General features: G+C 51.7%; 101 protein-coding genes and 1 pseudogene (2 of these 102 cut by a window edge). 24 read left to right on the top strand and 78 right to left on the bottom strand.

Translation table 11 applies throughout. The annotated features are described in order from the left end of the window. From PXY01_RS14350 to PXY01_RS14335, 4 genes are all read right to left on the bottom strand, one after another. Positions 1 to 35, bottom strand: partial view of an EAL domain-containing protein gene (locus PXY01_RS14350; protein WP_164744431.1) — the 5' portion only. 688 nt of this gene lie to the left of the window's left edge; the window shows 35 of its 723 coding nt (coding positions 1-35); its start codon is at positions 33 to 35; its stop codon lies beyond the left edge, outside the window. Between the two features lie 220 nt (positions 36 to 255). Then, complete coding sequence (locus tag PXY01_RS14345; RefSeq protein ID WP_246027940.1) at positions 256 to 1,176, bottom strand: M15 family metallopeptidase; 921 nt, start codon at positions 1,174 to 1,176, stop codon at positions 256 to 258. Positions 1,177 to 1,305: 129 nt separating this feature from the next. Next, positions 1,306 to 2,745, bottom strand: a complete 1,440-nt coding sequence (locus PXY01_RS14340) for an HD-GYP domain-containing protein (protein ID WP_127570696.1) — start codon at positions 2,743 to 2,745, stop codon at positions 1,306 to 1,308. Positions 2,746 to 2,763: 18 nt separating this feature from the next. Beyond that, positions 2,764 to 3,660: a multicopper oxidase family protein gene (locus PXY01_RS14335; RefSeq protein WP_127570695.1), complete on the bottom strand. Its 897-nt coding sequence runs from the start codon at positions 3,658 to 3,660 to the stop codon at positions 2,764 to 2,766. Positions 3,661 to 4,062: 402 nt separating this feature from the next. Here PXY01_RS14335 and PXY01_RS14330 point away from each other — a divergent pair, with 402 nt between their 5' ends. Then, a complete protein-coding gene (locus PXY01_RS14330; protein WP_127570694.1) occupies positions 4,063 to 5,349 on the top strand; it encodes an S-adenosylmethionine decarboxylase related protein in 1,287 nt (428 codons plus the stop codon). Positions 5,350 to 5,429: 80 nt separating this feature from the next. Here the strand turns inward: PXY01_RS14330 and PXY01_RS14325 are convergent, their stop codons facing one another. Beyond that, a complete protein-coding gene (locus PXY01_RS14325; protein WP_246027939.1) occupies positions 5,430 to 6,482 on the bottom strand; it encodes a globin-coupled sensor protein in 1,053 nt (350 codons plus the stop codon). Between the two features lie 272 nt (positions 6,483 to 6,754). Between PXY01_RS14325 and PXY01_RS14320 the strand changes: the two genes are divergently transcribed. After that, on the top strand, positions 6,755 to 7,627 hold the full coding sequence (locus PXY01_RS14320; RefSeq protein WP_127570693.1) for an SDR family oxidoreductase: 873 nt from the start codon (positions 6,755 to 6,757) through the stop codon (positions 7,625 to 7,627). Positions 7,628 to 7,741: 114 nt separating this feature from the next. Here the strand turns inward: PXY01_RS14320 and PXY01_RS14315 are convergent, their stop codons facing one another. From PXY01_RS14315 to PXY01_RS14255, 15 genes and pseudogenes are all read right to left on the bottom strand, one after another. After that, positions 7,742 to 8,305, bottom strand: a complete 564-nt coding sequence (locus tag PXY01_RS14315) for a hypothetical protein (RefSeq protein ID WP_127570692.1) — start codon at positions 8,303 to 8,305, stop codon at positions 7,742 to 7,744. A gap of 340 nt (positions 8,306 to 8,645) precedes the next feature. Beyond that, positions 8,646 to 8,783 carry a hypothetical protein gene (locus tag PXY01_RS22390; RefSeq protein ID WP_164744430.1) on the bottom strand — a complete coding sequence of 46 codons (138 nt, stop codon included), beginning with the start codon at positions 8,781 to 8,783 and terminating at the stop codon, positions 8,646 to 8,648. 145 nt (positions 8,784 to 8,928) lie between these two features. Further along, positions 8,929 to 10,038, bottom strand: coding sequence for a toxic anion resistance protein (locus tag PXY01_RS14310; RefSeq protein WP_127570691.1), 1,110 nt, complete (start codon positions 10,036 to 10,038; stop codon positions 8,929 to 8,931). Positions 10,039 to 10,058: 20 nt separating this feature from the next. Next, positions 10,059 to 10,763 (bottom strand): hypothetical protein, encoded by a 705-nt coding sequence (locus PXY01_RS14305; RefSeq protein WP_127570690.1) that lies wholly within the window; start codon positions 10,761 to 10,763, stop codon positions 10,059 to 10,061. A 203-nt stretch (positions 10,764 to 10,966) separates the two neighbouring features. Further along, positions 10,967 to 12,019 (bottom strand): ATP-grasp domain-containing protein, encoded by a 1,053-nt coding sequence (locus PXY01_RS14300; protein WP_127570689.1) that lies wholly within the window; start codon positions 12,017 to 12,019, stop codon positions 10,967 to 10,969. Between the two features lie 56 nt (positions 12,020 to 12,075). Continuing rightward, on the bottom strand, positions 12,076 to 12,903 hold the full coding sequence (locus tag PXY01_RS14295) for an HAD family hydrolase (protein WP_127570688.1): 828 nt from the start codon (positions 12,901 to 12,903) through the stop codon (positions 12,076 to 12,078). Next, positions 12,900 to 14,039 carry a cysteine protease StiP family protein gene (locus PXY01_RS22855; RefSeq protein WP_246027948.1) on the bottom strand — a complete coding sequence of 380 codons (1,140 nt, stop codon included), beginning with the start codon at positions 14,037 to 14,039 and terminating at the stop codon, positions 12,900 to 12,902. Before PXY01_RS22855 ends, PXY01_RS14295 begins: the two co-directional genes overlap by 4 nt. Before the next feature lie 108 nt (positions 14,040 to 14,147). Then, positions 14,148 to 15,362 (bottom strand): annotated as a pseudogene (locus PXY01_RS22615) (phosphoribosyltransferase family protein); the annotation flags it as partial. Positions 15,363 to 15,438: 76 nt separating this feature from the next. Further along, positions 15,439 to 16,650, bottom strand: a complete 1,212-nt coding sequence (locus PXY01_RS14285) for an HpcH/HpaI aldolase/citrate lyase family protein (RefSeq protein ID WP_127570686.1) — start codon at positions 16,648 to 16,650, stop codon at positions 15,439 to 15,441. Between the two features lie 141 nt (positions 16,651 to 16,791). After that, positions 16,792 to 17,529: a TerC family protein gene (locus tag PXY01_RS14280; protein WP_127570685.1), complete on the bottom strand. Its 738-nt coding sequence runs from the start codon at positions 17,527 to 17,529 to the stop codon at positions 16,792 to 16,794. Between the two features lie 53 nt (positions 17,530 to 17,582). Continuing rightward, entirely contained in the window at positions 17,583 to 18,953 is a 1,371-nt protein-coding gene (locus PXY01_RS14275; RefSeq protein ID WP_127570684.1) for a TerD family protein, read from the bottom strand. Between the two features lie 85 nt (positions 18,954 to 19,038). Beyond that, entirely contained in the window at positions 19,039 to 19,620 is a 582-nt protein-coding gene (locus PXY01_RS14270) for a TerD family protein (RefSeq protein WP_127570683.1), read from the bottom strand. A gap of 84 nt (positions 19,621 to 19,704) precedes the next feature. Next, positions 19,705 to 20,280 carry a TerD family protein gene (locus tag PXY01_RS14265; protein WP_127570682.1) on the bottom strand — a complete coding sequence of 192 codons (576 nt, stop codon included), beginning with the start codon at positions 20,278 to 20,280 and terminating at the stop codon, positions 19,705 to 19,707. A 50-nt stretch (positions 20,281 to 20,330) separates the two neighbouring features. Further along, entirely contained in the window at positions 20,331 to 20,921 is a 591-nt protein-coding gene (locus PXY01_RS14260; RefSeq protein ID WP_127570681.1) for a TerD family protein, read from the bottom strand. Between the two features lie 338 nt (positions 20,922 to 21,259). Beyond that, entirely contained in the window at positions 21,260 to 24,082 is a 2,823-nt protein-coding gene (locus PXY01_RS14255) for a glycoside hydrolase family 3 protein (protein ID WP_127570680.1), read from the bottom strand. A gap of 298 nt (positions 24,083 to 24,380) precedes the next feature. Here PXY01_RS14255 and PXY01_RS14250 point away from each other — a divergent pair, with 298 nt between their 5' ends. Further along, positions 24,381 to 26,615, top strand: coding sequence for an ATP-dependent helicase (locus PXY01_RS14250; protein WP_127570679.1), 2,235 nt, complete (start codon positions 24,381 to 24,383; stop codon positions 26,613 to 26,615). A 52-nt stretch (positions 26,616 to 26,667) separates the two neighbouring features. On the opposite strand, the gene PXY01_RS14245 is transcribed toward PXY01_RS14250, so the two are convergent. The 4 genes from PXY01_RS14245 to gcvH form a co-directional block, all read right to left on the bottom strand. After that, positions 26,668 to 28,071: a metallophosphoesterase gene (locus tag PXY01_RS14245; protein WP_127570678.1), complete on the bottom strand. Its 1,404-nt coding sequence runs from the start codon at positions 28,069 to 28,071 to the stop codon at positions 26,668 to 26,670. Between the two features lie 241 nt (positions 28,072 to 28,312). Beyond that, entirely contained in the window at positions 28,313 to 28,693 is a 381-nt protein-coding gene (locus tag PXY01_RS14240; protein ID WP_127570677.1) for a VOC family protein, read from the bottom strand. A gap of 349 nt (positions 28,694 to 29,042) precedes the next feature. Beyond that, the gene (locus PXY01_RS14235; protein ID WP_127570676.1) at positions 29,043 to 31,103 is read right to left on the bottom strand and encodes a putative bifunctional diguanylate cyclase/phosphodiesterase; all 2,061 of its coding nucleotides are present in this window, start codon (positions 31,101 to 31,103) and stop codon (positions 29,043 to 29,045) included. A 109-nt stretch (positions 31,104 to 31,212) separates the two neighbouring features. Beyond that, positions 31,213 to 31,611 carry a glycine cleavage system protein GcvH gene (gcvH, locus tag PXY01_RS14230; protein WP_127570675.1) on the bottom strand — a complete coding sequence of 133 codons (399 nt, stop codon included), beginning with the start codon at positions 31,609 to 31,611 and terminating at the stop codon, positions 31,213 to 31,215. A gap of 143 nt (positions 31,612 to 31,754) precedes the next feature. Between gcvH and PXY01_RS14225 the strand changes: the two genes are divergently transcribed. The 4 genes from PXY01_RS14225 (at position 31,755) to PXY01_RS14210 (ending at position 37,922) form a co-directional block, all read left to right on the top strand. Next, a complete protein-coding gene (locus PXY01_RS14225; protein WP_164744429.1) occupies positions 31,755 to 33,011 on the top strand; it encodes a glycine cleavage system aminomethyltransferase GcvT in 1,257 nt (418 codons plus the stop codon). A gap of 5 nt (positions 33,012 to 33,016) precedes the next feature. Beyond that, entirely contained in the window at positions 33,017 to 34,381 is a 1,365-nt protein-coding gene (gcvPA, locus tag PXY01_RS14220) for an aminomethyl-transferring glycine dehydrogenase subunit GcvPA (RefSeq protein WP_127570673.1), read from the top strand. After that, positions 34,378 to 35,862, top strand: coding sequence for an aminomethyl-transferring glycine dehydrogenase subunit GcvPB (gene gcvPB / locus PXY01_RS14215; protein ID WP_281277886.1), 1,485 nt, complete (start codon positions 34,378 to 34,380; stop codon positions 35,860 to 35,862). The genes gcvPA and gcvPB overlap by 4 nt, the downstream gene beginning before the upstream one ends. 155 nt (positions 35,863 to 36,017) lie before the next feature. Further along, positions 36,018 to 37,922, top strand: a complete 1,905-nt coding sequence (locus tag PXY01_RS14210) for an LTA synthase family protein (RefSeq protein ID WP_307719384.1) — start codon at positions 36,018 to 36,020, stop codon at positions 37,920 to 37,922. A gap of 87 nt (positions 37,923 to 38,009) precedes the next feature. Here PXY01_RS14210 and PXY01_RS14205 read toward each other — a convergent pair whose 3' ends face one another. From PXY01_RS14205 to PXY01_RS14170, 8 genes are all read right to left on the bottom strand, one after another. Then, complete coding sequence (locus PXY01_RS14205; protein WP_127570672.1) at positions 38,010 to 38,483, bottom strand: cupin domain-containing protein; 474 nt, start codon at positions 38,481 to 38,483, stop codon at positions 38,010 to 38,012. A 138-nt stretch (positions 38,484 to 38,621) separates the two neighbouring features. Beyond that, on the bottom strand, positions 38,622 to 39,887 hold the full coding sequence (locus PXY01_RS14200) for an ABC transporter substrate-binding protein (RefSeq protein ID WP_164744428.1): 1,266 nt from the start codon (positions 39,885 to 39,887) through the stop codon (positions 38,622 to 38,624). Next, positions 39,887 to 42,487, bottom strand: a complete 2,601-nt coding sequence (locus tag PXY01_RS14195; RefSeq protein ID WP_127570670.1) for a putative bifunctional diguanylate cyclase/phosphodiesterase — start codon at positions 42,485 to 42,487, stop codon at positions 39,887 to 39,889. Before PXY01_RS14195 ends, PXY01_RS14200 begins: the two co-directional genes overlap by 1 nt. A gap of 253 nt (positions 42,488 to 42,740) precedes the next feature. After that, a complete protein-coding gene (nasC, locus tag PXY01_RS14190; RefSeq protein ID WP_127570669.1) occupies positions 42,741 to 44,921 on the bottom strand; it encodes an assimilatory nitrate reductase catalytic subunit NasC in 2,181 nt (726 codons plus the stop codon). Between the two features lie 7 nt (positions 44,922 to 44,928). Then, complete coding sequence (gene nirB / locus PXY01_RS14185; protein ID WP_127570668.1) at positions 44,929 to 47,379, bottom strand: nitrite reductase large subunit NirB; 2,451 nt, start codon at positions 47,377 to 47,379, stop codon at positions 44,929 to 44,931. Positions 47,380 to 48,032: 653 nt separating this feature from the next. Further along, positions 48,033 to 48,779, bottom strand: a complete 747-nt coding sequence (locus tag PXY01_RS14180) for an amino acid ABC transporter ATP-binding protein (RefSeq protein WP_127570737.1) — start codon at positions 48,777 to 48,779, stop codon at positions 48,033 to 48,035. A 46-nt stretch (positions 48,780 to 48,825) separates the two neighbouring features. Then, a complete protein-coding gene (locus PXY01_RS14175; RefSeq protein ID WP_127570736.1) occupies positions 48,826 to 49,473 on the bottom strand; it encodes an amino acid ABC transporter permease in 648 nt (215 codons plus the stop codon). A gap of 119 nt (positions 49,474 to 49,592) precedes the next feature. Further along, the gene (locus tag PXY01_RS14170) at positions 49,593 to 50,420 is read right to left on the bottom strand and encodes a basic amino acid ABC transporter substrate-binding protein (RefSeq protein ID WP_127570667.1); all 828 of its coding nucleotides are present in this window, start codon (positions 50,418 to 50,420) and stop codon (positions 49,593 to 49,595) included. Positions 50,421 to 50,739: 319 nt separating this feature from the next. Between PXY01_RS14170 and PXY01_RS14165 the strand changes: the two genes are divergently transcribed. From PXY01_RS14165 to PXY01_RS14155, 3 genes are all read left to right on the top strand, one after another. Next, positions 50,740 to 51,642: a prohibitin family protein gene (locus tag PXY01_RS14165; protein ID WP_127570666.1), complete on the top strand. Its 903-nt coding sequence runs from the start codon at positions 50,740 to 50,742 to the stop codon at positions 51,640 to 51,642. A gap of 306 nt (positions 51,643 to 51,948) precedes the next feature. Continuing rightward, positions 51,949 to 54,990 carry a cellulose binding domain-containing protein gene (locus PXY01_RS14160; protein WP_127570665.1) on the top strand — a complete coding sequence of 1,014 codons (3,042 nt, stop codon included), beginning with the start codon at positions 51,949 to 51,951 and terminating at the stop codon, positions 54,988 to 54,990. 219 nt (positions 54,991 to 55,209) lie between these two features. Continuing rightward, positions 55,210 to 55,416, top strand: coding sequence for a hypothetical protein (locus PXY01_RS14155; RefSeq protein ID WP_127570664.1), 207 nt, complete (start codon positions 55,210 to 55,212; stop codon positions 55,414 to 55,416). On the opposite strand, the gene PXY01_RS14150 is transcribed toward PXY01_RS14155, so the two are convergent. The 3 genes from PXY01_RS14150 to PXY01_RS14140 all read right to left on the bottom strand — a co-directional run bounded on the left by PXY01_RS14150 (position 55,397) and on the right by PXY01_RS14140 (position 56,164). Next, positions 55,397 to 55,633 (bottom strand): hypothetical protein, encoded by a 237-nt coding sequence (locus PXY01_RS14150; RefSeq protein ID WP_127570663.1) that lies wholly within the window; start codon positions 55,631 to 55,633, stop codon positions 55,397 to 55,399. The genes PXY01_RS14155 and PXY01_RS14150 overlap by 20 nt on opposite strands. A 14-nt stretch (positions 55,634 to 55,647) precedes the next feature. Further along, a complete protein-coding gene (locus PXY01_RS14145) occupies positions 55,648 to 55,842 on the bottom strand; it encodes a hypothetical protein (protein WP_127570662.1) in 195 nt (64 codons plus the stop codon). A gap of 175 nt (positions 55,843 to 56,017) precedes the next feature. After that, the gene (locus PXY01_RS14140; protein WP_127570661.1) at positions 56,018 to 56,164 is read right to left on the bottom strand and encodes a DUF4023 family protein; all 147 of its coding nucleotides are present in this window, start codon (positions 56,162 to 56,164) and stop codon (positions 56,018 to 56,020) included. A gap of 146 nt (positions 56,165 to 56,310) precedes the next feature. Here PXY01_RS14140 and PXY01_RS14135 point away from each other — a divergent pair, with 146 nt between their 5' ends. Next, the gene (locus PXY01_RS14135) at positions 56,311 to 57,084 is read left to right on the top strand and encodes a Cof-type HAD-IIB family hydrolase (RefSeq protein ID WP_127570660.1); all 774 of its coding nucleotides are present in this window, start codon (positions 56,311 to 56,313) and stop codon (positions 57,082 to 57,084) included. Between the two features lie 182 nt (positions 57,085 to 57,266). Further along, positions 57,267 to 57,887, top strand: coding sequence for a M15 family metallopeptidase (locus PXY01_RS14130; protein WP_281277885.1), 621 nt, complete (start codon positions 57,267 to 57,269; stop codon positions 57,885 to 57,887). 53 nt (positions 57,888 to 57,940) lie between these two features. Here the strand turns inward: PXY01_RS14130 and PXY01_RS14125 are convergent, their stop codons facing one another. Then, on the bottom strand, positions 57,941 to 59,098 hold the full coding sequence (locus tag PXY01_RS14125; RefSeq protein WP_127570659.1) for an RDD family protein: 1,158 nt from the start codon (positions 59,096 to 59,098) through the stop codon (positions 57,941 to 57,943). 220 nt (positions 59,099 to 59,318) lie between these two features. On the opposite strand from PXY01_RS14125, the gene PXY01_RS14120 reads away from it, so the two are divergent. From PXY01_RS14120 to PXY01_RS14105, 4 genes are all read left to right on the top strand, one after another. After that, complete coding sequence (locus PXY01_RS14120; RefSeq protein ID WP_127570658.1) at positions 59,319 to 60,374, top strand: substrate-binding domain-containing protein; 1,056 nt, start codon at positions 59,319 to 59,321, stop codon at positions 60,372 to 60,374. Next, positions 60,371 to 61,852, top strand: coding sequence for a sensor histidine kinase (locus PXY01_RS14115; RefSeq protein ID WP_127570657.1), 1,482 nt, complete (start codon positions 60,371 to 60,373; stop codon positions 61,850 to 61,852). Before PXY01_RS14120 ends, PXY01_RS14115 begins: the two co-directional genes overlap by 4 nt. Further along, positions 61,830 to 63,275, top strand: a complete 1,446-nt coding sequence (locus PXY01_RS14110) for an AraC family transcriptional regulator (RefSeq protein WP_127570656.1) — start codon at positions 61,830 to 61,832, stop codon at positions 63,273 to 63,275. Before PXY01_RS14115 ends, PXY01_RS14110 begins: the two co-directional genes overlap by 23 nt. Positions 63,276 to 63,498: 223 nt before the next feature. Next, on the top strand, positions 63,499 to 64,896 hold the full coding sequence (locus PXY01_RS14105) for a sugar porter family MFS transporter (RefSeq protein ID WP_174721831.1): 1,398 nt from the start codon (positions 63,499 to 63,501) through the stop codon (positions 64,894 to 64,896). A 233-nt stretch (positions 64,897 to 65,129) separates the two neighbouring features. Here PXY01_RS14105 and PXY01_RS14100 read toward each other — a convergent pair whose 3' ends face one another. From PXY01_RS14100 to PXY01_RS14090, 3 genes are all read right to left on the bottom strand, one after another. Continuing rightward, positions 65,130 to 65,777, bottom strand: coding sequence for an adenylyltransferase/cytidyltransferase family protein (locus PXY01_RS14100; protein WP_127570654.1), 648 nt, complete (start codon positions 65,775 to 65,777; stop codon positions 65,130 to 65,132). A gap of 28 nt (positions 65,778 to 65,805) precedes the next feature. Continuing rightward, entirely contained in the window at positions 65,806 to 67,206 is a 1,401-nt protein-coding gene (locus tag PXY01_RS14095; RefSeq protein ID WP_127570653.1) for a nicotinamide phosphoribosyltransferase domain-containing protein, read from the bottom strand. Between the two features lie 71 nt (positions 67,207 to 67,277). Then, complete coding sequence (locus PXY01_RS14090; RefSeq protein ID WP_174721830.1) at positions 67,278 to 68,045, bottom strand: NUDIX domain-containing protein; 768 nt, start codon at positions 68,043 to 68,045, stop codon at positions 67,278 to 67,280. Positions 68,046 to 68,427: 382 nt separating this feature from the next. Between PXY01_RS14090 and PXY01_RS14085 the strand changes: the two genes are divergently transcribed. Then, the gene (locus tag PXY01_RS14085; protein ID WP_127570651.1) at positions 68,428 to 68,619 is read left to right on the top strand and encodes a hypothetical protein; all 192 of its coding nucleotides are present in this window, start codon (positions 68,428 to 68,430) and stop codon (positions 68,617 to 68,619) included. Between the two features lie 56 nt (positions 68,620 to 68,675). Here PXY01_RS14085 and PXY01_RS14080 read toward each other — a convergent pair whose 3' ends face one another. From PXY01_RS14080 to PXY01_RS13995, 20 genes are all read right to left on the bottom strand, one after another. Next, the gene (locus tag PXY01_RS14080; protein WP_127570650.1) at positions 68,676 to 69,737 is read right to left on the bottom strand and encodes a hypothetical protein; all 1,062 of its coding nucleotides are present in this window, start codon (positions 69,735 to 69,737) and stop codon (positions 68,676 to 68,678) included. After that, positions 69,734 to 71,551: an HSP90 family protein gene (locus tag PXY01_RS14075; protein WP_246027938.1), complete on the bottom strand. Its 1,818-nt coding sequence runs from the start codon at positions 71,549 to 71,551 to the stop codon at positions 69,734 to 69,736. The genes PXY01_RS14080 and PXY01_RS14075 overlap by 4 nt, the downstream gene beginning before the upstream one ends. Before the next feature lie 259 nt (positions 71,552 to 71,810). Beyond that, entirely contained in the window at positions 71,811 to 72,119 is a 309-nt protein-coding gene (locus PXY01_RS14070; protein ID WP_127570649.1) for a thioredoxin family protein, read from the bottom strand. 19 nt (positions 72,120 to 72,138) lie between these two features. Beyond that, positions 72,139 to 72,807: a ribonuclease H gene (rnhA, locus tag PXY01_RS14065; RefSeq protein WP_127570648.1), complete on the bottom strand. Its 669-nt coding sequence runs from the start codon at positions 72,805 to 72,807 to the stop codon at positions 72,139 to 72,141. 140 nt (positions 72,808 to 72,947) lie between these two features. Then, on the bottom strand, positions 72,948 to 73,115 hold the full coding sequence (locus PXY01_RS22385) for a hypothetical protein (RefSeq protein ID WP_164744427.1): 168 nt from the start codon (positions 73,113 to 73,115) through the stop codon (positions 72,948 to 72,950). 140 nt (positions 73,116 to 73,255) lie between these two features. Then, on the bottom strand, positions 73,256 to 73,885 hold the full coding sequence (locus PXY01_RS14060) for a TVP38/TMEM64 family protein (RefSeq protein WP_246027937.1): 630 nt from the start codon (positions 73,883 to 73,885) through the stop codon (positions 73,256 to 73,258). A 92-nt stretch (positions 73,886 to 73,977) separates the two neighbouring features. Next, the gene (locus tag PXY01_RS14055) at positions 73,978 to 74,445 is read right to left on the bottom strand and encodes a cytochrome c biogenesis protein CcdC (protein ID WP_127570647.1); all 468 of its coding nucleotides are present in this window, start codon (positions 74,443 to 74,445) and stop codon (positions 73,978 to 73,980) included. A gap of 85 nt (positions 74,446 to 74,530) precedes the next feature. Then, on the bottom strand, positions 74,531 to 75,193 hold the full coding sequence (gene msrA, locus PXY01_RS14050) for a peptide-methionine (S)-S-oxide reductase MsrA (protein WP_127570646.1): 663 nt from the start codon (positions 75,191 to 75,193) through the stop codon (positions 74,531 to 74,533). Positions 75,194 to 75,462: 269 nt separating this feature from the next. Continuing rightward, on the bottom strand, positions 75,463 to 75,627 hold the full coding sequence (locus PXY01_RS22380) for a hypothetical protein (protein ID WP_164744426.1): 165 nt from the start codon (positions 75,625 to 75,627) through the stop codon (positions 75,463 to 75,465). A 97-nt stretch (positions 75,628 to 75,724) separates the two neighbouring features. Continuing rightward, complete coding sequence (gene pdaA / locus PXY01_RS14045) at positions 75,725 to 76,537, bottom strand: delta-lactam-biosynthetic de-N-acetylase (protein WP_127570645.1); 813 nt, start codon at positions 76,535 to 76,537, stop codon at positions 75,725 to 75,727. Between the two features lie 125 nt (positions 76,538 to 76,662). Further along, positions 76,663 to 77,493 carry an energy-coupling factor transporter transmembrane component T family protein gene (locus PXY01_RS14040; RefSeq protein WP_218028226.1) on the bottom strand — a complete coding sequence of 277 codons (831 nt, stop codon included), beginning with the start codon at positions 77,491 to 77,493 and terminating at the stop codon, positions 76,663 to 76,665. Further along, positions 77,490 to 79,217, bottom strand: coding sequence for an ABC transporter ATP-binding protein (locus PXY01_RS14035; protein ID WP_246027936.1), 1,728 nt, complete (start codon positions 79,215 to 79,217; stop codon positions 77,490 to 77,492). The genes PXY01_RS14040 and PXY01_RS14035 overlap by 4 nt, the downstream gene beginning before the upstream one ends. A 106-nt stretch (positions 79,218 to 79,323) precedes the next feature. After that, on the bottom strand, positions 79,324 to 79,884 hold the full coding sequence (locus PXY01_RS14030) for an ECF-type riboflavin transporter substrate-binding protein (protein WP_127570643.1): 561 nt from the start codon (positions 79,882 to 79,884) through the stop codon (positions 79,324 to 79,326). 118 nt (positions 79,885 to 80,002) lie between these two features. Next, the gene (locus PXY01_RS14025) at positions 80,003 to 81,301 is read right to left on the bottom strand and encodes an AAA family ATPase (protein WP_127570642.1); all 1,299 of its coding nucleotides are present in this window, start codon (positions 81,299 to 81,301) and stop codon (positions 80,003 to 80,005) included. Positions 81,302 to 81,308: 7 nt separating this feature from the next. Further along, a complete protein-coding gene (locus PXY01_RS14020) occupies positions 81,309 to 82,733 on the bottom strand; it encodes an RtcB family protein (protein WP_174721829.1) in 1,425 nt (474 codons plus the stop codon). A 798-nt stretch (positions 82,734 to 83,531) separates the two neighbouring features. Further along, entirely contained in the window at positions 83,532 to 83,747 is a 216-nt protein-coding gene (locus PXY01_RS14015; protein ID WP_127570641.1) for a cold-shock protein, read from the bottom strand. Positions 83,748 to 83,827: 80 nt separating this feature from the next. Beyond that, entirely contained in the window at positions 83,828 to 84,028 is a 201-nt protein-coding gene (locus PXY01_RS14010; protein WP_127570640.1) for a cold-shock protein, read from the bottom strand. A gap of 223 nt (positions 84,029 to 84,251) precedes the next feature. Continuing rightward, the gene (locus tag PXY01_RS14005) at positions 84,252 to 86,837 is read right to left on the bottom strand and encodes an AAA family ATPase (protein WP_127570639.1); all 2,586 of its coding nucleotides are present in this window, start codon (positions 86,835 to 86,837) and stop codon (positions 84,252 to 84,254) included. A 3-nt stretch (positions 86,838 to 86,840) separates the two neighbouring features. Beyond that, on the bottom strand, positions 86,841 to 88,112 hold the full coding sequence (locus PXY01_RS14000; RefSeq protein ID WP_127570638.1) for a class I SAM-dependent methyltransferase: 1,272 nt from the start codon (positions 88,110 to 88,112) through the stop codon (positions 86,841 to 86,843). 46 nt (positions 88,113 to 88,158) lie between these two features. Continuing rightward, positions 88,159 to 88,959: a nucleotidyltransferase domain-containing protein gene (locus PXY01_RS13995; RefSeq protein WP_127570637.1), complete on the bottom strand. Its 801-nt coding sequence runs from the start codon at positions 88,957 to 88,959 to the stop codon at positions 88,159 to 88,161. A gap of 191 nt (positions 88,960 to 89,150) precedes the next feature. On the opposite strand from PXY01_RS13995, the gene PXY01_RS13990 reads away from it, so the two are divergent. Together PXY01_RS13990 and PXY01_RS13985 are read left to right on the top strand one after the other, a co-directional pair. Beyond that, positions 89,151 to 90,476, top strand: a complete 1,326-nt coding sequence (locus PXY01_RS13990; RefSeq protein ID WP_127570636.1) for a helix-turn-helix transcriptional regulator — start codon at positions 89,151 to 89,153, stop codon at positions 90,474 to 90,476. Further along, positions 90,451 to 91,311, top strand: coding sequence for a WYL domain-containing protein (locus PXY01_RS13985; RefSeq protein WP_127570635.1), 861 nt, complete (start codon positions 90,451 to 90,453; stop codon positions 91,309 to 91,311). The genes PXY01_RS13990 and PXY01_RS13985 overlap by 26 nt, the downstream gene beginning before the upstream one ends. A 167-nt stretch (positions 91,312 to 91,478) precedes the next feature. Here PXY01_RS13985 and PXY01_RS13980 read toward each other — a convergent pair whose 3' ends face one another. After that, positions 91,479 to 92,333 (bottom strand): patatin-like phospholipase family protein, encoded by an 855-nt coding sequence (locus PXY01_RS13980; protein ID WP_127570634.1) that lies wholly within the window; start codon positions 92,331 to 92,333, stop codon positions 91,479 to 91,481. Between the two features lie 204 nt (positions 92,334 to 92,537). Here PXY01_RS13980 and PXY01_RS13975 point away from each other — a divergent pair, with 204 nt between their 5' ends. Continuing rightward, positions 92,538 to 93,461: an aldo/keto reductase gene (locus PXY01_RS13975; RefSeq protein WP_127570633.1), complete on the top strand. Its 924-nt coding sequence runs from the start codon at positions 92,538 to 92,540 to the stop codon at positions 93,459 to 93,461. 144 nt (positions 93,462 to 93,605) lie between these two features. Here PXY01_RS13975 and PXY01_RS13970 read toward each other — a convergent pair whose 3' ends face one another. Beyond that, positions 93,606 to 94,286, bottom strand: a complete 681-nt coding sequence (locus PXY01_RS13970) for an SGNH/GDSL hydrolase family protein (protein WP_127570632.1) — start codon at positions 94,284 to 94,286, stop codon at positions 93,606 to 93,608. Between the two features lie 250 nt (positions 94,287 to 94,536). Here PXY01_RS13970 and PXY01_RS13965 point away from each other — a divergent pair, with 250 nt between their 5' ends. Beyond that, positions 94,537 to 95,049, top strand: coding sequence for a GyrI-like domain-containing protein (locus PXY01_RS13965; protein ID WP_246027935.1), 513 nt, complete (start codon positions 94,537 to 94,539; stop codon positions 95,047 to 95,049). 352 nt (positions 95,050 to 95,401) lie between these two features. Here PXY01_RS13965 and PXY01_RS13960 read toward each other — a convergent pair whose 3' ends face one another. The 8 genes from PXY01_RS13960 to PXY01_RS13925 all read right to left on the bottom strand — a co-directional run bounded on the left by PXY01_RS13960 (position 95,402) and on the right by PXY01_RS13925 (position 101,194). Further along, positions 95,402 to 96,031 (bottom strand): hypothetical protein, encoded by a 630-nt coding sequence (locus PXY01_RS13960; RefSeq protein ID WP_127570630.1) that lies wholly within the window; start codon positions 96,029 to 96,031, stop codon positions 95,402 to 95,404. A 90-nt stretch (positions 96,032 to 96,121) separates the two neighbouring features. Next, a complete protein-coding gene (locus tag PXY01_RS13955; protein WP_246027934.1) occupies positions 96,122 to 97,522 on the bottom strand; it encodes a DUF5808 domain-containing protein in 1,401 nt (466 codons plus the stop codon). 34 nt (positions 97,523 to 97,556) lie between these two features. After that, entirely contained in the window at positions 97,557 to 97,949 is a 393-nt protein-coding gene (locus PXY01_RS13950) for a GntR family transcriptional regulator (RefSeq protein ID WP_127570629.1), read from the bottom strand. Between the two features lie 177 nt (positions 97,950 to 98,126). Continuing rightward, positions 98,127 to 98,747, bottom strand: a complete 621-nt coding sequence (locus PXY01_RS13945) for an alpha/beta hydrolase (protein WP_127570729.1) — start codon at positions 98,745 to 98,747, stop codon at positions 98,127 to 98,129. After that, positions 98,747 to 99,700, bottom strand: coding sequence for a ring-cleaving dioxygenase (locus PXY01_RS13940; RefSeq protein ID WP_127570628.1), 954 nt, complete (start codon positions 99,698 to 99,700; stop codon positions 98,747 to 98,749). Before PXY01_RS13940 ends, PXY01_RS13945 begins: the two co-directional genes overlap by 1 nt. 178 nt (positions 99,701 to 99,878) lie before the next feature. Beyond that, positions 99,879 to 100,328 carry a MarR family winged helix-turn-helix transcriptional regulator gene (locus PXY01_RS13935; RefSeq protein ID WP_127570728.1) on the bottom strand — a complete coding sequence of 150 codons (450 nt, stop codon included), beginning with the start codon at positions 100,326 to 100,328 and terminating at the stop codon, positions 99,879 to 99,881. A gap of 188 nt (positions 100,329 to 100,516) precedes the next feature. Next, complete coding sequence (locus PXY01_RS23330) at positions 100,517 to 100,696, bottom strand: cation transporter (protein WP_127570627.1); 180 nt, start codon at positions 100,694 to 100,696, stop codon at positions 100,517 to 100,519. Between the two features lie 42 nt (positions 100,697 to 100,738). Beyond that, a complete protein-coding gene (locus tag PXY01_RS13925; RefSeq protein ID WP_127570626.1) occupies positions 100,739 to 101,194 on the bottom strand; it encodes an MFS transporter in 456 nt (151 codons plus the stop codon). Positions 101,195 to 101,427: 233 nt separating this feature from the next. Here PXY01_RS13925 and PXY01_RS13920 point away from each other — a divergent pair, with 233 nt between their 5' ends. Next, entirely contained in the window at positions 101,428 to 102,147 is a 720-nt protein-coding gene (locus tag PXY01_RS13920; RefSeq protein WP_127570625.1) for a 3-ketoacyl-ACP reductase, read from the top strand. 64 nt (positions 102,148 to 102,211) lie between these two features. Here PXY01_RS13920 and PXY01_RS13915 read toward each other — a convergent pair whose 3' ends face one another. Beyond that, positions 102,212 to 103,078, bottom strand: a complete 867-nt coding sequence (locus PXY01_RS13915; RefSeq protein ID WP_246027933.1) for a serine/threonine protein kinase — start codon at positions 103,076 to 103,078, stop codon at positions 102,212 to 102,214. A 171-nt stretch (positions 103,079 to 103,249) separates the two neighbouring features. On the opposite strand from PXY01_RS13915, the gene PXY01_RS13910 reads away from it, so the two are divergent. Next, the gene (locus PXY01_RS13910; protein ID WP_246027932.1) at positions 103,250 to 103,444 is read left to right on the top strand and encodes a hypothetical protein; all 195 of its coding nucleotides are present in this window, start codon (positions 103,250 to 103,252) and stop codon (positions 103,442 to 103,444) included. A gap of 69 nt (positions 103,445 to 103,513) precedes the next feature. Here the strand turns inward: PXY01_RS13910 and PXY01_RS13905 are convergent, their stop codons facing one another. The 8 genes from PXY01_RS13905 to selD all read right to left on the bottom strand — a co-directional run bounded on the left by PXY01_RS13905 (position 103,514) and on the right by selD (position 114,777). Continuing rightward, complete coding sequence (locus tag PXY01_RS13905; protein WP_127570623.1) at positions 103,514 to 104,128, bottom strand: PH domain-containing protein; 615 nt, start codon at positions 104,126 to 104,128, stop codon at positions 103,514 to 103,516. Positions 104,129 to 104,181: 53 nt separating this feature from the next. Further along, positions 104,182 to 105,465, bottom strand: coding sequence for a CapA family protein (locus PXY01_RS13900; protein ID WP_127570622.1), 1,284 nt, complete (start codon positions 105,463 to 105,465; stop codon positions 104,182 to 104,184). Between the two features lie 225 nt (positions 105,466 to 105,690). Next, entirely contained in the window at positions 105,691 to 108,096 is a 2,406-nt protein-coding gene (locus tag PXY01_RS13895) for a polyprenyl synthetase family protein (protein ID WP_127570621.1), read from the bottom strand. A gap of 165 nt (positions 108,097 to 108,261) precedes the next feature. Next, positions 108,262 to 108,591 carry a hypothetical protein gene (locus tag PXY01_RS13890; protein ID WP_127570620.1) on the bottom strand — a complete coding sequence of 110 codons (330 nt, stop codon included), beginning with the start codon at positions 108,589 to 108,591 and terminating at the stop codon, positions 108,262 to 108,264. A gap of 355 nt (positions 108,592 to 108,946) precedes the next feature. Next, entirely contained in the window at positions 108,947 to 111,736 is a 2,790-nt protein-coding gene (locus tag PXY01_RS13885; RefSeq protein ID WP_127570619.1) for a glycoside hydrolase family 3 C-terminal domain-containing protein, read from the bottom strand. A 109-nt stretch (positions 111,737 to 111,845) separates the two neighbouring features. After that, entirely contained in the window at positions 111,846 to 112,499 is a 654-nt protein-coding gene (locus PXY01_RS13880) for a M48 family metallopeptidase (protein WP_127570618.1), read from the bottom strand. Positions 112,500 to 112,638: 139 nt separating this feature from the next. After that, positions 112,639 to 113,694, bottom strand: a complete 1,056-nt coding sequence (mnmH, locus tag PXY01_RS13875; RefSeq protein WP_127570617.1) for a tRNA 2-selenouridine(34) synthase MnmH — start codon at positions 113,692 to 113,694, stop codon at positions 112,639 to 112,641. 33 nt (positions 113,695 to 113,727) lie between these two features. Further along, complete coding sequence (gene selD, locus PXY01_RS13870; RefSeq protein ID WP_127570726.1) at positions 113,728 to 114,777, bottom strand: selenide, water dikinase SelD; 1,050 nt, start codon at positions 114,775 to 114,777, stop codon at positions 113,728 to 113,730. Between the two features lie 88 nt (positions 114,778 to 114,865). On the opposite strand from selD, the gene PXY01_RS13865 reads away from it, so the two are divergent. Next, positions 114,866 to 115,343 carry the beginning of a permease gene (locus PXY01_RS13865; RefSeq protein ID WP_127570616.1) on the top strand. It continues 602 nt past the right edge of the window, so the window shows 478 of its 1,080 coding nt (coding positions 1-478); it begins with the start codon at positions 114,866 to 114,868; its stop codon lies beyond the right edge, outside the window.

Below are 115,343 nucleotides of genomic sequence, written 5' to 3'. Positions count from 1 at the left end.
TCCTTATAATCGAACGGTTTTATATCAATAGACATAGGCATAACGTTCCTTTCTTCTGGCTAAACCGATTGTTTCTGTATTTGTTAATAAAGCCTCAATATTAAATATCAAAAGGAAACTTGTACCACATAAAATTCGACATAGATCGACGATTTCCTACTTTATACCTGACTTTATTTTCGTACCAGAAAAAGCCGCTGACTCGACTCCTTTGGAATCGTATCAGCGGCTTCAGCGGCGCTTCTATGATTGTATTTATTGCTGCTCAATATATTCCTCCAGCGTCAAACCGGCGGATTGAATAGCGGCTGCCGCGTCCGTACCTACATAGCGCAAATGCCATGCCTCATACATATAACCCGTTATTTCCTCTTTATCCTCGGGATAACGAATAATAAATCCGTATTCATATGCGTGCTTCGCTAACCATTTCGCTTCATCCGTTTCCGCGAAGCAAGCTTCCGCAGCACATCTGCCGTCTCTGCCGGATACGTCCATCGCTAACCCCGTCTGATGCTCACTGAAGCCCGGACGAGCACTATACCTCGATGCCGCTTCCAAGCCATCGCGCTCCACATAATTGTTGAACAGCGTCTTCTGCCGCGCTTCTGAGCGGTAACCGGAAACGCCGGCCAGCTCTATACCATCTTTCTTCGCACCGTCAAACAACAGCTTGAGCGCATCCGCTGCCTCACGGCGCATTTTACGCTTGTCCGTTAGCTCGCTAAAAATAAACGGAACGTCCGGATAGACCAGATCGTCCGGCTCGTATCCTGATGGAAGACCATGCGTCTTGTTCACTAGTACCGTGATACTATCAGGATCTGCAGCCGTCACGACGGCATTGTCCTGTACAGTGCCGCCTTCCTGCTGCTCTCCACTGTCAGCATTCGGCTTCGTATTCTGTCCCTCACCGGCTGATATATTAAGGTCTCCTTTATCCGCAGGCATCTGCCCGGTTGATGTTCCTTCCTCCTTATTCTTAACTGCATCTGCAGAAGAAGTCTCCGATAGCTCAGGCTTGTCCGATTCTGGATTCTGCTCCTCCTTAGATGCCAGCTCTTCCCCGCTTTCAGCCGAGGACGTTCCTGAATCTGAATTACCCGTCGCCACCATATAGGTGCCGCCAATAACAATAACCGCTCCGATCAGAGCGGCCCATATCCACTTGTTCATTAAAGCTCCCCCATTGTCTGCTATGTCTATGAATCTATCTAATTCATTAGACGACGACTTTCGACAAAAGGTTTCGCTAATCTATATGAATTGACACAAACAATGGTCGACCACCCAGATGCCGCTCCATTATGATTTAGCCAACTGCAGCTGCCGGTCGCTTCCGGATGTCTGACTGAAGAACATCTCGTCCTCCACCGCAAGTTGCAACAGCGCATCGACGCACGCCGGGTCGAAATGCTTGCCTCGCTCCGCTTGAATAATCGCCAGCGCCTCTTGATGAGACATCGCTTTGCGATAAGAACGGGATGAGGTAAGCGCGTCATAGACGTCCGCTACAGCAGTTACTCTTGCAAGCAGAGGAATTCGTTCCTGCCTCAGACGATCCGGATAGCCCGACCCGTCCCAGCGTTCATGATGAGAGCGAATGACGGACAACTCTTCAGTCATAAACCCAAGTCGCTTGCAAATATCATAACCGGAGACCGGGTGCCTCTCGATAATGGCCCGCTCTTGCGGCGTCAATTTGCCAGGCTTATTCAAAATCTCATCCGGCACATTCAGCTTTCCTACGTCATGAACAATGCCTCCAAGCGCAATCGCTCTAAGCTGTTCGTTATTTAATCCGAGCCTCTCGCCTAGACGGAGAGCGTACAGCGCGACTCGGTAATTATGTCCCGCCGTATAAGCATCCCGAGATTCTGTAGCCATAATAATAGCACGAACGCTCGGCGACAGGCATGTTTCGATCCACTCGCGCGGGTTCGCCCGAAACAACTGAAGCAGCGAGGAGCCGAACGCATGTCGATTCGAATAGTGCAGCGTAAGACCGATAAGCGTAAAAAGAACGGATAAGAACAACGTGATGTGGTACATCCACCAGCTAATTTTCCAAGAGACGCCCGTAACCATAATAATCTGCGAGACGATCATTAAGCCGGAGCCGTACACAAGCATAATATGCAGCTTAGAGCCCCATGCCAGGTAAGCCTGCCAGTATCGTCTCATCGTCCATGCTGCTATAGCTGCGATGACGATCGTGACAGAAATTTTGAAGATCGGACTGAATATTTGCCAGTTGTCGAACCACGATGCATTCTGGAACAGAATGTAGCATACCGTCCCCAGCAAGACCGTCCATGCCGGCAGCAGCAGTACGTTGCGGCGTGCTAGAAGCCTAACAATTATGCGATCACTAGACATCGAAGACAGCCACAGCCAGAACACCGATATCAGAATACTCATCTGCGCTGTCGCGCTTGGTAAGCTCGTTGCATGCATTAATAAACCGGGAGTGGCTAATCCGTGCAAAATAAATATTTCGGCCAGCGTAATATAAGCCATCGCGATAAACGTAACCTTGACATTACGCATTCGAATGCCAGCTATACCAACGGACAGCGCCATGAGGAACGCCAATGCTGACACAACGCTAACAATATAGAAGTGACCGGTTGGAGCATGCACCGTCGCATCCATTGAACCAAATATTCGGAGAGCCGCATATATGGCAAGCGGCAGCAAAAGCACAATCAGAAGTATGGTGAGCGTTCTTGCATGATTCCGCAAAAGCTGGTTCCTCCTTACTTAGGAAGTCGATTCGTATTGAATGATCGTGAACATGCCTCCTGTAGGCGGAGTAAAATTGTTCGAGCTGTGATGAGGAATATGGCAGTGAAAAGGCCATCTGCCCGGATTATTGGCAAGAAATTCGATATCCCTCGTTGTTCCGGAGGCAACGCTAATCGTATTCATGACAGGTCGATTGGATTGCTCCAGTCTGTTGCCGTCTACGGCGCACAACGTAAATTGATGCCCGTGCATATGAATGGGGTGTGCATTCATCCCCATGCTGCCAAGCCGGATGCGTACCCGATCTCCCCATCCGACCTTCATCGGCGTTACTGCCGGGAAGCAACGACCGTTCATTGTAAAGAAGTTGAATCCGTCACTCATCGGGTCCAGCTTATAGCGTCCTTGTCGCAGTTCACCCTTAGCCAGTCCAACTAGCTTGAATTCTTGCAGCAAATACACGTAGTCATGTGTGATCGCCGTTTCGTTCGGATCTTTAATAACCAGCATTCCTCCTAAGCCTTGCCCCATCTGTCTAACAACGTCGACATGCGAATGATACATATGCGTTCCCGGTCCATTGGTAATCTGAAACCGGTAATCATAACGTCCGCCAGGTGGAATAAGAGGCGTCGACTCGATGTCAGGCACGCCATCCATCGAATTCGGCACGTCTAATCCGTGCCAATGCACACTTGTCGGTACAGGCAGCCGATTCGATACCCGGAATATAACATCGTCCCCGGGGCACACGACGATCAACGGTCCAGGAATAGTGCCGTTATACCCCCATCCTTCCATCCATATACCCGGCAGCAGCTCGGATATGACAGGCTCTGCAGTCAATTCGAATAGCTTCACACCACCGTCAATTCGACAAGACAAAATCGACAAATCCGGAGCAATGATCATCACGCACCCCTCCGCTCGTCAACGTCCTTGAAACAACAAGTTACCGCTAACGTGTAAAAGATATGCGTTCTATCTTGATTTATACCGAACTATCAGCTTGTCGTAAAGGGAAATTTTCCACAATTTCAAACCGCGTCCAATTTGTAATAAGACGATTATACGACCATTAATCACTTCGCTAAAGCAAAAATCCGACAATATACTGCAGCGAAACAAGAATATCGGTAGTGATGCCAACAGCCCATTTCATAGATAATATCGACCTGCCTGTCCGCGCTTGTATCAAGCGTCTACTCTTTGCCCGGCATACGATAGAGCAATTGGATGAATCGGTAGACGTGTACAGTGAATCGTGTTGTCCCCGGTTCGTCCGACACAACACGATTGAAAGGAGGCGAAAGGATGGACAAGCCTTTCGTCATTACGGTACTTGGAAGCTCGGGAGGCGTCGCTCGGGCTCTGCTTACGCTGTTTGAACATACCTTACAGGACGAACAAGCCCCGCTGCACTCGGTAATCACCCATTCCCAAATTCACGGAATCGACCGCAAACAGAAGCCTCATAGCTACTACCAGAGCTTTGCCCCTCAGCTTATTGGTTCCCATATGAAGCTGCATCAACTTGATCTTACGGATACGGAGTCTTTAAAGCAGCACTGTGTCCGCACGAAGACCAAGCTTGTCATCGACTTGTCCAGAGCCGATACGCGGCGCATGATTGCTTGCTGCAATGAGCTCGGCATCAGCTATGTCAACACAGCTCTTGAGGACACGGAAATCAGCGAAAGACCAGGAGCAGAGACGACAAGCCTGCTTGAAAGAATCGACAGATTCCGTAAAGAGGAGGACAGCTACAAAAAGGTTAAAGCGATTGTCTGCTCCGGCATGAACCCCGGCGTTGTGCAGTGGATGGCCGTGAAGCTAATGAAGGAACGTCCGGACAAGCTGCCGCGGGCAATCTATGTCGTCGAAAAGGACAACTCCTTCTATGCCGATCCGTCAAAGGTTAAGCCGGAAACGATCTATGTAACCTGGTCACCGGAATGCTTCCTAGAGGAAGCGGTATCGAATTATCCGGTCTTCTCCATCGGCGATACGACCTATTTAATTTACGACAACGTATATGCACGGGAATATAAAGTCAAACTCGGAGAGCTATCATTTACCGGCTGCCTGATGGCTCACGAGGAAACGATTACTCTTGCTGACGATTACCATGTCGAATCAGCATTCATTTATCGAGTCAACGACTACACAACCGAACAAATTCAAAGAAACCTCAACCATATCGACAACTTGCTGAAGTACGATCAGAAGCAGCTTCATCCGGAGGACGGCGAGTTAACGGGAGCTGATCTTATCGGCGTACTACTCGTATATGAGGATGATGAGCGGTTCATGTACAACGTGCTCTCGAATAACGAGGCATACACAAAATTTAAAACAAATGCTACCTATGTACAGGTCGCGAGCGGAGCGTATGCGGCGGCTGCCGTTCTTCTGCTTGATTCCGACTCCGTTGCCCCTGGCGTTCATTGGGTTCACAAACTAGCCGAATCCGATATTAGCCGCTATGGTGAATACGTGACCTATTATCTACGTCAATTCGTAACAGGAACGAATGAGCAGTCTATGGGAACCATTTTGCAGAGGGAAGATGTGGAAGGCGCCGTAGAGCCGAAATCCTAACAGAATAAAGAAAGACCCGGTAATATCCGCAGCCTCACAGCTATCTGTGTGACGGTATACCGGGTTTTATCTTGAAAGGTTTAGACCTGCTCCGATTGCAGCTGCTTCAGTTCACGCGCGACTTTATCGATCATTTGGACGAAAGCCGACAGCTCCTGTGAGCTAGCTGCTTGTCCGTCGGCAAGCTGTAGCGTCTGCTTGCTGCCGCTCTCGACCTGTGCAAGCGACTTATAGATTGAGTCTAGCTTGGATTGTATGATGTCAAGAGATTGCTTCGAGTTCGCAGCCAGCTTACGAATCTCATTAGCTACTACGGCAAAGCCGCGTCCCTCGTCGCCTGCACGGGCTGCCTCGATAGAGGCGTTCAAGCCGATCAGATGCGTCTGCTCCGACACTTCCTTCATTGTCGTGCCCAGCTGACCGATATCGCGTACTTGACGCTGAAGCTCCTGGACATGCTCGTTCGAGCTGCGCTGCAAATCGGCCGTGTGACGAGCCTTCTCTGACATGCTGCAGCTGCTTTCGTTCAGCTCCGCAATCATGGTGGTAAGCTCCTGCACCGCCGTATTAACCCGAGTTAGCATATGCTGCTTCTGGTCTACCAGCTGTTGGATCTTCCCTTTCTCTCCTTTTTCATAGGCTTCCAATACGAGCTGAGAATCAAAATTAAAGAGCTTCGAAAGAACTAATACGATCTTCGTCCAATTCGCGGGCTCCGCCTGCTCGATATGCTTCGCCGCCAAATCCAGATAGAGCATATACGTGCCTAAATACCAATTCGATGTAAGTCCGATGCGGGAATGGATGCTTCCGATCTGAATTCGACGCTCAATGAACGGTTCGTCAATGACGCCATCGGTTAACGACTGAAAGTACCAACGCTGTGTTTCTTTAAGACGTTCAAGTGAGCTGTGCTTTTGAATAAAGTCTGCAAGCTCTGGCTCTTGCAGCAGCCGGTTATACAACTCGTCGACGACTTCATTCGTAATGCTGCAGAACAGTGTCTGCTGATCATGCATCAGAGCCAAATCTTCTTCACTAATGCCGATATACGACAGCTGGCGCCGTCTGCTGTCTGTTAAACGAATTCGCTGCCGCCCGCTGAGCGGAACCGTTATATTATTTACATCCACTCCGCACTCCTCCAATGAATATACAAGTTCCAACTCTTGTGTCGATTTAATGCTATCTTAATTCAGATTGAGAACCGTTACATGTTATACATTGTAACATTTATTTCAACAGGGAAAAACGGAAATCTATTACAAGAAATAATAGATTAATAAAATTTCTATACATTATGCGAAAACATAATATTGAGACCGCATGATCCGTACGAATAAAAAACGGACCTTCACCCATAATAAGGACGGAACCATCCTATGCTAAGGAGGCTTAAAGCCATATGAGCCCGTCCACTCCGCAGAAGCATCAGGTGCTTCCGCCTCAGCATCAGAACAGGCAGCCCGGCATCGAATCGGAGATGAATCCTCTACCCGCTTTTGAATCACCCTCCTACAAGCCTGCAGGCAAGCTGCAGGGCAAGGTCGCGCTTATTACCGGTGGCGACAGCGGCATCGGTAAGGCGGCAGCAGTCGCCTTCGCCAAGGAGGGCGCCGATGTGGCGATTGTCTATCTTGACGAGCACAGCGATGCATTAGCAACGAAGACACTCATCGAACAGACTGGTCGCCGCTGCCTGCTGCTGCCCGGCGACATCGGCAACGAGACGTTCTGCAAGGAAGCTGTTGCCCAAACCAATAAAGAGCTAGGCGGCATCGATATACTCGTCAATAACTCAGCTGAGCAGCATCCGCTTCAGCAATTCGAGCAGCTATCATCGGAGCAGCTGGAGCGCACATTCAGGACTAACGTATTCGGAATGTTCTATGTCACACAAGCTGCCATCCCGCTGCTTAAGCCCGGAGCCTCCATCATCAATACGGCGTCGATTACGGCGTACAAAGGCAATCCGCTGCTTATCGACTATTCGGCAACCAAAGGCGCAATCGTCTCCTTTACCCGTTCACTCGCCCTGCATTTGGCCGATCGCGGCATTCGGGTAAACGGGGTCGCGCCAGGACCGGTATGGACGCCGCTCATCCCGGCATCATTCGATGCACAGCAGGTATCCGAATTTGGCTCAGACACGCCGATGAAACGCCCCGGCCAGCCCTACGAGATGGCAGCCGCATACGTCTTTCTCGCTTGTGACGACTCCTCCTTCATGACCGGTCAAATGATACATCTCAATGGCGGGGAGATCGTTAACGGCTAGTGTTCCGTATGATTTGTCCCCTTGCTTGGATACGAGAAGAAGAAGGCATTCATTCTCGAATGAACGAGATGAATGTCTTCTATAATTGTACATCAGCTGCAGCCAAAGACCTCACTACCACCTGCGTCGATTATCGCTTCGTAGATCAGGCCCATTTAGACTGGACATACGTTCGATTGCTTCTTTATAAACCCGGATCATGCTTTGGACCTTGCTGAACTCCTCGTCGTCCGGCCCATACCCTTCCATAAACATTCTTTCAATAATGTCCTTGAACAATTGAAGCCGGTCTTCCAGTATCGCCTGCTCATTCGCGACAATCTCCTCGAACGAGTGTGAAGCTATATAGTCGTCAAGCGGGTCCTGCTCGCGCTCTCGGCGATTCTGGCCTGATCCCTGCAGCCTGCCGTCATCTGCGTCCTGCAGATTGATCGAGGTCCGCAGCTCAGACAGCGTAATATTCTCCCGTGCGAGCATGACATGCATATCTTTGTTCCGCAGAAGCTCTGCGATTACGAGCCGGCACATCTCTCGATTACGGAGCAGAATGCCATCAAAAGGATGAATCGTCCATACACCGTCTGCGCAATACAAATTGAAGGTGAACAGAGCACTTCCGTACCGATATTCGATATGGATGCGCGACTCGTCCACAATTTCGAACGAGAAATCCAGCATGGCTTCGCTCCCTCAGTACTATAATAGTTATATGATTAATTCCTCGTAGAGCATCTTTACGCCACTCCTGCCTTTACGGTAAAGTAAAAGAGCAATACATATCTTACGAACGGAGTGGCGTCATGAAGTTTATGCGCGACAACAAATTGAATTTATGGCTCGGCGTTCTCGTTCTCGTGAACATTTGTATTGCCGTTGCCTACCTTCGCCTTAACGCCTGAACACCGATCTGTTTGCCGCCAGCCAGTACCCCAAATAGCGTATATACCTTATTTATTCCAAATAAATATGCCCACAGCAAGAAAGGCTGGTCCGCAGCCGCTCGTCGGCGCCTTACGGATCAGCCCTTCTTGTTGTTCTTGAACCAATGTGCATGAGCCGGATCATCATTCAACTCGGCAATTGCCTCCGCCCGTTCGCTGCTTGCTACTACAATCAGCACAACGATCAAGCAGCCCAGTACGATAGAGAGTACCATGAGCCTCCCTCATTTCGCCAAAGGCCTTTTAAGCCATTATATGTGCGAGTTCAGGAAATCATGTCGGCTCTATACGACTAGACCTGCTACATAACGTAGCTGCTATGATCAGCAGCAGGCATTGCTTTGCCGGGTCTAATCCGTATCAGTCAAGCAGTGAACGAATCGTACTATCCGTCTGTGACGATTGATTCAGTACTGGAGTCGAAGTCGCATCTCCTCCATGGCCCAGTCGATTCGCCAGCTGCGTGTTGATCGCCGTCATTTTGCTCGTATAATCGTTACAGCTATCTATAATACGGCGGTTGGATTGCTCGGACAGATCGATCGCCGCCATAAGATCCGAAATTGCCGAATTCACAGCCTCCATTGACATAGCAGGCTTCGTTAGCAAATCGTTCGTTCGCTCCGTTGTCTGACGAAGCAGGCGAGCATTCTCTTGGAACTGGCTCTCGATCGTCTTGTTCGTCGCCTCAACTGCGTTTATGACCTTCTCTTGATCGTTCAAAGCAAGAGCGATCATGGCAGATACAGTGATTAAGTTCGACGTTTTGTCAATTGCGTTATTCACAGAATCGATCAGCTTATCATTGTTATCATTAATGATATCTGTTGCAGCAATCGCTTGGTTGTAGAGCATAATCATTTCGGTCATCGATTGAATGCGTGTGACGACCTTACGCAGCCCGCGCTCCAGCTGCGCCTTCCGACCTTCATTCTCCGGCCGGGCAATTTCTTGCTCGAACATCCCTTTCAGCTTCTCACCGAAAGCGATCTTCGTCTGCAGCTGATAAATTTGCTCTAATGAATTACGCTTCAGCTGCCGCATGTTGACGATGTTTTCCTCCAAAGTGTCCTTGCCGTCACGCAGCGAATTAATGATCACTTCGACGTTCGATTTGACTGATTGATACTTGTAAACGTAGTTTTTCAGCGGACTTTTGCGGAGCACTTTGCCGAAGAAGCCGACGTTCTTACTTTGCTGCAGCGCTTCGCATTCATTGCGCAGCTTCAAAATATTATTCGACACTTCCGCACGGCTGGCGCCCATTAAATCGTTAACTGGACGCTCAAGCAGCTTCAGCGTCTGTCCCGCTTTCTCCTGCGTCTTCATTCCCAGCTTGCCAATCTCGTCCATCAATGAATCAAGCTGCATGGAATCGCTATTCGCCACCTGGCTGAACAAGCGGGAAGCGTCTTGCCTAACCTGCACTTCGTCTTCCTTCGTAAGCTGTACGATCGGTGTCGTCGACATCTTATGTTCCTCCTTCGCGATTAAAGCTCGGATTGATTGTAACGTTGATGGATCAGCTCTGCTTTTGATTGAAGCTCAATTAAATCCTTATGTTCTATCGTAGATACGATCGCGGAAATCTTCGAGTTAATGTCCTTTAATCCGTTCAGCAGCATACGGCGGTTCTGCTGCTTCAGCTCTCCACTGAGGCGAAGGAACGGATTTATGACGCCGTTCAAATCCTTCAGTACGAGCCGGCGGATCGTATGATTAATATTGCTGTCGCCAAGCTGGTCAAGCAGCGGAATCACGCGCTGCAAGCGTGCGAACAATGCCAGTGACTTGTCCACAATCTCGCTGTCGAGGTTATCCTTCTGGCCTTCCGAGATGACCATATCTTCAAGCACCTGCAAATACTCCACCACTGGACCGAAGCCTTCCGGCAACGATGCCTGTGCAGCCGTTGGCCGAGCTTGTGATTGTGGCGGTGCTGCATTAAATGCTGGCTGCGGTGCTCCATGAGCATGGCTCTGCGGCTGCAGTTGATTGGGCAGCGGACCTCCGCCTCCGAGCGGATAAGGAGCATTCTGGTTAGACGGTAGGGATGGCGGAACCCGCTTCGTCATAAGGCTGCCGACGATGGCCCCAATTGCCGGGATGAACAGTGACAATAGCTCTGGCAGCATAAAACTGGTAATAAGAGCAACGACATAACCGACGGCGGCGCCGACCAACGTTCTTTTCACGGGCGTATCCTCCAAATAACTTCTTAGTCTCTCTCACTATTGTAGAAAATAGCCGCGAAGGCTGTCAATGCGCCCCACATTTCGTTCCACCCCCGGTTAGTTCATCCGGTATGTGGCTAATAGAGGGGCCCGCTCTTAAACGCCGTTACATCAATTTTTTTGTCACACCAGCATCGTACCTATCCCTATTATCACCAACTTATTTACTGACTAAGTCGATGATCAAATGATTGCATACGCATCGACAGTTCAATATGACTCGTCATAATGCCGAGCTCCGGCACCAGCGGACCGATCCGGCCGCCAAGCGCCGCTTTGACGCCCAAGTATGGGAAATTGATCCCGGTAAGACAAGTCGCATGCAGTCCGCCGGACATGCGTGGGTTAATCTCAAGCAGCTTAGGCACGCCGCCGGTACAGCGCATTTGAATGTTGTAATTGAACGGTATACGATACGTCTCTGCTACACGATGAGCAATCGCAATCAGTTCATCATTGCGCTCCAATACACGCAGCCTACCGTCCGCTTTTCGTCGTGGAACGGCAGCCTGTAAGGTACCATCGCGGTCAGCCAGACAATCGATGCTGTACTCCGGCCCTTCGAGCAGCTCCATAACCATCAGCTCCGGAAAGCTCTCTACCTGGGATAAAATACTGTACGCCTCCTCGAACGTCAGCTCATTCGTGACGTATCCGAACAAATCTTGGAGCGCATTCCGCTTATCATTGATGACGCGAAATCCAAGTCCGCCTTCCGAATCGGTCGGCTTGAAGCAGACGCGGTGCCCTTCCGACGTCAACCGTTCATACGCTCGCTTGAAGCCTGCCGCATCGGTCACGACCTCATAAGCAGGCACCTCCATAATGCCCGTCCGGCGTACTTCCTCGTAGAACTGATTCTTCACCGTCAGCTTCTCCAGCAGCCCGACATCCCGGCAGACGGTAACCGTCGTGCCAATCTCGTCGAACCTTCCAATATTTCGAGCGATATCCAGCATTCGAAGCCGGGGGATAAACACGTCAATTTCATGCTCCTGACAGAACCCGACGAGATAATCGATGTAATCCATCCCTTCCAGCACCGGTTCAACTGCCGCGTAATCCGCCGCTTGTAGTGACATATGCCTAGGATCGGGATGTGTCCCGTAAAGCTTAAACTTTACACCATCCTCGTTGTGGCGAATACTATTCATGTAATGGTAGGCGACTGAAAACCATCGGTTAAAATAAACACGTAACTCCTGCTTGCTCTTCATGACGTCCGCTCCCCCAGCGATTAATGGCTCCCACTCCGACTCAGCGGTTCGGCATACTATCTGCCAGCCGCTGCCTCACTTGCAGTCAGCTTCGATTGTACAAAGTCGACGATATCTTCTCCAGCGAACAGCCCAGACCTTGCCGTAAACGTCCAGGTGCCCATCTGTCCCGTCTCCTGATAGATCCGATACAGCTCTCCATGTGCCGGGGCAATCGCATAATCAGCCGATTCCAGCAGACTTCTATCCAGCAGGGAGTCACCTGAAGCAATCAGCCCCGCTTCCGGATACCGGTGCCGAATATACGCGGCCGCATCCCGCTTATTCACAGCACTCGGCACAATGTACACCTTGCGTCCCTGAACGGACAGCTCCCAGCCGAGCGCTGCGAGCTTCTCGGCTCGTTCCTTTATAGCCTCGACCGGCATCCGATCACGATCCATCAGATAGACGAAGAACAACTCATCGCACAGCCGCTCATCCAGCACCCAGTCCGAATGGACGACCGGTGCGAACAGACGGCGGGCCTCCTTCGGCGAGCAGGCACTTTCCCGCAGCCTATTCTCAACCAGCCGCTTCCAACTAACATCCGGCTCACCACCGATTAATATATTGCCGCCATTACTTGTGATGGCATACTCTGGCACAATATGCTGCTGGAATACTTCAATCCGGCGGTACTGCTCAATCGTTCGCGTTGTGACCGGCACGAATAGAAGCTGGCTCGACAGCTCCTTCAATACTCTCATCTGCGCAGCGGACATGAAGGCGGCAGGCTGACCGCCGATCGTCTCAACGACACGGATGCCTGGCGTATACTCAGGAACGGCCATCGACCGCCGGGAAAAAATAAGCGTCATGTCCAGATCACTAGCGTAGATCATACGCGGACCTCCTTCTGCGAAAGCGGCTTAATAATGCCACAGCACGAATAAGCGAGGTCAGGAAACAGCTCCACCGGAACCCCGCGCTCCTTCGCCAGCAGCAGGATTGGCCGCAAATGCGGATTGTCCAGACGGTCAACCAGCACCTTCCACGGCACGCGGCGCAGCAGCACCCGGCTTGTCTCTCCGACCCCAGGCTTCACGAGATTCATATCATCTATGCCGTACGCCGCTTGCACCTTTCGAATATCCTCAAGTCCCCGCCAAGTCGCTCTCTCCGATTGTCCTCCGCTCTCTACAGCATCACACATTCTTTTATCCGCTTCCGCTGAAGCCGTCCTAGCCACCTCGTCCCAATGCCGCTCGATCTGCTCCAAGAAATGATTCGACTGGTCGATATCCCGCCAATGCGCATAAAACTTGGCGCCGTGATAATCATCCGGTCCGATTAGTCCCGGCTTCAGCACCGTACGGCTAACGAGCCCGGAAACCGTCGCATTCAAGCATGCACTCGGTATCAAATAATCTTCTCGGGTTCCGAACGTCTCAGAGCAATAGCCAGGATCGGCCAGCACCGCCAAATCATCGTTCAACCGAATGCCATACCTCTCCTCGAACTTGTCGCACGCTTCGATCAGCGTTCGTCTTATCGCCCCTTTGCCTGTCCATCCATCGACGAACTGGATGTTGGCATCTGCACCATGCCGCTGCAAAATATACAGCAGCGCATTCTCGTCAATGCCTTTTCCCCGAATGATCGAGATGCTGTAATGCGGGAGCGATGCACCATACTGCCGCTCAATATACCGCTTAATCAGCACGCCGATTGGCGTGCCTGCCCTCGCCAGCGAGACTAGCACGCACTGAAGTCCGCGCTTACGGACAATTAATTCGGCTACCGCTGCGATATCCCTCGCCACGAGTAACGACGTCTGCTCCAGCGTATCGTGAAACAGCTGCAAGTACTTCTCCGACGGCTCATATTCTGCAGGCAGCATCTCCGAATAATGCACCCCCGACTGAATGGCCTCTTCTTTGTCCTCTGTCGGCATTTCAAGCTTGGCATCACGTAAATCCTTCAGCAGAAACGTCACGTCGGAAGGCGTATAGCTGCCTATCAGGTCCGGCGGCGCCATAATCCGTTCAAGCAGCCTTCTGTCGAGTCCTGTATTTACGCCCTCCGCTCCCGTACAAATCACAACATGGATCGTCCCGCATTCGATCTCACGAAACGCATCCAGCATGGAAAACAGCTGCGCAGGCGGCGTCTCTCTCTCCAACAAAATCATAACCTCATCGTACCAATAGGCTCGGGTATTATATAAATAATGGCGAACATTCGCATCGTCCGGCGAAAGAAACGTAATGCTATCGTGAACGGCATAGCCTGGATTCGTCAGCGGGTGAATCGGACTGCGCGTCGTCGATTGATAATACACCTGCTCGCCAAGCTCAGCAGCAATCCGCATCGGCACATACATGAACTCTCCCGTGCCGACGACGAGCGTCCGTCCGCCTTTCCGGCGTAACGGCCGAAGCTGCTCCGCCGCTTGGCGAACCGCCTCATCTAATGCTTCTCGCTCGGCACCTTCAATGCCAAATCTACCCGACTGCCGCATATAAGGTGCGCGATTGGTTCGACCGGCCGAATCAACCGATACAGCGGATGATAGCTCGAACAGGCCATCGAGCCAATGCAAGCGAACCGCTGGCTTAGTATTCGAGCGGCATTGATTTTGATGCGGCTTCTCTGGCAGCTTCCCATCTGGGAAAGCAGCCCCTTCTACCTCAATCGTGCCCCGATATAGGCAGATCGTCTCAATCGTTACGTCTAATTCACGCTCCAACTTCGCAAATGCCGCCTCCGCTTCTTCGCTGCGCCAATCGAGAAGCGCACAGGCGATGTACCGCTTGCGCGGATACTTCGCGTGCATGTCGCGGATCAAGTTAAGCGTCGTCTTGCCGGTCGTCATCTCGTCATCCACAAGAATAACCGTTTCACCATCGGTAAGAAAACCCGGCAGCTCCGCATATCCACGATGGGCCGTCGCATGAGAATGCTCCTCCTCGAACTGAAAGACGGGCTCTCGGTCCGCAAGCAGCTCGCGCGTCGTATGCATATACGCTGCAGGCTCCTCAATCGCCTCGAATACAGCATGTCCGAGCGCCGTTGCCGTCTCGGCGAAGCCAAGCACCTTAACCGGCACCGGCAGCTTAAGCCGTTTCTGTATCACGTGACGATACACGCTAGACGCTTCTTCAGGATTCGCAAGCCCCTTCAATGCCGCTTGCAGCAGCGGCTCCAGCTCCACTTCCTTCTCCGGCTGCATATGGCGAGCCAGCAGCAGAGCGAGCGCATAGCCCGCAAGCAGCGAAGTATGCGGATCAATCGGAATATGCTTGCCAAGCAGCTTGCTGACGAACAGAAACGACCGTTTCGGATTGTTGCGCGCTGCCATACCGAACAACTGTCCAATCGGCAGCCCGAACGGATTATCCTTCTCCTTCACGGTCACCTTCAAGCTGCCGGCAATATTATAAACGTGCGTAGCCATGCTCTCGGAATAAGGCTGTGTAACGTTGTTGTACATTCAGCACCCCGTATATTTTTGCCCGCGTCACCATTTTGGTTGCCCAATGATAATGCGGCTTCATTTCGTTCATTTTGTTCGCGTACTCACTCTTCATAACGCCTACACCGCCCCCGCTGTTGGCGAGAATCGCACAGGCATCAGCATATTCTTCATGCGTAACGGTGTACATGGCTTGAACCGGCCGAAGCTGGGACGGATGAATTATCGTTTTGCCAATCATACCGTTCTCCTTATCGAGCCATATCTCGCGCATAAAAGCGCTGTGCCCATCCTCCGTTCTATAGACGCTATGAGGAAGTCCAAGCTCAGGAAGCAGCGTATCCCTCAGCATAGCTTCTCGAAGCGGCACCAATGCAGCCCGGTCATAGCCTGATTCGAAATACTCCCATACCGGACCGGATATGACGTATCCATCCTCCGCACGTCCGAATACATTGACGATATCCGCTATACAGTCGCGAATTGCGGCAATATCATAGACGGTCAGCTCCGGCGAGCGGCGCAGACCGAACAAGCTAGAGAAATCCGTTGCTCCGATCCGAACGTTCAATACATAAGGACGGTAGCGGTCAAGCAGACGCTTCGTGCCGAGCAGCATTTGATGACGAGTCTCCCGATAAATAATAGGTGCGCTCTCCAGGACAGGCATACCATACAAGAGCGGCTCTCGCTTCTGCCTGCCGCGGTTAAAGCCATCAAGCAGTTCAAAATATAGACCGCCGTTCTCCGGCGTAAACTTTGGAAAAACAAATCCCGTCAGAACATGAGCCGAATCGTGAATCTGTTCTAGCAGACGCTGCATCTGCTCTACCGAGCGTACCCGAACGAACAGCAGCGGCAGCCGGTCATGCGTCAGCACACCGCTTTCCAATGCCATTGCAATTCTCGCCATATGCTGCACAACGGCCGCTTCTGCCGTCTCGACTTGGAGGTCGCCTATTGCGTCTTCAAGATCAATAATAGCTGTAATCAGTCCCTGAAGCTTGCCTGCAATCACTTCACTTGCGATCGTCGCCCTTGTCGCCGGCATGTAGAGCGCGGCGCCTAATGCGTACGCCAGCACTTCCTTCGGTGACCGGTTCGTAAACGAGACAGGAGGTGAATGAAATAACGTCCGTTCTTCTTCTTCAGACAACTCTGCAAAATACCGCATATCGACCGTTCCTCCCCTCTCCCCCGGCTTTACACCGGAACATCCCCATTGCCTGTCAATATGAATGAATCCCTCCTGAAGGGAGGGATTCTATGTTCGTTATGAAAGAGCCGCCTTACCGTTAGTCTAGTCATTAGTCGGTTAAGCTTGTTCTTTCTCCCGTTTACGGCGAAGCAGGTTAAGTACGATTGCACCGCCGAATACAACAATCATCGAAGCAAAGAACAGATAATGTGAAATTTCGATATGGAAAGCGCCCAGAAGCATCTTCACCGAAATAACTGCAATCAAGACGAAAGCCGCCTTCTCCAGCTCTGGGAAACGCTCGATCAGCTTCAGGAACACTTGCGCAACGCCGCGCATCATCAGCACGCCGATAATACCGCCCATGAACAGTACCCATACCTCACTGCTAATACCGAACGCTGCTATAACGCTGTCGACGCTAAACGCGATATCCATCAGCTCGACCATCAAGACGGTCTTCCAGAAGCCATAGCCCTTATTGGTACTTTCGCCATCATCCTCGGACTTAAACAGCCCTTTGTATGCAATATACATGAGATACGCGGCGCCCAGTAACTTGACTAGTGTAATCTTAACTAGGAACGTACCGAGTCCGATTGCAAGGAACCGGAAAGCGTATGCGCCGAGCAGACCGTAGAACAACGCCTTCTTCTGCTGATCCTTCGGAAGGTGGCGAACCATTACCGCAAGCACGAGCGCATTGTCCGCCGACAGCAGTCCTTCCAGAATAACGAGGCTTAGAATAATGCCCCATGCTGACGGAGAGGAGAACGTTGCAGCCAGATCGGCCCACGAGAAGAAATGCCCGTAGTTCTCTCCAATGTCATGAATAAAATCAGTGAACCAACCCATGAATACGGCCTCCATTAGTTTCGTTTAGTCAAATTTTGTTCTTGCTGTATCCTTTATGATTTGCTACCGGCTACCCATCGCATTCCCCAGCCGTAAGCTTGGTCAAGCTCGGAGTGCTTATTATAGAATTGAACGAGCCGTTCGATGCTGAACGTCTCATTGTTCACATTCTGAATCATCGCAATGGCGCACATCCCTTTACGATTGTCGTATTCATTCAGATGCACGACAATGTCCGGACCACCAGGTTGACTGATCGTCACGACACCGTCCGCCTCCGACCAGTTCGCGACCCCTTCATAAATGAACGTAAAGACGAGAATACGCTCAATCTCACTAACTTTCGCGCCATTAATGCGAATGTTCTCGCCCGTCTTCACCGTTCCGGTTCGGTCGTCGCCGTCAAGCATTATGTATGGCGCTCTCGATAGAGAGCCGAACGAATTACCCAGCGCCTGTACGACGCCCTTGCGGCCGTCCTTCAGCTCGAATAGGCAGGCGAGATCAAGATCGATCGACCGGCCGCCTCTTCCGAACAAGCCGCTCTTCTCCGTCCGCTGATTCCAGTTCAAATTGACTACAATCTCGCCGAGCGAGCCGCCGGACGACTTCGTCAAATTAATACGGTCTCCCTTCTTCTTCAGCTCAATCTTCGTCAGATTCAGCTTCGCTGGAGCGTCCGGAGCGCTGCTTGCACTAGTAGACCGCGACGACAGCGATATCGGAGAAGAAGCGGACTGCGGCGCCGATGACGGAGGGGCGGCATCGCTTCCGCGGAGCGCTCGCTGTGACAGCGAAATAGCCGATGACGACGATGTCGACGGCGCTGCTGGCGCAGGCGGTGTTGGCGCCGATGATGTAGGCTTGTCCGCTGCAGGCGAAGGCTCGTCCTTCACAACGATGCCGAAGTTGCCGCAAAGTGCTTTAAGCCCGCCCGAGAAGCCGGACCCAATTGCGTTAAACTTCCATTCGCCATTATATCGATATAACTCTCCGATGACGATTGCATTCTCAACGGAGAAGTTGTTTCCAAGGTCATATCGGATCACTTCCTGACCGGTGGTCCCGTTCAGAAACCGGATATAAGCATCGTTCACTTGCTTGAAGCTTTGCCTTTCATTATATAGCGTAAGACTGAACGCAATCTTCTCCACCTGCGGCGAAACTCGCTGCAGATCGATCTCGAACAGCTTACGGTCGGTATTTCTCCCTTCCTCATAACGGATAAAACCATTAGAAGGGTTATTGTAGAAAATCAGATCTTCATCTTTTGATGTCTTTCCGTTAACGCCTAATAGAAAGGCCGACGCATCCACCTCGACCTCTTGCGACGACCTCCAGCCAATGCCGACGCTAATCTTCGTTAATCCAGGATTCGTTTTCGTTAAATCGAGCTTTTGCCCTTTCACTGCCGACACCGACATCCAAAGTCACCCTTTGAATTTTAATCTTGCATTAGAAGGAACAAAGCCCGCTCTTGCGCGGGCCGAATAAACTTCTCTACTCGCGTTAGCTTGCGTCTAAACCATAGTTCCGGCACAGCGCCGCTAGTCCGCCAGTAAAGCCGCTGCCGATCGCCTGGAATTTCCACTCATCCCCATGACGATAAAATTCACAGAATACGACCGCCGTCTCCGTCGAGAAGTCTTCGCCAAGATCGTAACGCAGCACTTCGCGGTTAGAAGAGGCATCTACAACTCGAACGAAGGCGTTGGATACTTGGCCAAAGTTTTGCTTGCGATTCTCGTAATCATAGATCGTAACCGTAAGACCGATCCGATGAATATTCGCCGGCACTCTGCTCAAGTCAATTTCGATTTGCTCGTCATCGCCTTCGCCTTCGCCCGTACGATTATCTCCTGTATGCACGACAGAACCATTGCCGCCCTGCTTATTATTGTAGAAAACGAAGTCATCCGCACCCTTCGCTTTCCCATCCTCGTGCAGCAAGAACGCGGATGCGTCTAGGTCGAAATCGGCTCCGCCGCTATATTTATTCGTATCCCAGCCGAGACCGACCACAACTTTCGACAAACCGGGATTCGTCTTCGTCAGGTCAATGCGCTGACCTTTGGAAAGTGAGATGCTCATGAATGACTCATCCTCCTCGTGAAGTTGTACGACAGACAGCCGCTGAAGCGACAGGTCTGCCGCACAGGCACAATTGCTTGAAAATTATGCTAAGCCGTAGTCGCGAACAAGGCCTGCCAGGCCATCCTTATAGCCGCTGCCGATGGCACTGAACTTCCATTCGCCGCTGTGACGGTACAACTCGCCGACGACAACTCCCGTCTCGATCGAGAAGTCCTCGCCAAGGTCGAAACGAATGAGTTCGCTGCCATTGCTCTCGTCCAGAATGCGTACGTATGCATTGGACACTTGGCCAAAGTTCTGGTTGCGCTCAGCCGCTTCATAGATCGTAATCGTGAACGCAATTTTCTCAACATTCGACGGAACGTTAGGAAGATCGATTTTGATTTGCTCATCATCGCCTTCGCCTTCGCCCGTGCGGTTATCGCCCGTATGTACAACGGAGCCATTCTCGTTCTGGCGGTTGTTGAAGTAGATAAAGTTACGCTCGTTCTCTACTTTACCTGCCGCATTCGCCAAGAAGACCGATACGTCAAGGTCAAAGTCCTTGCCGCCGTCATATTTGTTCGTATCCCAGCCCAGGCCGACCGTAATTTTCGTCAGTCCAGGGTTTGATTTCGTCAGATCTACCTTCTGGCCCTTCGTCAAACTAATTGCCATGGCGAACACCTCTTTCTGCCAGTCTGGCATTATATTAAGCAGCCGGGAGCTTAACGATACTCGGCTGCCAGTTGATTTACGTGAACTGCGTGAGTACCTTCGCCAATCGCAGCGAATTTCCATTCGCCGTTGTGACGATATACTTCACCACAAATGAGCGCTGTCTTACCCGCATAACCTTCAGTCAGGTTGAAGCGCACCAGCTCGTTACCGCTCGTTCCATCCACAATACGAATGTAAGCGGATTGAATCATTCCAAAGTCCTGCTTACGGTTCACACAGTCATAAATGTTTACGACCGCGAGTATTTTGCTTACATCCGAAGGCACTCTAGCCAGATCGATAAAAATTTGCTCATCATCGCCGTCGCCTTCGCCCGTAATATTATCACCGGAGTGGACTACGGATTGACAAGGGCTTTGTTTATTATAGAAACAAACAACATGGAGATCGTTAGTCAGCTTCCCTTGCTCATTCAGCATCAGAACGGAAGCGTCACAGTCAATATTCGCCTGCTTCTTGAACCCGAAGAAGCCACGAGATTGAACCGGGTCCCAGCCAAGTCCGACCGTAATCTTCGTCAATCCTGCGTTGCCTTTCGTAAGATCAATCTTCTGGCCCTTAACCAAACTGATCGACATTGCATGCTCACCTCCTTTCTATATCGCTGTAGCGCAGCATTCGAGAAAAATCGGGAAGATCTGCCTTGATTTTACCTGTCTCTAGCTCCAACTATACTCTAGTAACCTTCAAAAATCTACTTGCTTGTACAAACAATTAGCCTCTACAAATTAGAGCCATCTCATACCTTAAAGCTGGAGAAAATTTAATACGCCATCCAGACTAATTTAACTGCTTGTACTCAATACGCCCAATGCGGAGAAAGGATTCAAAAAAAATGCCGCACATAAAAAGAACAGCTTAATCGGTGCCGGAGCAACGATTAAGCCGTTTAAGCCGTTTCGCATCGTTCGAGCTATTAGGCCAGCCGTATCCAACTGATACGAATATCGCCGGTTATGTTGACGAACACGCTGCGGCGTCCCGCCGGCCCCTCCAGCGGCGCATGGAACGTGCTCCACTGCTGAACGCCGCCTGTCGGGGTAATGTCGATTGCGCCAGCTGCCGGACCTTGCGGCGAATCAAGGCGAATTTCTAGACGGCCGCCTTGTGCAGCACTTGCGGCCCGTACCTCGAACGAAGCAGCTCCGCTCTGAAGATCGGCATCCTTAAACGCAATCCAGCCGCTGTCTCCCGCAAGCTCGACGCAAGCGAAGCCTTCTTTGCTCTCGCCGAGGACGACGCCCTCGTAATCGTCGAAGTTCTCCGCTTTCGTCTGTACGCTCAGATCGCGCGGCGGAATCGTCTCTCCATTAATCTGGACGACAGCCTGCACACGGATGTCAGCCGATGAGCTTCCGAGCATGACCGTGTAAGGGCCGGACTCTACCGCATATTTCTCACGGGTAACGTCCCAAATGGCCAAATCAATTGCCGGCACCTTGAACACAACCGTCTTCGCTTCACCAGGCTGCAGCTTGATGCGGCGGAAGCCGTGCAGCTTCTTCAGCGGACGCTTCACCCGGGATTGCTCGCCGCGCACATACAGCTGTACAACCTCTTCGCCAGCTATAGAGCTTGTATTCTCCACTCGAACGGATACTGCAAGCTCTCCGTCTGCACCGATGACCTCCGATTCCAGCTGAGGCTTTCCGTATGTGAACGTGGAATAAGACAAGCCGTGACCGAACGGATAAAGCGGCGCGTCCTCGAAATACAAGTACGTCCGTTTGCTCTTGGCAATATCGTAGTCCATAATATCGGTCAATTGCTCTTCGGAGCGGTACCACGTCATGTTCAATCTGCCTGCCGGATTGTAGTCGCCGAACAATACATCCGCAATTGCGCTGCCATGCTCCTGCCCCGAATGGGACGAATAAATAACGGCCGGAATATGCTCGTTAATCCAATTGAGCGCGAACGGATAGCCGCCTGTAACGACGACGATCGTATTCGGGTTCACCTCATAGACCGCTTTCACAAGACGCTCCTGCGCCTCTGCGAGCTCCAGACCTGGGCGGTCGATCTCTTCCTTGCCGTTCACAAGCGGGTTGTTGCCGACGAAGACAATGGCAACCTCAGACTGCTTCGCAGCCTCTACTGCAGCCTGCAAGCCGTCATGAACGGTCTCCTTCTCAAACAGTTCCGCTTCGTTATATGCACGGGCCGGCGCGGCGTCTGATACCGACAGCAAGCCGCCTTCTGACACCGCAACCGTCCGGTTATTCCACGACGTCAGCGCCGCAGAGCCGTTCTCCTGCGGCAGCAGGTGAAATACTTCCTTCACGAACCAGCCGAATACTTCGTCGGCTGAGGCGGTAACGCTAGTGTCGTCCGTCGTCACATATTTACCGCTGCTTTCCGCCTGAAGCGTCAAGCTGCCCCATCCCCAATCATCGAGACGGAACGTCTCAGCATTGTCGGCAGAACCCGATGCTGCAAGCGGCTTGGATTCACCTTCGGCAATCGTCACATACATGCCGCTTTCCTTGGCACGCAGCCTAATCCGGTCACTGCCGTCGACGAAGGCAACCGATGCACCCTCCAGCTTCTTGCGAATCGCTTGAAGCGGTGTCACTTTGTACGGGAATGTGCCGGAATACCAGTCGCGGTATACGGTATCGCCGAGCGGACCGATGACGGCTACTTTGGTCAGCTTGCCAGCGTCGAGCGGCAAGCTCCCGTCATTTTTCAGCAGGACGACGCTTTTATGTGCAGCTTTAAGCGACAGCGCTTGATGCTCCGGCGTCATGAGCGACGATTCGCCGATTGCCGCATACGGCACCTGCTCCTGCGGATCGAACTCACCAAGACGCATCCGGACGCGGAACGTATTCGTCAAGGCGCGGTCCAGATCGGATTCGGCAAGCAGTCCCTGCTCCAGCGCTTCTCGAATCGCATCCGTTACTTCCTTAGCCTCATCTGTAATACTGTCGATGCCGGCCTTGATCGTATCCGCCACTGCCTGCGCCATCGAGTCATAATAGTGATGATCCTTCACGATGCCGATCATATCGCCGGCGTCGCTGACGATAAAGCCGTCCATCCATTGTCCCTTCACGACGCTGTTCACCGTCTCATGCAGCAGCGCCGGAGTTCCGTTAATCGAATTGTAGGCCGTCATCATGGATTGGGCGCCGCCTTTGACGAAGGCAGGCTCGAACGCTTTAAAATAATATTCACGCATGCTGCGCGGATCGATGCTCGCCGAGCAGCTTCCGCGGTTAATCTCATTATTATTTCCGAGAAAATGCTTCAGTGAAGCGACCGCTTTCAAATATTTGGGATGATCGCCCTGAATGCCCTGCGTCAAGGCAGCCGTCAGCTCGCCCGTCAAATGTGGATCTTCGCCGTACGCTTCCTCCGTCCGTCCCCAGCGCGGATCGCGCTCCATATCGACCGTCGGCGCCCACAGCGTCAGCCCGTTCACCGCCGGATTCCGCTTATAGAAGACGCGCGCTTCCGTACCGATCACATCACCGACTTCCTTCATCAACTCTTGATCCCACGTGCAGCCAAGACCGATCGGCTGTGGGAACGAGGTCGCTTCTCCGAGCCAAGCGATACCGTGCGCTCCTTCAGTTCCGTGCTTATAAGCTCCGATGCCAAGCCGCTCAACAGCGGTCATATATTGCGGCATCAGATTAATTTTCTCCTCTAGCGTCAGTCGCGATACCAGATCCTGCACACGTTCTTCAAGCGGCAGCTCTGGATTGCGGAACGGAAATTCGTAGTTCGTCATATACGTTCTCCTTCTAAGATGATTTCCTAGTGCATGATGGCCCGAATACAGCATGGTCATAAAGTCCACAACAGATAAGTTCTATTCAACCCGATTATCGATTTATTCGTTCGAATTCTACCCCATTATACCGACCGATTGTGGATAAAACAATTGCAAAAACGATTTCGGTAGCGCTTACATTAATGGTTGATCAGCAGTACTAAGCCGATTCTACATGGTATAATGAAGCCTGCGCATAAATTTACGAACTTATATAAGATCATCGATATAGACGACGAAAGGACTAAGCTAGTACATGTTTTCATACAAATATACAATTTCGGGGGCAGCTCGTCCCGTACCTCCGGCACACATTAACAACTGTTCAGATAAGGCCGCAGCAGAGGAACGGATAACAACGGGTGCACAAGCCCGACGAGAATCGGCCTTCTGGGAGGAGCTGGCCAGTATAGGCGTTCATTTGAACGCAGATCAGGCCGAGGCTGTCCGCCATGGTGACGGTCCGCTGCTGACGATTGCCGGGGCAGGCTCAGGCAAAACAACGACACTCGCATGCCGCGCCGCTTTTCTAATCGGAGTTCGAGGCGTTTCGCCAAGGCATTTGCTGCTCGTTACGTTTTCGCGCAAAGCGGCAGACGAAATGAAGCAGCGCCTTGCAGGCTTGCCAGGCATATCGGCGCGGGCAGCGCAGTCGATCGAAGCGCGCACGTTCCATTCCTTCTGCTTACTGCTGCTCCGTCGAAGAGGTGTCTCCGCGGCTCTAATCGGCGATGAAGGGCAGCAAAGAATGACGGTGAAACGGTTGCTAAGAGAAGCTGGCTCGACGAACGATTACGAGCCGGAGTCGCTGCTCGCTCTGCTCTCCTCTTACAAGAGCCGGCTGCTGACCGTGAGCGACTTGCCTGAAGCTTCGCCGGCTGAGCGCGAAATAAAGCGTGTTCTCATTCGATACGAGCAATGGAAGCGCGACAACGGGTTGATCGATTTCGACGACTTGCTTCTGCTCGCCTATCAGATGCTGCTCTCGGAGCCGGAGCTTCTAGCCTCGCTGCAAGACCGATTCCGATACATTATGGTTGATGAATTCCAAGACACGAATATGATCCAATACGAAATCGTCCGTCTCATCGCTGCCGGACGTCGCAATCTAATGGTCGTCGGAGATGACGATCAGACGATCTATTCCTTCAACGGCGCTAGCTCCGAGGCCATATTGTCATTCGATAAAATATACCCGGACGCCAAAGTCGTCACTCTGCGCGTCAATTACCGTTCAAGCGCCGACATCGTCGGGCTGGGCAACGCCATTATCCGCGGCAACAAAAACCGCCGGCCGAAAACACTGACCGTGCCCAAGAACAATACTGCGGAAGTGCCATCGTCCATGTCAGGCGAAGACAATGAGCTTGGCATATTAGGAAAGCCGATGTTTGCCCGCCCTTCAACGCCAGAGGAGGAAGCTGCCGCTGTAACCGCATCGATCCGAAAGCTGGTCGAATCCGGACGATACAAGTGGGGCGACATCGCCGTCTTGTACCGTTCGGCCGGCAGCGGGCGCGCAGCAACCGAGCATTTGCTGCAGTCAGGCATACCGGTCGAGGACCATAGCGATGGACTGTCATTCTACGATTCTCCGCTCATCCGGCCGGTGATGGCCCATTTGAAGCTGTCGCTCAACCACCGGGATAAGCAGGCGATCGAGGATATGCTGCCGACACTGTACGTGAACCGTGACGCGGCGATGAAATGGATTCGCGACAGAGATGCTGAGCAGGCCAAAAAATGGCCACTAATTCATTTGACAGCTTTTCCTCGACTACAGCAATTTCAGAAGGACGGGGTGCTGGAACGGCTTCGGCTAATTAAAGCGGCGGCTTCCCTTCGTCCAGCGGCAGCCATCCGCCGTATCCGCGAAGCGTTCTTCGACAAATTCGCCGAGACGAACCGAGGCGGAACTCCGCATAAGGAAATCATGAAGGAGCTGCTCGACGAGCTGGAGTCGTCTGCAGGACGGTTCGATACGGTTGCCTCGTTCCTTGCATTCTCAGAAGATATGGCGAAGAGACAAGCGGAGGCGAAGCAGGCTGGCAGGCCGGGCGGAAGCATCCGAGGTGGACAAGCAGGGGGCACTGTAGAGGGCGTGCGTCAAGCCCAGACAGCAGTTCCCTCGTCGGAGGATGACGGCCGCGTCCAGCTTATGACCGTTCACAAATCAAAGGGTCTGGAATTTCCCGTCGTCTTCGTCGTCGGTGCTTCGGAGGGCATCATGCCGCATCGTTCGGCAATGCAGCCGCAGCAGCCGAAGCAGACAGCTTCCCGAGACGAGCTGGAACGGGATAAAGAAGAAGCGCTCGAGGAAGAGCGCCGGCTGCTCTATGTAGCCGTCACGAGGGCGCAAGAAAGGCTGTACATCAGCTCCCCCGCCTTCTTCCACGGACAAAAGGCCGATATTTCCCGCTTTCTGGCTGAAGCGGCGGGCGTGCGAACGGTCGTCGCCAGCACCCGTGCGAGCAGCGGTATTAGGCGATAAACTTACAAAGGGCTCTAGGTCATCTTCGATGACTTAGAGCCCTTTGTAGTCTCTACAGGCTGAGCAGCTTCGAAAGCTGATCCGCCTTTGTATTCGTTATCGCCCGCGTCCGAAATGATACAGTCAAGGGCTTGGCACTCCGGTTGCCGAACGAATCAACTGCATAGACGGATGCCGTATAATTTTGCTCAGGCTTCAATCCTTTCAATTCGACCGTAATCGATGCGGGAACCGGCCGCTTATAAAACTCAGAAAATGCGCTCAGCTTGAGCGTGCTCCTGCGACTGCCCTGCCGTTTCACTTCGATATCGTAAGCATGAACAAATAAATTATCAGTCGCCTGGTCGAACACAAGAGCAGCCTTCGTCGCCCCGATGGAATCCGGAACAATAGATACGCTCGCTGACGTTGGGAAAATCGGCTTAATCCGGTCGCGATCATCCGTATAGACGAACGAATGCCGGCTGGCAGGATAAGGAATGACCCAATCCTCGCCCGTCCAATCGTTCCGGTGAAAATCTCTCCTCCGAATGGTTACCTTACCGCGCTTAACATACACGATACAGCCTTGTGCAATATCATCGGACGGATGTTTTCCCTGTACCTTGCCCGGCTCCAGCTCAGGATAACGAATCGACGAAATGCCAACCGAAGTAAAATGCCGCTGGTGAATCGTACGCGGATCATCCAGCATGTAATGCGAATGACCCGAAAAGATGATGACTTGCGGATAGCGCGCGAGCGTAGCGTACAGCTTCATATGGCTGCGTGAATGCCCCCACAAATCACTGCCGCTTACCGTTCCGCCAATATGCTGATGAAAAAAGACGAAAATGGGCTTGTTCGCCTTCGCGTGCTCAGACAGCTTCTCATCCAGCCATTTCAGCTGGGTATCGGACAGCGTGCCTCCAACCGATTTGTTCTCGCTTCCGATTACGATGAAATGATAGCCGTTGATCCATTTATCATAATAAATGTTCTTCATACCGGTTTTGGCAATGAACAGCTTTCTTCCTTTGGCTTCTCTCGGATTTCCCCAGTAGTCGTGGTTGCCAATAGCCAACAAATGCTGTGCTTGCGGCTGCCTGTAGCGGTTATAGATACGCATGAATCTATCGTATTGGGATACGGTGCCGTCATTCGTCAAATCACCCACGCTCGCTATTGCATCGTATTGCGGCGTGATTTGATTGATTTGCTTCAAGACGTCCTCGAGCTTCTTCTCTGCCTTAGCCCCCCTGCCGATATGAATGTCACTAATGACCGGAAATACTAAATCAAAACCAGCGCTGCGCTGAACCGTTGCATAACGGTCGGCCTCGTCCGGTGCAGCCTGCGCCGAATGAACAGCCGCCCCCACACTTACCGAAAATGCGAGCATCATGCTATATACGGCAATTAAGACGCTTGTTAATCGGACCAGCCGCCGGAATAGTCGCTGCGCTTGCTTCGTCACGTAGATACACCTTTCTTCGTAACTTCAATGGTAATACTACGTATTCTCGTTTCTGTAGTATACATCCAATGGGCAGGGATAATCCGTCACCCGTTCGGCTAACCTGCCGAATCTTTCGGATAGCACGCGCAGATTATATTACCCGCCTACCCGCCGGAATGGGAGAATTCATCCATTTGTTTTGCCGAAGATACAAAGGCCAGTAGCGTATGCTCCGCTCTTTCCAGTGTGCGGACTAAAATTAGTTATTCAGCCATTCAAGGAACTCGATCCGATTACCGAAAGGATCTTGCGTATAAAAGCGTTTGACCCCCTCATCCGCCCGTACCTCATCATCCACAATCTCAACGCTGTTAGCGATCAGATGCTTGCGCAGCTGCTCAATGTTTTTCACTTGAAATGCAGGATGCGCTTTCTTCGCCGGCACAAAATCACGCTGCACGCCGATATGGACCTGATGTACACCGCATTGAAACCATACGCCTCCGCGCTGGCGCAAGCCTTCGGGCTTTTCGATCTCCTTCCATCCTAGCAGGCCGGCAAAAAAACTTCTGGCCTCCGTCTCGCAGCCTTCCGGCGCTGCTAATTGAACGTGATCCACGCCAAGAAATTGAACGGTCATTCTAGTACCTCCTTGAAATTTATTGGTTTCATATAGCGAAACCGAGTTTCATTTTGGTTTTTATTATATTTTATTTTATATTGAAAAACTAGAGATTTATCTAAATATTTGTATCTCGCACCCATTTATCACTCCATAAGTGCCTTTGGGCACCTATCTCACCCGCTCTCGACCGCTCGCCGCTCCGTAAGTGCCGAAAGGCACTTATCTCACTTACCAGTCGCGCGTAGGCTATACAAGCGACACGAAGGGGCTGTTTATTAGGCTCAACTGCCTAAGCACCAAATAAAATAGGCGTCCGCTCTTGCCCCATTCAATTGGGACAGCAGCGATACGCCTTACTACATGATTAGAGCTCCAGCCCGGCTGCGATCTCCTTATCCAGCGGCGGCAAACGGAGATTATGCAAATATGAGAGCACCTGTTCTAGACTCATCGGCTGGCCGAAATAATAGCCTTGAATAATAGTGCAGCCCGCTTCATTCAATAGCCGGACTTGTTCCTTATCCTCGACGCCTTCAGCCACACTGTCCAAGCCGAGCTCCTGAGCCAGCGTTACGATCGTGTTAATGATCGCTCTTTTGGAAGGAATGTGACTTTGGTTAATGAACATCCGATCGATCTTAACCGTATCCAGCGGGATAAGATCCAACGAGCCGAGCGAGGAATAGCCTGAGCCGAAGTCGTCCATCGACACTTTGACGCCAAGCTCCCGCAGCCGGTTCAGCTGGCGGATGACCTCGTCCATATCGTGAATGACGATCGTCTCCGTAATTTCTAGCTCCAGCCGCTCTGGTGCAAGTCCGAAGTCCAGCAAGCTTTCCTCGACCATATCAAACAAATTCTGACTGTCAAATAACCGCACCGACGTATTGACAGACACCGTGAACGGACCATATCCCGCCTTCTCCCATTCCCTGCAATCCCTGCAGGCCTGACGAAGAACGAAGCGAGACAAATCGACGATTAGCCCGGTCTCCTCTGCAATTGCAATAAATTCAGAGGGCGGCACAAAGCCAAGCTTGGGATGATTCCATCTAACCAGTGCCTCAAAGCCGATTGGCCGGTTGATCGTCGTATCCCATTTAGGCTGATAATAGACAATAAACTGCTTGCCGTATTCCAGAGCACTGCGCAGGTCGTTCTCCAGCTGCATGCGCCGAAGCTGCTTCTCCTGAATTTCCAGATTGAACAGCTGATACCGGTTCCTGCCGCCGCCCTTCGCCTCATATAGTGCTGTATCAGACGTCCGGAGCAGCTCCGCACGATCACTCCCATGCTCCGGATACAGCGCGATGCCGATGCTGCAGGAGACGAACAGTTCGTTGCCGTCGATATGGAATGACTGGTTGATGCTTGATAACAGCCGTTTCGCCAGCTGCTCTGCATCGTTCTGATCCCCCCCTTCCGCTAGCAGCAGAAATTCATCTCCTCCAATTCTAAAAACCATAATCTCTCCATTAGCTATTGCCGCAAGGCGACGGCTCGCATCAAGCACAAGCAAATCGCCGACGTCGTGACCGAGCGTATCGTTTATCGTTTTGAATTGATCGATATCGATGAACAATACCGCGCCTCGCTCTGTCCGTCGTAAGAACGAATCGAACTGTCTAACCAACTCATAACGATTCGGCAGACCCGTCAGTTGATCCTGATACGCCATTCTCTCCAGTATCGTCCGGTCAACATAAGTCGCCGCCCAGGATACGAGGAGCAGCACGCCCATTGCCAGTGTTACCGCCCATAGTAGATTATAGTTGCTGGAGACCGCCCCCTCTTGAGCCGTAGCTGCACTGCACCAGAACGAGACGGACTGCATTCCTGTATAGTGCATCCCGCATACCGCCAGCCCCATTAGAACAGCTGCACACCACTTCCACAGTCGGACATTACCTCCGCCCAGACTGTCTCGAAACCGAGTGAAGAGCAGTAAAGCAGCATAAGACACCATGATGGCCACAGCCACCGACAAGCACCAGTAGAATCGATCATAGCTCGTAGACCCGCCTGTAATCTGAATAGCCGACATTCCAATATAATGCATAGCCGCGATCCCTGAGCCCATAACCAAGCTTCCAAATGCCAGCCGGCCGAAATGAACACTTTCGCGCTGTATCAAATAAAAAGCGATAAATGATGCAAATATAGCCGCGAGCAACGATAGCACCGTAGCCCCTGCATGATAGCTGACCGGCGCATTCAAATGAAAAGCCAGCATCGCGACAAAATGCATCGACCATACTCCACATCCCATCATGACTGCCCCAGCAACCGTCCATCCCCATCTGGACCTGCCCCGCGCCTGCCATACGCGCCCCGCCATATCAAGCGCAGAATAAGATGATAAAATAGCGATAAATATCGACAACACAACGACCCCGGCGTTATAAGTGCCCTGTAATAAAATCATGTTGTTCCTCCGATGTCCTTCATAACAACTACGATGATTTAGGTAAGATTATACACCAGTTTATCAGAGAAACAGTCGAATTTTGTGAAATTTTGTCTAATTTATAGTTCTAAGGTCCGATATTAAGCATACTGCGATATTGATCAGCACTTAACAACCGCTTCAGCGCTTCCTGTGAATCGCCTGCTGGCCTTATCTCGATAAGCCACCCGGCGTCGTAAGGCTGTTCATTGACCAGCTCCGGAGCTGATTGTAGGGCCGGATTAACATTCACTATGACACCATTCACCGGACTGAACAGGTCCGACACCGTCTTCACCGACTCAATCGTTCCGATCGGCGCAAACGCTGCAGCAGGCGTGCCGACAGACGGCAAATCCACATACACAATATCACCAAGCGAGCATTGCGCATGATCGGTGATGCCGACTCGGATGACGCCTTCGGCTGTTAGCAGCGCCCATTCATGCTCCTCCGTATATCTCATTTCTGGTCTTATGTCGCTCATGTTCAACATCCTCTCCGCGTATGCATATACAACAGACTCTGCCGTCTTCGTGAACCGTTCACCTTTTAACTTGTATGACGGACCAGCCGCCGTTAGCCCTTCACTTAACCCGTTGTGATTCGATTATTAAAAGAGGTGAGTCTATGGCTGTCCGCAAAAGAACGCCTCTCTATCCTCTCTACGCCCAATACCAAAACGCCCGATGCGTAGACTTCGCAGGATGGGAGCTGCCCGTTCAATTTACGGGTACACTGAAGGAGCATCAAGCCACCCGTCAAGCAGCAGGACTGTTCGATGTGTCTCATATGGGCAGATTACTTGTGACGGGAAAGTTCGCCGAGACCTATCTTCAGCGGCTGACAACCAATAACGTCAGTACGCTGAAGGACGGACGTGCCCAATACACGCTGCTGTGCAATTCAACTGGAGGAGTCATCGACGACCTGCTAATATACCGCCTTACAGCAGATCAATATATGCTCGTTGTGAACGCCGCGAATACGGCTGCCGATCTGGAATGGCTCCGCGAGCAGTTGATTGGCGACGTTACCCTCCAGGATTTGACCGAGTCGACCGCCTTATTAGCGCTGCAGGGCCCGAATGCCATGCTCATTCTGACTGCCGCATGCCGTGCTGGCTTTGATCCAGACCGCCTGGCTAACACAGTGAACGCAGCAGACCTTAATCGAGTGCCACTAACGGCTCCTGATACCACGCGATTGATATTCGGCTACCATAAGAGGGAAGACAGATCAGCCCAAGACCAGGCGTCGGCAATCGCCAAGCTTGCTCCATTCCATTTCATTCAGGGCTGTTCAATTTGCGGCATTCCAGCTCTTGTGTCCCGTACCGGTTATACCGGTGAAGACGGATTCGAGCTGTACACCGCTGCCGCTGATGCGCCCACACTCTGGGCTAGCTTACTGCAGGCCGGCGAACGGCTCGGTCTTCAGCCGGCCGGCCTCGGTGCGCGCGATACGCTGAGGCTGGAGGCGAGACTACCGTTGTATGGCCATGAGCTGTCCGAGACCATTACGCCGATCGAGGCCGGACTGCGCTCCTTCGTCAAGCTGAGCAAAGGAGACTTCTTCGGCCGAAGCGCCTTGCTCCACCAGATTAATGAAGGACCGGCTCGCCAGCTCGTCGGCATCGAAATAACCGGTTGCGGTATCCCGAGAGCAGGCTTCGCCGTATACGCTAACGGCACCCCAGTCGGATATGTCACCTCCGGCACACATTCTCCTACGCTGCGGCGCAATATCGGATTGGCGCTGCTGGATTCACGCTGCCGTGCAATCGGTACAGAGCTTACAGTTGACATACGCGGCACACATTATCGTGCAGCCGTCGTTCCAACGCCATTCTACAGCCGGCCTCGAACTACACTCGACGGAAGGTGAATGCTATGAGATATCAGCACCGTTATATTCCGATGACCGAGCAGGACGAGACCGACATGCTGCATGAGATAGGTGTGTCCGGAATTGACGAGCTATTCCGTGATATTCCGGACGGGCTCCGATACTCAGGTGAGCTTCCAGTCTCCATGCAGCTCGACGAGCCTGCTTTGTGGTCGCATCTTCAAGAGCTGTCAGCACGCAATACATCCGCCTCCCAAGGCGTCAGCTTTCTCGGCGCAGGCATATACGATCATTACATCCCAGCTGTCATCGGACACCTTCTGTCCCGTTCGGAATTTTATACGGCCTACACCCCCTATCAGCCGGAAATCAGCCAAGGCGGGCTGCAGGCCATATTCGAATTTCAATCCTATATATGTGAATTAACAGGAATGCCAATCGCCAATGCGAGCATGTACGACGGCGCTACGGCGCTTGCAGAAGCCGGTTTGCTTGCTGCCAGTGCAACGAACCGGAAGAAGCTTGCCGTCTCACGCACCGTCCATCCAGAGACGCGCTCCGTTATTCAGACCATGGCGTGCGGTCTTGGCATTGAAATCGTTGAGGTGCCTTACTCCTCTGCTGAAGGCACGACCGACCTTGATCGACTAGCCAAGACAATTGACGGCCGAACAGCCGCCGTCCTCGTACAATCGCCGAATTTCTTCGGCTGCATCGAGGATATCGCGGCGATCGAGCCGCTCGCTCATGCCGCTGGCAGCCTGCTCGCCGTCAGCGTCAATCCGCTGTCGCTCGGCCTGCTTCAGCCGCCGGGCAAGCTAGGCGCAGACATCGTAGTCGGCGACGCTCAGCCGCTGGGCATTCCGCAGTCGTTCGGCGGTCCGACCTGCGGCTTCTTTGCTGCCAGCAAGCCGCTTATGCGCCGCATGCCGGGCCGAATTGTCGGCCAGACCGTCGACCGCAGCGGCAAACGCAGCTTCGTGCTTACGCTGCAAGCGCGGGAACAGCATATTCGGCGAGAGAAAGCCACGTCCAACATTTGCTCGAACCAAGCACTGCTCGCTCTTTGCGCAGCGATCTACTTGTCCGTCATGGGCAAGCAGGGTCTACAGGAAACCGCACGGCTCAATATGAACAAAGCACACTATGCCGCTGATGTGATAACCGCTCTGCCCGGCTATTCAAAGCCAACAAACGCCCCATATTTCAATGAATTTATCGTTAAACTGCCGGACTCTATCACCTGCTCAGAGCTGAACAGACAGCTGATGAACGAGCAAATCATTGGCGGCTACGATGTCGGCAGATCATATCCAGAGCTGACAGGTCATATGCTTCTGGCCGTCACTGAGAAACGCTCACGCGCCGACATCGACCGATTGGCCGCACGATTGGGGGAATTTCAATGACGAACGAACAGACTCCGGGCCTGCCGGATGACACGATGCCTTTTATCTTCGATTTGAGCCGACCCGGCCGGATCGCATATTCCCTGCCCGCGTGCGATGTACCCGAGCAGCCGCCGGAGCAGCTTATTCCGGCAGCAATGCTTCGCGCTGAGCCGCCCGCCCTCCCCGAGTTGTATGAGGTTGACGTCGTTCGCCATTATACCGCCTTGTCACGCCGTAACTTTGGTGTCGACAATGGCTTCTACCCGCTCGGCTCGTGCACGATGAAGTATAATCCGAAGCTTCACGAGGATGCAGCCAAGCTGCCCGGATTCAGCGGAATCCATCCTTATCAGCAAGAGGATACGGTGCAAGGAGCGCTCGAGCTGCTCTACACGCTGCAGAACGACTTGGCTGCCATTACCGGCATGGACCGAATGACGCTGCAGCCTGCGGCCGGTGCCCAAGGGGAATGGACCGGGCTCATGATGATTCGCGCTTATCACGAAAGCCGCGGCGAGCATCGGACGAATGTGCTCGTGCCTGATTCGTCGCACGGCACGAACCCGGCAAGCGCTGCAGCTGCCGGGTTTACGACGGTTACGCTGAAATCCGATACGCGAGGGCTAGTCGATTTGGAGGGCTTGCGTGCGGCGGTCGGCCCCGACACCGCCGCTCTCATGCTCACGAATCCGAATACACTCGGCTTGTTCGAGGAGCATATCGCCGAAATCGCCAAAATCGTGCACGAAGCCGGCGGACTGCTCTACTACGACGGTGCGAACGCTAACGCCATTATGGGCATTGCCCGTCCCGGTGACATGGGCTTCGACGTCGTTCATCTGAACCTGCACAAGACGATGAGCACGCCGCACGGCGGAGGCGGACCCGGCGCCGGCCCTGTCGGCGTTAAGCAGCTGCTCGAACCTTATCTTCCTGCCCCGCTCATCGACCGCCGAGCCGACGGTACCTACTTTCTCGACGAGAATCGTCCCCATTCCATCGGCCGCGTCAAGCCATTTCATGGAAACTTCGGTATTCTACTTCGTGCTTACGCCTATATTCGTTCTTACGGCCCAAGAGGACTTCGCCGCGTATCCGAGTGCGCAGTCTTGAACGCCAACTATATGCTGAGCAAGCTATTGGCAGCTTATGACGTGCCTTACCCACGCATCTGCAAGCATGAATTCGTCCTTTCCGGGACGAGACAGAAGGCATTCGGTATTCGCACATTTGATATCGCCAAAAGGCTGCTGGACTTCGGTTTTCATCCTCCGACCGTGTACTTCCCGCTGATCGTAGAAGAAAGCATCATGATCGAGCCGACGGAGACAGAGAGCAAAGAAACGCTGGACCGGTTCATCGATGCGATGCTCCGGATCGCGTGGGAAGCGGAGCATGAACCGAATACGATACTGCAGGCACCAAGCCGCACCAGCATTTCCAGGCCGGATGAGGCGCTTGCCGCCCGCAAACCAATTCTGCACTGCGACTGTGGATAATTTTTATCGAAAATTAATCGCCATAAGGATAACTTTCGCCTATAATCAGCCTATCCGTTACCTCTAGTGGTAGCCATCAATAGATTCGAGTTGTATTTAAGCTCGTGAATCGATAAACTAATACAGGATGACGGATAGATCGGAGTGGAATAAGGTTGAGTCAGAATTGGAACAGATGGCTGATAAGCCCGTTCTTCGTGTTTACAATATTTATGATCATCAAATTCTATATGTCTTGGGGAGTCATATACGATACCGTATTTAGTTGGAAGCCGCTTCTAACCGAACTGCCGATTGTATGGGCCATTTTCGCCATCATTGAACTACTCGCTTCCAGGCGGAAGCTTGGGATTTATTTAGCCGTCAATTTACTTGTAACAGGTGTCTATTTCGCGGTTATTATGTATTACAAATATTTTGGCATCATCGTCACCTATCATGCTTTAGCGCAGGTCGGACAGGTTGGAGAAGTGAAGGGCAGCGTATTTCAATTAATGCACGCCTACTTCCTGTTTATTTTCATCGATATTGTACTGATCGGCCTCGTGCTCACTTTCAACCGCAGGGCGCGCATTTGGAACAAGATCGCAGGCGTACAAACCCCGCGTCTTGCTGCGGCTGGATTGCTCGTCGTCACCGCCGCTGCCTCCATCTTTACCATTGTGAAGAATGACAATGTCATTAACGAGGTCCGCCAAGCGGAAGAGATGGGGATCATGAATTATGAGCTGTACAAAATCGTATCGACCTCCGATATGGAGCAAACGGTCGAGCCTGCTCGAATTACCCGTCAGACGATCGATTCGCTCAAAGGAATTGATACCGCTGCCGAGCCAACCCTATTCGGAGCAGCGAAAGGACGCAACGTCATCGTCGTGCAGCTTGAAGCGTTCCAGAACTTCTTGCTCGGCTTAACGGTCGAAGGACACGAGGTAACGCCGAACTTGAACAAGCTGAAGAATGAAGCGCTCTACTTCACCCATATGTTCCAGATGGCGGGACAAGGCAATACGTCCGATGCTGAATTTCTGACGAACACATCACTCTATGTGCCGCCGGCAGGCGCTGCGACGGATGAGTATGTCGATTATTCGCTCCCTTCGCTGCCGAAATATTTTAAAGAGGCCGGTTACTTGACCGCCACATTCCATACGAACGACGTGGAGTTCTGGAACCGAGATAAGCTGTATCAAGCGCTTGGCTTTGACTATTATTACGACAAGAGATGGTATGGAACCGAGGATACGATCGCATTCGGCTCGTCAGACCGAATATTATACGACAAAGCTGTACAAGAAATTGCCGCAATAAACGATACAGGCAAGCCGGTGTACGCGAACATCATCTCGATGTCGTCTCATCACCCGTTCAACTTCTTACCGGAGTCGATGCCGAAGCTTCCGCTGCCAGCTCAATATGAAGATACATTCGCAGGAGATTATATTCAATCGCAGCACTATACCGATGAAGCGATCGGCCTTCTGATTGCCAAGCTGAAAGAATTCGGAATTTGGGACAATACGATGCTCGTGATTTACGGCGACCATATGGGACTGCCAATTTATTCACTCGACGAGCAAGACCAAGAGCTTCTGCAATCTGCTCTAGGACGGACTTATTCGTATACGGACATGCTTAATATCCCGCTGCTTGTCATTGTACCAGGCGCACTTGAACCGAAAGTCATCTCCCAGACTGCAGGTCAGATTGACATTATGCCGACTATCGCTAACTTGGCGGGGCTGCCGATTCGCGATCGCATTTATTTCGGTCAAGATTTAATGAATCATTCTTCGAACCTGCTTCCAGAACGGTACTATTTGCCTTCAGGTTCATTCATTAATGACAAGAGCATCTTTGTGCCCGGCACGCAGTTCAAGGACGGCACGGTCTACCCGCTTCCAGGAGATCCGGAGGAGGCGCCGTATCCGCCGAAGACTGATTTCGACCGCGCAATCGAGCTTCTGAAGCTGTCGAACAGCTACGTCAAGTCTCTCCCTCCCGTAGAGAACGAGCCGAAGACGCAGGAGGGCTCGACCCGCACCTCAACCGCACAATAGGTCGATGTGATTCAACTGGTGTACTACTATAGTGTAGTCAGGCATAAAAATGGCGGCGCTGCATACGACAGCGCCGCCATTCTCTATCTATTTCTTAACGATCAGCTTAAAATCGTCGTAGTGAAAGCCTGGCGCGACGACACAAGAAACGAATACCGGCTCATCGCCGAGCGGACGTGCCTTCTGCCATACGCGAGCTGGAACAAGCGCTTGAGGCTGCTGCCCCTTCGCCACATCAACGCCTACAATAATCTCAGTTTCCTCTCCCGGCCTATCGCCGTCTCCACCAAGCGTCAGCAGCAGCGGGGAACCCGAATGCCACAGCCATAGCTCATCCGACAGAACGGTATGCCATGCCGACTCTTCGCCCGGATGAAGTACAAAATAAATCGAAGTCGCCGAAAAGCGCGGTCCAGAATATTCGCCGCCGAGCGTTTCCTGCGGAATCGTGAACGACGCCTTCCACAGCTCTTTATACCAGCCACCCTCTACGTGCGGCTGCAAGCCTAGCTTCTCTACAAGTGGAGAAAGCTCTCTAGTCGCGGTCATCGAATTTGCCATAACCTATCACCTATCCAATCATTTCTATATCTATAATCTCTGTATCTATAACAGCTACTAGTGTAGTCGGAATGTTTAATGATGTAAATGGATGTTTATTAGCAGTGCGAAGCTTACTCTCGCTATTTATTCAGCAGTTTAAGAATCGGATGTTACCTCCGTGTCGGCTCCAGCTTCAGATGTGAACTGAAAAAATGGTGACAGCAGCTCTAGCCGATCAGCAAGCTGACCTTTCAGCTTCGCTTCACTCGATGATAAGATGCTCTCCGAGGACTCGCCTGTCTTGTAGCGCCAGCTTATTTCTTCCTCCCATATTGATTTGGCTGCCGTATCGAGTGGAGTCAGCCGTATCGATGGCAGCTTATCGTACCACTTCGACATTTCAAGGTATTGATTATATCCGGCTTCCCGGCTCAGTTGAAACTCCAAGTAGCGCCATGCAGCTTCTTTGTTCTTGCTTTGTTTAGGTATTGCGCAAATGTATCCGTTCATAATGCCATATTGGTTGAACGGCAGCCTTGTCTTGCGCCATTGATCAGCCGTCTCCGGCGCCCATTGACGAAGCTGGTTATCAGCCCACTCGCCGTTAATGAACAGCATCAGTTCACCGTTCTGGAGAGCTGATTTCCCAAATCCGTCCCATATGGAGCCTTCAAGCGGCAGCTTCAAGGCATCTGCTTCTTTGACCATATCGAGCGCTTTAATAAAATTGTCACCGTTTCGGGCATATGAGCCGTCCGGATTAAAAAAGCCGGTCGTCAACGAATAAGGGAGCAAAGAATCCGTCGACCACTGCATAATTCGTTTACCCTGCGAAGCCAGATCTTTAGCCATCGCCATCCAGCGTTCCGGGCTTTCCAAATATTCGCCTAGCTCCTTCGGATCATCCGGATAGCCATACTGTTTCATTAGATCCGCCCGATAGAATGTAACCGCCGCTTGTAAAATATGAGGCATAAACACAAGCTTCGTGCCGTCCAATGACCGGAACCGATCCATATTTAATTTAGGAAAATAATCAGCCGCCACACGGAGCGCATTATAAGGCGGCAGAGACAAATCCTCAAAGGTATCATAGTTCATCAGATCCGGAATGAGGTTATAATCGAACTCAATAAGATCGGGCGGATTGTCGCTGTCGAGCGCAGCAAGTATTTCGTCCACCGAGCCGTTGAGCATACGCTGCCATTCGAGATTTACATTCTTTTCTCTCCGGAACTGATCTGGGATAAAATCCTCATGATCGTAGGAGGTCAAAATTCGAATCGTTGGGATAACCTCTTTCCCTTCCGACACTTCTTGATCATAGATCGGCTGGCTGTCCTCTAACACTTCCCCAGTATTACAGCCCTGCAATAGGAGAAAAAGCGACAACAGCGCTGGTGCTATCCATCTTGTTCGCATTACGCCGAGCCCTCCTCCGTTATAACTGTCGCGTTCGATTTCGGTTTGAACCATCCGGCAATCTCGGACGCTGGCATCGCTTGTCCATAATAATAGCCTTGCTGCAATCTACAGCCGATTGCGCTTAGCTCTTGTGCTTCATTGATGGTTTCGACCCCTTCTGCAACGACAAGCCAGTTGCGTGATTTGGACAACAGCATCATCGTCTCTATAATCGACAGCTTGTCGGAATCCTCGTGAAGCCCCTTCACGAATGTACGATCAATCTTAAAGCCGTCCACCGGAAGCCGATTCAGCATCCCAAGCGACGAGTAGCCCGTACCGAAATCGTCAATCCACACTTTAATTCCTTGCCGCTTCAACCTATGCAGTTCAGTAATGACCCGCTCCGGCTGCTTCGCGAACACTTCCTCTGTAATTTCGACCTCAAGCAGCGACGGCGGCGTCCCTGTGTCCGCGAGCAGCTTCTCGATAAAGCTAACAATGCCGTATTGCTGAATCTGAGTCGGTGACAAATTTAGAGCTACCGGCGCCGGCTCATAGCCTTGGTCGAGCCATTCCTTAAGCTGGCGGCAAGCCTCTGCAGCTACCCACTCCCCGATTGGCTTCAACAAGCCGCAGCTTTCGGCAATCGGAATAAAGCTTGCAGGCGAGACAAAACCGAATTCTGGATGAAACCAGCGGAGCAGCGCCTCAATCGAGACAAGCTTCTCCTCGTCTTTATCATAGATCGGCATATAATACAGCTGCAGCTGCTGCCGCTCTACTGCTTTACGCAGCTCGAACTCCAAACGCATCTGCTTCGATGGATCGGTAGCGGGCGGCGAATAAAATCGGTAATCACTGCCTCCGGCGCCTTTAGCCTCGTACATCGCGAAGTCCGCATTTTTGACGATCGTCTCCGCCTCTTCGCCACTAATCGTCGAGGAGCTGATCCCCATACTAAGCGTAACATACAATTCTTCATCGCCGATCTGGAACGGAAGCTCCATACTGCTCAGCAGCTCTTCCGAAATGTCCCGAATAACCGCGCGTCCGCATACCGAGATAAGGACAAATTCGTCGCCGCCAAGGCGGGCGATGAAAGCGCGGCCATCCACCATGCGCGTCAGCCTATACGCCACTTGTTGAAGAAGAATATCACCTACCGCATGTCCAAGTGTGTCATTAATGTGCTTGAAGCGATCGAGATCGATGAAGACAACATGCACGTCCTGGTCCTGCTGCGCATTATTAAGCGTATTCTGCAATTGCTCGTTGAAATGGCGTCTATTCGGAAGTCCAGTAAGCGGATCAAAATACGCTTGCTCACGGGATTCCATAAGCATCGAGCTGAGCTTCTCAGTAACGACACGGAAGTTGTCGACCAGCGAGTTAATTTCCTCCAGCTTGGAATGCGGCCACTCTGGTGCGATGCCAGCCTTCACCTTATCTGGTATCCCCTCCGATACAACGGCCAATCTGCGAATTCCTGAACCGAAGAAACGATAAATTAACAACGCGAACATGGCTACGATAGCCGTTACGTACAAGCAGCTCCTCATTTGTGCATTGTACACACTGTATACCTCATTGCGGTATGTATCGAGAGGGAGCCGAACATACAAATCGAACGACTTTAAATGGATTGGAAAAATAAAAGACATCTGCTTCCACTGCGTCCCGTTCCGCTCCATCCCATTACCAATGGTTGGACTCCACATTTTACGCTCGGAAAAATACTCCTGCCAATTGCTGACCTCAAGCCATTGCGGCATGGGCCTCGTTCCAACGGAAGTATGAAGCAGAGGCTCGCCACCTTTAAGAACAAGAACCGCTTCATAGGAATCAGCTGCCAGAACATTGTTAAGAAGCTGCTTGAACGTCACTTGCTCCAAATAACCGTTCAACCGTATCCCCCTCTGATCATCAGGGGACATGAGATTGACGGCACTCTGAACCGACAGGCTAGCTATATCCGCTTTATTATTAATTTCTCGAACAATCGTATGTTGAAAGCTTTGACCGCCGCTGATAATGAACACAACGGATAAGCCAATCATGGCGGATAGTGTAACATGAATGAGTGCCCGCGACAGGCGAAGCGGTCGATTGCTCAGCACTCGCCCTTGCTTAAATATCCCGGGCGACAAGTAACTCGTAATCATCTCCGCGACCAGCACGTTGCATAACCCGCCGGAAGCCATCATATACACAAAGAACAACGATTCTTGACTAAATAACCCGCCTTCTGCATTCGTTGCACAATAAAGCGGAATTCCGACTAGCAGCCAGTATAGGACTCCCCCTCCGATTAGACCGATATTCGGCCAACGGGATGCGAGCGCAAGAATGAGGAACACCTCTAATGTATGCGGCCACAGCTCTGCGAGAGGCTGAACAAAGATCAGCAGCAAACCATGCACCACAATGAGCAGCAGCGCACCAGCACGCCAGCCGAACCACGATGCGGCGAGAAGCAGCAGCGCCGCGCCGATCGAGAATGTAATGCCGAAAGACAAATGAATTGGAAACAAATATGACAAGTAGGCTGTAAGACCTATAAATATAAAAAGTATACAAGCCCATAAAGACTTGAATACACGGATTGAATTGTTCATTTTATTCCCCTTCTACGCTGTCGAATGCTGAGAATACTGCCGTAACAACGCGAAATACCATTTCTATGATCACGAACAAAACTGAGTACGAAGTCCTATAAATTTTCATCGGCTGCTTAGGCCAATTAATTCAGTAGATTTACTGCCGTTCACATTAAAAACACATTTTAAGTAAAAAAAAGACCGTCCGTCGGCTCAAGTCATTCGACGGTACAGTCTTAGTCCCTTCAATCTACGCTTATAATTTATACAGCTAGGCGAATTGCGCGTCGTTCGCGAGAAGCGGTCGAATATGAACAGCACATACTTTGAAGCCAGGCATCCGGCAGGTCGGGTCGAGCGCTTGATTCGTTATTTTATTTACGTTCTGAACGTCTCCCCAATGCATAGGCACAAATACCGTGTCCTCTCGAATCGTCCGGGTTACACGGCAGCGCACGACGATTTCGCCCCGTCTTGAGGTCAGCACGGCAAGCCGGCCGTCTGCTACGCCAAACCTTCTAGCCGCATTCGGGTGCAGCTCAACGAAGGACTCAACGTCACGCGATGCAAGCGTATGGCTGCGCCGTGTCTGGACGCCAGTCAGGTAGTGACTGAGGACCCGGCCTGTCGTCAAGTAGATCGGGTAATCAGCATCCGTCCGTTCGTCAGGGAAATGGTTATCGACGACGACGATCTCGGCTAGACCATCGCTATGCGCGAAGGTATCCGAGAACATCCGGCTAACTCCTTGACTGTCCTCAGACGGACAAGGCCAGTATACCCCTTCCTCCCGGCGCAGACGATCATACGTAATCCCGTAATAATCAGCGATCCCGCCTCGACTGGCCAGACGCAGCTCTTCGAATATTTGCTCAACGTCGGAGAACCGGAAGTAGTCTCCCCGTCCGATCGCCTCGGCAATATCGCATAATATTCGCCAATCATGTCTTGCTTCTCCGGGAGCTGGGCGATCGGCCTCGCGCAGAAGTACACGTCCCTCAAGATTCGTAAGCGTCCCCGCATTCTCCAAATAAGCCGTCACGGGCAGAATAAGATCGGCTGAGCGTGCGGTCTCGGACATGAACATATCCGCAACAACGAGAAATTCGAGCCGCTCCATTGCCGCTTCAACCAAATTGGCATTCGGATTCGAGACGACTGGATTCGAGCCCATGACAAGCAGCGCTTTGATTTCTCCGTCGTACACCTTCTCCATCATCTCATACGCGGATACGCCTTTGCCAGGCAGCTCCTTGGGATCAATCCCCCAGACTCCAGCGATGTACTTGCGATGCTCTTCGTTCTCGATCAGACGGTAACCCGGCAGCTGATCAGCCTTCTGACCGTGCTCACGGCCGCCTTGTCCATTGCCCTGCCCTGTAACAGCACCGTAGCCGCAGCCTGGCTTGCCGATTTTCCCAGTCAGAAGGACAAGATTAATGAAATTACGTACCGCCATATAACCGTCCGTCTGCTGCTCGACACCTCTTGCCGTAAATACCATTCCGGTCTCTGCGCGGCCGAAAGCGGCTGCCGCACGACGGATCGAGTCTTGCGGCACACCTGTTAGCAATGCGATTTCCTCCAGAGACTGTGCTCCTATATGCGCGCGAAGCGCCTCGTATCCTTTGGTTCGAGCACGAACGAAGGCTTCATCGACCATCCCTTCGTCGAATATCGTCCGCAGCATCCCATTCACGAGCGCTGCATCCATGCCAGGCTTCACCTTTAAGTGTAAATCTGCCAGCTTCGAGGTCGCGGTCTCGCGCGGATCAATCACGATGATATATGCCCCGTTCTCCTTGGCCTTCGTGAAGTAAGGCGTCAAAGTCGGCTGGCATTCGGCAATGTTCGTGCCTGCAAGGATGATGCATTTTGCTAGCGGTATATCTGACAGCGGGTTCGTCAGCCCGCGGTCGATGCCAAACGTTTTATTGCCTGCGGATGCGGCAGCCGACATACAGAACCTGCCATTGTAATCAATATATTTGGTGCGCAGCGCCACGCGTGCGAATTTGCCAAGCAAATAAGACGTTTCGTTCGTCAATGACCCTCCGCCGTACAAGCCAATAGCATCGCGGCCATGACGCTTTACAATCGATTGAAAGCGCTCGGCAATTATCGCGTTCGCTTCCTCCCACGTTATACGCTCGAATTTCCCATTGCGCTTCGCAAGCGGATGAAGAATTCTGTCCTCACTAACTGCATGCTGATACGCATTCATTCCTTTGACGCACAGACGTCCTTCCGACGCCTTGTTTGGTTTAGGCTCAACTTCGTATTGGACGTCCGGAGTAACTCTATTTGATCCAATCTGAGCGGATGCCGCTATAACCTTTTCCGTCAACTTCATCTTGCACTGTACACTGCAGAACGGACACTGCGTCTCCATGACCAGCTCCGCTGCGGCAGCTTCGCAAGACTGCTGATCGATCGGTGTATATTCTCTCATCGTTCATTCACCTCACAACGGCCGTATACTGCCCCATCAAATTATCATTGCTGCTGGTTACAAGGCTAGGATCGTAATTGGAAACAGGATCGGTATGTGCATAAGCCGGTTCCTCCACCTGCATAGACACAGCCGTTCGAGCAAGGAGCATACGGCGGCTTCGCAGATCAAGCAGCTTCTCACGCACGGCTACAACTCCGTTCCTCTCCAGCCATTGCCATACCATCTCACCATAATAGGCTTCTTCCGCGAATAGCTGCAGCAACGCGGAGACGGCAGATATCGCAGCCGTATTGTCCGGTTCAGTGAACAGCAGCTTCGCCTCCTTCACCTCAGGACCGGCACTGCCTCCAGCATACAGCTCCCAGCCGCTTGGCGTGCCAACAAGTCCGACATCCCGAATAAGCGTACCTGCCCGGTGCAGCGGACTAGCCGAGACACCTATGCTTACGGCTGAAGGCAGCTGCAATCTCTCCAGTCGGCATTCCAATGCAGCGCCTACCGAGACAGATTCACGGAACGCGCCGCGCTCGTAAGCTTTGCCGCCACAAGTAACGACTGCTGTTACTGGATGGCCGTATGATGCTTGCGCATCGGTCATGCCGAGTGCGCTAGCAACGCCTGACGCACTCTCGGCTGACAGCCCAAGCAGCTCCAGCCGGCCTTCGCCGCTCAGCTTCGCGAGCGGTACGTCATAGCACTCGATTGCATCAGCAATTCGGCGCAGCTGAGCCGCTGTCATCAAACCGCCATACAAGCGAGGCTGAACCGCATAGGTGCCGTTCGCAAGCGGCGTATAAGAAGGCTGAGCTGATGCTGGGGATGATACGGGCTCGCTTGCTGTAAAGCTTGTCGAAATGCCGATATAGTAGCGGATAGCCGGGCGGCAGACGCCGCAGCCATCCGGCGTGCGCCAACCAAGCGCCGTCATCGCCTCAGACACAGCGCCATATTGCCCTGCCATCACCGCCTCCTTGAGCTCCTCACGGCTCAGCTCCGTACAGCCGCATGCCGGAATCTTCAGTTCCTCATCCTCGCCTCCGCTTTGCTGCACCGCCTCCAGAATCGCAGCAACGAGCGGCTTGCAGCCTCCGCACGAGCTTGCAGCGCGTGTACATTCGCGCACCTGCTCGAACGTTTCCAAGCTGTTATCCTTAATGGCCCCAACAATCGTTCCTTTGTTAACACCGTTACAAGAACAGATCGTCTCCGCATCCGACAACGAGCATACATATTCAACGTCACCGCCTCCAGCGGGACGGCCCGAAGAGGAAGCGTCTGCCTCCAGCACCGATACGTCAGCTCCTTGCTTCACATAGCTGAGCAGCTTGTTGCTATCCGAGCTGTCGCCGAACAGAACGGCGCCGACGATTTTGTTGTTGCGGATGCCGATCTTACGGTATGTGCCACGAATACCGTCATATGTCTGCACCATCGTGGACAGCTCCGAATCGTCTATATCTCCAACTGAAAATACATCCACGCCAGAAACTTTCAATTGGGAATACAGAACCGAGCCTTTGTAACCTTCGGTATCCATGCCGCATATCGCGCGTGCAAGCACCTTGCCTTGTTCATAAAGCGGCGCAACAAGACCATATACAATTCCGCGATGCTCCGCGCATTCCCCGACCGCATAGATGCCAGGCACGCTCGTTTCCATTCGGTCGTTAACGACGATCGCCCGATTCACTTCAATGCCAGAATCAGCGGCCAGCTTAACGTTCGGCCTGATGCCGACGGCGATAACGACCAGATCGACGGCACACTTCGTGCCGTCGCTGAACTGAAGGCCTTCAACTCGCTTGCGGCCAAGAATGCGCTCTGTCTTTTTGCCCAACAAGAATTTCATGCCTTGCTTCTCCAGCTCCAGCTTCAGCAAATCGGCCGCCCGCGCATCCAGCTGACGGTTCATTAGATAGCTCGTATTATGAACGACATGCACTTCCTCCATTCCGAGATTCAGCAGTCCGCGCGCCGCTTCGAGTCCAAGCAATCCTCCGCCGATGACCGCTGCACGCTTATATTCACGGCTGGCTTCGATCATCGTCTTACAATCCTTCATATCGCGGAATGCCGTAACCCCAGGCTTATCAATTCCCGGCAGCGGCAGCATAAACGGCAATGATCCGGTAGCAATAATAAGCTTATCGTAATTCGTCCGCCGCCCTTGATCGGTATGAACAACGCGATTGACCGTATCAATGTAAGTTACCGTCTCACCTGTATAAAGCGTAATGTTCCGATCTTTATACCATTGCCAATCATTTATCGTAATTTCAGAAATCGGCGTATCACCCTGCAGCACCTTTGACAGCATAATCCGGTTATAGTTCGGATGCGGCTCAGAGCCGAATATGGTGACGTCAAACATATCCGGATGAAGATTTAATATCTCTTCCACACAGCGAACGCCCGCCATCCCATTGCCGATCAAAACCAGCTTGTGCTTCGTCATTCCGTTCCCTCCAGCTCCCAAGACCGCACTCAAACGGTCGTGCAAGATATGTAAATATATATGACATATAGTAGCGAAATTATGTAAATTCGAATCTTATCTGAATAGAGTGTTAGAAAAAGTGACATATGTACTACTGTACTCCACCCCGAACGAACAATCAATAGCGATTAAGTATCAATTCTGTTGAAGATTCGCTAGATTCTTCTTTGGAATAACGAAAGGGTATGTCACAATACATGACGCAATCAATAGAACGGTTTCAACTTTACAGTTGTTCATCTTTGCAGGAATGGCATCTTACAAAGTACCTCTTGGTTACGGACTGCGGCTTAGGTTCAAGCATTCGGGAAATTCCGTCTCAATAGCCTTCCGTTCGCACAACCTTTGCGAAGGATCGATTATTTCCTCGGAAATAGACAAGCCTCGACATTCTCTGACTAACTTGCTTGTTTCATTTTGCTGAGAGCTGAGACTATGTGAGAAAACCAATTCTAGAGGCTGTGTACGAACATGATAACCCATCTCTTGTACAGCTTCTGCACGCGCATACAATAAAACCGAGATATGTAACTGCGCTGGTGCAGCACTGTTTGGGTCACACCAGTTGCGCTTGCTCGGTTGGGAGAGTTGTCCCTTTCGTTCTAACAGCATTACAGCACTTTCGACAAAAAGCTTCTCGTCCGCTCCTCGCGGGGAGCTTCGAGCAGCTCAGAGGGAGTGCCTTCCTCTATGATGCGTCCCTGCTCCATAAACAAGATTCGGTCGCCGACCTCCCGCGCAAAGCCGATCTCATGCGTTACGACGACCATCGTCATCCCTTCCTCCGCCAGCTCGTTCATGACGTTAAGCACCTCTCCGACCATCTCTGGATCAAGCGCCGACGTCGGCTCGTCGAACAGCATCAGCTTCGGCTCCATCGCAAGTGCCCTTGCAATGGCAACGCGCTGCATTTGCCCGCCCGACAGCGCCGATGGCATCGCATTCGCTTTGGCCTCAAGTCCGACCTTACGGAGCAGCTCCATCCCTTTGCTTATCGCTTGCTCACGGGATAATCCGCGAGCCCGAATCGGAGCAAGCGTTATATTGTCGATCACATTCATATGGGGAAATAAATTAAACTGTTGAAATACCATTCCGATCTCCACGCGCATGCGGTGAAGCGGCACACTTGAGGAGGAATCCGACGTCGCTTGAGTCCCTGTCAACGCTTTGCCGTCAATGTACACCTCACCCTTCTCCGGTATTTCAAGCGCATTCATGCAGCGGAGCAGCGTCGACTTCCCAGAGCCTGATGGACCGATAAGCACAATGACTTCCCCTGGCATGACGCGGAGATTAATATCGATCAGCACCGTCGATTTGCCGAACGCTTTGTATACGCCCTTTAATTCCACCATCGCCGTCGGCTTGACAGAGCTCGATGCCCCCGGTATCACCATCTTCTTACAGCCTCCTCTCCACATACACCAGCAGCTTATTCAGTGCATAGGTGAGCACCAAATAAAGCAGCGCCGCCGTCAAATATGGCTCCCATACGCGCATATACTGCCCGCGCATTGCATTACTCCAATACATGATCTCCGGAGCGGCAATTAAAGCGACGAGCGAGGAGTCCTTCACCAGCACGATAAATTCATTGCCGAATGCCGGAACCATTCGCTTCACCGCCTGCGGCAAAACGATATACCGCATCGTCTGCCATGACGTAAGGCCGAGCGATATCGCCGCCTCCCGCTGACCGCGGTCAATCGACTGAATACCGGCCCGATAGATTTCCGCCGTGTATGCAGCAGAATTGAGCGACAGCGCCGTTACAGCCGCGATAACCGCATCCGAACGACCAAGGACGAGAGGCACGAGTCCAAAATGGACAATAAGAATTTGCACGTAAAGCGGCGTTCCGCGAAAAAAGTGAATATACCCATTCATCGGCCAACTCCAATAGGGCCGCCGAGACATTTTTCCGAAGCCGACTACTAGCCCGAGAATGAGACCAATTACGATCGACGCCGCGGACACCGATACGGTCAGCAGCAGCCCGCGGGCTAAGAGCGGAGCGTAATCCCATACGATATCGAATCGAAAGTCCATTAATCGGATCACTCCCTTCACTCCCGATGCGCTCACCCCGATAACGTTCCTCCGCGCAGCAATAGCAATAGGCATGCGCTCCCGCGGTTTGCTCCGGCGCATGCGCATGCCTGATCCAGTTATTCTGCCTTCAAGAGCGGCGTGATGTCCGGCTTATCGCCAAGCCATTTTTCATAGATAGCCGCGTACTCATCGCTTGCAATTACCTTCTTAATCGCTGGATCGAGCTTCGCCTTCAATTCACTGCCGGTCGGCAGCAGAATGCCATAAAACTCCGAGGCAAAATGAGTCCGGTCAACGATGCCCTCGTAATGCTTATCTGGGTTGTTACGAACATACTCGCCGACGACGGCGATATCAGCCACAACCGCGTCGACACCGTTGTTGTCCAGTTCAAGCAGGGCAAGCACATTACTATCGAACCGCTTTAGATCTGTGCTGGATTGCCCCATAATGCCGCTCATAAGCGTATCGGCAGTCGTCGCGCCCTGGACAGCCACCTTTTTGCCGACAAGATCGGCCGCACTCTTGATGCCGCTGCCTTCCTTCGTCAGGATCATATTCGTCGATTCAAAATACGGAGCCGAGAAATCATACGACTGCTCTCGTTCTGAAGTGATTGAAACTGCCGAAATCGCCGCATCATATTCTCCACCGCCGCCGTCAAGCAGACTGTTCATCAATGCGTCCCAGCCAACATTAACCACCTTGTAAGACAAGCCTGCTTCCTTCATAACCGCAGCTAGAAGATCAATATCAAAGCCGACAATCTTGTCTTTATCCATCAGCTCCATCGGGGCGTATGATGCATCTGTTGCAATTATGTAAGTTTTATCTCCCTGCTCACCGTCCTGATCTTTCGAGCTGCAGCCGCCAATCGTTAACACAAGCAGCAGCAAGGCGGCGCCCATTATAATCCCTCGACTGCGGTTGTTTCCTAATTTCATCGGTCTCCCCCCTCGACTACTTCTACTCATATGCTTTTCTCTTAGCCGCATTCCTCATTTAAGCTGAGTTGATTCTAGCAATGTCCCCCGACAGCTGTAAACGTAATTATCTAAATCTTGTGACAATTTATAAAATGAATGTGCTTCATGCTGAACAGTCACAACAAAAATAATAAATATGAGCTCTACGCAAAATTCGGGTATAGTTCTCGATTCGTGACATACGATTAGACCGAACCTCTTCCTTTGCAACTATCCCTCAATTTCTACGTATTCCTAGGTATAGTAATTATTTATTACGATCCAAGGAGGCCTGTACATGAATATCCACTCTGATATGAACCCGAATCCGAGACGACGCACAGCTTCATGGAAACTGACAATCGGTATCGTCGGCATTCTGCTCCTTCTGTTGATCGGCTTTAACAGCTTCGCCACGGTTCAATACGGTCACGTTGGTCTGTATAAAACATTCGGTAAGCTGAACGACAGCGTGCTTGAGCCCGGCATCCATCTGAAAATTCCATTCATCCAAACCGTCATTCAAGTGAACACGCAGGTGACCAAAGCCGAGACCGACTCCACCGCATCCTCCAAGGACCTGCAGCCCGTCTCGACTCACGTTGCAGTCAACTTTTCTGTCAACAAAGCTTCTGCATTCAATCTGATGAACAACGTCGGCGCCAATTACGACAGCGTGATTATTAGTCCCGCCGTCCAAGAGATTGTGAAGGAAGTAACCGCCCGCTATCCGGCCGAGGAATTGATTTCCAAACGCGACGTCGTCGCCAATGAAATCAGCACTCTGTTGACGCAGCGTCTCGCCAAATACGACCTGCTCGTAAAAGAAATTAACATCGTCAATTTCAAATTCAGCGACGCGTTCAATCAATCCATTGAAGCGAAGCAGGTCGCCCAGCAGCAGGCGCTGAAAGCGGAGAACGACCTTAAGCGTATCCAGATCGAAGCGAAGCAGAAGATCGCTCAAGCCGAGGCGGAGGCGGAAGCGCTCAAGCTGAAGAAGCAAGAGGTCACGCCTGAGCTCGTACAGCTCAAGCAGATTGAGGTACAGGAGAAGGCGCTTGAAAAATGGGACGGCCGACTCCCTTCTGTAACAGGCGGCGCCACACCGTTCCTCGACGTCCAATCGTTCATTAATCAACCTGCACAGACAACCGTATCCTCGCAGCCAGACCTGCAGCAATCGGAGAAGGCCCAATAAGCCCCTCACAATAGAAGGTCAGGCGGAGAACAACATGCTTGTTATCCGCCTACCTTGTTCGTCTTTATATGCGAAATGGAGCTGAAACTGGTCACAATATGACAATGAAATAAGTATCGTTAGTGTATAGTCAGGTGCTAATCAGCATGCTAATATGTAAACGCATTCATTTGGCAGGGGGTGAATTTCTGACGGCTATAAGCACCCTCGCATGAACGAGGTTGCTTGATTCGACATGAATACGAATTTTTACACAAAATCGAAAACGTTTTCGAAATCTTGATTTTTTGGATTGGAGGTACTATTATGACTCGTAACAGGCTGACCAGATGGTGCAGCTCGCTGCTTGCGACGGTATTAATCGGCACATCGCTGTCCATCGTCGCTCCAACAGCAAGCGCAGCTCCGAGCGCGCCTTATACGTGGAAGAACGTGAACACGGGCGCAGGCGGCGGCTTCGTGCCAGGTATTATTTTTAATGAGAAGGAAAAAGATCTGATCTACGCCCGGACTGATATTGGCGGCGCCTACCGATGGAATCCATCCGACAACAGCTGGATTCCGCTGCTCGACAGCGTTGGCTGGACCGACTGGGGCAAGAACGGCGTCGATGCACTGGCGACCGATCCTATTGACCCAGACCGCGTCTACATTGCAGCAGGCATGTATACGAACGGATGGGACCCGAATCATGGCTACATTATGCGTTCTTCGGACCGTGGAAACACGTGGCAGAGCACCCAGCTCCCATTCCATATTGGAGGCAACATGCCGGGGCGCTCAATGGGCGAACGGCTTGCAATTGACCCTAATAAGAACAGCATCCTCTATTTCGGTGCCCGCAGCGGCAACGGACTTTGGAGAAGTACCGACTACGGCGTAACGTGGAGCCAAGTGACGAACTTCCCGAACGTCGGGAATTATGTCCAAGATCCGTCTAATTCTTACACAGCAGATATTATGGGCATCGCCTGGATTACGTTCGACAAGTCGACCGGCACGCCAGGCAGCGCGACGCAGACGATCTATGTAGGCGTTGCCGACAAGCAAGAAAGCATCTACCGCAGTACGGACGGCGGCGCAACCTGGTCAGCCGTTCCGGGACAGCCGACTGGCTTCATCCCTCATCACGGTGAAATATCGAACGGCCATCTCTACATTACCTACAATGATAGCAGCGGCCCTTACGACGGGGTGAAAGGCGACGTCTACAAGCTCAATACGACAACCGGAGTCTGGACCAATATCAGCCCCGTTCCGAGCACGAGTGGAGACAACTATTTCGGATACGGCGGGCTTGCGGTCGACCGGACGAATCCAGACACCATTATGGTCGCAACGTTGAACTCGTGGTGGCCGGATGCGAACATCTATCGTTCGACCGACGGCGGCGCGACATGGTCGAGCATCTGGTCGTGGAACGGCTATCCGGATCGAAACCTTCTCTATACGCAGGACATTTCGGCTGCTCCTTGGCTCGATTTCGGATCGAATCCTCAGCCTCCAGAGCCGGCACTGAAGCTCGGCTGGATGATCGGTGATCTGGAGATCGACCCGTTCAATCCGAATCGGATGATGTACGGCACAGGCGCGACGATCTACGGCACGAACAACCTGCTCGATTGGGGTACCTCGAAGAAAGTGAACATTACCGTCATGGCCAAAAATTTGGAGGAAATGGCCGTATTCGATCTTGCCAGCCCTCCTTCCGGCGCTCTGCTTCTCAGCGCTATCGGCGACGTCTCGGGCTTCCGGCATAACGATCTGACGACGGCCCCAGCCAAAATTTTCAAAGGACCGGACACAACCGTGAGCCTCGACTTTGCGGAATCGAGTCCGAACTTCGTAGCACGAGTCGGCACAGCAAACAATGCTTCGACCCCTTCCATCGCCTTCTCGTACGATGGCGGCAGCAACTGGTTTAACCCAAGTCAGCCGGCCGGGACGCTGGGCGGCGGCGACATTGCGGTCGCAGCGGACGGCAGCCAAATCGTATGGAGCACGTCCGACATCGGCGTCTATTATTCCGTCGGCGGCAACTCATGGACGGCAAGCACGGGCGTGCCTGCGGGTGCAAAGGTCGCATCCGACCGCGTCAACAAGAACAAGTTCTATGCCCTCGCCAATGGCAAGCTGTATGTCTCTACGAACGGCGGCGCTTCGTTCACGCAGACTGCGGCAACGGGCTTACCGAGCACGGGTGACTTAAGAACGGTGTTCGGCATTGAGGGGGACCTCTGGATTGCAGGCGGCAGCGACACGACGGTATACGGCCTGTGGCATTCGACGGACGGAGGCGCTTCGTTCACGAAGCTGTCGAACGTTCAGGAGGCGGACGTTGTCGGCTTCGGCAAAGCGGCGCCTGGCCAGACCTATCCAGCCGTGTATACCTCCGCTAAGATCGATAACGTCCGCGGCATTTTCCGTTCGGACGACGCGGGCGCTTCATGGGTTCGTATTAACGACGACCAGCATCAATACGGTGTAACGAACATCGCTATTACTGGCGACCAACGCACCTATGGACGGGTCTATCTGGGAACGAACGGACGCGGCATCCTATATGGCGACCCTAGCGGCACTACACCACCGGTCAATAACTCAACCATCACACCGACGATCGCCACTTTCGATAAAAACACGGCGAATCAAGCCGACATCGGCGTTACGCTAGCGCTGAACGGCAACACGCTGTCCGGCATTAAGAATGGTTCTGCATCGCTCATATCCGGTACAGATTATACCGTGAGCGGCTCTACCGTGACGATTAAGAAAAGCTATCTAGCAAGCCTTGCCGTCGGTATGGCAAGCCTAACATTCGACTTCAGCGCGGGCATCGATCCGGTGCTCTCCATATCCATTGTCGATACGACGACAACCAATCCGCCGGTTAACGGCAGCTTCAAGATTCAAATGTACAATGGCACGACCTCTGAATCCAACAACACGATTGCTCCTCGTATCAAAATTATAAATACAGGTACGACGGCTCTTCAGTTGTCCGATGTGAAGCTCCGCTACTATTATACGGCTGATGCGAACAAGACGCAGGCGTTCTGGTGCGACTGGTCGCATGTGGACAGCTCGAACGTCACCGGCAGCTTCGTCACGATGGCTACGCCGAAGACAGGAGCCGACACGTATTTCGAGATCGGTTTCACCAGCGGCGCAGGCTCCCTGGCGCCGGGCGCTTCTGCCGATGTGCTCATTCGCATCTCCCGCACTGACTGGACGAACTATACGCAAACCAACGATTACTCGTTCAATTCGACAGGCTCCTCCTACGCCGATTGGACGAAAATGACCGGCTACCTGTCCGGTCAGCTGCAATGGGGCATCGAGCCGTAAAGCGAACCAAAAACGGATGAGTAGAGAGATTCTCTACCCATCCGTTTTTAAGTATCTATAATGTTATCTGCACTGAACGGTCTTCTATCTCGCCATTATGGCTCTATTATAATCAACCAACCATTATTGGCTAAAATCTAGTAAATAGGCTGACACTCTATCACATTCCGCCTGTAACCACATAAATTATACCATCTTCAGCTTCAAGGAGTGATCTTGATGGTCAAAATTACACAATACGATGGAATGGCGAGCCAGCTCAGTCAACTAGGAGTGGGTACGCCCGTCTATGTGTGGTTCAATAATTCTAGTGACTATTACTACCTGTATTATCAGGGATTAATCGATAATAGCAGCATCGCGCTTTTCCAAGGCGACACCTTGTTTCGTATTCCTGTTAACAGCATTACGGCAATCGCTGTGTAATCAGCCGCGGCCTCACTCCGATCCTCCTTAACAATTTGGCCATTTGACGGACGTTCCCCGCGCGAATCGAAGCGGTAAACTGCTCAGCGTATTGGGGATGATAATTCATATAGTTAAGCAGCAGGCTCGACTGCCTCACGGTAAGATGAACCGCGGCAGGTACCGGCCTTAACTGAGAGGCCTTCGCACCAACAGATGGATATTTTCGCTTGCGCACAGCTGTTTCCCCCATCAAATCAAAATCGCTTTAATCTCAGACACGTTTACCCGCAAAATACTTGACCCGACTCCGAACAATGCTGTATTTCCTCGCAGCCCATGGTATTTAACGAGAATAAACCCCGAATTTGCAAACCATATCATCATATTCGTTCCGAGCGACACCTGCTCCAACTCGTGAACAATCCAAGGGCTCGCGGCATCCACCTTTGGATCGCCTCCTATCGCTATCTTTCTAGCTATTCTATTCAACCCGCTTAGCTTGTGATAGGGATAATTGGCATGGAGAGATCTTAGAGATAAATCTTTACACATTGAAAAAAGGCGGTGCAGAAGTCCGTTCATTATCCCGGACTTTCTGCACCGCCTCTTTCATGATGGTCTATGGATTATTCGCATGCTGCTTCGTCGGCAGCGATTGGGACGGTGTGCCTTTGCCGAAGCGCTGTTTATTTTTTTCCTGTCTGTGCTGCTGCGCCTTTACTTCATTCACAAATTGTCCCGTGTCGCCGGTATTCGTATTCGTCACCGTGTATCGCCTCCTTATGCAGACGTTAGACTGTCCGAAGCACCGCACTCTTATACATCAGACGCTCGACGCGAGCAGTCATCCATAGTATGATAGGCCGTATATAAGCTAGTAAGAAGAGAAATACTAGGGAATGGAGAATCAGCATGAGCTATAAAATCGTATTCTTCGACATTGACGGCACGCTGGTAAACGAAGAAAAGCAGATACCGCAGGACACGATCGACGCCATTCGCGAGCTGAAGAGCACTGGCGTTGAGATTGCGATCGCGACAGGTCGCGCTCCTTATTTTTTCAAACCAATTAGCGAGCTGCTCGGCATCGATTCATATGTCAGCCTGAACGGCGCATACGTCGTCCATAAGGGGAGTGTGCTGTTCGAGCGGCCGATTCCGCGCGAGCATCTGGAGACACTGGTCGCTCAAGCCGGCCAACACGGTCATCCGCTCGTATTCGAAGGCGGCGAGAGCTATTACGCTGATACGGACTCACACCCACATATGCTGGATTCGGTTAACTCGCTTCGGATCGAGCTGCCAGGCCACGACCCGGAATACTGGAAAAAAACGAACATCTACCAAGCATTCCTTCATTGCGAGGCCCATGAAGAGGAGCTCTACGACGGTAAGCTTCCAGGACTGCGGCTTGTCCGCTGGCACAAGACGGCGATGGACGTACTGTCAGAGGGCGGCTCCAAGGCGCTCGGCATTGAGGCGATGCTTCAACATCTGGGCATTGCGCCGGAGGAAGCCGCTGCTTTCGGAGACGGCTTGAATGACAAAGAAATGCTTGGCGTTGTCGGTCTCGGCATCGCAATGGGTAATTCGCATCCGGAGCTTCTACCGCACGCGGACTACGTTACAGCGCACGTCGATGAGGGCGGCATCCGCCAAGGTCTTCAGCACGCTGGTCTATTGTAGGCCGCAGCTTTTCAACAATGGCTGAGCAGGTTTGGCAGGTATAAACCAATGCTCGGCCTTTTTGCATTAGAATCTATAAGTCTTAAGTTTTCTTCAGCAATGAATTAAGTATTTCTTAGTATTAGAACGATATAATAATAGTTACCTACATGACATCATACATGGAAGAAGGAGTTTGAGCTTTGCGTGTAAATCCGAATTCGCTGCCGGCAGCATCATACACCCGGCGTTCTTTATACCGCAGGCGGCGGAGCCGCTTGTTGCTCGTTCCATTACTTGTCTTGATTGCTTTTATCGGTGCGCTTGCGCTCAACCGTCTGACCAGCGTAACGGAGCCGAAGCAGCGGGAAATTCCCTCAGCCGATCTGCACCCCATCGTCAGCAGTCAAGTGGAACGTTTAAAACAACTTACGGAGGAGATCGGTATCCGTATTCTGATCACCGACGGCTTCCGTAGTGCAGCCGAGCAGGATGCGCTGTACCGCCAAGGACGCGAAGACGAAGGCGCTATCGTCACCAACGCTAAGGGCGGACAGTCGTATCATAATTTCGGACTGGCGGTCGACTTCGCACTGCTAACCGACAACGGCTCCGCCATCTGGGATATGGAAGCCGATCTGAACGGAAACGATAAATCCGATTGGATGGAGGTCGTCTCCATTGCCAAATCGCTTGGCTTCGAATGGGGCGGTGACTGGGAGTCATTCCCGGATTATCCACATCTGCAGATCACATTCGGTTACAGCTTACGCGAGCTGCGGAACGGAGCCGATTTAACGAATGTGCAGCTGAAGGACAACTAGACAGGAAAAGCCGGCCGCGAACGAGCAACCGATCGCGCTGCCGGCTTTTGCCTTTATATCGTGACTGTACGAAGCACTCTTCTGAAAGAACCGACCCATCGATCAAGCTTGTTCAATTCGTTACGATGCTGTCGGCGAAATTCTTCTATACTTTCGAACTCTTCATATACATCGTAAAGTGCAGCCACAATAAAATAATATCGCTCTTCATCTCCTGTAATCGTAACGGTGTAGGATTGCATGGTCCCCTCCTCATTCACCGCATGCATCATATACCGGTAAGCGGAGTTGCCGTTCAGCTCTATTGCCTCAGGCTCATAGTCATCATAAACAGCCGAGTAATGAAAGGTAATCCAGCTTCCCACATAGCTCGCATATTCAATAAGCGTCGGAAATTCGTTCTGCTCCTCGTCGCTAGCCCCCTCGATGTAAATATAGGCATTCGAAATATAACTGTTGATGAATAATCCTGCCTCAATGTCCCCATCTTTATCCCAATGGGCGGGGACGGTGATCTCATACCGACCGTCTGCTGTCTGGAATGTCTGACCGTCCCACAAGGATTGAAACCATTGGCCGGCCATCGTTATTCCACCTGCCACCCCCGTCACGCCGGCTATAAACAACGCAATGAACAGCGTCTTCACAATACCAGACTTACGTACAATTAACGGTCCAAGAGTGCGCTGCGGCAGCACATAAGCATCCGCTGCCATATCGCCCAGCCTCTGCTTGCTTGGCAAGGCCAAGACTAGAATGCCCGCTGCAAGACCGCTAAGCATGAACGGACTAAATTCCGCTATGCGGATTACATTCCGAATGAACGACCCCTTCCATCCAAGCGGCCTTCCTTCTCGGTTCACTACACGTATACGCAGCATCCACTTGCCGACCGTCGCTCCGGATCGCGCTTCATACAACCAGAAATATAAAAAGCCCGCCAGCACATATCCACCCAAACCCGCAGCCCAATATACGAATGAGCTCTGTCCACTGGGAACAAGAAGCATCAACCCGCCTGCTATTATCCCTGCTATAACGATTCTATCGATCACAAATGCGGCAAATCTTCGTAAGAAGCTGATCAAAACGTCCGTCTCCCGGCTTAACGCATTCGCATCTATTATCCCGCCGTATGATGCCAATTGTTGCTGTACCGGAACCGTTCTGAACACGAGCGATTCCTCTCTTTGATCCGTCGGCCTATCCATCGTTCGCCGCCCCCCTTACTTCTATATTCATTATAGGGGGACTATTGTCTATTATCCATATATTTCAATATAAAAGTACTCGAATTAGTTCATCAATATATTGTGTTACGGTTTCATGCTTCAAAGGTTGATTGTCACACTAAGAAAGTCCCATAATAAAAAATGATAATCACCAGCATACATCCATGCTGTCAACCGGTATAAGGAGCTCGTCTACACCATGTCAAACAAAACTGCAACGATCGGGCTAATCGCCCTGTTCATTATCTTCGCAGCGGTGCTGTCCGCTTTCTATGCTTCCGCTCTCCGAACGCGGGAGCTTGCCCATTCATTAACGGGCGCGGAGCCCCCCAGTAACGCATACCGCGTCACCTTGATCGCTCAAGAGGTGGACAACCCATTCTGGCAGGAGGTTAAACTCGGTGCTAGCGATGCGGCCAAGCAGCTTGGAATAACGCTTGAATATACAGGGCCGAGCCGCTTCGATGCCAGCGAGCAATCGCGCCTGCTCGCCAAAGCGATAGCCGCCAAGAGTGATGCTGTCATTGTCCAAGGATTGAATGAACCGAATTATCAGACGCTGATTGACCATGCGGTACAAAGCGGTATCGGCGTCGTAACGGTCGATGCCGATGAACCGAACAGCAAGCGCGAGGCCTATGTTGGAACCGACAACCGCAAAGTCGGGCAGCAGATGGGCAAGCTAATCGCTGCGGATACGGGCGGTGTCGGAGAGGTGGGCGTCCTGATCGGCAGCAATTCCATTAACCAACAGCTGCGGCTTGCTGGCCTGCGCGACGTGACGGATCAATATCCGCTGCTGCACATCGTCGATATTCGCACGACAGGCAATTCACGGCTTCGGGCGCTCGAACAGACGACCGATATGCTGAGCAAGCATCCGAATATCGATGCAATCGTAGGCTTCAGCGCGCTTGACGGCTCTGGTATGGCGGAAGCCGTCAAGGAACATATGGAGCTAACGGAGCAGGCCGCAGGCTCAATCGAAGGTTCCACCTCTATTCAATCGCCGGAAATCGTCATGTACGCATTCGACGACTTACCCGAGACCCGGGAAGCGATAGCCCAGTGCACACTTCGCGGCACGATCGTTCAACGGCCTTACGAAATGGGCTTCGAAGCGGTGAACCAGCTGCAGCTGCGGCATAGAGCATCGTCTAGCGAAAGCACGCAAGCACGAGCAGCAACGGGCGAGCATTACACCGAAACTTCACTCATGACCGTAAATTCGCTCGGCTTGCCGGAGTGCCCATGACGATACGCACGAAGCTGCTGCTGTTCATTCCGCTGCTCGTCATTGTGGTCGGCTCAACGACATTTTTAATATATCGAAGTGCCAATGTCGTGCAGCGCAGCTATGACGGCATGATGGAGCAACTGCTGTTATATAACCAAGCGGCTCAGTCTGCAGATTCCCTGCTGAACACGCTGTACGTCCATCTGGACAATCCGACCGCTGCATCAATTGAGGCCGTACGTTCAATGGAGCAACAGCTAAGCGACCTGCATGATTCATTGCTGGTTATTAACAGTACTGTATCCTCCATTGATTATACAAGTATGCTGGAGACACTGATCGAGCAGTCGCAGATGGCGATTAACTCTTCCTCGACCACTGAGTCTCTTCGCATCTATGAGCAGGCGGAAACGACCACACAGTTCATTCGCGAGGAAGGCAGTCGGCTCGTCGAGGCAGAGCTTCAAGCCGATCGCCCCGTGTTCCGCCGTATTCAGCAGGAGAATGAAACCATGAGCCGGCTCGGCGCCGCCGTATTCGTGACGGAGACGCTGCTCGCTGCCGTTCTTGCTCTATGGATTTCTCGAAGCATTACCCGTCCGGTCGATGCGCTCGTCAAGTCTGCTGGCCTCATCGCGCAAGGCGATCTGGATGCAGAGCCGCCGCAGCTCGAAAGACGCGATGAGCTTGGCGCGATAACCAATGCGTTCCGCCGCATGCTCGGCGGACTGCGGGAAAGAGCCAAGCTGGAGCAGGAGCAAAGCGAGCAGCGGCGGCTGCTGAACGAGCTTGAGCTGCGGTCGCTGCAAAGTCAAATCCAGCCGCATTTTTTATTCAATTCCTTGAATGCACTTTCCAAGCTGGCGCTGCTCGAAGGAGCCGAACGTACAAGTGATCTTATCGTCTCACTGTCTTCGATGATCCGTTACAATTTGAGCCGTCTTGATCGGCCAGTAACCTTACGCGAGGAGCTTAGACATGTGGAGGCGTATATGACGATTCAGCAAGCGCGATTCCGGGAACGAATTACATTCGAGCGCAACATCGATTCAAACGCGCTATCCGCCCCCCTCCCCCCACTAACGCTTCAACCCATCGTCGAGAACGCATTCGTTCACGGGGTAGAGCAGATGGAGCACGGCGCGATCATCACGCTGAATATTAAACGTGAGGAAGACGGATCGGTTCGAATTGCCGTCACCGACAATGGCAAAGGAATGACCGAGCATGCTCGGCAAGAGCTGCTTAATGGAAAGCCGCCGAATGAAACGGAACGGCGCACCAAATCGGCCGGTATAGGTATGCACAACGTCTTCCGCAGGCTAGAGCTCTTCTATGGCACGACCGGACTGGTTAAGATCGACAGCGCAATCGGGCAAGGGACACGCATGACGCTCACTCTGCCGTCAAAGCCGCTGCCATCACATCCAGGGCATGAATCGGAACATAATACCCTAAAGGAGAATAAGCCCGATGTACCGACTATTGATCGCTGATGACGAGGCGCTAGAACGCGAAGGACTGGAATGGATCATAAAGCGTACGATGCCGGATACTTTCGAGCTGCTATTTGCAGACAACGGACGCAGAGCGCTGGAAGTGGCCGAGGAGATGCGGCCTCACATCATTTTCATGGACATTCATATGCCTGGCATTCAAGGACTGGACGCGCTGCGAGAGATTCATTCTCGAATGCCGGAGACGAAGCTGGTGCTCGTCACCGCCTACGACTATTTCGCCTACGCGCAAGAAGCGATCGAGCTAGGTGTTAAGCAATATATCGTCAAGCCTGCAAGCCGCGAGCAAATCTCCGAGCTGCTGCGTCAGCTTGTTCAAGAGCTCGAGGAGGAGAAACGGCAGCGCGGTGAGCGGCTTGAGCTGCTGAACCGGATGAACGAGCTGGAGCCGCTTATGCAGAACGAGCTGGCGCTTATGTTCATGGTCGACCAAGTCATCGGCACGGAGGCGGAGCAGCTCGCGGACTGGGTCGGCTTCCCGCTCGATTCCGGCTGCGCGGTCGTTGCTGCTTGGAACGGCTTACCGACGGATGCGCACGAGCGCAGAACGCTGTATGAGGAGGTACGGGCCTTCGCGAAATCACAGGGCGGCATCCTCATCAGCTCGATTATCGATCGGCATATGGCCGTCTTCTTCTCACAGTCCCAGCAGATGGATCCGCATCCGGACCGGGGAGTGAACACGGAACGCATCTCGGAAGCAGTTTTGTTCGCGCAGCGGCTGTCCCGCTGGACGGCAGAACGGCTCCACCTGCCTGCGGCCATCGGAGTTGGCAGCGTACATCAAGGCGTCGAAGGGATGCGCCGTTCTTATGTGGAGGCGGTATTCGCCTCCTCCTGCTGCAGCAGCGACGGCGGACTTTGTCTGTTCGCCGAGCTGCAGCGTGCAGGCAGGCCGGCGGCCAGCGCACTACCGGAGTCATCCCGAACCGGCGAGCAAGACGTTGGCAGCAGCGGAGAAGTACGCTCAAGCAGCGGCGCAACGGCTAGCCGCGCAACCAATGAAGCCGCCGCCAGCGATTATGTGCTGTCGGCGTTAAGGCGAAGCCGCGAGATGCGTGAGCAGCAGACGGTGTCTGCACTGGACCGTGCTAAGCATTACATCGAATCGCGGTTCAAGGAGGAGCTGTCGCTGGAGGAGGTAGCCGATCACGTACACCTGAACCCTTTTTACTTGAGCAAAGTATTCAAGCAGTATGTCGGAGAGTCGTTCATCGATTACTTAACTAGACTAAGGATTGATGAAGCGAAGAAGCTGATGGATAATGAATCGCTCAGCTTGAAGGAGATCTGCTTCGAGATCGGATATAAGGACCCGAATTATTTTAGCCGCGTGTTTAAGAAAGTGACCGGGCTGACACCGTCGGATTATCGCGCCAGTGCGGAGAAATTAACAGATTGAGTGTGTAAAGAGGATTATTTTGCGGTCGAATATCAAAATAGTGAGGGTGGGCGGAACGGCCAACCAATTCGGTGATGCTCATGCATGAAAAGTGCGGGATTGGCGCAAAATTGTGCTGTCGATTGCTCAATCGTATCGCCGTAACGGGTGCTATAATGAGTGACGCAGCCGTCTAAGACTGATCTTACGGCGGTTCATTCGTTATTCGGAAGGAGCATACACCGTGGCTGTTATACCAACAAGTCCCAATGTTTCGAACGCGAACCATGATGCAGTAAACATGAAGTTCGTTACGCTTATGTCCATTATTGCTGCACTTGGCGGCCTGCTGTTCGGATTCGATACAGCAGTCGTCTCCGGCGCCGTCGGCTTTATGGAGGAACGGTTTCAATTAAATGAGGTGCAGGTCGGCTGGGCCGTATCGTGCCTTATTATCGGCTGTATCATCGGCGCAGGCGCCTCCGGCATTCTGAGCGACAGATTTGGTCGTAAGAAAGTGCTAATCGTCGCTGCTCTTCTTTTCACTATCGGCTCGATCGGCTCCGCTCTGCCGGATACGTTCAGCTGGTACATCGTATGGCGGATGATCGGCGGACTCGGCATCGGTATCACTTCGACGCTTTGCCCGTTGTATAATGCAGAGATCTCGCCGGCACAATTCCGCGGCCGTCTCGTCGCATTCAACCAACTCGCTACCGTTACCGGTATTTTCTTGACTTACTTCGTCAACAGCGGCTTCGCTTCGTACGGCGATGACGCATGGGACGTATCGACCGCTTGGCGCTGGATGCTCGGCATTGGCGCTGTACCTGGCTTGGCGTTCATGATTCTACTATTCATCGTACCTGAAAGCCCACGCTGGCTCATTAAGCAAGGACGCGCACCTGAGGCGCTGGACATTCTGGTCAAAGTGCATGGCGAGGCAGGCGCTCGTCAAGAAGTACTCGACATCAAGCAATCGTTCCAGGACGAGAAACGCAGCTCGCTCCGCCATCTGTTCCAACCTGGCCTTCGCACGGCCTTAATCGTCGGTGTCGTCATCGCTATACTGCAGCAAATTACGGGCATTAACGCGGTCTTGTACTACGCACCGGAAATTTTGAAAGAAACAGGCGCTGGCACGAATGCTGCCCTGCTGCAGACGATTCTCGTCGGTGCGATCAACGTGATCTTCACGATTCTGGCGATCTGGCTCATCGACAAAATAGGCCGCAAAGTACTGCTGCTCGTCGGTTCTTCTATTATGACGGTGTGTCTGATCCTAATCGGCTATGCGTTCCATACGGACACGACAGGAGCAGCTGTCCTTATTCTGCTGCTGGTCTATGTAGCCGCGTTCGCCATTTCGCTCGGACCTGTCGTCTGGGTACTGCTTGCAGAAATATTCCCGAACCACATTCGCGGCCGGGCGACGGCTATCGCTTCGATGGCACTGTGGGCTGCCGACTATGTCGTTTCCCAATCGTTCCCGCCTATGCTGGAATCAGCCGGGGCAGCGTCAACGTTCTGGATCTTCGCTGTCATGGGCTTAATTACCGTCATCTTCACTTGGCGCGTCATTCCAGAGACGAAAGGCAAATCACTGGAACAAATCGAAAATATGTGGACCGAATCGAAATAACCGAGGCAAGCCGTCCATCTCTTCGGAGATGGCGGCTTTTCTTTTTTATATAAACATTCTATATCATGAAATCGATTAATTTAATCCATAAAATTCTTCTTCACCGTAATCCCGCAACACTTTGTTCCCGTCTTCCGATCAAATTGCAAAAGGTGAAGTATCTGTTTTTAACAAAGGGATATCCATTGAATATTGTGCCAAGTCCCATGTCCCCTTCAATTTTGGAAAAAGCTTTAATGTCGATAAGCCTCCACCCGCAGCAGCGCCTCGCGAATGCTATCAAACTCTCCGTGCAGCACCGGATTCGTATAGGTCTCCCAGAACGATCGGTCGCCCTTGGCTATCGCCTCACGCAGCCGCGTCGCGCTAATCGGCACGTCGATACGCGGAACGACCAGCCTGCTGATGCCGGCGATCTCCTCCTCGGGGAACCAATGTCCCCGCTCCTCGTCATCTCCTGTAATCATGAGATCAAGTGCCGGAAATCCACGTTCTTCCCCATACCTTCTTGCTGCCTGCAGTAAATACCGTCCCCATGCATAGCTGTGGTCGCCTTCGTGAGTATAATCATTCAGAGACGCAAGCTCAATGCGATCGCGATAGATAAGCCGCAGCAGCCGCATCCGAAGCTCGGCGCCGAACGGATTGCGCACGGTCCCCTGCAACTGTGCGGAGCCGACAAGAACAAGCACCCGCTCACAATTCGCCAGCGCCGCTTCGATCATCCGCTCATGGCCGATATGAAGCGGCTGAAACCTGCCGAGAATAAAGCCGAATTGATATGGTTTGGCCCCGCTGGTACTATTGGTCATGTTAGTACTGTTCCAATCATTCGTATCTTTCATGCCGTGCACCGCCCCCATACTGTTTTCGCCACTCATTCCATGACCGCCATCGGCCCTATTTCCTCTAGCCCAAATATTGCTCTGCAATCGCGGCAATTTTGCGTTCGATCCCCGCCGACAGCTTAATCGCCTCCTGAGCGGGATTCTGAACGCGCATCCTCTCCCGCACCTCGCTCCAGAACACCGTTCCAGCCACAAGCCTATGAGGTACACCCTCTCCGTCATGCCTATACACCGTCTCGTACAGCCCTTCGCGCTCCGACTCGCCTTCCGCCTCAGCCACCATTATGCCTTGGTCGATAACGAGCTTCACTCGACCGGGAATGCTTCGTTTCAGCGGCGTCATCGAGAACTTCATCCGATCCTTGCCATTGCTGTACGCCGTCTTCATCGCCCAGCCGTACGTGTCACGATCGATGTGGTTGTAGAAGCCTGCGCCCACTCCATAAGCGACGAACGGAAGCGGTACACCCCACTGCTCTAGCTGAGCATCATAACGTTTCACCTGCTCGAAGCTCATGCCTTCGCCAATAATGACGCTAACCGTGCCTGTCAGATCATTCATACGCGCCACTTCATAAATATCTGCCGCCTGCTGCAGCACATTGCCGCTGTCCGGACGCATGACGATCCGAATGCCCCGCTCTCTCGCATGCTTGCCAATTACGGGCAAATAATCTCGGATAACCCGGTCCGCATCGTACGTATCGATAACAAGTGCAACGATACGTTCACCAGCCGCTTCTGTCTCATCAACCGCTCGAATGAAGCATGCCAGCTCGTCGTCGAACTGCTGCGTTACTTTATGCGCCAGCGCAGCTATGCTGCCAATAACAGCCTGCGGCGTATGCTTCGTCGTATGAAAATCATCCGTTCCTTGCAGCGACAAGTTCCATGCCGTACCCGCCCAGTAAGCATCCTCCAGGCTCCGGTGTCCCCGGAAGCCGAAGCTGTGAATGCGCCACAGGAACGAATCATCATACCCGTGCTCCGCCTGCTTGCTCTCCAAATACCGCCGCATATGGAATGCCTCCGTCACGCAGCCGCTTGGAAAATAAGCATGCATAAATATCGCTTCCCACCAGGTCACAAGCTCTCCGAAGCCTTCAACCGTATTATAGACTTGGGCAAAAGGCGTCCCCGCCGGGCACCATGTCCCTTCTGGCAGCGACTCAACTGCGATTGGCGCGTAGCCGCCGCATTCGTCGACGACCCGGCGGAACAGCTCCGACGGGAACCGCAAGCCTTGCAGCGCAGCTCCCCGCTCCGCCTCTTCGATGTGCTCTTCCGTAATACGAATCGCCAGCAGGTTCGTTACGATTTCTCGGAATCCGTACAGAATCATCCCTTTCCTGCGATTATACAAATGGCTGACTTCCCAATCCATATTCATTTTCAGCCGCGAGTGCGAGAGGTTGTAGCTGTCTGTTAGCAGCAGCGGATTCGTACGTATCGTGTTCAACATAAATATAACCTCCAATATATCATTATTAAAGTCGAATCGACTATATAAATGGCTATTAAAAATTCCGATGCTCAGAAGAGTCCGGAATTATAAATCGAGATTCGTGGCTCGTAATCGGTGTAGATATACAGCTGCGCCGGTCGATTGGAGTTACGGTCCGTCGTCTTCGGGTTGCCCGACGAATCGACCGCTTCACGAATTAACCCTTGCCTGGTCTTCGTTGTCATCAGATTGCGCTTGAAGTTCGCAAGATCTTCTTTGAAGGATGGCACGACAGTCTGAATCACCTGATATAGCTCGCGGATCGTAAACTCAGCCGGCAGAAACTGCTTCGCAAGTGACGTTGTCATCATTTTCGAACGGATGTAATCAAGCGCATCCTGCAGCAGATCGGTGTGATCGAACGCAAGCTTCATTCCGAGTGCTTCGTCTACCGGGAACAGCCGGACTTCCTCAGCATCAGTATCGGCTGAGAGCCGTTGAAGCTGCTCCTCCTTCACGAGCGCGCAGTACAGGACGGACGGCATCCATCCACGCGGATCGCGGCCGGGATAATAAACTGTCTTAATCTGTTCGATCATAACGTCGGAATCAACATTCGTCTCCTCCTTAAGTTCACGGTATGCCGCTTCCAGCAGCGTCTCGTTCTCCCCAGAGAACCCGCCCGGCAATGCCCAATAGCCTGGGAACGCTTCGGACGCAGAGCTTCGGCGAACAAGCAGTACTTCAAGGCGGCGGTCGGCCAGCATTTTATAATTACTCGGCTTGGCATGAGACGTAATTGTAAATATTGCGATGTCGACCGGCAATCCGTCCGGTGTTCGATAATGCTTCTTCACTTCCGCACCCCCCTTATGTTCCCAGTATATGCCGATATTTTTATATTGTCAATATGACAAACAAAATTATTTTTAGAACGCCCTGTTCTCTCTGCTTCCACAATAGAAGACTCCTCCATCGCACCGAAATCATTCTCTACCCATCAGATTGACGTCAGCGTCACGCGGATTGTATAATTCGATCAACCCGTGCGTTGAGTATGTTTCCACCACTCTTCAATGGGTTGCCCTACACCGTGCAGTCATAGCAGCCGTTCTCCCGATCGGCGTGCCGACAGCATGCTCCTGCCCATGCTCATGGAACTATTCCTCGCACTGATATTCTGTGAAACTCCAACCAGCACTTTAGAAACTATAACTTCATTAAAGGGGATATGATGCCATGATACAGGTTAAAGAATTTATTGATACGGATTCGCTTTACGCAGCAAAATCAGCCAACGAGTTTCTCGCGACTCTCCGTGAGGACCAAGTTGTTAACGTCTGCTACAGCTCCATTATGAAGCCGACTCGCACGGGGTCCACCCAGCGCAGCACCATTCTTGTCGTATTTAGAACAGACAAGCAAGAGTAACTATGAGGACAACAAAAAACCGGCGCCCCAAGGGGCACCGGTTGGCACTTATCCTATTACTTGCTCCAAGCTGCATAAGCTGCTTGCAGCTTCATCATCTGGCGCTCTTTGCTTGCCGCAAGAGAGCGGCAGTGCGAATTGCCATTGCGTCGGTCGAACGCATCCGCAAGCCGACTCGTCTCCTGCTCGACCCATTCCAGCGTCACATACTCCGGAGCAGCCAGCTTCTTGCGCCGGCTGCCAGCATGCCAATGAAGCAGAAATAGCCTAACCGAGACAAAATAGAGAAACCGCATCCACGGCATTCTGCACTCCAGGCCGTATGAGATGGTCCGCTCGAACAGCTTAGCGGCCTTCGCCATATCGGTAAGTGTATAGTATTCCAGCAGCAGGCCAAATTCCGTCAAATAGCCAGCTCCATCAAGCGACCGTACGGCCTTCTTCGCCGCTTCCTTCGCTTCCTCGAACTGCCCTAGCTTAAGCAGGGGCTCCACCATGTTGACGTAAGTCGACTGCGGCACAGAACGGCAGCTAACTTTGCCTTCAAGAATCGGCTTAATGACCCGCATACCGCGCTTGTTCTGGTTCAGATCAAAGTAATAGCGTCCATATGAATCCTGCTCACAGGCTGAACAATCCGAGAAATAGTCCCGCTTCGCGGACTTCCATTCCTTGTAGCAGCGCTGCGCCTCCTCCCGCTCACCCTTCGCCAAATGATAGTGAACGAGCTGCTGGTAATAAGGACGCAGGCTGAAGCCATACTTTAAGCACCGCTCCTTGAAATCTGCAAAAATTCGCTCAATCTCGCTCGTCGCGATCTGCGGGAACTGCCATCCCCTGGCAAGCACCCATTTGTAGTGCCACATAATCGTGTGCGCGGAATGCTCCCCCGGCTTCCGGTCGAACTCGGCGAGACACCAAGCGAATGAGATGAGCAGCCGCTCAGGATAGCCCAGATCGACAGCCATATTGGAGTAGGACATCCTTGCCTCATAGGCGTCGCTAGGGGTCAGATGCTCGTCTGCTAAGCGAATCGCTTCCTCCATTAAGATCAGCTGCTGCTTCCCCTTCGGAAGCTCCCACACTTGATTACGTAGTCCGTTGAATCGGCTTCTCATAGTCCCACTCCATCAGCAGTACTGCCGAGTCCCCGCTCCATGAACGCAAGCAGCGATTGGTTCATCAGCCGCAGCTCCTCTTGGCTCATCGGATAATTTCCCATCAGCAGCGCCTGGGTATAGAATAGCTCAATGCACGTTCGACGCAGCTCGTCGTCCTCTGCTTCGATCGCTTTCCGGACTAGCGGATTGTTATAATTGAAACAGAGGCGCGCGTACGGCACCTCATTCAGTTCGTCACTTATCGCCTTCACGACGCCTGCAAACAGCTCGTCCCCTTCATTACTCGTCTTCTCAGCCATTTTCAAAAAATTAATTTCCGCATTCGTGTTATAAAGCACAGGCACGTCAGCCGGCTGGAACCAGCGGATCGAGCTCTCACACTGAAACGGCTTCAGCACTCGGTTCGCCGTGGCTAAGAGCGGCGCCGCCTGAAGCGAATCGACAGGCTTAAGCGGCTTGAACCTGCTGGAGAAGTCGAGCACATCCAGTACGTCAACCTCAACATCGTCCCATATCCCATTAAGCTTGCGAATCAGCTCGAAATCATGGACGTAGCCGCCGTTCACCACCATCATGTTCTGCGCCTTCGCGACACGTGCAATCTGACGGAACTCATCCAGCGTAGCTGTCACATACAGCCGCATATCACTCGTTCCTTCTTGCGCATAATTTTCCAACGTTTGTATAATTTCATGCATTTCCATCCGGCCCGATACAGTCTCGAAGCTCAAGTAAGGCATGAACAGATGGTAAATCTCTTCATCCTCTATCGCAAGCGTCTTAATAGACGCATAGTGAATACGGATAATCGTGGCGAACAGCTCCGGATCACGCTCCGACAAGCCAATCAGATGGCGCTTAATGCATTCACCCAGCTCATGCTGCACCGCAAAGAACAAATCATTCTCCTGGAACGATTCCCGCGAGGCAGTCGGCCTCACCCCGTTCACATTGACAATCGCATTGACGAAGAACGCCCATGAAGGAAGAATCCGATTATTTCTTTCCGATACCATCATCTGCTTCATATATATTCGGTGCTGCTTCTCTTCCTGCAAGCTGACCGCATACGGCAGTAAGTATGCAACGCCCTCCGCCTCACCGATCGCAGAACGAAGCGGAATGACATCTAGCGGCTTATTATAATACTCGCGCTCCCCATACTCCAGCGCATCCTGCCGACTCATTCGCCACGGCGGCAGCGTATCGTTAATCCGGATCGGTCCCCAAGGCCCCTCCAGAACAATCGGCGTATCGAGGAACGAGCCGTACCGCCTCAGCATGTCTTCCATCTGGTCGTGTTCAAAATATTGCTCATAGCCTTCTTTCGCCCGGATATAAATGGAAGTGCCTACCGGAACGCTCGCTGCCAGCTCACGAATCGTATAGGTTCCATCTGGACAGCCCCGCCACTCCAGCGCCGGCGCACCTTCATTCGACGACCGCGTAACGAGCACGATCTCGTTACACACGATAAAGCAGGACAGCAGCCCCACGCCGAATTGTCCAATGAAATCGTCTCCGGCATCCAGCTCCTCCCGCTTCGATGTGCTGCCTATGCGGGATAGGAAATCACGAATTTCCTGCTCTGTCAGACCACAGCCATTGTCGTGAAACGCTGCCGTGCGGGAGGGATGCAGCTCTACCGTAACTTGCGGCTCAAAAGCTTGTCCGCGCTTCTTCCTTGCCGTAATGGCATCCACCGCATTTTGCAGCAATTCTCTAATAAACACAGAATTATCAGAATACAAATGATTCGACAACAGTTCAATCATACCGCTTAGATTGACTTGAAAATTCATTGCATTCATTCGATTCGCCGTCTCCCTGTCTCGTGAATTCATTGCGGTGTAAAAATATGTAATACTTACTTAATCTATTCGAAATAAGAAACCGGTTTTCCTCTCTGTATCGGTATATTTCTTGTCAATTATTAGGGAGCCCGAATATTTCTGCCGCCACGTCAATTAAGGCTCCGCAACCGCAGCTTGATGCGGTCACGCAGCCTTATGCTAAGAGCATCTCTTTCGAGTCTGGCGCATGCCTCTGAGTCGAAAGAACAGTCCGTTCTTATTGTAAGATTCGGTACAAATGATCAACAGAAACCATCGCGTACTCCATCCGAACCGGTTCGCCGTCTTCCAGCAGCACAAGACAAGGTACACTGGACACCCGCCAATGCTCGCGCAGCACCGGCGCGTAATTGATATTCAGCTTACAAATCTCAATCGGCACCCCTGCCGCCTCCACAATTTCGAGCATTCGCTCAGCCACCTTGCACGTCCCGCACATCGCAGTGTAGAACAGCACCGCCTCTCTGAGACCCCCTGCCTCGATTCGGTCCAGCAGCTCACGCTCTGTCCATTCCGCAATTGCCATCGCACTACAGCCAACCCTTCTATTTTCTACCGTAATCGGCTTTAATCTCGCCCCACAGCTTCGTCTGCCACTTTAAAATTTTGTTATCGTATCGGTTCGTCTGCAGCCAATGAATCGCTTCGTCGACCCGCTTCCATATCTCCTCCGTGGAGGCATCACGCGGCAGCGTCGTGGCGACCTTCTTCTCCCGCACCCATTTCATCGCGTTAACCGAATCGCTGTAAATCGTCTTGTTGCTGCCGAGCTTCTGTAAATAACTTAAAGCATGCACGATCGCCAGAAACTCGCCGAGATTGTTCGTCCCTTTGCGTATCGGCCCGACAGAGAACAGCACCTCACCCGTCCGGGTATCGACGCCCTTATATTCAACCGGACCCGGATTGCCGCTTGTGCCGACATCGACGGAAATGCTGTCATAGTCGATCTCAAGCTCAGCCGGATCTACGGCCGTTGTCTTCGGCTTCGCCGATGATGAATACGATCGGTTATAAGGCTTGGAGCCTTTGGCGCCTTGCCCCCAGTGACGCTCCCAGCCTTCGCGGAATGCCTTCTCCGCGGCCTCCTTAGACTCGAACGATTTGAATTTCGCGCCTTCATATCCGCTTGTCTGCTTCTGGCAATCCGCCCAGACCGCGTATACGCCTGGTTGTCTGCCGACCCATACGACATAATGCTTCTGACCTGCCACTTACGCATCCCTCCAGTTCTCGTCCTCTTAGCTTACACGATTGGGAGGGCTGCCGCCACATGACGAAAGCACCGAAGTCGGTCCGCTAGTCGGTATAATATAAGCTTCAGTTCATTGATCGATGAAGGCTTCACCATAGCTTATTTGGCACATAGACAAGAAAGTCCGCCACTAGTAATCGCCAATTTCTCGCAGACTGCAATCAATCCTGGCTGTTCTTCGAACCTCTTCACATATAACAGGAATAATATCGTCGTCCTATGGACGATTGTACCGTAGAAATCAAGAAAGAGCTCTTGAACTGCCAACCATTCCTCCCGCCCGTCTGCACACCTTCTTCCCATCTGCCATATCATAGATTGTTAATAGAGCCTGTTCTCACTGCAGACAAGAAAAGGCTGCAGCAATATGGATTATCCTCCTCCATATTACTACAACCCGGCTTCCATCAAGACTCTCGATGACTCGTTCTCCTGTACCACCATCGGTACAAGACCATGACGATCAATATTAACGAGGTATGCACACCAAGTATGAGCAGCGAGCTCTGCCAATCTTCAAGTAATTCATGGCCAAGAAATGCAAAGGCGAGCATAACCGGAATTTTGCCCAGACCCGATGCCATAACGAACGTCGACAGCCGAACGTTAAGCAGCGCAGGATAAATGATCACGAGCATGCTGGGCACCAGTGGAACGAGCTTTGCCAGAAAAATAGCGACGAACGGATGCCTCTCCATCAAGACCGACAGACGCTCTACCTGCTGAAACCGGGACAAGTAAGCTCTGCCCTGCTCTTGAAAATACCGACGAATAAGCATGAACATGACGATGGAAGCAAGCACAGAGGCCAGCCAGCTTAAGAACGCTCCCGTCAGCGGACCATAAATAATGCCGAGCGAGCCGATCACAAGCTTGTAAGGCAGGACAGGAATAAAGGCGAGCAGCATTGCTGCGCCAAACAGCAGCCACAGCGGGGAATGGCCATGCTGCAGCCAGTCCATGACATCGTTGCGATAATAGAGAAGGACGAGCGCTAACGTACCGTATACAAGCGCTGCTCGCATCATTTTATTCATGAACGGCCTCCATTGATTAGTTTAGGTTTGTAAGTAAGACAGAAGTGCTTTACAGCAAGCTCTTCCGGGATAAGACCGCTTGATTGCCTTAACTAGCCGCGAAGCCGGGCTACCTTGCGAAATTTCAGAAATGAAACCATGCGCCAAGTTATTGCATAAGAGAATGCGACCGTGATGAACAGCGCCGCAAGCGTATCGGGGTCCAAGCCGCTTATGTAGCTGCGCAGAAGGAAACGGATGGCGAATACAGCGAGAAAAGCGATAATAAAGCCTTGATTGCGCTTCGCATATATTTGGTTGTCATCGCGCACTTCATAGTTCGTTGTCCAAATAAGCGGAACCGATAATACGATGCCGATACCAATTGCAGCCAGCCATTCATAAGTCGGCGCATGCACATTCGGGTTCTGAATCAAATATACGCCTGGAAGCATGTATATGATTGGAAGAAGCAGCCTTATGCCGCTGCCCCGAATCGGCCTGCGCACGTCCCGCAATGTGCGGAATAACACAAGTGCAGCGATGATAAGAACGAGGACCATGAATCCACCGGAATCCATTATTCAGTTACTCTCCTTTATGATGTTCTAATACCTCCATTTTACACTTGAACAGACTGGGATTTCTATCATCACTTGTACGCGGTTACCAGCGAATTCGGCGAATTCCTTTCAGTATTCGTTCTCTATCATCGTTGTGTATAGGCCAGCGTCTCATTTCATCAGTGATCCGTTCCATGCTTGTATATCCTTTGGCCAATCCGTTCAATCTGGCAGCGAGTGTCGTATCCACCCAGTTCTCTTCGGTGCCATACAGCTCGCCGAGCTTCGCAACCGCATCGGGAAACCGTTTCAAATAATACTTCTGGTGCCGTGACTCGGCAGGATAAAATTCTGGACAAGGTGACACCTCTGTATCAAGCGGACCACCGCTCTCTTCCTCCAGACGCCGCTTCACCCATTCAATGGCCTCCCGCTGCTCTTGATCCCGATACAATGCCAGCGACCAATACTGCCGCCCCTTATAGCCATTAATATTAACCGGCTTATGGTGCTTCCAGAACAGCTCAAGCAGCTGCTGAAGCGTCACAAGCTTCGGGTCGAACTTGACCTCGACTGTCTCGGAATGATCGCCTATCTCATGATAGGTCGGCTGCTCGGTTGTACCGCCCGCATAGCCCGTACGCGTACCCAACACCCCAGGCACATGCCCAAATAGCGCCTCTGGGCTCCAGAAGCAGCCCATACCGAGCGTAATCGCTGCAGATTCAGTATACGTTGGGGACGAATTGCTCTGATAACTTCTCATATTCAAGTACTCCCTCGTACCTAGCTGTGTTACTTCATTGTACCCGATGAACTGGAAAGCCGAACAGCCGGTCGGAATAGCTGTGCATGAAGGGCGATCTAGAGCTTCTTAGGCGATATATATGCATTCTGTGCAGTATTTCATCAGCCCATCTTTCATATGCAGATGAATTATTGCAGCTCTGATACAACAAATGCGAAAAGGCTGTGCGGAAAACAGGCCTCCTGTTCTCCGCACAACCTTTTCGTTGGACAGCACCTTAATCATTCTTATTGATATTCCTGCTGAGTCGGCTGCTTCCTATGATTCTGAAACGCCTTCGCCGCTTCAGCTGCCGGTTCTGCAGCGAATTCGGTATCGAATTCAGATAGTTTATTCAGCTCGGTCGATTGCACCGCTGCTTTGGACGTTTGCTGGGATTGCTTCTTCGCCATAGATGGAACACCTCCTTGATGTGCAATACGTGCGATCGGCACGCAACAAGTAGCATGTGACATCAGCTCGATTCCTATTCCCCTGCGCACGGGATCTTCACGATGCAGAAGGAACTTGCGCATCAGACGGGGCAGGCATCTGATTTTTCATCTCATCCAAGCTCTTGAACTGATACCCCTTCGCCCTCGCTGCGTCAATAATTCTTCCCAGCGCTTGTGCATTATCGCTCGACACCGAATGCAGCAAAATGACAGCGCCTGGATGCAGCTGCGCCATCACCTTGTCATACGCATACTGCGCCCCTTTCTGACTAGACGTATCCCAATCCTTGTATGCCACCGACCAGAATACGTTCGTATAACCAAGCTGCTTGCTGACCGCAAGTGACCGCTCGTTAAATATGCCGCGGGGCGTACGCAAATATTTCATTTCCTTCTGTCCGGTTAGCGCCAGCACCTGCTGCTTCACCTGGTCCAGCTCCTGCTTAATCCGCTCGGACGAGATGGCGCTCATATCCGGATGGCTCCACGAATGATTGCCGATCAGATGCCCCTCCTGTACCATCCGCTTCAGCAGATCCGGCTGCGTCTTGACATAATGACCCGTCACGAAAAAAATAGCTGGCACTCCCTTTGTCTTCAATACATCCAAAATATCGGAAGTGTACCCATTCTCGTAGCCATTATCGAATGTCAGATACAGCTCAGGCGCCGACATATCGCCGGTGAAAACCGCGCCGTACCGAGACAGCAGCTCTTTGAATCCTTCTTGATCGATAGAGGGGGGCTGTCCGTTCACACTCTTCTTGAAGCCGAAATGGAACGTTCCGTCAGCATGTGCTTTCGGCAATGACGCTTGTCCAACGGACAGCAGAATGACGATCATCGCAATAATACGCAGGAAATTCATAAGCAAGCTCCTCGTTCGTAAAATGATAAAGCGGCTCTGCCGCTGCTGATTACAGGACAGGCCGCATTTATTTTCCACGCTGGAAAGCCTGATTATTCACTTAACATTGCCTACTAACCCAAGCTCTACTTAAAAGGATTATAAAATCGCGTTCCATCCCGAAACGTCAGCCACATCGAGCCGATTGCGATGACAGCGATCAGCGCCACCGCCGCGTAATCGTGCGCCGCGAACGGACGCCCATTGTACCAAGTGCGCTTGCGCCGCTGGCCGAAGCCGCGCAGCTCCATAGCTGCGCTGATCGACTCAATCCGCTGCACGCTCGTCAAAATTAACGGCATTAAGATGCCAATGACGTTACGCACCCGCCGCGTCAGCTTCTCCTTCCGCGAAATATCGATGCCGCGTGCTTGCGCGGAGAACGAAATATTCTCAAAATCGCGTTGAATATCCGGAATATACCTCATCGCAATCGACACCGCATAAGCGATTCGATAGCTGACGCCAATCCGATTCAGCGACGCCGCGAACTCGGCCGGGTCGGTCGTCAGAATGAACAGCAGCGCCATCGGGATGACGGTCAAATATTTAAGCGCGATGTTAAATTGATAGAATAGCTGCTCCTCCGTGACGACATACCGTCCCGCTATCGGGAATAGATCGTGCCGGCTGCCATAGATGCTCACGCCCTCCAGCGGAGAGAACAAGAAGATCGCCAGATGATTAAGCGCGAAGAAGAATAAAATTAAATAAAGGACGAACGAGTAATCTTGAAACCGGACTTTGGACAGACGGAATACGACAAGACTAAGCAGCAGCATGGCGAGCAAGCTTCTCGTATCGTACGTAATCATAGCTGTCACCGACCATACCGCAAAAAAGATCAGCTTCGCTGCTCCTGTCAATCGATGTATAGGAGAGTCCTGCCCCGTATACGTCAGCATTCGTGCCTTCAAGCACCTCGCTCCTTTCGGTCGCGTTCAATAAACCGGCGGACGAATTCCTTCGGCTCACCGATGCCAGCCCGCAGCGCGAGCTCGTAGACCGACGTTTCTTTCAGACTTGCCGCCTCTACGATTCGAGTATCCGTCAGCACCTCGGCCGGTGCACCGTCTGCAATTACTTCGCCGTCCGACAATACGATTGCCCGGTCCGCGTATTCCAGCATCAAATGCATATCGTGCGTAATGACAACAATACTCTTGCCTTGACGGTTGAGCGTCAGTAGAAACTCCATCATTTCGTTATAGTGACGAAAATCTTGTCCAGCCGTTGGCTCGTCCAATATGATAACCTCCGGCTGAAGAACGAGGATGGATGCAATCGTCACCCGCTTCTTCTGGCCAAAACTGAGTGCAGAGATGGGCCAATTACGCATTTCGTACAGACCGCATATACGCAGTGTATCCATCACCCGCTCACGGATCGACGCCTCATCCAAGCCGCGAAGCACTAGACCTAGCGCGACCTCCTCGTACAGCATCGTTTTGGAGATCATATGGTTCGGATTTTGCATGACGAAGCCGATCCGCTCCGAGCGCTCCTTGATCGTATCCTCCGCCAAATCGCGGCCCTTATAGACTATACTTCCACTGGTAGGCTTATAAAAGCCGCATATCAGCTTCATCAACGTCGACTTGCCTGCGCCGTTGCGGCCGACGATGCTTACAAGCTCCCCTTGCCCGATTCGGAACGATACCTGCTTCACAACGGATCGTCCGCCCCGCTCATAAGCAAAACCGACGTCCGTAAGCTCCAGCACGGTCGGTCGGTTTGGCTCCTCCATTGCTGCCGCCGCTTCCTGCTCATGCCAGGCTGCAAGCGCTTCTGCCCATTCACCGACCGGAATGCTTGGCAGGCTGGCCGGCTTCATCGCTGGAGTTAAGCTGCAGCCGGCATACTGCATCGCCGTCCAATACAACGGCTCACGAATGCCCGCCCGCTTCAGAAGACCGGAGCATAGCAGCTCATCTGGCGACGCATCCGCTGTAATGCGGCCCTCTTCAATTAAGATAATCCGGTCTACGTTTCGATGAAGCACATCCTCCAGCCGATGCTCGACGATAATGATCGTCTTCCCCGTCTCCCGATGGATGCGGTCGATCAGCTCGATTGTCTGCTTCCCAGCCTGCGGGTCAAGATTGGCGAGCGGCTCATCGAACAGCAGCACATCAGCCTTGCTTACGAGCACGCCAGCGAGCGTCGTCCGCTGCTTCTGACCGCCCGACAGCTCGTGCGGCGAAGCGTCCAGCAGCCGATCCATCCCGACGCTGGCCGCCGCTTCCGCGACCCGCCGCCGCATGTCGCCTTGCGGCACACCGTCGTTCTCCAGCTTGAAGGCAATATCCTCCGCGACCGTCATGCCGACGAACTGCCCATCCGGATCTTGCAGCACCGTACCGACCCGCCCGGACAGCTTGAAGATGCTTGTCTTGGCCAGGTCCTCTCCAGCAATGAGTGCCGAGCCCTGCATCGTTCCGGCATAAAAAAACGGCACCAGCCCGTTAATGCAGTGAGCCAGCGTGCTTTTGCCAGATCCGGACGGACCGACGATGAGCACCTTCTCCCCACGATGAATCGTCAGCGAAATATCCCGAAGCGTTGGCTCCGCTTGCGCGCGGTATTGAAAGGTGAAATGGGAAAATTCGATGACTGGAGCGTTGTTATCCAGCTGTTTCAATGCAATCGCCCTCTTAATATGAGAAATAGGTTTCATCCAATGCTAAAGCCGGTGCTCGCTTGCGAAACCACCGGCTCTACTTTGTCCTGCGATATGGGTGCGTCCGTTATACCTCGCGCGTTAAGCTTCCCTGCTTCGTGCGTGTTTTGGCGTACGCGATCAATAGCAGCGTGCCGATCACTGCGACCGTCACGATATTCGCCGCGCCTGCCACGAGACCTTGCGTATATACTTTATCCGCAGGCTCTGCATAAATGACGATGTCTAGCGTTGGTGCAAGCACGAACCAAGCGACAGCATTCGCGACGATTTGAAATAGATTGAAGCGGAATATTTGTGCCTTGCCGAACTCGCCTTCCTGCACGCCCAGCTTATTCGAGGCAAACCCGATAATCAGACCTACGACAGCCGATGCGATTACCCAACTGAACCACGGTGAGCCGTAGAAAATGGCGTCCTTCAGCGTATGTCCAATCAAGCCGATAAGAAGTCCTGCGATCGGGCCGTACAGGACGGCGAACAGCGCTAAGAGCGCGTAGGTCGTCTCAATATTCGTATCCGGAATACCGGACGGAATCGAGCCGAATCGACCTAGAATGACGAACAACGCTGAACCGATGCCAATCGCGACGATCGATTGAACGGATAAGTTTTGTTTTGCGCTCATGAGATAATCCCTCCCGAATATGTAAATCATCAAAATATTCACTTGCCAAGATTATATGTCGGAATACTAGGACTTACAATCTATTTTTTTGGAAAGTCAGTTACTCATTTGTACGACTTCAGGCGAAGCCGACCCTTCGAATCGACGGATCGGCCATCCAGTCGCCGCTGCGGCTTTTGGAATAGTCCGATTTCATCTCGCCAATGAGCCCCTGCAGGTCGACCGTATGGTCGTAATGCTGCTGGAGCGCAGCCGATACATACAGCTCGCTGAGCTGCGCGAGCGAGAACCCCTCTGTCTGCCGGGCCGCCTGTGCGATGACAGATTCATCGACAAGCCTTCCCATCCCTCGGCGAATCATATAAGCATAACGGGTTGCCTCGTCCGGCAGCTTCACCTCATAAGCCCGGTCGAATCGGCCGGCCCGGTTCATCAGCGCAGGATCAATCCGCTCTGGGTAGTTCGTCGTACCGATCAGGAAGACGCCCTCCTTCGACGTCGCGCCATCGAGCGTATTCAAGAAGAACGAACGGCACGACGCCGGCATCGAATCGATATCTTCAATGACCAGCACCATTGGCGCCATATTGACCGCAGCTTGGAACACCTCGCGAATCGAGCCGCTTGAAGTATACTCGGTTATTTGCCAATACGCGATCGGAGCCTCGACGGTGGATGCGATCGACTTGACGAGCGTCGTCTTACCGTTACCCGGCTTGCCGTACAGCAGCACCCCTCTTTTGTAAGGAATGCCGTATGTCTGGAAAAAAGCGCGGTCCTTCGAGAAAAACTCGTCCACCGACCGATAAATTTGCGTCTTCAGCGACTCGTCCATAAAGACATCGTCACGGGACATAACGCCCGTCGACTTCTCCCGCTGACGCTCCAGGCCGTCGCTCGTATCGGTAAACACAACAATCTGCCGATTCGCTAACTGACGCTTCCGCATCGCGTTGAGACAACGTGTGAGACCGTCGTCATTCTCGCTAAAGATCACATCCTCATACCCTAAGCCGTAGTGCTGCATGACAGGTACGCGCGCGAAGGCAACCCGATATTCCGGATAGACGAACACATTGTTGCGCGTTGCGAGCCGAATATCGTAGCCCGATTGCTCGGGCTCGGCGTCGACGACGAACCGGAATTCCCGCGTCTCGACTAGATCGTATATGCTTGCCGCATGCTCGATTCCGCTATACCCGCTGCGGATGTCGTCCTCCAGACTGCTCCAGACGTCGCTGTTATTGTCTTCTGAATAGATTTGGAACTGCCCTCCGTACTGTTCATTAAGCAGTTCGATTACACTCTTGATCGCAGTGACGTAATTAAAATAGTCCCGCTTCTCCTGCAAGCCAGCGGTGACGCTGCTTGACTCGATCAGACACCGCGGCTTCTTCTCTTGCTGCGTTAAGGTCATCTACGCATCACACTCCTTTAACGACCGCCAGCGGACTGCATTTCGCCACGACTGCTGCCAGCCGCGCGCCGACGACGCTTTCGATAATTTGGTCTACATCTTTGTACGCTTGCGGCGACTCGTCGACGATCGATTCGAGCGACCGTTGGTTCACAACGATCTCATCCGCCTGACCGATCCGAAGCGCCGCCTCGAAATCGCTCACCTTCACGAGCTGCTTCGAAGCATTGCGCGAACGAATCCGCCCTGCTCCATGGCAGATCGAATGGTAGTTGCGCTCACCCTCCGGTACTCCGACCATCAAGTAAGAGGCCGAGCCCATCGAGCCTGGAATGAGTGCAGGATGCCCCGTCTCCATATACGGAGCCGGATTATCCGGATGACCAGCCGGCAATGCCCGCGTCGCACCTTTGCGGTGAATGAATAGCTGCTTCTCGCCGTGCTGCTCCCAAGCCGCGTAGTTGTGCATCAAGTCATACAGCGTATTAAACTCTACTCGTTGTCCAATCACATCCCGGAACGCTTCACGAACCGCATAGCCCATCAGATGCCGGTTCACGACCGCATAATTCAGCGCCGAATACATAAGATTCGCGTACGTATACCCCGCATCGCTGTCCAGCGGAGCGAACGCCAGCCTCGGATCAGCCGTGCCAAGTTTAAGCTTGCGCATCGTCTTGATCACTTCCGAGACGCAGTATTGATTAACCGCGCCGCCCCAAGAACGGGATCCGGAATGAATCATGACGATAACCTGTCCGTCGGAAAGCCCCCATTGCTCGGCAATGGCGCGGTTATCCTCATGAATGCGAACCGATTGAATCTCAATAAAATGATTCCCGCCGCCCAGCGTGCCGAGCTGCCGGTGCGACCGGTGCCACAGCATCTCTGGAATGCGGCTTAACACCTCCTCATCGAACCGGTAGCGGCTGCTTTCGACGTGCGTCAGCGACGTCGCTTTCTTCGGCGTGTACGAGTCTGGAACGTACTTGCTCGTAAGTCCATGCAGTCCTTTGACCAGCACATGCTCGAGCCGAATGTCGGAGTAATGCCCTCTTGCATGATTTTCGACCGGAATCAGCTTCTCGATCGCTTTGACTAGACGACGCCTTAGCTTCACGTCCTGCAGCTCACTCTCATGCAAATTCGTCAGCTGCACACGCATTCCGCAGCCGATGTCACTACCGACAATGGAAGGCGATACGTATCCGCCCTCTGCGTCCCACACGGCCGTCGTACCGATGCATGTGCCGACGCCGACATGCGCATCCGGCGTATAGCTCATATAGCGAATATTCGGAATTTGCAGATTGTTATTCGCCATCTCAAGCACCTTCGCTCCCATGGCGTGGAACAGATCGTCTTTGGCGTATACATGGAGATCCCCAGCAGGCAAGTCGATACGCCGGTAATATGGATTCGTTATGCTCATAAATTAACTTAAACCCCTCTTTTATTCGTAAAATATTTAAGCCGTTAATGAACGCAAAAAAGACCGTAAGCCCAATCGCTTACGGTCTTCTCGCGCAACAGATCACAAGATATGACGGCATAAGCCCGCCCAATCTGCTAGTGCAGACCGAGCGCGCACACCCGTTATCCTTGTCTTTCCTTCGCTAAGGCCCGTAGAGGCCGATGGACAATGAACGTCATATTCAATTGCGGCATAATCGGCATTGCATCGGTGAATCTCATCATGCGAACAGCGGTCATGTCAATCGGCCTCCTTCCTGTTTAAGATATGGCTATAATAAGGGCGTTTAGCATTTGCTGTCAACAGCTATTCTCAAATTTGGTTACTTCGTCACGACAACGGCAATCGTCTGGCTCGTCGAAACGCCCATGTCATTCACAAGCTCGCAAGGTCGTAATATCCTTTTTCAGATGGACCTAAATTATTTAACCGATACTATATAAGCCCAAATTCAGATGCCAATTCATATCTTTACACGATGCGCAGGCCCTGAACCCGAGATGAATTATCAGGTCGATAAAGACTGGTTTGGATATCACGACAAAGAATTGGGAGAGGAAATAAGGGGAAATCCCGACATGCCGCCGATGATTGTTCATTGAGTGGATGGCCGCTTCGAGCTCAGTGACGGCAATCGTCGATTACAGGCATAAAGGACGCAGTTGTCGTAAGAAGATAACATGGTATACGTTGTGCAGCCAAACAACGAGCTTTAAGCCCTGCCACGATGGCAGAGCTGGGCTCGTTGTTCAAGTCTTACGAATGTTTGTGATTCAGAGCGCTCGTATTGGTAAGCGCCACGAGCATTTTCTCGCCTCTCACCATCTTGGATTGACATAAGGAGCATACGGGCGTCGTCGAGAAAGCGAAGTTATCCCTCATCCATCCCTTGCAATTCTCATTCGAGCAAGACCAGATCGGCGTCAATTCTTCCGGAAGCTCCTCCTGCGGTCTTTTCCGAGAATAGTACAAGTACATCCCTCTTTCTATCCTAGATTCGATCGTGCGATAAAAAATGCCCCAAACCGATCGTTCGGGGCACTAGCTCTTCCTTACAGTTTCACAACGTTCTCGGCTTGTGGACCACGGTTGCCTTCAACGATGTTGAACTCTACGCGTTGGCCTTCGTCAAGCGTCTTGAAGCCTTCGCCCGTAATAGCGCTGAAGTGAACGAATACGTCGTTGCCGCCTTCAACCTCGATAAAGCCGAAGCCTTTCTCTGCGTTGAACCATTTAACTGTACCTTGTACCATGTGTATTACCACCCTTATATAGTTTGCATGACCACGGATTTACTATTCATAATAAAAAATTCACATCCCGTATCAGGTTATTACCTTCTAAACAATAACCCTCTACGTTATGTGAATTAGGTCACGATTTATGTTTCTATATCATAACACGTTTGGACTAATAATGCAAACATCATTTTGAAATTTTACTTAATCTTTATAAAGAGATAAGTCCGTCCAAGCCTTATAATCTCGGGTCAATCTCCTTCTCCTTCGCTACCTCAAACAATAATTTAGCCACGATCTGCGCATAGGCTTCGTTGTCTGGCGATATATCGTTCAGCTTAACCTCCAGCATTTGACGACCAATCCGATGCTCGCTGGCCGAGGTCCTCAGCTTAGAGCTGATACTCTTCTGCTTCATGAGCTTATTGTACTTGTGAGGGAATTGGTAGTCGTATCCGTAAACAATCGACAGATACCCGCTATTACGCACCTTCATGTAAGGAACGACGCCGTCCGTCTCCAGCTCCGGCTTGATGACGACGCCCTCCATATGCTCCTCCACCGTCAGCTTCGCGAAAAACTGTTCAGCTTGCGCATAAGCATCTGCGTCTGAGAGATGGAGCACCAAGCATTCGTCATCGTTTAGCAGCCGGTACATATCCGACGTTCGTCCATTAGGCATCCGTTCTTCGCCGCTTGTGAGCACTTCCTTCAAAATCGCGAACGGCTTATAATCCAACTCCGCATCCCCGGCGTAAAGCTCCAGCTGCCGCTTGTAGACGACATAGGCTTCCTCGTGCATATCGAGCGTAACATACGCCTCACGAAGCTCACGGACATGCTTATACGTCTGATACGTGCTTGACCCGTATTTCTCGCTAAGCGTATTCTTCGGCAGATGATACTGATCCTTCTCAAAGCCGCTCGCTTCATAGGCTTGCACAAGCTTGTTAAATGATTGCTCAAAGCCGTTATTTCTTAAGAAATCAATCTCTGTCTCCAACGCCCGCCCGATCGGACCGAACTGACGGTCAATTAGGCCTTCCCCGAGCGCCTTCCATGGCAGCAGCTCTCCGTCGAGTAGCAAGATCTCGATGCCTTGTTCGTCCATATAAGCGCCGAGCTTCCGCAGAAGAGCCTCGTACACAGATGTCAAATCGACGCTGTCAATCTTATACCCGTTGCGGCTGACCGCGTAGCATCTGTTAAGCTCCCGGTGTAAATATACGTTACAGCGTGAGCCCATATATTTCGGCTGGAGCACGACTTCCGTCACACCCCGCTCTGCAAAATAGCTTAGCCCTTTGCCAAGAGACTCCAGCTGCCCCGTCGCTGCATCCTTGTCTGCTGGAGACATCGTTCCAGATATAAAGTTAATTCGGTTATGCGAGCAGTAGCGCAATCTGCGCATCGACTCGTCATCAAGCTCCTGCAGTGAAATGCCCTGCACCTCTTGATACAGAACAGGCAATTCTTCTTGGAGTGCTGAAGTTTGCGATTTATGGCTTTTGTACAGCGGTCTACCTGCTATGCGGACCGATGTCAGCATATTGCCTTGTACACCGCCCGTATCAATATGAATTTTATTCTTGATCCGGAATGGCTGCTTCGCCGCCACGTGTCCGAATATGTGGTATGGATGATTGTTCACCGCTTCCTCGCCGAGAAAAGCGAGCTGCTCCTCGAACGGCTTACTGCGATCTAATTTAAAATTACGTTGATGACGAAGCGAGCTGGCATCCAGCTTGCCGATATATTTGCTGCGACATGGCGCATGCGTCACATAAAAAGAAGGGCCTTTCGCACCGACATAACGGAAGAACGGTTTGGACAGGCCGACCAGTTCTTCGAATTTACTCAGTAATTCGGCATCTTCCAGCAGTACTTGGGTTGAATCAAAGTAAGCTTCCAGTAATTCAGGCTCAATTCCTTGAATATCGCCTTTTATATACTTGTAGACGAAATTCTCGTGATTGCCCATGACGAATAAAAAGTGTTCCCGATTATCGTATAAAAATTCTATAATATCGCGCGTTTGCTTTCCTTTATCAATCCAGTCTCCCGCAAGAATGACCGACGTACTGTATAATGCGTCCGAAGCAAGCAGCTTTCCATTGTCGATTATATATCCATAGCTCGTCAATAGCCCTTGCAGCTCTTGCACGCATTCATGCACATCACCAACGACAATATAATTCCATTCCTGCAATAGAAGGGAGGCGACATAGGCCTCTGCATCCTGAACCGTTACTCGATAAGCCGGATTGACGGCACCGCTTCCCGGATCGTAGAAATCTTTCGCCCGTACCTTATGCACCTGCTCGTAGCCTTCACGAGACAATACGGGCAGCACCTCCTTGCGGAGCCGATTCAGATGGTTCGTAATCAATCTCCGTGAACGTTCTGACACATAATAGTCGTCCCGGCTGCGGTAATCGAACAAAATCACTTCCACATTGTAGTTGTTCTCCTGCGCTACCGCGCGAACCTTACTCCGAAAGTCTTCCGCAAGTCCGGTCGTATCCACGACAACGAACTCCGCGTTAATAGGGAACGAGGTAACGAGCTTTAGACGCTCAAACAGCAACTGAAACGTATGCGAGCTCGCTTCGAGCATCACCTGATCATACTTGTCATAAGCATATCCCAGAAGCTCCTGACGAATCGCGTCAGAGGATAAGTACTGGACGTTAGCACGCCAATTACGGGAAGCATCCTCCAGACGGAGCTGCGGAAGCAGCACTTCCTGGGCGAAGGTCGTCTTGCCGCATTCTGTAGCGCCGACCAGCAAGTATATGGTATGCATCTTCGTCTTGATTTCCATCGGTTATTCTCCTCTCCCGCGGACGATTACACCCTGCGTCGTATGAATCCCGTCCACGCAATCACCGATCGCTGTGAACTCATATTGAATGCCGGGGATATCTTGAAGCGTGTCCGCAATCCATTGGCGAAACGCCTCCTGCCCCATTTCCCACCGATGATCTTCATGCCGGAGCCCTTCCAGCTCATAAAATCGGTTGAAGTCGGCGTTAGGTGTCGTAATGACCAACCGGTCAAAGCTGATTTGCGCACAGATTTGCTGAACGAACGCCGTGGCTTCCTGCACCTCCATGTGCTCAATGACCTCGGTCAGAATGATGTCAACCTGCTCGCCATTGTACGTCTCGAGAAAATGCTCCAACGACGGGAACGTTGCGATATTTTCAATTTCCTTCGCAGCTGCTTTGCGTGCAACAACGTTAAGTATCTCTTCATTAATGTCTACTGCATAATAAGTGCTCTCCAACTTTCCAGCGAACGGGATGGCATAGAAGCCTTCCCCACAACCGATGTCAAGAATCGGCTTATCGAATGGAAGCATCGAATTAATATAGCTGCGCCTCTGCATGGCCGTCCCGCCATATTCAAGCTTGATCTCATATCGACCCGTTTGCTCGAGGAGCGCCCGATATTTCTTGAATCGTTCCCGTGTCCTCAGAAAGTTGTGAGCGAATAAACTGCGAATATAGAAGGGCGCATCAATGACATTCAAGCTGCGAATATATTTGTCCAATACACTATCCGATATATCGATATGCTCTTCACCGATCATCGATAAGAACAGACAGAGCACGCTGACCACATGCAGCAGATGATATAGGCTCTTATGAGTCGATATGGTCAACGAGTAACTCTTATGGGCCTGATGCTGCAAGTCGAACCGAAATTCTTTCATATGCTTGATGAAGAAATCAACATACCGAACCCGCTCAACATGAATCATATTTATGAAAAAAGAGTGCTCATGCCCTTCCTCGTCCCGTACATCTAGCGCTTTGAACGGCGCGGAGAAGAACTCCCCGATCGCATTGAGCGGGAACAGCGGCGTATTATACCGGGAAACATTCAAATATTCGAAGCTATCCCCCTCGTTCTGCTTGTAGGATATTTCATTGTCCGCATCTTTGAAATAGACGTTAAATGCACGATTGTCGTCCGAATACCAGCCGTACGCCACCCCTTGACGTATCGACCGGATCATCATTCCTGTATTTGGATTCTTCTTAATTAAGAACGATAGTTGCTCGTTTGTAGATCTCAGCTGCACAATCGCCATCGGTCTTCTCCTCTCCCTTCACTGCAACTCATGATATTTGTCCCCTTCACGCTTCTGCCGTCCAGCCCCACACTTCCCGAAGCGCCGATCGGAACAGCTCGTCCAGCCGGTCATCCGGCGCAGGGCCAGCCGCACCCTGCAGCGCTGCCGCCTGCTCGTCCAGCCTTGGCAAGCTCTCGTCCATGTAATGGTGGATCGCTTCGATCCGGGGCTCGTAATCGAGCTCCTCGCCCGCTTTCTTCCGCACGAGCAGCTGCTGCACAGCTTCGTACAACGCGCTGTCCGCCGGCACAATCCGATCCAGTAGCGTCTCGAATGCCATCGGCGGCATATTGCCGTACCGCTCGATCCACTCGCAAGCGAGAATGGGCCGCAGAACATAAAAATATTTTTTGATCTTCACCTGCTCGCCTTGTAAGTAGGTCCGATAGTTACCGCGCGCCATATGCAAGTAATGGTGCATGCACGACTTCGGGGAAAAGGCGAGCGGTGACAAGCCGCGCAGCTGCTCTGCCACGCTGTAAGGCTCGGCATATTTAATCGGTGACTGCAGCCATTCGAGCAGCGGCGGGTTCGACTTGCGGTACAAGCCAAGCGCCTTCTTCAAATCCCATCCGCTAATATCGAGCTGATCGCTGATCGGCCGCTCAATAACATCTCTACGGCTTTGGATCGACAGATACCATTCAACCGGCCTAATATATAGAAACCTAACGTCGTAATCGCTATCCCGTGAAGGAAAGCCCCACGCCCGGCTGCCCGACTCACACGCATATAGGATGCGAATGTTCTCCTCCTGCTCCAGCTTATTTAATTGCTCCAGAATTTCGGTATGGATGTCTCGCATCCTATCGCCTCCTGTCTTTCCTTACGACTTTAGACTTACTGAACTGCTTCTATCATCCCTCATCTGCATCAATTCGAACATGGCGAAAGTATGGCGATCGAACATTTTTCCATTTTCCCCACTTGCTGAGCTTGATACAATAAAGAAATCATGACAACAAATTCTAACTTAACTAGTCGGGAGGAACGATCATGGCACGGGAAAGCTTCGATAAGGAAATTCAATTTCTTCGCCTTGTCGCTTTGGCAGGGGGAGCGTACAACCGGCAGCAGTTCGCCTCCCGACTCGGCATATCGGTCCATACCCTGGACAAAACCATACGGAGCCTAAAGCAGACGCTCAGCCTCACAGCGCCGCATTTGACTGCGGAGCAGACTATAGAGCTAACGGAGGGACTTCGCTACAACTATTATGAATCGGCTGACCCTCTGCTGCTGTTCCTGTATCGGGCCAAGTCGTTGAAGGAGTCGGAGAGCATCCGACTGACGATGCTTCTCGCGTCGCTGCAGGACCGGGAGCTGACGGCCAAAGAATTGCAGGATATCTGCAGCGAGCAGATGCCGGCCGATATGCCCGCGCCGGATGAGAAGACGATACGCGGAGATTTGAAATATTTGGAGGAGATCGGCGTCATCTCCCGCTTGGGCGAATCACGTCCTTACCGGTATCGCGCTGCGAACGATCTGATCGAGCAATTAACAGACGACGAGCTGCTCGACTTGTTCGACTTCGTCGACGTGACGGCCAATACGCAGGTCCCGTCCGTCCAAGGCTATCTGCTGCGGGACACGCTGAAGAAGGCACTTAAGAGGCGCGGCATTCATGCCCATGCAGCGGACACGCACCGTTATAAATACCACTACCATTCGCGGATTCTGGATGAAGCACATCTGTATACGATCTTCAGCGCAATCCGCCAGCGCAGGAAGCTGCATTTTATATACTTGGCTCCTCGCAAGGGGCTTACCTATACATCGCAGAATACGAACCCTCTCTACGAGAAGGAAACGCGGAATGGAACTACGGTTGTGCCGCTTCGAGTCATCTTCGACCATCAGTATGGGCGCTGGTATCTGATCGGGTATAACGATCGAACCGGCATCGCCAAGTTCCGAATGGAGGGACTGACGCAGCTGGAGGAAGGAGAGCTGGTGCCTGAGGACGTGTTCGAGGACCGGCTTTCGCGCGTGCTGAAGCAGCTTCGCAACAGCTGGGTTACCGATACGCTGCGCACAGTGAAGGTGGTCGTCCGGTTCTTCAATCCGGATCACCGGTCGGGCGCTAACTTCATCCGAGAGCGTGTTCTGGCACAGGGACAATGGGGCAAAATCAAGGAGGAATCCGACAATTCATTCCTATTCGAGATTAAGGTGAACGGCACCTATGAGATCAAGCCGTGGCTGAGAAGCTTCGGCTCCAACTGCGAGGTACTGGAGCCGGCTTGGCTGCGCAAGGAGTTTATCGCGGAGTGGAAGGAGATTGCGTCCTATTATGAGCCTGTTCGAAAAAATTTTTAACTACCAAATCATCTCCCGCCTCGATGAGACGGGCTCGTTCGCGATTACGTTGCAGGAGCGTACCTGGCTTCGCACAATGCTGGAACACAATGCCGCTGAAGCAGCCTTCACGCCGGACACGTTACGGAAGTTGAAGCATTTGCTGAGTGCGGACGGGGATGATGAAGAAAGCGGCGATGTCCGAGACATCATGATCGAGAAAGCGCGAAGCCGGGAACGCCATGTCTACCATCCGCTCCTCCGCCCTCTCCGTCGTATCTTAATTAACGGCGGCGGCATTCGACTTACCGTTCGCCTGAAGCATGGAGGCATCAAGAAAGGACTGAACGGATTCCCTTGCAAGCTGGAATACAATATGGCCAAACGGGAATGGTATTTGCTCTGGTATGACACGCACAACCGGACGCTCATGTCTACCCGGCTGAATCAAATTGCGGAGGTCGAGGAGATCGAGCTCGCTCCCGAGCGGCGCCATGAGCTGACCGAACGCGTTGACAAGCTTATGGAAGCTCGAAAGAGGCAGGCGGTCATCGGCATTGTGCCTGCTTACAATCAAGAGCTGTCGCGCATTCTGTACGCCTTCTCCTGCTTCGAGAAGTCCGTCTCGTACGATGAAGCGGCTGAGCTGTACCAGATCCATGTCACATATCTCGCCGACGAAAGCGAGTTCCTGCTATCCCGCATCCGTTTTCTCGGCCTGCGTGTCCGAGTGCTCGAGGGCGGCTATCTGAAGCACCGGATGCGCCAGACCGCTTCTTGGGCGCTGGCGCGTTATACGGAGACCGAGTCGACCGAAGACGAGGCTTCGGCTGCGAGCGGACAGGGGCATGGCTGAATAAATAAAGCTCGACAAGCGAGACCGATAGCCAAATTACTGCATCGAGTGCAGTAATTTGGCCCCCTTTTCAGCTGGCATCACGCCTCACCAAAACAAAAAAAGTTGGACGAACAACAAGCCTGTTGTTTTTCGTCCAACCTATTATTTCAACATATGCCGCTCTACTAGCTCCTTGCCATCCAAGCCCTAAGCTTCGGCATAAGCTGCTTCGCGTCCTCATATCCCTGCATATACAGCTCATCGAGCCTTGCCGGGTTGCGCTCCATCCGCCCGACCTTCATCGGCTGCGAAGGACGAATGACGAATGTGTCGCCTTCCTGTTCTCGCTTCGAGATGTAATCCAGCGTCCCGTTATAAATATCATGACGATTAAGCATGATGCGAACAAACTCCGGAAACTTGCGGTACGCCCGCTTCACGAACCAAGCGAACTTATTGCGGGATTTGCGGTAATCGGCATTGCGGGTGAGCACAACAACGTTCCGCCTGTTGCCGTCCTTCTCCGCCTGGCGAATCGGTATCGGGTCGGATATCCCGCCGTCGAGCAGTCGCCTTCCGCCGAACTCGACGATTGGTGCGATAAAAGGCAGCGAGCTGGACGCCCGAAGAATCGTCTGTATATCGAACCCTTCCTCGCTCTTACGGTAATAGATCGTCTCTCCCGTATCGCAATCCGTCGTGCCGATTACGAATTCCTCCGGGCATTGATGAAACGTCTCGTAATCGAACGGCACGAGCTTATTCGGAATTTCATCGAATATGAAATCCATTCCGAACAGCTCGCCGCGCTTCAAATAATTTCTCCATGAAATATATCGCGGATCAGAGATCCAATTCACGTTCACGTTCCGGTTACGGCCAAGCTGCCTGGACAAGTAACTAATCCCCATACAAGCGCCTGCCGACATCCCGATCGTATATGAAAAATAAATTTGCTGCTCTGCAAAATATTGAAGCACGCCGGCCGTATAAATACCGCGCATGCCGCCTCCTTCCAATACTAAACCGATGCCTTCCATCGTGATGCTATCCTCCCTTTACCCGTACGGCGACACAATGACTCCATTGTACTCATCGCCCAGCAAGGGAGTCAAACAAAAATCACTGGCATTGCTGTCCCCGAAGGTTGATAACAGCCTCACGATTATGTCACAATCAGGAAGGGCTTGCCCTTGTTCCAACTATTTTATATATACCCTGACGCAGCGTAGGAGGACATTGCTATGAAAACGATCACATTGGGTGCAAGCAATCTGGAAGTTCCCGTTGTAGCCGTTGGCTGCATGCGAATCAATTCGTTAAGTAAGCAGGAGGCAGAGAAGTTCGTTCAGACTGCATTAGAGGAAGGCGCTAACTTCTTCGATCATGCGGATATTTATGGCGGCGGCGCTTGCGAGGAAATTTTTGCTGACGCTATTCATATGAGTGATTCTGTACGTGAGAGAGTCATTCTCCAATCCAAATGCGGCATCCGTCCAGATATCGGTACGTTCGATTTCTCGAAGGAGCATATTCTCTACTCGGTCGACAACATTCTGAAGCGGCTGAAAACCGATTACCTGGACATTCTGCTGCTGCACCGTCCGGATGCGCTTGTGGAGCCAGAAGAAGTAGCGGAGGCGTTCGACCTGCTTGAAAGCTCCGGTAAAGTACGTCATTTCGGCGTCTCCAATCAGAATCCGATGCAAATCGAGTTGCTGAAAAAATTCGTCAAACAGCCGCTGATCGCCAACCAGCTGCAGCTTAGCATTACGAATGCAAATATGATCTCGAACGGCATCAATGTGAACATGGAGAATAGCTCTGCTATTAACCGTGACGGCAGCATTCTAGATTATTGCCGCCTGCACGATATTACAATCCAGCCTTGGTCGCCGTTCCAATACGGCTTCTTCGAAGGCGTGTTCCTCGGCAGCGACAAGTTCCCTAAGCTGAACGAGAAGATCGACGCAATCGCGAGGAAATATGAAGTAAGCAACACGACAATCGCTATCGCATGGCTGCTCCGCCATCCTGCGAAGATGCAGCCGGTTATCGGCACGATGAACATCGACCGGCTGAAGGACTGCATCCGAGCAAGCGACATCGTCCTTACCCGCGAAGAATGGTATGATATTTACCGGGCCGCAGGCAACATTCTTCCGTAAACACAGTAGATTGTATGCACGACTAAGCAGGGGCTGCCCATTAGTCCGTTCTCACTGACTCTCTGGACGCCCCCGCTTCATTCGCATACACGCAATCAAAATATATAACGATAACGCACCATCCTTATATCTGCGGATGGCTCTCTAGCTCACTAGTGCACCCTCTTCCCGGGAATGATTTTGCCTTGTCTGAATGATTTGCTTATAAGTACGCACCACTTCCTCGGCAATCGCTTGATGACCGTTCAAATTCGGATGAATCGGATTACCGATCGGCCTCAAGTCGAGAAAACGTCCTTTATTATAACCGTCTATCCACTCCCATTCCCTACCTTTGAACAAATGCTCCAGATCCAGCAAATGAACATTATCCCATTCGATCAACCGACGAATATGCTGGTTAATAATTTGTGTCGTCTTCTCCATGACAATCCAATTAGGAAACGGATTATACAGCGTTCCAATCAGTACGGTTGTCCTAGGATGAGCCACGAGGCTGACGATGCTTCTGATATTGTCGGACAAACGCTCAGCTATTCGGTAAAGTCCGGTGGTCTTGCCTGTCAGCAGCGGCAGCGTGTACTTAATAACATCATTGCCGCCAATAATTAGCGTAACCAGTCGGGTATCCTCACATAACCGATCCTTGCTTCTAGAGATCGATTGCAGCAGCCGATCTGACGTCCACCCCGGCTTCGCATGCATGTGCATCGACACCTCTTCTGATTCTTCCAGCAGTGTCTGAACTTCAATCGGAAAAGGAGAAAGCTTCGTCTTCCAATCATGACCAAATGTTATGGAATCACCCAATGCTAAATATTCCATACTTTTCCTCCCTCCAAATTTTATTACATTATGTTAATATATAATACAATGACATGATTTGGTTACATAATGTAGAGTCATAATTCCTATTCTTTGGTCTAAAATGGTCGCGCCACCATGCTACCCACACATAGAAATGGTCCAAAAGTCCTATTTTGTCATCAATAATGGTCCATTCGGAGCATGGCATAACTGATAAGGAGCGCGGACTCACCCTGAAAACAGCGAAATGAGAGAAGGAGGTAATAGTATGAACTATCGAATCGTTACGAAGCCAGCGTTTAAAGTAATCGGCTTTGATATTCACACGACGACTCAAGACGGGAAGAACCATCAGGACATTCCGGCTTTCTGGCAGGATTATCTCCGTAATGATCGGAGCTCTCGAATCCCAAACCGGGTGCACAAGGATACGCCGGTCGAGCTCGGGATCTGCCACAGCTTCGATATGACCACTGGGAGCTTTATTTATACGATTGGTATGGAGGCAGAGCATTTCGAAAGCATTGAAGACAATGAGCTTACATGCCATGAGTTCGACACTGCTGAGTATGCGGTGTTCACGACGCCGAAGTCTCCGCTCGACCAGTTCTCACAATCCATCCAGAACACCTGGAGCGCGATCTTCTCCGAATGGTTCCCTCACAACGACTACGAGCACGCGGGTACACCAGAGCTCGAAATATATGACGAGCGCAGTAACCCGGAACATGGTGAGGTACAGATGGATATTTATATCCCTATTAAGCGTAAGGAAGCCTAACGAGACTGGCCGGTACTCATCTACGATTATAAAAAGCGCCCGCAGTGCTTCTTACACTGCAGGCGCTTGACTAGGATGCCAACACTCCAGCCACGCCGCATCAGATTACGTCCTAGAGAAGTACGTGTACGCGGTTAACCGTGGGTTTGATCGAGCTTTGAAGTTTGAACGATAATTGAGCTTTGAACAATTTCAAGAGCTTTGAACCATAAGCTTTGACCATTAATCGTTGAGCCCTGAGCTTTCATTCTCGCATCTCCAATAACGATCTCATGAGGTGGAGCCGCATAACCGAGCAGCTCAAGCGGTCTCTTGTTCATCTGATTTCGGAGTATTGGCATCGTCGTCTAAGCTAGACTGAATCCGGAATTTCGATTCTCGTAATCGAATTTGATTCGCTCAGAACAAAATCGACATTCATCAGAAAATCATCAATTTCATTTTGCAGCATGTCAATTTTATTTTTCAAGCTCAACGGGTCGATCAGCCTTGGCTCATTCTGTTCAAGAAATGGCTTCGAGGTAGACTCATATTGATCCGCTGCCGGCTTTTTGTCCGTTCCGAACGTCGTTTTAAGCAGCTCATCCAGACGCCCCTTCACCTTCTCATCTTCTGCCTCGTATTGGCGAAGGACATGGGCATAATCGCTTTTCATCTTGTTAAGCAGCGTCTGCTCATATATGATGGACGCCTTCCGTTCGATCGCCTCGGCTACTGTCATCGACTGCCGTCCAACCGTAACCATCGTCACGGCGTTCGATCGAACGATGGCCGTCTTAATGATGTTACGCCGCTTGATCAGATCGGATATCGACTGGTTGTTCGACTTCACTTTATCCTCAAATTCTCGGTTATCTTTATAGCCGACGATCGTCTTCTTCCCCGTCGTCAACCCGATGAAGGAAGTATCGGCGATTGCCTTATGGATCCGCGCATCTAACGTTTTTAACTCAGCAAGCCCTCGTGTAATTGAAATTTGCATAGGTAACCGTTCGTCCCCTTTCGGTTCGTCTTCTGTACCTATTCTCACAGAATGGGTCCAGAACGAACAGGGCGAAAGTATGGCGAACCGTTATTGCTGCAGCGAATTTTTTAATTGCTCATAGATCCGCTTCGTTTGCTCCGGGTCTTGATCGTTAAAGAAAATATACGTATTGGATAATTTAATTCGAATGTATGGCGGGTTATTTTTGTATATATACAACCTTGTCGAGCCTAGTCCGCTCAATGAAAATTTGCCTCGCGACGCTCTTGCCGTTGCTTCACCGGATGTCTTAACACCTATGGGCACCTCATCGACGAGATCCAGCTGTTCAATAGCCGAGATTGGGAAGTCGTAATTGTACATCGGGTAGTTGATTTCGACTTGACGGTCCGCCGTTAACGTTAAAACCGGGGAAGTCAGTTCAGAACGGATTAGCAGGAATGAAACGACGATAATCGTGCCTGCCAATATACCAATCAGTCCCCCCGCGATGATTTTGCCCGCCAAAGTTCCCGTATTGATCGTCAACCCGACTCCTACCCGCTTCTCTACGAACAATGCACGATCGTGCGGGTTATGATACGTAAAACCGTTCGCCCAATACTCGTCGTCGTCGGAATAAATCACTTTCCCATCCTGCTCTAAAATTTCTTGTTCCCGCGCACGGATTCGCCGATAGGTCATCAGCAGGATTGCGACAGGAGCAATAGAGAACAGCATCGTAATCGTTATCCATAAGCCAGACATATCCGAGTTCTCATCCGTAAGAAAGAGGCAAATAAGCAGAAAATGCACATTCTCTACAATCGCGAGTAGTAACATCAAGTAGGATAAAGTGCGACGACGTGCTTGGTTTAAGCTTAAGTTAATATCGCTGTCCGCACTGTATACCTTTGCTTTCGCTCGACGCATATAGAATGAACTAAGCAGGAACAACAGCGTCACGCCAATGCCAGTATATGCAATTCCTGAATACACTTCATCGTCTCGCATTATCATCAGCAGCGTACCGACCGACATTGCCAAGGGAATTGCGAACAGGCTTAACGGGGCGGACTTCGCGTTCTTCAATCTGGCGACCCGAAGATCACTATGCACGACGTTCTTCTTGCCTACGAACCATTCCTGCTCCCGCTTCAAAGAAAGCGTCGAAATGAATGCCCGCCTGCTTGGCACTGCCATACCGAGGATGAACATAACAATCCACATTAAAAAATATATGGTCGAATAAGGGAGAAGCTTGTCCCATATGTTCATCACAGCGAGTGGAATGACGGCGACTCCTAGCCCAACGCTCCATTGGATAAATTGCTTCCTAAACCGCGAACGAATTTCATCAATTGCTGGATGCTCGATTGCATGCTCAGGCAGCGTAACGGCAAACAGCATTCCGTTCTTATAATTCGCTAACGGCCAGTAGGTTACCCAGAAAACAGTGTAAAGTACGATAATCGGAATGAACTGAACGAGCATAAAAGATGTGGTCATCGTAAACCGTCTCCTTCTTCTTATATGTGGCGGTTCAAAGCTTCGATGAATATTTCATCCGGGCAAAAATTTGGTCGCATAACGAGTCAAATTGCGCCCGTTCCATCCCATTAATCGTCGCTTGCGCAATAATAAGCTCCAAACGCTCCACCAGCATCGTGGAGGACTGTTCCCCTGTACCGCCTGTCTTGCGAGGACTTACCTTCGCACCATGCCGACGGTCAATGACAATATATCCTTCCAGCTTCAACAACGAGTATGCTTTGTTCACCGTCATCGTATTAATGCCCAAATCCTCGGCAAGCTGGCGTACAGTCGGCAGCCTCTCCCCCGGTTCGAGCTGTCCTGTCGCAATACCAATTACAATCTGATTACGCAGCTGCTCGTAGATCGGCGTCTCGCTGTCTAATTGCAACGAAATGATCATACAATTGCTCTCCTTGAAACGCTCACTTTGTATCACACACAATAATACAGATAATACTTAGTGTCAACATGTGGAATTCCTATTCAATCCTTGTGTAACGAGACAACATGTACGGGCTGCTCAGCATGGTTATACGAAAAGTCCTCTATGAGCACCGCTCATAGAGGACTTTGAATGTTACCGACTCATACTACCAAAGTGCACCTTGAACCATTCCGCAGCGGCATTCGCCTCCAATTGTGTCAGTCGGTGGCCGGCATACTCCCAATGCACCGTTACAGCGGCACCGGCATTATGCAGCAGCGTCTGCAGCTCCACTGTCTCCTGCGGAGAGCATATCGGATCGTTATGTCCGGCTGTGATGAAGATGCTCGTTCTCGTCAGATCAGGCAGCCGGACTCCTCTTCTCGGCACCATTGGATGGTGCAGCATTGCCCCTTTCAGTGAGCCAGGATGATGGAACAGCAAGCTCCCTGCAATATTCGCTCCATTAGAATATCCGACAGCCACTACGCGGCTCCGGTCGAATTCATATTCGCGGGCTGCCTCATCAACAAAATCGTTCAGCTCCTTCGTCCGGAATAGGAGATCCTCTTCATCGAACACTCCTTCCGCCAGCCGACGAAAAAAACGCGGCATCCCGTTCTCCAGCACGTTCCCACGAACGCTAAGGATAGACGAGTCTGGCGAAATCTGCTCCGCCAGCGGCAGCAAGTCATGCTCGGTACCTCCGGTGCCATGGAGCAGGAGCAGTACAGGCGCATCGGAGTCGCTCCCTTGCGTGAACAGGTGCTTCATCATCGGTTCACCTCCAGTTCCCGTACTTGAAACGGCGTTAAGCAGCTTTCAATAACGCCGCGTTTCGCTTCGAACCATTCCGGCAGCATCAGCTTCTGTCCGAGCTCATCCGGCTCCTCATCCCGTGTGAAGCCTGGAGGGTCTGTTGCGATTTCAAACAAGATGCCCCCGGCCTCCCGAAAATACAGCGCGTTGAAATATTGACGGTCCACAATTGGTGTCGGGTGGAACCCATTACGCTCGATATGATCTCTCCAGCGAGCGTGCTCGGCATCGTCTGCAGCACGCCATGCGATATGATGTACCGTGCCTGCCCCGCCTAATCCGGGCGCTGCTGGATTCACCGCCACATCAATGATGTTGCCGATCTCCGCGGTCGATTGATAACGAGCATATAAACCTTCCTGCCCTACCTTGCGCAGACCCATCACATGCTGTAGAATATCAGCCGTTCGATCAGGTGCAGTGCTGTACAATATAGCGCCTCCAAACCCTTTGATCGCCTTGTCTGCCGGAACGCCGCCGAACGACCACTTGCTTGGTTCCCCTGCATCGCGTTCAACAATTTCGAGCTTTAGCCCGTCGCGATCTTCAAACTGTAGATAGGCTTCGCCGAATCGGGTCGTCTGTTCGTATGCGATGCCGAACTGCTGCAGCCGATCCACCCAGAACGAGAGGCTTCCCGTCGGCACGACATACGTCGTGACGCCGACCTGTCCGCCGCCGATTCGGCCTTTACGGGAATGCGGCCATGGAAAGAACGTAATGATCGTCCCTGGACTTCCCTGCTGATCGCCGAAATACAAATGATACACTTCCGGTGCATCGAAGTTCACCGTTTTTTTCACAAGACGTAACCCGAGAATACCTGCATAAAAATCAACATTCGCCTGTGCATCCCGAACGAACGCTGTAATATGGTGAATACCTGCTGTTTGATATTGAACCGTCATAGAATACCAGCTCCCCTAAATTTCTAGTAAACTCGCTTCCGACAAGCTATTTGCAATATTATTAAAATCTTAATTTTAAGATATATAATCAAAAAAAGTACCCGTTGAATTGCCTTCCTATAAGACCGGCTCTTACGACTAATCGTCGCTCGATCCAACGGGCTAGTGATTGCCTTTTCTACTTGAACCCTGCCTGAGCGAACTTGCCAAGCTTCTTAAGCAGTTGACTTGCCGTCTTCTGCTCTTCCTCCGTCAGTCCGGCTACTGCTCCGCTGATGACATCCGCATGCTGTGGAAATACCGCTTCGATAAATTGCTGACCAGCCTCCGTAATCTCCGCGTAGATAAGCCGCCGGTCCTCTGTTGAGACTCGTCGTTGAACGAGATGCTTCTTCTCCAGCTTGTCGACCACATACGTGATGTTGCCGCTGCTCATCAGCACCTTGCTGCCGATCTGTTGAATCGGCTGCGCTCCCTTATGGTACAGCAGCTCGAGTACACCGAACTCCGTGCGGTTCAGTCCGTGCCGCCGAATGTCCCGATCCGCATGCGCGTTCACCCACTGACTCGCCCGCGACAAGGCGATGTACAGATCAAGTGCAATATCCTGTGTGTAGCTGCGGCTCATCATGAAGCTCACCCTCTAAATTTACTCGATTTATTATCTTAAATTTAAGATACTTTATTCTGAGATTAGTGTCAAGTAGTCCTTCGCATAACGCTACTGACTCGGAACATACACCAACAGCTTGCTCTGCATCCCGTGCAAAGCAAGCTGCTCTTCCTCTTTCATCTCTTAAAATCTTCTATATCTTATTACTTTGCGACGGCTTGATAGCCAAGGCTCTCAATTTTGTGAACGACATCGTTAATACTCACTTCTGGGCTGTCGATGGTTACCTTCGCAGTTCGAGTAACAAAATCCACAACCCCTGAAACATTGTTCATTGTATCGATAGCTTTCTCAATCTTGGATGCACAGGACTTGCAGTTCATCCCCTCGATTTATACCATAAACTCTTTCATTGGAATGCCTCCCTATAATACCATGCTGATCAGTCCCATCATCCTGCCTCGTCTTTCCGGCGGATACGTCATCGCGATTTGCGCACCGATGATGGGAAAGATACCGCCCGTCCCAATAGCCTGCACAGCTCGTCCAAGCAGGAAGATTGGGAAGCTCGGCGCGAGAGCTGCAATCAACGAGCCAAGCGCAAACAGCCTAATTCCGAGCTGAAAGGTCTGTTTCCGACCGAATCTTGCCGACAGTTTCCCAAGAACCGGAATGCTGACCGCGAAGAGTAGGGTGTAAACCGTAAAACTCCAGACGCCCCACTGTGCATTCACTCCGAACGCTTCCAGAATCGAGCTCAATGCAGGACCAACAATTCCATGGTCTAAAGCCCCCATAAATATGCCCAATAAGAAGAGCGAAGTTACCGCTCCTCTAGATAAGCCTTGTGTCATTTGCGAGACGCTGTACGCTTGCTCCATATGCTCGTTCCCCTTCGGCTATAATCCTCACTCAAACTAATATACTATACACCCCTCACCTATTCTTGCTGCAAAAATAGACAGCTACACAAGCATTTCATTCGCTTGCATGGCTGCCCTATTCCCTAACCTGATAGATCTTCCCGGCTGCAGCTTGATTCACGTGACACATTCTTTCATAATGAACAATGAAACAAGCCCTATATATAGAGATCCTTAAGGAGTGAACCGTAATGAGTTTATCGAACCGTACCGCCATTATTACTGGCGCAGGCAAAGGAATCGGCAAGGCGGCTGCAATCGCACTGGCGAAGGAAGGCGTACATCTCGGCCTGCTTGCAAGAACGACTGCCGATCTGGAGGCCCTGCAAGCATTGCTGACGAAAGAATACGGCATTAAAGCATATATCGCGGCAGCAGACGTGACCGATAAAGCACAAGTCGATCAGGCTATTGCCGGGCTGGCACAAAGCCTCGGAGCCATCGACATTCTGATCAACAACGCCGGCATCGCCCAGTTCGGCACGCTGCTCGACATGGATCCAGAACAATGGGAGCGTATTATTCGAACGAACCTGATGGGTACTTACTATGTAACACGTGCTGCACTTCCAACGATGCTTAGCCAGAACAGCGGCAGCATCATCAACATTGCCTCAACTGCAGGCGAACGCGGCTTCGCAACAGGCTCCGCTTACGTCGCTTCCAAGTTCGCAGTCATGGGCTTGACCGAATCGCTCATGCAAGAGGTTCGCAAATCGAACATCCGAGTGACGGCACTGACACCAAGCACAGTTAATACGGAGCTGGCTGTTAATGCCGGTCTCAAAATCGGTGATGAGGACCGTATGATGCAGCCGGAGGATGTTGCCGAGCTTATTCTGGCAGCTCTGAAGCTGCCGCAGCGCGTCTTTATTCGTACTGCAGGCATCTGGACGACAAACCCGCAATAAATATAATGCGGCTGGTATTGGTTCAAGACCAATGCCAGCCGCTTTTATTCTACTGCAGCATCTATCAAGACAGCGCCCTCCATACCCTCTCCAGCTCCTGCTCACATTGCGCAGCCGTCTCCCACTTCCTCGCAAGCAAGTCGGATATGAAGCACTTCACCGCAGGGTGAAGACTCAGCTCCTCCTCCCAACCAAGCTCCTCCTGACCCTCCTGAGGCACATAACCCGCATACATGAGAAACAGGAACACATGCCCTAGTCCGTACAAATCGCTTGCAGGCTCAGGCTTGCGCATTCGCTGCTTCACTTCGCCCCAGCTGTCCGCGTGCCAATCCTGCCCTTCTTCATGCTCTTCATCCGTTTGGTCTGCAAGCCATGTTCTCCTCCATTCGTCTGGATGCTCTTCGCTAATACGACAGGCTAAGCCGAAGTCAATAAGCCACACGGAGTCGCCGTTCTGAATAATGTTCGGCGTCCGAACATCCCGATGAACATAGCCTTCCTCATGCAAATATTTCAACGGACGGAGCACTTGCGATACGATAAGCAGAGCCTCTCTCTCCGTATATGTACGTCCAAGCTCCATAATGGCATGCTCCAAATTATCGCCCTCTATAAAATCCATAACGAGTAATGTCTCGCTCCGATGATTCACTTCGTTCAGCCATTGCGGAATTTGCGGGTGATGCAGCTTGCGCATAAGCTCGCTCTCACGCTTGAGCATTTGATGACCGATACTACGCTTAGTTGGCTTCCCCCGCTTCATTAGGACAGGAGTACCCGCTGCCAAATCAGTACAGCGGTACGCCTGACCGTAGCTGCCCATGCCAAGCGACTGTTCAATCCGGTATCGGCCCGCCCGTACGGTCCCCTGCCTAAGAGGATAGTCCATCCAATTGTGCCGAAACCGCTGCCACCATGCTCTAACCATACGCATCCCCTCCATGCCTTGCACTACCATACGAGAGCCGCATTCATTTGGTTTCCGAACTAACGGAGAATAGGCTCTATTTGACGAAACCTGCATTACATCGTGACGTATTATTGAGTAAGACTTGAGCAATTTCGATTCCAGCTTGATTCACCCTAAGGAGGTCATGTCATGCTAAGAGACCTGGTGAAGAGACTCCTCTATTCCCTTAACAGCAGCAAACATCACAGCCATCATGGTCCATACAGCCATTACGGTCATAAACATTACAGCAGCAGCGATTACAAGCACGGAGGCTACCACCCGCCGCACAATCCGTACGGCCACGGATACTACAAGAAGAAGTACGGCAGCTACAGCAGCTAATCCGAACGACAACAAAGCTCTGAAGAACCGACATAGCGCGTGTTCCTCAGAGCTTAATTGTTTCGTCAATTATTGATTAATGTACCGTTCGAAGATCGAGCTGTAATCTTTGACCGTATACTGCTTATGCGTATCGATCATCCAGTTGAAAGCCGCTTTGTTCAGGGCATCGAACTGTGCGACAACATTAAAATCACCCTTGTGCACCGATTGAATCGTCGAAGAGGCCATGTTGAGACTGCTTCTGGCGAATTCTAGCGCAATGCTGTTCTCATGCATCATTTCAGCCATTTTCAAAAGCGTTTTGTACAGATCCTTCAATTCCTCGATATGCTTCTTATGAACGTCAATCGACAGCGCAACGGAACCGATCGTAAATTTAATCTCCACATCGAGATCGACCGTTCCTGCTGTTTCCAGCGAGACATTCGAGATCGGATGCGTCGCATACGAATAGCGCTTCAGCGTCCGTTTCTTGCTCACCGCGCTCGTCCCGTCAAGATGAATGAGTGCCAAGTTCGTGAAGCAGTACTCGTCCGATTTGGACTTGATCAGAAAGTAAATCTTCTCGTTATCCTCATGCAGGACGTAATCGTCAGAATCCACCTTGTCATAGTGCTCCGGACGAATGACGGAGCCTACGTCACTAAGGCCAAGCACATCTGCAGCTATTTTGCCAAACATGGCGCACCCTTCCTTTCAACAGCTCGAATTTGGAACCGCAATAATCGAAAGCTTTACTCCGCATGAAAAAGTGATAAGTCCGGAATATATTTCTTCATGTGCTTCATCGTCTTTTGAAGCTGCTGCTTCGCCTGGCTTAGCTCGGAAGCGGTAGCTAATTCCATCGGAACGATTTTATAATTTCTCCAATTGTTATAATACATATACGTCGGCATAAAGGCAGGGTTCTTAATCTCGATCGTCTTCGTCTCGCCCGTTGTCGTCATCTCGATGTCAAGAAAGCCGATACCGCCAATCCGTTTCTTAAGCCCCTCTTGAGAGGATACGAAATTGCCGAGGGAATAGAACACGAACGTCTTGTGGCCGTCCTGACCTTCTACCCACGCAGGAGGCTGAAGAACATGCGGATGGTTCCCGATAATGATATCGACGCCCATGTCGGCCAGCTTCTTCGCCAGCGTCTGCTGCTCCTTGTTCGGCAGGTCCTCATACTCATTGCCCCAATGCATCGCTACGACGACTATGTCCGACATTGCTTGAGCACGCTCCACATCAGCCTTAATCTTGTCGACATGGATTAAATTCACTAAATAATCTTTGCCTTTCGGTACCGGAATGCCGTTCGTTCCATATGTATAAGCGAGCACTGCGAATGTGATGCCACCGCTTTCAATCGTACGAATGCGCGACTGATCCTCAGCATTCTTATAAGCGCCCGTATAAGGCATTTGCAGCTCATCCCAATAGTTCAGCGCACTCTGAATCGCCTTCTCCCCGCGGTCCAGCGTATGGTTGTTCGCAAGCGTCACGAAATCGACTCCCGCTTCCTTCAGCGCATCGCCGACCTCATGCGGGCTATTGAAGCTTGGATAAGTCGATAATCCGATCTCCTTACCGCCAATCATCGTCTCTTGATTCGCGATTAACAGATCGGGCTGCTGCATGACGTTACGAACCTGAGCAAAAACCGGAGTAAAATTATACGTTCCATCCTTCTGCTCCGCTTCCCGATAGATCGGACGATGAATCAATACGTCGCCGATGGCAGCGAAAGTGATTGTGGAGACAATGGGCTCTAACGGCTGCTCAGACTCCAGCTCTAATCCGGCTGCTTCCTCATCATCGAGCCAATAGTCATATTGCTGCTCTAGGTCGTCTACCTGCTCTTCCACCGAGTCAAGTCCCGCTTCTTCTCCGGTGCCCTCTTGCTGTCCCCCTTCTAGCTTCGTCGGAATTTGTACCGCCCCTGACGTGCTGCTGACATAATCGCCAGTATCGTGCTGTAGTGCGCATCCTGCAAGCACAGCGATAATCAGGACTATTGTTATGTACATCATTCTATTTAATCTAATGGCTATTGACCTCCCCCATCGTTCCTATCCTTATACGTTCTACTAGCCTATTTTGTTTCAATAAATGGAATTTTCCCAGTCGATAGACTCTAGCAAATGCATCTATCAGCCTACTCTAGCTTAATTCATAGACATGCGCACAGCAATAAGGGGCGGTCCATCCGTCAGTGTTCACTGACTATATATGGACAGCCCCTCGTCATCGTCCACTCAACGATCTCGATAAACAATAAAATTTAACAAATGTCTCAAGAAATCAACCTGACGCGGAAGCTCCTTAAGCGCTTCGACAGCCAGGCAATAATGCTGCCACATCGCCTTCCTCGCGCCGTCCTGCCCGAGAATCGTCACGAACGTCGACGTATTGTTCCCGGCATCCTGGCCGGCAGGCTTCCCCATCACCTTCTCGTCGCCCTCGGCATCAAGCAGATCGTCCTTAATTTGAAACGCGATGCCCGCGTGATAAGCGTATCGCTTCAATACGGAGATTTCCTGCTCCTCAACCATCGCCAGAATGGCAGGCATGACTAGGGCGGCTTCGAAAGCGATGCCGGTCTTGCAGTAACAGATCGTATTCAGCTGCTCTAGGGTAAGCGTCTTTCCTTTGGAGCTTAGATCCATCTCCTGCCCCATGCACAGCACTTCCGCTTGCCGAGCCGAATATTGAATTAATGACAGCACATGCTCCGCTTTGAAGGTGGTAAGTGACGTTTGCTCTTGAATCGCTTTCTGAATAAGAAGCAGGCCGGTTAATTCCGCCGTAGCGCTGTTATGGAGCTGGTGTAAAGTTATACGCCCGCGGCGGGTGGATGCATTATCCTGAGAAGGCAAATCATCAAAAATAAGCGATGCTGTATGCATATACTCCAACGAACGCAATAAGGGCACGATCGCCTCCGCTTGCAGACCATATACCTGCACCCCCATAACCCACGCCAGTACTGGACGCAGACGTTTGCCGTCTCCTTCAAGACTATAATTCGCCGCTTTAATCAGCGTCTCATCCACATCCGGTATTCCGGACGGCTTCACTACCTGAAGCGTGCTGTTAATTTGATCGCGGGCGATCCGAACCGTCTCCTGGAACTGCTCTTGCTGCTGCCGGTCAGTGCGAAGCACGCGGATAAGCTGATCCCGAAGCAGTTTATCGAGAAAATCAATATCATCCGCCTGATCGACCATCCGCTGCACAAGTCGGTTGAACGACGGGTTGCCGGAAGCGAAGATGTCCATCACTCGGTTATACTCATCGGCGCCAAGGCGCGATTTATATCTTCTGAGCCCATTGATAGCCCGGTTTAGAATGACCTCCCGGGTATCTTTATCGGAACGGTATACGTGATGAACGAGATGGTAGATAACGGCCCAATACATTTCGAATGGGTTAATCAGATCCGGACGCTGCTCGCGGTATTGATAATAATAAGTAAATGGCGTCACCGCTTTATCGTTCCAATCATCGAACAGATCAGCGAAATCGTCCGCCAGCTGGTTATAGATACCGTAATAGAACGTTCGGCTCTCGAAGCCCTCTTCCAGCGGTGCACGAATGACGGAACGGGCAATCAAACGGGATGAGGCCGATTTCAATATAATCGGAATATACAATTCTTCGTTCGTATATGCGGCGTATGCCATTTCCTTCGCACGATCGATCTCCTGCGAATGAAAGAAGACGAACGCCTGCTCGAAGAACAACTGGCGCTCCTCCGGCCGTTGATGATGCCGAATATATTCGAACGCCTCTGACAGCTCCGACTGAATGAACCGAAATAAACTGTTATCCGTCACACTCCATTCGCTGAGCTCCGGAACCTCGCCTGTAAGAAGTGCTTTTCGAATAATACCGGAGTACCACACTTTCTCATCGGCGGTTAGCGCATGCGAGTCGAGCAAGTCATCGATATACGGATAGGTCAATCCGTAAGAATAACCAAGCCGGATGGCTTCATCCAGCCGGCGGGCGCGTTCATCAGGAGCTGCCTGACTCCCGAGTTCCTCGATTACATGCAGCACAACGCCAAGAATAATCTTGATCAGCTTCCGCTGGGCGTGCTCGGCGTTCATTCCATCTGGAATGTGGCCCGCGACGGTCTTCAACTTCTCCATGACCCAAATCGCAGCAGACTCAATGCCCTCCTGTCGCGCCCATTGATAGAAATCTGCAACGCTAATAAAGGAATCATTGCCGCCTCGCTCCGTTGACGCCGACGATACAAGCCACCGCTTCACGTCTGCAGCAATGCGCTGAATTCGGCTGCGCGTATGCGGCGATTCCATCGCTGCGCCAATGTCTCTCATATAGATGTAGCGAATGCTGCGGTCCAGATAATCGTCCAGCTTATTCGTATGATGCAGCCAGCGAATATATCGGTTATGATCTTCGCCATTGAATGGTTGCCTGCCCCGCGCCAGCCGCGGCAGCCAGGGCCAGCGGCGTATGTGATGGCTTTTCCATTGCTGTATATCTTCCGTTAGCACCGATACATAAGCCTTGCTTATCACCTGCTCGTACAGCGCTTCAAAATAACGAGCAGCCTTCTGCTCCGCCAGCTGATAACACGCATCCGGCTGAACGAGAAGGCTCTCATGCTTAAGATTGTTCATAGGATGCATAGGTGGATAACCTCAACTTCTATTGTTGTTCGAGCATAGGGATTTAAGGAGGTACAGATTCCTATTCATACGTCAAAAAGTTGACATGGTTGCGCATCCAGCATGATGGGGTGCTGCGGGGTTCGCGAGAGGCACTATTTTAATTGTATGGAAGCCGTTCTTCGATTAGTCCTTATCGTTCGGGCAAGGGCCGATCTGCTTGAACTCGACGAGGATGCCTCCGCTAACTCCTTCAGACGGATAGCCGGCTTCTTCGCGCAGCCTTTTCGCCTCGTATTCCGATACCTCAATCTGGACGGTCTCATGGGGAACCGCACAGCCATCCACGATCATCTGACTGTCGGAGGCAGTGGAAGGAGCAGTGCCAGGGTAAGCTTCGACTATTGCGCCGGGAGGATAGACATACACCCGTTCCTCCATTGATTGAGCATTCGCGACGACTAATACCCCAATGCCCGCAAGGATACATAAAACACCGATTAGACGAATTCTCACGGAGCGACTCTCCCTCTTCGTAATTATGGATTTATCATAACAGATGTAACTAATGAATGGAATTTATTAAAATCAAACAACCCCCAGCCGAATGCAGCCGGGGGAGCATCATACAATAGCTATCTATTCCGTCATTAATTCGCAACTTCCTTGCTCCGGTTCGCCTCTGTTTCACTCAAGCGCGCCGCAACCAGACGGCAGATGGTTTCGATCGATAAATAGGCCAAATCCATGCATTCGTTACATTAATTCGGATATTTGGCTTGATAAGAATTTTCGTGAGTAAAGGAGCGGTCCGTCCGTCAGCTTTCACTTACTTTCAGCAGCTGCCCCTTTACTCATACGATGAAATATTCTATTCCTGTACGAATTCGATCCAGTCAATGTCCATGCCTGGCTTAGCCACTTCCAGCTTCAGCTCGTACAGTCCCGCTGGCAGCTCTACCTTCACCAGCTTCTGCCGAATCCAGTTGCCTGCGGTACCGTTCGTCTGTATGGTCGTCATCAATTGGCCATTGACGTATAGGTTAGTTGCGCATTGCGCCCAGACTTGCTCTGCAGACATCAAATGGACCGTCATCCGGTAAGTACCGCTTTGCTCTACCTGCATAATATACGGCCCTTCTCCGGTCACCTTCACCTGTGCAGCGGCTGCGAGCGATTGAGCTTGCGCCGGCGACAGATCTGGGTTCGGATTAAACCGCTCTGCATTCTCCTCTACTGCCCACTTACGGGAGAACACTGGCGCCTTGATTATAAATTGACAAATGTTCATGGCGCTGCGCTGCAATTCGCCGCGCGTCAGCGTACCATTGTCTAGCGAGGCGATCGTATTGTCTCCCCACACGTTCGATGCTGCGCCATAGTTCGAGACGACCATATAAAGGTCATTCTGCGAACGGACCATTGAGTTCGTATAGCTTCGGTCCGAAGGACCGCCATGAATGACGTCGTTCATCACCGCCCACCAGTCGGTCATGACGATTCCCGTGAAGCTCCATTCACCGCGCAGAATTGTCGTATTCAAATCATAGTTCGATGCCGACCAATGCCCATTGATCGGGTTGTAAGACGTCATAATCGAAGTTGCGCCGCCCTGCTTAACCGCGATCTCGAACCCTTTCAAATAAATTTCTCTTAACGCACGCTCCGACACGGCCGCATCTACTTTCGTACGGTACTTCTCTTGGTTATTGCAGGCAAAGTGCTTAAGCGTCGCATTCGAGCCGCCCTGCTTAATCCCTCGCGTAACCGCTGCAGCGAACAGACCTGACACAAGCGGATCCTCCGAGAAGTATTCGAAGTTGCGTCCGTTAAGCGGGCTACGGCGAATGTTCAAGCCAGGTCCCAGCAAAGTATCAATATCGTTGCGCAGAAGCTCTTGGCCTTCCATCACGTACAGCTCTTCAATTAAAGGAATATTCCAAGTCGCAGCCAGCAGCGTTCCGATCGCTACCTGCGTAGCTTTATGCCCACTGTCCATCCGAATGCCAGACGGACCATCGGCCGTACATGCCAGTGGAATGCCATAACCGAGCAAGCTCTCAGTTACGCCGCCGAAAGCGGAAGCCGTACCCGGCGTGACGAGCGGACTGCTCATCCCTTCGCCGCGGACGATTGCCGCCAGATCTTCATCGCTCAGCTGAGCGATGAAGGCTTCCATGCTCACTTTGCCGTCTGCAACATCCTGCAGCTTATAGCCCCGATCACCGGTCTGCTCCAGCGTTACAGGAAGATTGCGCTCGATTCGTTCGGCCAGCGAGATTTGACGCTGTGGCACAGGGGCTGATACGAGCTCATACGTGCCATCCGCCTTACGGGCACCAGGAGCAAACCGAGTAAAGCTTGCGGTCGGCGCCAGCGCCTCGGACAGCTGTTCCACAACGCGAAGCGTTTCGACCCTATAACTGCCTTGGCCGTTAACGTTAACAGCGGTTACATTTCTGACGCTGTTACCGACATGAATGAGGTACTCGCCCTCCTCCAGCACGTAAGCGGAAGCGTGTCCCGTAACGCCGGCATCGTCATAAGAAGCCATCGAAGCAACCGGAAAGCTGATAACAAGACGCTCCGATTGGCCCGGTTGCAGCAGCTTCGTCTTCGCGAATGCCGCAAGCGCCTTCACCGGCTTGCCGAGCTTGCCTTGCGGCGCTTCATAATACACCTGAACGACCTCTTGACCGGCATAGTCAGATCCGATATTCGTTACCGTAACTCCAATTTCAATCAACTCAGCGTCAGCTTCATGAACAAGCTTCGCTTCCTCCGGCTTAACCTCGAAAGAGGTGTACGACATACCGTATCCGAACTCGAATTGCACCTTCTCTGGGCAGAACGTCTCGAAATAACGGTAACCGACATAAATATCTTCTTCATAGATATTTTGAAACTCATTGCCATAGTTGCGGGTCGACGGATAATCGTCCAGCGAATAAGCGATCGTATCTGTCAGCTTGCCGCTCGGAACGACGTCACCTACGAGCACATCGGCAATCGCGTTACCGCCTTCCATACCGCCCTGCCAAGCATAAATAACGCCTGCAATCGGGTACACATAATCCGCGTCCAGCCAGCTCATATCAATAATGTTCGAAACGTTCAGCACGACGATCGTCTGCTCGAAATAAGACGTTACCTGCTGCAGCATCGCTATCTCATCCGCTGTGAGCAAGTAGCTGCCCGGAGCATTCGCATTATCCTGATCTTCTCCTGCCGTCCGGCCGATGACCACAATCGCCTTGTCGGAACGGCTTCTAGCTGCTGACACAAGCTCTGTCGTTAGCGGCATCTCCTGCTGATGCCACGGCTCGGCCGCCCATGCGCCTCCTCCGTTGTCGAACGGATTGAGCTCGACCCACTTCTCATATACCGCTGCCAGTTCTTCGTTCACGTGTATGCCTGTCTTGCTCCGAAGGCCGTCAAGCAGGTTTGTCGTATAGACAACGTTAACGCTGCCGCCTGATCCCGTGCCGCTTCGGTAGTAATTAATTTGCGTTCTTCCGAAAACGGAAACGTTTTCGGAAGGGCGAATCGGAAGAACTTGATTCTCGTTACGTAACAATACGGCGCCTTCTGCCGCGACCTTTCTGCTGATTTCAGCAAACCCTTCCAATGGAACGCCTAGCTTCGATGGTTGTGTGCTCATGATATTAATCTCTCCAGACTATAATTGTAATGAAATCAGCTGCTAATCCCTATCATAGCAAACTATTCCGCCAAACATAACTATAAATAAATAATTAATGAACGGCCGATCAAAAGGTCAAGGCAGGGCCATACTTGGTAAGAAACGCTTCCTTCTCCTTATAATCCGGCATAATGCTCCCTACTCGCCGCCAGAAAGAGCGATCATGATTCATATGGGTCAGATGACACAGCTCATGAATAATAACGTAATCAATAACTTCAATTGGTGCCATGGCCAGCCGGTAGTTGAAGGTCAAATGCTTACTCGAGCTGCAACTGCCCCATTTGGTTCTGGACTCGACAATCTCAACCGATTTAGCCGCCACCTTCAGCCGCTTCTCATAATACGGCATACGCTCCAGCACAATCTTCTTACAGCTTGCAAAATAAAACTTTTTGAGCCGCCGCTTAAGCTCCTCATCGTCAGCAGCCGACGTGTCGATCAGCTCATCTAGATTATAATATCGACCGAGATGAAGGAATTGGCTGCGTTCATTGTACGCTCGTGGCTGCTGCGCTTCACGGCTTTTCTCGATTGTATCCAGCTGAGCCGCGAGCTGTTCACTATACTGTCTTACTGCCCGCTCGATCAAATCGTCGTTCGTGCCGTTCGGAGCTTTCACGGTTACGAGTCCGGTAGAGTCAACATGAATGGAGAGCTTACTCCCGCGCCCGTAAGCGACATGTACGTCAACCGTTCGCTGTCCAAGTTCTATTCTCATAATCGCCGCCATCTTTTCCCAATAAAATATTCAAATCTCCCCGTACTTATATTATCGAAGCTTTCGGTATTCCGCAAAAGACTAATCCTAACTGCCGCTGATAAAAAAGAAAGCCCCGCCATTCACGGCTGGGCTTTCTTCATATCCTCAACTTATTCATTACATTAGGCGAGCGCGAGAGATATGCCTTTATCGCCTGCGTCGCTTCAGCAATCGTCTTCGCGTCAATAACGACTCGAGCCTGCTCATACTGCTGCATGGCATATTCATAACGTGGATCGTAGTAATACTCCAGCAGAAGCCGGACTGCCTCGTGAAACTGATCCGCCTCCAGATACATTCCGATCTGCTTCGCGATCGGCGTATGAATGCGGTCCCGAATATGGTTAAAGCCTTTCATCAGCTCTTGCTTATAATTCCACGGTTCATAATCCTCCACTATATGCCTGACCCGCTCTTCAATCGGCAATTGGATAAAGAGCTGATCCGCTTCCTTCTTCTTATTTAACAAGAACTCTGGAAGCACCACTTTGCCGATTCGCTTGCTCTCCCCTTCCAGAAGCACATAGGGGGAATCCTCATACTTCAGCAGTTCGTTGAGAAGGAGCGAATCGAACGTTTTCTGGTTATGAGCCTTTAGTCCAACGTGTCCGAATATAGAGCCGCGATGGCCAGCCATGCCTTCCAGATCAAGCACCGGATGCCCTTCGTCTTGAAGCTGGCGAAGAATGACCGTTTTCCCTGTTCCGGTATGACCCAGCAGCACGATCGGGCGCGGCTTAAGCTCGAAATGCTCCAGTGTCTCGACGACCCACCTGCGATAGGTACGATAGCCGCCGGTCAGACGATACACTCGAATGCCCATCAGAGACAATACCGTCGCCGTCGTCTTGCTTCGCATGCCGCCGCGCCAGCAGAAGACCGCCTTCTGGTCTTTGATCTGCTCGAATGCTTTAATAAAGGCCGGGAGCTTGGCGGAGAACAACTCGAGCCCTCTGTCCTTTGCCGCTTGAACGCTTACTTGCTTATAGATTGTGCCGACCTCCGCACGCTCTGCATCATCGAACAACGGGATATTGAGACTTCCCGGAATCGTCGATTCAGCGTACTCGGACGGCGAGCGCACATCGATTGTTACGATCTCCTTCTTATCCTTTAACGCGAACAATTCCTCGATGCTAATATCCTGAAACAAAAGGATCGTCTCCTAACCATCTTAAGGTGCGATCTACTGTACGACGATATGTCCGGGTTGGTCGGCGGTCGTCTCTCCAATGATGGCCGCTTCAACTCCTGCCTGCTTCAGCTTGCCAAGCAGTTCCTCTGCCTGATGACTGGCTACGGAGATAAGCAGTCCTCCAGACGTTACAGCATCGCACAAAATCCATTGCCCCACCTGATCGAGCGACTCCGGGAACGTAACCGATTCGTGAACATGCGCGAAATTGTTCTTGGTGCCCCCTGGGACAAAGCCTTCCTCCGCCAGCTCTCTTACTCTTGGCAGAATCGGAACGTCCGCCGCACGGATCCGAATACCGACACTGCTTCCTCTGGCAATTTCGAGCGTATGGCCCATGAGCCCAAAGCCGGTAATGTCTGTGCAAGCATGCACTTCGTAGGACTCCATTGTCTCGGCAGCCGTTCTATTCAATGTCGCCATCACTTTGGTTACCCGCTGCACCTCCTCCTGCGACAGCTTGTCCTTCTTAATGGAGGTCGTCAGGATGCCGACCCCAATCGGCTTCGTTACGATCAGCTTATCTCCCGGCTGCGCTCCCGCATTCGTACGCACTTTATCCGGGTGAATCAGTCCGGTAACCGCGAGCCCGAACTTCGGCTCATTATCATCGATGGAATGACCGCCGACAAGCGTAACGCCCGCTTCCTTCATTTTGTCCCCAGCACCGCGCAGTATATCTGCCAGTACCTGCTTATCGAGCGTACGAATGGGGAAGGCTACAATATTGAGCGCTGTAAGCGGCCGACCGCCCATCGCATAAATATCGCTAATCGCATTCGCGGCAGCAACTTGTCCGAATGAATACGGGTCGTCAACGATTGGCGTGAAGAAATCGACCGTCTGCACAAGGGCAAGGTCATCGCTCAGCTTGTACACCCCTGCGTCATCGCTCGTATCCAAGCCGACAAGAAGATTGGGGTCAGGAGCAGCAAGCGGTAACGTTCGAAGCACTTGAGACAGATCGCCGGGCCCGATTTTGCAGCCGCAGCCGCCTTTGGTGGAATAAGAGGTCAGCTTGATTTTATCTGTGTTGGACATCAAGATCGTATCCTTCCTTGTATGATCACCTTGTTATGTTACCCAATTAGTCGATTATTTTCCTAAATATCGAATACCGGAGGATTCCATGACATCAAAAGACCGTACTATACAACAGTCAGATAACGTCAACATAAAGATCATTATCTCGGTGATCGTATTTCTGATCGTTGCCATTGCAGGATTAACGTACGTCAAATGGTGGCCGTATTATTTGAAGGCGTTGGATGCGGCTGCAAAGCATACGATCGGCGGCTCAATCGTAACGGGCGGACAAAAGCTAGCACCCGATCCGTCGTGGCAGTCAGCTTGGGATTATGCCAAAACCTATTACAACTCAGTATGGAAGGCGGCCGTACTGGGTATCTTACTGGGCTCGCTGCTGCAAGTGCTTATTCCGTCGAGCTGGCTGCTCAAAGCGCTTGGCCGAACCTCGTTCGGCAGCACTTTAGTCGGCGGCGTCGCCGCAATACCGGGCATGATGTGCTCGTGCTGTGCGGCTCCCGTTACAGTAGGCTTGCGTAAGAAGAAGGCATCCGTCGGCGCGAGCCTCGCATTCTGGCTGG

Origin of the sequence: Paenibacillus xylaniclasticus (assembly GCF_004001065.1) — a bacterium.
GTDB lineage: Bacteria > Bacillota > Bacilli > Paenibacillales > Paenibacillaceae > Paenibacillus_T > Paenibacillus_T xylaniclasticus.
This window is presented reverse-complemented; position numbering and strand designations above follow the sequence as displayed.

Excerpts from the sequence above, each read along its gene's own strand:
- PXY01_RS14345 (WP_246027940.1), bottom strand. The coding sequence starts at position 1,176 with ATGAACAAGTGGATATGGGCCGCTCTGATCGGAGCGGTTATTGTTATT.
- PXY01_RS14335 (WP_127570695.1), bottom strand. The coding sequence starts at position 3,660 with ATGATCATTGCTCCGGATTTGTCGATTTTGTCTTGTCGAATTGACGGT.
- PXY01_RS14330 (WP_127570694.1), top strand. The coding sequence starts at position 4,063 with ATGGACAAGCCTTTCGTCATTACGGTACTTGGAAGCTCGGGAGGCGTC.
- PXY01_RS14320 (WP_127570693.1), top strand. The coding sequence starts at position 6,755 with ATGAGCCCGTCCACTCCGCAGAAGCATCAGGTGCTTCCGCCTCAGCAT.
- PXY01_RS14315 (WP_127570692.1), bottom strand. The coding sequence starts at position 8,305 with ATGCTGGATTTCTCGTTCGAAATTGTGGACGAGTCGCGCATCCATATC.
- PXY01_RS22390 (WP_164744430.1), bottom strand. The coding sequence starts at position 8,783 with ATGGTACTCTCTATCGTACTGGGCTGCTTGATCGTTGTGCTGATTGTA.
- PXY01_RS14310 (WP_127570691.1), bottom strand. The coding sequence starts at position 10,038 with ATGTCGACGACACCGATCGTACAGCTTACGAAGGAAGACGAAGTGCAG.
- PXY01_RS14300 (WP_127570689.1), bottom strand. The coding sequence starts at position 12,019 with ATGAAGAGCAAGCAGGAGTTACGTGTTTATTTTAACCGATGGTTTTCA.
- PXY01_RS14295 (WP_127570688.1), bottom strand. The coding sequence starts at position 12,903 with ATGATCTACGCTAGTGATCTGGACATGACGCTTATTTTTTCCCGGCGG.
- PXY01_RS22855 (WP_246027948.1), bottom strand. The coding sequence starts at position 14,039 with ATGGCGCCGCCGGACCTGATAGGCAGCTATACGCCTTCCGACGTGACG.
- PXY01_RS14285 (WP_127570686.1), bottom strand. The coding sequence starts at position 16,650 with ATGCGGTATTTTGCAGAGTTGTCTGAAGAAGAAGAACGGACGTTATTT.
- PXY01_RS14280 (WP_127570685.1), bottom strand. The coding sequence starts at position 17,529 with ATGGGTTGGTTCACTGATTTTATTCATGACATTGGAGAGAACTACGGG.
- PXY01_RS14275 (WP_127570684.1), bottom strand. The coding sequence starts at position 18,953 with ATGTCGGTGTCGGCAGTGAAAGGGCAAAAGCTCGATTTAACGAAAACG.
- PXY01_RS14270 (WP_127570683.1), bottom strand. The coding sequence starts at position 19,620 with ATGAGCATCTCACTTTCCAAAGGTCAGCGCATTGACCTGACGAAGACG.
- PXY01_RS14265 (WP_127570682.1), bottom strand. The coding sequence starts at position 20,280 with ATGGCAATTAGTTTGACGAAGGGCCAGAAGGTAGATCTGACGAAATCA.
- PXY01_RS14260 (WP_127570681.1), bottom strand. The coding sequence starts at position 20,921 with ATGTCGATCAGTTTGGTTAAGGGCCAGAAGATTGATCTTACGAAAGGC.
- PXY01_RS14255 (WP_127570680.1), bottom strand. The coding sequence starts at position 24,082 with ATGACGAACTACGAATTTCCGTTCCGCAATCCAGAGCTGCCGCTTGAA.
- PXY01_RS14250 (WP_127570679.1), top strand. The coding sequence starts at position 24,381 with ATGTTTTCATACAAATATACAATTTCGGGGGCAGCTCGTCCCGTACCT.
- PXY01_RS14240 (WP_127570677.1), bottom strand. The coding sequence starts at position 28,693 with ATGACCGTTCAATTTCTTGGCGTGGATCACGTTCAATTAGCAGCGCCG.
- PXY01_RS14235 (WP_127570676.1), bottom strand. The coding sequence starts at position 31,103 with ATGATTTTATTACAGGGCACTTATAACGCCGGGGTCGTTGTGTTGTCG.
- gcvH (WP_127570675.1), bottom strand. The coding sequence starts at position 31,611 with ATGAGCGACATAAGACCAGAAATGAGATATACGGAGGAGCATGAATGG.
- PXY01_RS14225 (WP_164744429.1), top strand. The coding sequence starts at position 31,755 with ATGGCTGTCCGCAAAAGAACGCCTCTCTATCCTCTCTACGCCCAATAC.
- gcvPA (WP_127570673.1), top strand. The coding sequence starts at position 33,017 with ATGAGATATCAGCACCGTTATATTCCGATGACCGAGCAGGACGAGACC.
- gcvPB (WP_281277886.1), top strand. The coding sequence starts at position 34,378 with ATGACGAACGAACAGACTCCGGGCCTGCCGGATGACACGATGCCTTTT.
- PXY01_RS14205 (WP_127570672.1), bottom strand. The coding sequence starts at position 38,483 with ATGGCAAATTCGATGACCGCGACTAGAGAGCTTTCTCCACTTGTAGAG.
- PXY01_RS14200 (WP_164744428.1), bottom strand. The coding sequence starts at position 39,887 with ATGCGAACAAGATGGATAGCACCAGCGCTGTTGTCGCTTTTTCTCCTA.
- PXY01_RS14195 (WP_127570670.1), bottom strand. The coding sequence starts at position 42,487 with ATGAACAATTCAATCCGTGTATTCAAGTCTTTATGGGCTTGTATACTT.
- nasC (WP_127570669.1), bottom strand. The coding sequence starts at position 44,921 with ATGAGAGAATATACACCGATCGATCAGCAGTCTTGCGAAGCTGCCGCA.
- nirB (WP_127570668.1), bottom strand. The coding sequence starts at position 47,379 with ATGACGAAGCACAAGCTGGTTTTGATCGGCAATGGGATGGCGGGCGTT.
- PXY01_RS14180 (WP_127570737.1), bottom strand. The coding sequence starts at position 48,779 with ATGGTGGAATTAAAGGGCGTATACAAAGCGTTCGGCAAATCGACGGTG.
- PXY01_RS14175 (WP_127570736.1), bottom strand. The coding sequence starts at position 49,473 with ATGGACTTTCGATTCGATATCGTATGGGATTACGCTCCGCTCTTAGCC.
- PXY01_RS14170 (WP_127570667.1), bottom strand. The coding sequence starts at position 50,420 with ATGAAATTAGGAAACAACCGCAGTCGAGGGATTATAATGGGCGCCGCC.
- PXY01_RS14165 (WP_127570666.1), top strand. The coding sequence starts at position 50,740 with ATGAATATCCACTCTGATATGAACCCGAATCCGAGACGACGCACAGCT.
- PXY01_RS14160 (WP_127570665.1), top strand. The coding sequence starts at position 51,949 with ATGACTCGTAACAGGCTGACCAGATGGTGCAGCTCGCTGCTTGCGACG.
- PXY01_RS14155 (WP_127570664.1), top strand. The coding sequence starts at position 55,210 with ATGGTCAAAATTACACAATACGATGGAATGGCGAGCCAGCTCAGTCAA.
- PXY01_RS14135 (WP_127570660.1), top strand. The coding sequence starts at position 56,311 with ATGAGCTATAAAATCGTATTCTTCGACATTGACGGCACGCTGGTAAAC.
- PXY01_RS14125 (WP_127570659.1), bottom strand. The coding sequence starts at position 59,098 with ATGGATAGGCCGACGGATCAAAGAGAGGAATCGCTCGTGTTCAGAACG.
- PXY01_RS14120 (WP_127570658.1), top strand. The coding sequence starts at position 59,319 with ATGTCAAACAAAACTGCAACGATCGGGCTAATCGCCCTGTTCATTATC.
- PXY01_RS14115 (WP_127570657.1), top strand. The coding sequence starts at position 60,371 with ATGACGATACGCACGAAGCTGCTGCTGTTCATTCCGCTGCTCGTCATT.
- PXY01_RS14110 (WP_127570656.1), top strand. The coding sequence starts at position 61,830 with ATGTACCGACTATTGATCGCTGATGACGAGGCGCTAGAACGCGAAGGA.
- PXY01_RS14100 (WP_127570654.1), bottom strand. The coding sequence starts at position 65,777 with ATGAGTGGCGAAAACAGTATGGGGGCGGTGCACGGCATGAAAGATACG.
- PXY01_RS14095 (WP_127570653.1), bottom strand. The coding sequence starts at position 67,206 with ATGTTGAACACGATACGTACGAATCCGCTGCTGCTAACAGACAGCTAC.
- PXY01_RS14085 (WP_127570651.1), top strand. The coding sequence starts at position 68,428 with ATGATACAGGTTAAAGAATTTATTGATACGGATTCGCTTTACGCAGCA.
- PXY01_RS14080 (WP_127570650.1), bottom strand. The coding sequence starts at position 69,737 with ATGAGAAGCCGATTCAACGGACTACGTAATCAAGTGTGGGAGCTTCCG.
- PXY01_RS14075 (WP_246027938.1), bottom strand. The coding sequence starts at position 71,551 with ATGAATGCAATGAATTTTCAAGTCAATCTAAGCGGTATGATTGAACTG.
- PXY01_RS14070 (WP_127570649.1), bottom strand. The coding sequence starts at position 72,119 with ATGGCAATTGCGGAATGGACAGAGCGTGAGCTGCTGGACCGAATCGAG.
- PXY01_RS14060 (WP_246027937.1), bottom strand. The coding sequence starts at position 73,885 with ATGAATAAAATGATGCGAGCAGCGCTTGTATACGGTACGTTAGCGCTC.
- PXY01_RS14055 (WP_127570647.1), bottom strand. The coding sequence starts at position 74,445 with ATGGATTCCGGTGGATTCATGGTCCTCGTTCTTATCATCGCTGCACTT.
- msrA (WP_127570646.1), bottom strand. The coding sequence starts at position 75,193 with ATGAGAAGTTATCAGAGCAATTCGTCCCCAACGTATACTGAATCTGCA.
- PXY01_RS22380 (WP_164744426.1), bottom strand. The coding sequence starts at position 75,627 with ATGGCGAAGAAGCAATCCCAGCAAACGTCCAAAGCAGCGGTGCAATCG.
- pdaA (WP_127570645.1), bottom strand. The coding sequence starts at position 76,537 with ATGAATTTCCTGCGTATTATTGCGATGATCGTCATTCTGCTGTCCGTT.
- PXY01_RS14030 (WP_127570643.1), bottom strand. The coding sequence starts at position 79,884 with ATGAGCGCAAAACAAAACTTATCCGTTCAATCGATCGTCGCGATTGGC.
- PXY01_RS14025 (WP_127570642.1), bottom strand. The coding sequence starts at position 81,301 with ATGACCTTAACGCAGCAAGAGAAGAAGCCGCGGTGTCTGATCGAGTCA.
- PXY01_RS14020 (WP_174721829.1), bottom strand. The coding sequence starts at position 82,733 with ATGAGCATAACGAATCCATATTACCGGCGTATCGACTTGCCTGCTGGG.
- PXY01_RS14010 (WP_127570640.1), bottom strand. The coding sequence starts at position 84,028 with ATGGTACAAGGTACAGTTAAATGGTTCAACGCAGAGAAAGGCTTCGGC.
- PXY01_RS14005 (WP_127570639.1), bottom strand. The coding sequence starts at position 86,837 with ATGGAAATCAAGACGAAGATGCATACCATATACTTGCTGGTCGGCGCT.
- PXY01_RS14000 (WP_127570638.1), bottom strand. The coding sequence starts at position 88,112 with ATGGCGATTGTGCAGCTGAGATCTACAAACGAGCAACTATCGTTCTTA.
- PXY01_RS13995 (WP_127570637.1), bottom strand. The coding sequence starts at position 88,959 with ATGCGAGACATCCATACCGAAATTCTGGAGCAATTAAATAAGCTGGAG.
- PXY01_RS13990 (WP_127570636.1), top strand. The coding sequence starts at position 89,151 with ATGGCACGGGAAAGCTTCGATAAGGAAATTCAATTTCTTCGCCTTGTC.
- PXY01_RS13985 (WP_127570635.1), top strand. The coding sequence starts at position 90,451 with ATGAGCCTGTTCGAAAAAATTTTTAACTACCAAATCATCTCCCGCCTC.
- PXY01_RS13980 (WP_127570634.1), bottom strand. The coding sequence starts at position 92,333 with ATGGAAGGCATCGGTTTAGTATTGGAAGGAGGCGGCATGCGCGGTATT.
- PXY01_RS13975 (WP_127570633.1), top strand. The coding sequence starts at position 92,538 with ATGAAAACGATCACATTGGGTGCAAGCAATCTGGAAGTTCCCGTTGTA.
- PXY01_RS13970 (WP_127570632.1), bottom strand. The coding sequence starts at position 94,286 with ATGGAATATTTAGCATTGGGTGATTCCATAACATTTGGTCATGATTGG.
- PXY01_RS13965 (WP_246027935.1), top strand. The coding sequence starts at position 94,537 with ATGAACTATCGAATCGTTACGAAGCCAGCGTTTAAAGTAATCGGCTTT.
- PXY01_RS13960 (WP_127570630.1), bottom strand. The coding sequence starts at position 96,031 with ATGCAAATTTCAATTACACGAGGGCTTGCTGAGTTAAAAACGTTAGAT.
- PXY01_RS13955 (WP_246027934.1), bottom strand. The coding sequence starts at position 97,522 with ATGACCACATCTTTTATGCTCGTTCAGTTCATTCCGATTATCGTACTT.
- PXY01_RS13950 (WP_127570629.1), bottom strand. The coding sequence starts at position 97,949 with ATGATCATTTCGTTGCAATTAGACAGCGAGACGCCGATCTACGAGCAG.
- PXY01_RS13945 (WP_127570729.1), bottom strand. The coding sequence starts at position 98,747 with ATGAAGCACCTGTTCACGCAAGGGAGCGACTCCGATGCGCCTGTACTG.
- PXY01_RS13940 (WP_127570628.1), bottom strand. The coding sequence starts at position 99,700 with ATGACGGTTCAATATCAAACAGCAGGTATTCACCATATTACAGCGTTC.
- PXY01_RS13935 (WP_127570728.1), bottom strand. The coding sequence starts at position 100,328 with ATGAGCCGCAGCTACACACAGGATATTGCACTTGATCTGTACATCGCC.
- PXY01_RS23330 (WP_127570627.1), bottom strand. The coding sequence starts at position 100,696 with ATGAACTGCAAGTCCTGTGCATCCAAGATTGAGAAAGCTATCGATACA.
- PXY01_RS13925 (WP_127570626.1), bottom strand. The coding sequence starts at position 101,194 with ATGGAGCAAGCGTACAGCGTCTCGCAAATGACACAAGGCTTATCTAGA.
- PXY01_RS13920 (WP_127570625.1), top strand. The coding sequence starts at position 101,428 with ATGAGTTTATCGAACCGTACCGCCATTATTACTGGCGCAGGCAAAGGA.
- PXY01_RS13915 (WP_246027933.1), bottom strand. The coding sequence starts at position 103,078 with ATGGTTAGAGCATGGTGGCAGCGGTTTCGGCACAATTGGATGGACTAT.
- PXY01_RS13910 (WP_246027932.1), top strand. The coding sequence starts at position 103,250 with ATGCTAAGAGACCTGGTGAAGAGACTCCTCTATTCCCTTAACAGCAGC.
- PXY01_RS13905 (WP_127570623.1), bottom strand. The coding sequence starts at position 104,128 with ATGTTTGGCAAAATAGCTGCAGATGTGCTTGGCCTTAGTGACGTAGGC.
- PXY01_RS13900 (WP_127570622.1), bottom strand. The coding sequence starts at position 105,465 with ATGATGTACATAACAATAGTCCTGATTATCGCTGTGCTTGCAGGATGC.
- PXY01_RS13895 (WP_127570621.1), bottom strand. The coding sequence starts at position 108,096 with ATGCATCCTATGAACAATCTTAAGCATGAGAGCCTTCTCGTTCAGCCG.
- PXY01_RS13885 (WP_127570619.1), bottom strand. The coding sequence starts at position 111,736 with ATGAGCACACAACCATCGAAGCTAGGCGTTCCATTGGAAGGGTTTGCT.
- PXY01_RS13880 (WP_127570618.1), bottom strand. The coding sequence starts at position 112,499 with ATGAGAATAGAACTTGGACAGCGAACGGTTGACGTACATGTCGCTTAC.
- selD (WP_127570726.1), bottom strand. The coding sequence starts at position 114,777 with ATGTCCAACACAGATAAAATCAAGCTGACCTCTTATTCCACCAAAGGC.